At 72.5% G+C, this 113657-nt stretch carries 99 protein-coding genes and 3 pseudogenes (1 of these 102 running past the window's edge); 66 read left to right on the top strand and 36 right to left on the bottom strand.

The features are described 5' to 3' along the window. The 6 genes from ACFZBB_RS31910 to ACFZBB_RS31885 all read left to right on the top strand — a co-directional run. Nucleotides 1-265, top strand: partial view of a hypothetical protein gene (locus tag ACFZBB_RS31910; RefSeq protein ID WP_391129813.1) — the 3' portion only. The gene continues 50 nt to the left of window position 1, outside the view; the window shows 265 of its 315 coding nt (coding positions 51-315); the start codon falls outside the window, past its left edge; its stop codon occupies nt 263-265. Between the two features lie 10 nt (nt 266-275). After that, nucleotides 276-1082: a TlyA family rRNA (cytidine-2'-O)-methyltransferase gene (locus ACFZBB_RS31905; RefSeq protein WP_391048624.1), complete on the top strand. Its 807-nt coding sequence runs from the start codon at nt 276-278 to the stop codon at nt 1080-1082. Continuing rightward, nucleotides 1079-2038, top strand: coding sequence for an NAD kinase (locus ACFZBB_RS31900; RefSeq protein WP_391129810.1), 960 nt, complete (start codon nt 1079-1081; stop codon nt 2036-2038). Before ACFZBB_RS31905 ends, ACFZBB_RS31900 begins: the two co-directional genes overlap by 4 nt. A gap of 467 nt (nt 2039-2505) precedes the next feature. Further along, nucleotides 2506-4257, top strand: a complete 1752-nt coding sequence (gene recN / locus ACFZBB_RS31895; protein WP_391129807.1) for a DNA repair protein RecN — start codon at nt 2506-2508, stop codon at nt 4255-4257. A gap of 644 nt (nt 4258-4901) precedes the next feature. After that, nucleotides 4902-5747: a hypothetical protein gene (locus ACFZBB_RS31890; RefSeq protein ID WP_391129804.1), complete on the top strand. Its 846-nt coding sequence runs from the start codon at nt 4902-4904 to the stop codon at nt 5745-5747. Nucleotides 5748-5888: 141 nt separating this feature from the next. Continuing rightward, a complete protein-coding gene (locus ACFZBB_RS31885; RefSeq protein ID WP_391129854.1) occupies nt 5889-7019 on the top strand; it encodes a glycosyltransferase in 1131 nt (376 codons plus the stop codon). Nucleotides 7020-7040: 21 nt separating this feature from the next. On the opposite strand, the gene ACFZBB_RS31880 is transcribed toward ACFZBB_RS31885, so the two are convergent. Beyond that, on the bottom strand, nt 7041-8858 hold the full coding sequence (locus tag ACFZBB_RS31880; RefSeq protein ID WP_391129801.1) for a glycoside hydrolase family 15 protein: 1818 nt from the start codon (nt 8856-8858) through the stop codon (nt 7041-7043). A 592-nt stretch (nt 8859-9450) separates the two neighbouring features. Here ACFZBB_RS31880 and ACFZBB_RS31875 point away from each other — a divergent pair. From ACFZBB_RS31875 to ACFZBB_RS31835, 9 genes are all read left to right on the top strand, one after another. Further along, on the top strand, nt 9451-11124 hold the full coding sequence (locus tag ACFZBB_RS31875) for a CTP synthase (protein WP_391129851.1): 1674 nt from the start codon (nt 9451-9453) through the stop codon (nt 11122-11124). A gap of 74 nt (nt 11125-11198) precedes the next feature. Beyond that, on the top strand, nt 11199-11822 hold the full coding sequence (locus ACFZBB_RS31870) for an NUDIX domain-containing protein (protein WP_391129798.1): 624 nt from the start codon (nt 11199-11201) through the stop codon (nt 11820-11822). A 190-nt stretch (nt 11823-12012) separates the two neighbouring features. Beyond that, entirely contained in the window at nt 12013-14727 is a 2715-nt protein-coding gene (locus tag ACFZBB_RS31865) for a tetratricopeptide repeat protein (RefSeq protein WP_391129795.1), read from the top strand. A gap of 150 nt (nt 14728-14877) precedes the next feature. Continuing rightward, the gene (gene ald / locus ACFZBB_RS31860) at nt 14878-15993 is read left to right on the top strand and encodes an alanine dehydrogenase (protein ID WP_391129849.1); all 1116 of its coding nucleotides are present in this window, start codon (nt 14878-14880) and stop codon (nt 15991-15993) included. 377 nt (nt 15994-16370) lie between these two features. Then, the gene (locus ACFZBB_RS31855; RefSeq protein WP_391129792.1) at nt 16371-17333 is read left to right on the top strand and encodes an AAA family ATPase; all 963 of its coding nucleotides are present in this window, start codon (nt 16371-16373) and stop codon (nt 17331-17333) included. Further along, nucleotides 17318-18034: a hypothetical protein gene (locus ACFZBB_RS31850; RefSeq protein ID WP_391129789.1), complete on the top strand. Its 717-nt coding sequence runs from the start codon at nt 17318-17320 to the stop codon at nt 18032-18034. The genes ACFZBB_RS31855 and ACFZBB_RS31850 overlap by 16 nt, the downstream gene beginning before the upstream one ends. Nucleotides 18035-18119: 85 nt before the next feature. Further along, on the top strand, nt 18120-19253 hold the full coding sequence (locus ACFZBB_RS31845; protein WP_391129786.1) for a segregation/condensation protein A: 1134 nt from the start codon (nt 18120-18122) through the stop codon (nt 19251-19253). Further along, nucleotides 19250-19942, top strand: a complete 693-nt coding sequence (gene scpB, locus ACFZBB_RS31840; protein ID WP_391129783.1) for an SMC-Scp complex subunit ScpB — start codon at nt 19250-19252, stop codon at nt 19940-19942. Before ACFZBB_RS31845 ends, scpB begins: the two co-directional genes overlap by 4 nt. Continuing rightward, nucleotides 19942-21075, top strand: a complete 1134-nt coding sequence (locus ACFZBB_RS31835; protein ID WP_391129780.1) for a pseudouridine synthase — start codon at nt 19942-19944, stop codon at nt 21073-21075. The genes scpB and ACFZBB_RS31835 overlap by 1 nt, the downstream gene beginning before the upstream one ends. A gap of 106 nt (nt 21076-21181) precedes the next feature. Here ACFZBB_RS31835 and ACFZBB_RS31830 read toward each other — a convergent pair whose 3' ends face one another. Beyond that, nucleotides 21182-21895 carry a DNA polymerase beta superfamily protein gene (locus ACFZBB_RS31830; RefSeq protein ID WP_391129777.1) on the bottom strand — a complete coding sequence of 238 codons (714 nt, stop codon included), beginning with the start codon at nt 21893-21895 and terminating at the stop codon, nt 21182-21184. A 135-nt stretch (nt 21896-22030) separates the two neighbouring features. Continuing rightward, nucleotides 22031-22393 carry a DUF952 domain-containing protein gene (locus ACFZBB_RS31825; RefSeq protein WP_391129774.1) on the bottom strand — a complete coding sequence of 121 codons (363 nt, stop codon included), beginning with the start codon at nt 22391-22393 and terminating at the stop codon, nt 22031-22033. A 136-nt stretch (nt 22394-22529) separates the two neighbouring features. Between ACFZBB_RS31825 and ACFZBB_RS31820 the strand changes: the two genes are divergently transcribed. The 5 genes from ACFZBB_RS31820 (at nt 22530) to der (ending at nt 27792) form a co-directional block, all read left to right on the top strand. Beyond that, nucleotides 22530-22988 carry a YidB family protein gene (locus tag ACFZBB_RS31820; protein WP_391129771.1) on the top strand — a complete coding sequence of 153 codons (459 nt, stop codon included), beginning with the start codon at nt 22530-22532 and terminating at the stop codon, nt 22986-22988. A gap of 330 nt (nt 22989-23318) precedes the next feature. After that, nucleotides 23319-24404 carry a prephenate dehydrogenase gene (locus ACFZBB_RS31815; protein WP_391129768.1) on the top strand — a complete coding sequence of 362 codons (1086 nt, stop codon included), beginning with the start codon at nt 23319-23321 and terminating at the stop codon, nt 24402-24404. A 500-nt stretch (nt 24405-24904) separates the two neighbouring features. Further along, nucleotides 24905-25582 carry a (d)CMP kinase gene (gene cmk, locus ACFZBB_RS31810; protein WP_391129765.1) on the top strand — a complete coding sequence of 226 codons (678 nt, stop codon included), beginning with the start codon at nt 24905-24907 and terminating at the stop codon, nt 25580-25582. Continuing rightward, nucleotides 25540-26235 (top strand): 1-acyl-sn-glycerol-3-phosphate acyltransferase, encoded by a 696-nt coding sequence (locus ACFZBB_RS31805; protein ID WP_391048590.1) that lies wholly within the window; start codon nt 25540-25542, stop codon nt 26233-26235. The genes cmk and ACFZBB_RS31805 overlap by 43 nt, the downstream gene beginning before the upstream one ends. A gap of 90 nt (nt 26236-26325) precedes the next feature. Further along, a complete protein-coding gene (gene der / locus ACFZBB_RS31800; RefSeq protein WP_391129762.1) occupies nt 26326-27792 on the top strand; it encodes a ribosome biogenesis GTPase Der in 1467 nt (488 codons plus the stop codon). Between the two features lie 39 nt (nt 27793-27831). Here der and ACFZBB_RS31795 read toward each other — a convergent pair whose 3' ends face one another. Next, nucleotides 27832-28080, bottom strand: a complete 249-nt coding sequence (locus tag ACFZBB_RS31795; RefSeq protein ID WP_391129759.1) for a hypothetical protein — start codon at nt 28078-28080, stop codon at nt 27832-27834. A gap of 195 nt (nt 28081-28275) precedes the next feature. Continuing rightward, nucleotides 28276-29088, bottom strand: coding sequence for a hypothetical protein (locus tag ACFZBB_RS31790; RefSeq protein WP_391129846.1), 813 nt, complete (start codon nt 29086-29088; stop codon nt 28276-28278). Between the two features lie 477 nt (nt 29089-29565). Between ACFZBB_RS31790 and ACFZBB_RS31785 the strand changes: the two genes are divergently transcribed. From ACFZBB_RS31785 to ACFZBB_RS31770, 4 genes are all read left to right on the top strand, one after another. Beyond that, entirely contained in the window at nt 29566-30180 is a 615-nt protein-coding gene (locus tag ACFZBB_RS31785) for a transglycosylase family protein (protein ID WP_391129756.1), read from the top strand. Between the two features lie 216 nt (nt 30181-30396). Next, nucleotides 30397-31098, top strand: coding sequence for a transglycosylase family protein (locus ACFZBB_RS31780; protein WP_391129753.1), 702 nt, complete (start codon nt 30397-30399; stop codon nt 31096-31098). Nucleotides 31099-31235: 137 nt separating this feature from the next. Beyond that, a complete protein-coding gene (locus ACFZBB_RS31775; protein ID WP_391129750.1) occupies nt 31236-32513 on the top strand; it encodes a glycosyltransferase in 1278 nt (425 codons plus the stop codon). Between the two features lie 210 nt (nt 32514-32723). After that, entirely contained in the window at nt 32724-32957 is a 234-nt protein-coding gene (locus tag ACFZBB_RS31770) for an I78 family peptidase inhibitor (RefSeq protein ID WP_391129747.1), read from the top strand. An 18-nt stretch (nt 32958-32975) separates the two neighbouring features. On the opposite strand, the gene ACFZBB_RS31765 is transcribed toward ACFZBB_RS31770, so the two are convergent. Beyond that, nucleotides 32976-34046 (bottom strand): phosphatase PAP2 family protein, encoded by a 1071-nt coding sequence (locus ACFZBB_RS31765; RefSeq protein WP_391129744.1) that lies wholly within the window; start codon nt 34044-34046, stop codon nt 32976-32978. A gap of 388 nt (nt 34047-34434) precedes the next feature. Between ACFZBB_RS31765 and ACFZBB_RS31760 the strand changes: the two genes are divergently transcribed. Further along, nucleotides 34435-36027: an MFS transporter gene (locus ACFZBB_RS31760; RefSeq protein ID WP_391129741.1), complete on the top strand. Its 1593-nt coding sequence runs from the start codon at nt 34435-34437 to the stop codon at nt 36025-36027. Between the two features lie 244 nt (nt 36028-36271). After that, nucleotides 36272-37471 carry an acyl-CoA dehydrogenase family protein gene (locus ACFZBB_RS31755; protein ID WP_391129738.1) on the top strand — a complete coding sequence of 400 codons (1200 nt, stop codon included), beginning with the start codon at nt 36272-36274 and terminating at the stop codon, nt 37469-37471. A gap of 130 nt (nt 37472-37601) precedes the next feature. On the opposite strand, the gene ACFZBB_RS31750 is transcribed toward ACFZBB_RS31755, so the two are convergent. Continuing rightward, nucleotides 37602-38045 (bottom strand): cell division protein SepF, encoded by a 444-nt coding sequence (locus ACFZBB_RS31750; protein WP_188283772.1) that lies wholly within the window; start codon nt 38043-38045, stop codon nt 37602-37604. Nucleotides 38046-38502: 457 nt separating this feature from the next. Between ACFZBB_RS31750 and ACFZBB_RS31745 the strand changes: the two genes are divergently transcribed. From ACFZBB_RS31745 to ACFZBB_RS31725, 5 genes are all read left to right on the top strand, one after another. Beyond that, entirely contained in the window at nt 38503-39735 is a 1233-nt protein-coding gene (locus ACFZBB_RS31745; protein ID WP_391129735.1) for a DUF5685 family protein, read from the top strand. Nucleotides 39736-40294: 559 nt separating this feature from the next. Beyond that, entirely contained in the window at nt 40295-41422 is a 1128-nt protein-coding gene (locus ACFZBB_RS31740; RefSeq protein WP_391129732.1) for an FMNH2-dependent monooxygenase, read from the top strand. Between the two features lie 215 nt (nt 41423-41637). Continuing rightward, the gene (locus tag ACFZBB_RS31735; RefSeq protein ID WP_391129729.1) at nt 41638-42381 is read left to right on the top strand and encodes a DUF1684 domain-containing protein; all 744 of its coding nucleotides are present in this window, start codon (nt 41638-41640) and stop codon (nt 42379-42381) included. Nucleotides 42382-42620: 239 nt separating this feature from the next. Beyond that, nucleotides 42621-43646, top strand: a complete 1026-nt coding sequence (locus ACFZBB_RS31730) for an alpha-lytic protease prodomain-containing protein (protein ID WP_391129726.1) — start codon at nt 42621-42623, stop codon at nt 43644-43646. Nucleotides 43647-43820: 174 nt separating this feature from the next. Further along, a complete protein-coding gene (locus ACFZBB_RS31725; RefSeq protein ID WP_391129723.1) occupies nt 43821-44810 on the top strand; it encodes a WYL domain-containing protein in 990 nt (329 codons plus the stop codon). A gap of 7 nt (nt 44811-44817) precedes the next feature. Here the strand turns inward: ACFZBB_RS31725 and ACFZBB_RS31720 are convergent, their stop codons facing one another. From ACFZBB_RS31720 to ACFZBB_RS31710, 3 genes are all read right to left on the bottom strand, one after another. Continuing rightward, complete coding sequence (locus ACFZBB_RS31720) at nt 44818-45741, bottom strand: transglutaminase domain-containing protein (RefSeq protein WP_391129720.1); 924 nt, start codon at nt 45739-45741, stop codon at nt 44818-44820. A gap of 83 nt (nt 45742-45824) precedes the next feature. Next, complete coding sequence (locus ACFZBB_RS31715) at nt 45825-46292, bottom strand: TIGR03618 family F420-dependent PPOX class oxidoreductase (protein WP_391129717.1); 468 nt, start codon at nt 46290-46292, stop codon at nt 45825-45827. After that, nucleotides 46292-46951 (bottom strand): helix-turn-helix domain-containing protein, encoded by a 660-nt coding sequence (locus ACFZBB_RS31710; protein ID WP_391129714.1) that lies wholly within the window; start codon nt 46949-46951, stop codon nt 46292-46294. The genes ACFZBB_RS31715 and ACFZBB_RS31710 overlap by 1 nt, the downstream gene beginning before the upstream one ends. Nucleotides 46952-47031: 80 nt before the next feature. Between ACFZBB_RS31710 and ACFZBB_RS31705 the strand changes: the two genes are divergently transcribed. Further along, nucleotides 47032-48495 carry an MFS transporter gene (locus ACFZBB_RS31705; RefSeq protein ID WP_391129711.1) on the top strand — a complete coding sequence of 488 codons (1464 nt, stop codon included), beginning with the start codon at nt 47032-47034 and terminating at the stop codon, nt 48493-48495. Here the strand turns inward: ACFZBB_RS31705 and ACFZBB_RS31700 are convergent. The 4 genes from ACFZBB_RS31700 to ACFZBB_RS31685 form a co-directional block, all read right to left on the bottom strand. Then, nucleotides 48379-48942 carry a 2'-5' RNA ligase family protein gene (locus ACFZBB_RS31700; protein WP_391129708.1) on the bottom strand — a complete coding sequence of 188 codons (564 nt, stop codon included), beginning with the start codon at nt 48940-48942 and terminating at the stop codon, nt 48379-48381. The two genes, ACFZBB_RS31705 and ACFZBB_RS31700, sit on opposite strands and share 117 nt — an antisense overlap. 56 nt (nt 48943-48998) lie before the next feature. Next, the gene (locus tag ACFZBB_RS31695) at nt 48999-52166 is read right to left on the bottom strand and encodes an error-prone DNA polymerase (protein WP_391129705.1); all 3168 of its coding nucleotides are present in this window, start codon (nt 52164-52166) and stop codon (nt 48999-49001) included. Between the two features lie 127 nt (nt 52167-52293). Further along, nucleotides 52294-53835: a DNA polymerase Y family protein gene (locus tag ACFZBB_RS31690; protein ID WP_391129702.1), complete on the bottom strand. Its 1542-nt coding sequence runs from the start codon at nt 53833-53835 to the stop codon at nt 52294-52296. A 6-nt stretch (nt 53836-53841) separates the two neighbouring features. Beyond that, entirely contained in the window at nt 53842-54540 is a 699-nt protein-coding gene (locus ACFZBB_RS31685) for a hypothetical protein (RefSeq protein WP_391129699.1), read from the bottom strand. Between the two features lie 435 nt (nt 54541-54975). Between ACFZBB_RS31685 and ACFZBB_RS31680 the strand changes: the two genes are divergently transcribed. Then, nucleotides 54976-55836: an alpha/beta fold hydrolase gene (locus ACFZBB_RS31680; protein ID WP_391129696.1), complete on the top strand. Its 861-nt coding sequence runs from the start codon at nt 54976-54978 to the stop codon at nt 55834-55836. Here ACFZBB_RS31680 and ACFZBB_RS31675 read toward each other — a convergent pair. Further along, nucleotides 55829-56203, bottom strand: coding sequence for a cupin domain-containing protein (locus tag ACFZBB_RS31675; RefSeq protein WP_391048546.1), 375 nt, complete (start codon nt 56201-56203; stop codon nt 55829-55831). The genes ACFZBB_RS31680 and ACFZBB_RS31675 overlap by 8 nt on opposite strands. Nucleotides 56204-56289: 86 nt before the next feature. On the opposite strand from ACFZBB_RS31675, the gene ACFZBB_RS31670 reads away from it, so the two are divergent. The 4 genes from ACFZBB_RS31670 (at nt 56290) to ACFZBB_RS31655 (ending at nt 59991) form a co-directional block, all read left to right on the top strand. Continuing rightward, a complete protein-coding gene (locus ACFZBB_RS31670) occupies nt 56290-56736 on the top strand; it encodes a MarR family transcriptional regulator (protein WP_391129693.1) in 447 nt (148 codons plus the stop codon). A gap of 67 nt (nt 56737-56803) precedes the next feature. After that, nucleotides 56804-58456: a carboxyl transferase domain-containing protein gene (locus ACFZBB_RS31665; RefSeq protein ID WP_391129690.1), complete on the top strand. Its 1653-nt coding sequence runs from the start codon at nt 56804-56806 to the stop codon at nt 58454-58456. A gap of 36 nt (nt 58457-58492) precedes the next feature. Continuing rightward, the gene (locus ACFZBB_RS31660) at nt 58493-59623 is read left to right on the top strand and encodes a methyltransferase domain-containing protein (RefSeq protein ID WP_391129687.1); all 1131 of its coding nucleotides are present in this window, start codon (nt 58493-58495) and stop codon (nt 59621-59623) included. Further along, a complete protein-coding gene (locus ACFZBB_RS31655) occupies nt 59620-59991 on the top strand; it encodes a GntR family transcriptional regulator (RefSeq protein WP_391129684.1) in 372 nt (123 codons plus the stop codon). The genes ACFZBB_RS31660 and ACFZBB_RS31655 overlap by 4 nt, the downstream gene beginning before the upstream one ends. On the opposite strand, the gene ACFZBB_RS31650 is transcribed toward ACFZBB_RS31655, so the two are convergent. Next, complete coding sequence (locus tag ACFZBB_RS31650) at nt 59988-61430, bottom strand: CoA transferase (RefSeq protein ID WP_391129681.1); 1443 nt, start codon at nt 61428-61430, stop codon at nt 59988-59990. The genes ACFZBB_RS31655 and ACFZBB_RS31650 overlap by 4 nt on opposite strands. Before the next feature lie 144 nt (nt 61431-61574). Further along, the gene (locus tag ACFZBB_RS31645; protein ID WP_355333418.1) at nt 61575-62744 is read right to left on the bottom strand and encodes a DUF5925 domain-containing protein; all 1170 of its coding nucleotides are present in this window, start codon (nt 62742-62744) and stop codon (nt 61575-61577) included. 390 nt (nt 62745-63134) lie between these two features. On the opposite strand from ACFZBB_RS31645, the gene ACFZBB_RS31640 reads away from it, so the two are divergent. After that, the gene (locus tag ACFZBB_RS31640; protein ID WP_188283793.1) at nt 63135-63398 is read left to right on the top strand and encodes a hypothetical protein; all 264 of its coding nucleotides are present in this window, start codon (nt 63135-63137) and stop codon (nt 63396-63398) included. A 264-nt stretch (nt 63399-63662) separates the two neighbouring features. Here the strand turns inward: ACFZBB_RS31640 and ACFZBB_RS31635 are convergent, their stop codons facing one another. The 5 genes from ACFZBB_RS31635 to ACFZBB_RS31615 form a co-directional block, all read right to left on the bottom strand. Next, on the bottom strand, nt 63663-64931 hold the full coding sequence (locus ACFZBB_RS31635; RefSeq protein WP_391129678.1) for a type ISP restriction/modification enzyme: 1269 nt from the start codon (nt 64929-64931) through the stop codon (nt 63663-63665). 14 nt (nt 64932-64945) lie between these two features. Continuing rightward, nucleotides 64946-65692, bottom strand: a complete 747-nt coding sequence (locus ACFZBB_RS31630) for a GntR family transcriptional regulator (protein WP_355333412.1) — start codon at nt 65690-65692, stop codon at nt 64946-64948. Further along, nucleotides 65689-67029 (bottom strand): homogentisate 1,2-dioxygenase, encoded by a 1341-nt coding sequence (hmgA, locus tag ACFZBB_RS31625; protein WP_391129675.1) that lies wholly within the window; start codon nt 67027-67029, stop codon nt 65689-65691. Before hmgA ends, ACFZBB_RS31630 begins: the two co-directional genes overlap by 4 nt. Nucleotides 67030-67096: 67 nt before the next feature. Further along, a complete protein-coding gene (locus ACFZBB_RS31620; RefSeq protein WP_391129672.1) occupies nt 67097-67900 on the bottom strand; it encodes a GDSL-type esterase/lipase family protein in 804 nt (267 codons plus the stop codon). Between the two features lies 1 nt (nt 67901). After that, nucleotides 67902-69317 carry a DHA2 family efflux MFS transporter permease subunit gene (locus ACFZBB_RS31615; protein ID WP_391129669.1) on the bottom strand — a complete coding sequence of 472 codons (1416 nt, stop codon included), beginning with the start codon at nt 69315-69317 and terminating at the stop codon, nt 67902-67904. A 142-nt stretch (nt 69318-69459) separates the two neighbouring features. Here ACFZBB_RS31615 and ACFZBB_RS31610 point away from each other — a divergent pair, with 142 nt between their 5' ends. The 5 genes from ACFZBB_RS31610 to ACFZBB_RS31590 all read left to right on the top strand — a co-directional run bounded on the left by ACFZBB_RS31610 (nt 69460) and on the right by ACFZBB_RS31590 (nt 76232). Beyond that, complete coding sequence (locus tag ACFZBB_RS31610; RefSeq protein WP_391129666.1) at nt 69460-70113, top strand: TetR family transcriptional regulator; 654 nt, start codon at nt 69460-69462, stop codon at nt 70111-70113. Nucleotides 70114-70120: 7 nt separating this feature from the next. Beyond that, the gene (locus ACFZBB_RS31605) at nt 70121-70726 is read left to right on the top strand and encodes a TetR family transcriptional regulator (RefSeq protein WP_391129663.1); all 606 of its coding nucleotides are present in this window, start codon (nt 70121-70123) and stop codon (nt 70724-70726) included. Between the two features lie 225 nt (nt 70727-70951). Next, a complete protein-coding gene (locus ACFZBB_RS31600; RefSeq protein ID WP_391129660.1) occupies nt 70952-73192 on the top strand; it encodes a molybdopterin-dependent oxidoreductase in 2241 nt (746 codons plus the stop codon). Nucleotides 73193-73493: 301 nt separating this feature from the next. Continuing rightward, nucleotides 73494-74894, top strand: coding sequence for an aldehyde dehydrogenase family protein (locus ACFZBB_RS31595; protein ID WP_391129843.1), 1401 nt, complete (start codon nt 73494-73496; stop codon nt 74892-74894). A gap of 255 nt (nt 74895-75149) precedes the next feature. Continuing rightward, nucleotides 75150-76232, top strand: a complete 1083-nt coding sequence (locus ACFZBB_RS31590) for a zinc-binding dehydrogenase (protein WP_391129657.1) — start codon at nt 75150-75152, stop codon at nt 76230-76232. 81 nt (nt 76233-76313) lie between these two features. On the opposite strand, the gene ACFZBB_RS31585 is transcribed toward ACFZBB_RS31590, so the two are convergent. Continuing rightward, nucleotides 76314-76859 (bottom strand): DUF402 domain-containing protein, encoded by a 546-nt coding sequence (locus ACFZBB_RS31585; protein ID WP_391129654.1) that lies wholly within the window; start codon nt 76857-76859, stop codon nt 76314-76316. A gap of 81 nt (nt 76860-76940) precedes the next feature. Then, a complete protein-coding gene (locus tag ACFZBB_RS31580; protein ID WP_391129651.1) occupies nt 76941-77594 on the bottom strand; it encodes a TetR family transcriptional regulator in 654 nt (217 codons plus the stop codon). 89 nt (nt 77595-77683) lie between these two features. On the opposite strand from ACFZBB_RS31580, the gene ACFZBB_RS31575 reads away from it, so the two are divergent. Together ACFZBB_RS31575 and ACFZBB_RS31570 are read left to right on the top strand one after the other, a co-directional pair. After that, nucleotides 77684-78838 carry an acyl-CoA dehydrogenase family protein gene (locus ACFZBB_RS31575; protein WP_391129647.1) on the top strand — a complete coding sequence of 385 codons (1155 nt, stop codon included), beginning with the start codon at nt 77684-77686 and terminating at the stop codon, nt 78836-78838. 212 nt (nt 78839-79050) lie between these two features. Further along, nucleotides 79051-79665: a TetR family transcriptional regulator gene (locus ACFZBB_RS31570; RefSeq protein ID WP_391048514.1), complete on the top strand. Its 615-nt coding sequence runs from the start codon at nt 79051-79053 to the stop codon at nt 79663-79665. A 63-nt stretch (nt 79666-79728) separates the two neighbouring features. On the opposite strand, the gene ACFZBB_RS31565 is transcribed toward ACFZBB_RS31570, so the two are convergent. Further along, the gene (locus tag ACFZBB_RS31565; RefSeq protein ID WP_391129644.1) at nt 79729-80190 is read right to left on the bottom strand and encodes a MaoC/PaaZ C-terminal domain-containing protein; all 462 of its coding nucleotides are present in this window, start codon (nt 80188-80190) and stop codon (nt 79729-79731) included. Between the two features lie 167 nt (nt 80191-80357). After that, nucleotides 80358-81797, bottom strand: coding sequence for an amidase family protein (locus tag ACFZBB_RS31560; RefSeq protein ID WP_391129642.1), 1440 nt, complete (start codon nt 81795-81797; stop codon nt 80358-80360). Nucleotides 81798-82202: 405 nt separating this feature from the next. On the opposite strand from ACFZBB_RS31560, the gene ACFZBB_RS31555 reads away from it, so the two are divergent. Together ACFZBB_RS31555 and ACFZBB_RS31550 are read left to right on the top strand one after the other, a co-directional pair. After that, a complete protein-coding gene (locus ACFZBB_RS31555) occupies nt 82203-82946 on the top strand; it encodes a methyltransferase domain-containing protein (protein ID WP_391129639.1) in 744 nt (247 codons plus the stop codon). Between the two features lie 187 nt (nt 82947-83133). Then, entirely contained in the window at nt 83134-85908 is a 2775-nt protein-coding gene (locus tag ACFZBB_RS31550; protein ID WP_391129636.1) for a penicillin acylase family protein, read from the top strand. Nucleotides 85909-85968: 60 nt separating this feature from the next. Here the strand turns inward: ACFZBB_RS31550 and ACFZBB_RS31545 are convergent, their stop codons facing one another. Beyond that, nucleotides 85969-87426: a serine-threonine protein kinase gene (locus tag ACFZBB_RS31545; protein ID WP_391129633.1), complete on the bottom strand. Its 1458-nt coding sequence runs from the start codon at nt 87424-87426 to the stop codon at nt 85969-85971. A 243-nt stretch (nt 87427-87669) separates the two neighbouring features. Here ACFZBB_RS31545 and ACFZBB_RS31540 point away from each other — a divergent pair. The 4 genes and pseudogenes from ACFZBB_RS31540 to ACFZBB_RS31525 all read left to right on the top strand — a co-directional run. Further along, nucleotides 87670-88431, top strand: a pseudogene (locus ACFZBB_RS31540) (SDR family oxidoreductase); the annotation flags it as partial. Nucleotides 88432-88580: 149 nt separating this feature from the next. Further along, entirely contained in the window at nt 88581-90245 is a 1665-nt protein-coding gene (locus ACFZBB_RS31535) for an AMP-binding protein (RefSeq protein ID WP_391129630.1), read from the top strand. Between the two features lie 112 nt (nt 90246-90357). Beyond that, nucleotides 90358-90981, top strand: a complete 624-nt coding sequence (locus tag ACFZBB_RS31530) for a TetR family transcriptional regulator (RefSeq protein ID WP_391129626.1) — start codon at nt 90358-90360, stop codon at nt 90979-90981. Nucleotides 90982-90999: 18 nt separating this feature from the next. Then, nucleotides 91000-91983, top strand: coding sequence for a zinc-binding dehydrogenase (locus ACFZBB_RS31525; protein ID WP_391129623.1), 984 nt, complete (start codon nt 91000-91002; stop codon nt 91981-91983). Between the two features lie 109 nt (nt 91984-92092). Here ACFZBB_RS31525 and ACFZBB_RS31520 read toward each other — a convergent pair whose 3' ends face one another. Both ACFZBB_RS31520 and ACFZBB_RS31515 read right to left on the bottom strand, forming a co-directional pair. After that, nucleotides 92093-93313 (bottom strand): acyl-CoA dehydrogenase family protein, encoded by a 1221-nt coding sequence (locus ACFZBB_RS31520; RefSeq protein WP_391129621.1) that lies wholly within the window; start codon nt 93311-93313, stop codon nt 92093-92095. Nucleotides 93314-93319: 6 nt separating this feature from the next. Next, nucleotides 93320-94399, bottom strand: a complete 1080-nt coding sequence (locus ACFZBB_RS31515; protein WP_391129617.1) for a phosphotransferase — start codon at nt 94397-94399, stop codon at nt 93320-93322. A gap of 175 nt (nt 94400-94574) precedes the next feature. Between ACFZBB_RS31515 and ACFZBB_RS31510 the strand changes: the two genes are divergently transcribed. Beyond that, nucleotides 94575-95882 carry an enolase C-terminal domain-like protein gene (locus ACFZBB_RS31510; protein ID WP_391129614.1) on the top strand — a complete coding sequence of 436 codons (1308 nt, stop codon included), beginning with the start codon at nt 94575-94577 and terminating at the stop codon, nt 95880-95882. 63 nt (nt 95883-95945) lie between these two features. Here ACFZBB_RS31510 and ACFZBB_RS31505 read toward each other — a convergent pair whose 3' ends face one another. Together ACFZBB_RS31505 and ACFZBB_RS31500 are read right to left on the bottom strand one after the other, a co-directional pair. Next, nucleotides 95946-97340, bottom strand: coding sequence for a gluconate:H+ symporter (locus ACFZBB_RS31505; RefSeq protein ID WP_391129611.1), 1395 nt, complete (start codon nt 97338-97340; stop codon nt 95946-95948). A gap of 74 nt (nt 97341-97414) precedes the next feature. Beyond that, a complete protein-coding gene (locus ACFZBB_RS31500; protein ID WP_391129608.1) occupies nt 97415-97933 on the bottom strand; it encodes a gluconokinase, GntK/IdnK-type in 519 nt (172 codons plus the stop codon). Nucleotides 97934-98047: 114 nt separating this feature from the next. Here ACFZBB_RS31500 and ACFZBB_RS31495 point away from each other — a divergent pair, with 114 nt between their 5' ends. Together ACFZBB_RS31495 and ACFZBB_RS31490 are read left to right on the top strand one after the other, a co-directional pair. Then, the gene (locus tag ACFZBB_RS31495) at nt 98048-98767 is read left to right on the top strand and encodes an FCD domain-containing protein (protein ID WP_391129606.1); all 720 of its coding nucleotides are present in this window, start codon (nt 98048-98050) and stop codon (nt 98765-98767) included. A gap of 44 nt (nt 98768-98811) precedes the next feature. Continuing rightward, on the top strand, nt 98812-99696 hold the full coding sequence (locus tag ACFZBB_RS31490; protein ID WP_391129603.1) for a hypothetical protein: 885 nt from the start codon (nt 98812-98814) through the stop codon (nt 99694-99696). 59 nt (nt 99697-99755) lie between these two features. Here ACFZBB_RS31490 and ACFZBB_RS31485 read toward each other — a convergent pair whose 3' ends face one another. From ACFZBB_RS31485 to ACFZBB_RS31475, 3 genes are all read right to left on the bottom strand, one after another. Further along, on the bottom strand, nt 99756-100115 hold the full coding sequence (locus ACFZBB_RS31485) for a DUF202 domain-containing protein (protein WP_391129600.1): 360 nt from the start codon (nt 100113-100115) through the stop codon (nt 99756-99758). Next, complete coding sequence (locus tag ACFZBB_RS31480) at nt 100112-100540, bottom strand: DUF202 domain-containing protein (RefSeq protein ID WP_391129597.1); 429 nt, start codon at nt 100538-100540, stop codon at nt 100112-100114. The genes ACFZBB_RS31485 and ACFZBB_RS31480 overlap by 4 nt, the downstream gene beginning before the upstream one ends. A 513-nt stretch (nt 100541-101053) precedes the next feature. Then, nucleotides 101054-101596, bottom strand: a complete 543-nt coding sequence (locus tag ACFZBB_RS31475; protein WP_391129594.1) for an NUDIX domain-containing protein — start codon at nt 101594-101596, stop codon at nt 101054-101056. A gap of 168 nt (nt 101597-101764) precedes the next feature. On the opposite strand from ACFZBB_RS31475, the gene ACFZBB_RS31470 reads away from it, so the two are divergent. The 7 genes and pseudogenes from ACFZBB_RS31470 to istB all read left to right on the top strand — a co-directional run bounded on the left by ACFZBB_RS31470 (nt 101765) and on the right by istB (nt 109361). Further along, on the top strand, nt 101765-103645 hold the full coding sequence (locus tag ACFZBB_RS31470; RefSeq protein WP_391129841.1) for an acyclic terpene utilization AtuA family protein: 1881 nt from the start codon (nt 101765-101767) through the stop codon (nt 103643-103645). Between the two features lie 69 nt (nt 103646-103714). After that, nucleotides 103715-103906, top strand: a complete 192-nt coding sequence (locus ACFZBB_RS31465) for a hypothetical protein (RefSeq protein ID WP_188283824.1) — start codon at nt 103715-103717, stop codon at nt 103904-103906. A 120-nt stretch (nt 103907-104026) separates the two neighbouring features. Beyond that, the gene (locus ACFZBB_RS31460; protein WP_391129591.1) at nt 104027-104992 is read left to right on the top strand and encodes a pirin family protein; all 966 of its coding nucleotides are present in this window, start codon (nt 104027-104029) and stop codon (nt 104990-104992) included. 582 nt (nt 104993-105574) lie between these two features. Then, nucleotides 105575-106537: a Mu transposase C-terminal domain-containing protein gene (locus tag ACFZBB_RS31455; protein ID WP_391129588.1), complete on the top strand. Its 963-nt coding sequence runs from the start codon at nt 105575-105577 to the stop codon at nt 106535-106537. After that, the gene (locus ACFZBB_RS31450; RefSeq protein WP_391129585.1) at nt 106534-107583 is read left to right on the top strand and encodes an AAA family ATPase; all 1050 of its coding nucleotides are present in this window, start codon (nt 106534-106536) and stop codon (nt 107581-107583) included. Before ACFZBB_RS31455 ends, ACFZBB_RS31450 begins: the two co-directional genes overlap by 4 nt. After that, nucleotides 107568-108595: pseudogene (gene istA, locus ACFZBB_RS31445) on the top strand (IS21 family transposase); the annotation flags it as partial. The gene ACFZBB_RS31450 and the pseudogene istA, both read left to right, overlap by 16 nt. Continuing rightward, nucleotides 108592-109361, top strand: a pseudogene (istB, locus tag ACFZBB_RS31440) (IS21-like element helper ATPase IstB). The pseudogenes istA and istB, both read left to right, overlap by 4 nt. Nucleotides 109362-109379: 18 nt before the next feature. Here istB and ACFZBB_RS31435 read toward each other — a convergent pair. Beyond that, nucleotides 109380-109733 (bottom strand): hypothetical protein, encoded by a 354-nt coding sequence (locus tag ACFZBB_RS31435; RefSeq protein WP_391129582.1) that lies wholly within the window; start codon nt 109731-109733, stop codon nt 109380-109382. 214 nt (nt 109734-109947) lie between these two features. Here ACFZBB_RS31435 and ACFZBB_RS31430 point away from each other — a divergent pair, with 214 nt between their 5' ends. The 5 genes from ACFZBB_RS31430 (at nt 109948) to ACFZBB_RS31410 (ending at nt 112890) form a co-directional block, all read left to right on the top strand. Further along, nucleotides 109948-110325 carry a hypothetical protein gene (locus ACFZBB_RS31430; protein WP_391129579.1) on the top strand — a complete coding sequence of 126 codons (378 nt, stop codon included), beginning with the start codon at nt 109948-109950 and terminating at the stop codon, nt 110323-110325. Between the two features lie 32 nt (nt 110326-110357). Then, complete coding sequence (locus ACFZBB_RS31425) at nt 110358-111017, top strand: hypothetical protein (protein WP_391129576.1); 660 nt, start codon at nt 110358-110360, stop codon at nt 111015-111017. 261 nt (nt 111018-111278) lie between these two features. Next, nucleotides 111279-111638 (top strand): hypothetical protein, encoded by a 360-nt coding sequence (locus ACFZBB_RS31420; protein WP_391129573.1) that lies wholly within the window; start codon nt 111279-111281, stop codon nt 111636-111638. A 475-nt stretch (nt 111639-112113) separates the two neighbouring features. Then, nucleotides 112114-112560 carry a TnsA-like heteromeric transposase endonuclease subunit gene (locus ACFZBB_RS31415; RefSeq protein ID WP_391129570.1) on the top strand — a complete coding sequence of 149 codons (447 nt, stop codon included), beginning with the start codon at nt 112114-112116 and terminating at the stop codon, nt 112558-112560. A gap of 102 nt (nt 112561-112662) precedes the next feature. Further along, on the top strand, nt 112663-112890 hold the full coding sequence (locus ACFZBB_RS31410) for a hypothetical protein (protein WP_391129567.1): 228 nt from the start codon (nt 112663-112665) through the stop codon (nt 112888-112890). Nucleotides 112891-113251: 361 nt separating this feature from the next. Here ACFZBB_RS31410 and ACFZBB_RS31405 read toward each other — a convergent pair whose 3' ends face one another. Next, nucleotides 113252-113575 (bottom strand): tectonin domain-containing protein, encoded by a 324-nt coding sequence (locus ACFZBB_RS31405; RefSeq protein ID WP_391129564.1) that lies wholly within the window; start codon nt 113573-113575, stop codon nt 113252-113254. Nucleotides 113576-113657 lie beyond the last annotated feature (82 nt).

The raw sequence follows: 113657 nt of genomic DNA, 5'->3' as shown, positions 1-113657 counted from the left end.
CGACGAGGCGCCGGACGCCGCACCGGCGCAGGACGCCGACGCGGTCGGACCGGCGGACGGGGCCGTGCACGCCCTGCCGGAGGCGGCCGGTCCCGTACCGCTCGGCGTGGTGCTGAGGGAGACGGGGAATGCCGACGTGGACGCGGCGGTTGCCCGGCTGTCGGACGCCGACGAACTGCCGACCGCGGGACACGTAGAGGTGTACGAGGATGCGCACCGCGGATTGCGGGACGCACTTGCCGCGCTGGACCGGAACAGGAGCTGAACCGTACGTGGTGGCACGACGCCGACTCGACGCCGAGCTGGTGCGCCGGAGTCTCGCGCGCTCGCGGGAGCACGCAAGCCAGCTGATCGCCGCCGGGCGGGTGACCGTCGGCGGCGCGACCGCCACGAAGGCGGCCACGCAGGTGGAGACCAGCGCCGCGGTGGTGGTGGCGCGCGACGCCGACGAGCCTGACTACGTGTCGCGCGGCGGACACAAGCTGGCCGGCGCGCTCGCCGCGTTCCAGCCGCGCGGGCTCACCGTCGAGGGCCGCAGGGCGCTCGACGCGGGCGCGTCCACCGGCGGCTTCACCGATGTGCTGCTGCGGGCGGGCGCCGCCGAGGTCGTCGCGGTCGACGTCGGCTACGGCCAGCTGGCCTGGTCGTTGCAGAGCGACGACCGCGTCACCGTCAAGGACCGTACGAACGTCCGCGAGTTGACGCTCGACCACATCGACGGCACCCCCGTCGACCTGATCGTCGGCGACCTGTCGTTCATTCCGCTCGGTCTGGTGCTGCCCGCGCTCGTACGGTGCGCCGCGCCCGACGCCGATCTCGTACTGATGGTGAAGCCGCAGTTCGAGGTGGGTAGGGAACGACTGGGCAGCGGTGGCGTCGTCCGCAGCACCCAGCTACGGGCCGAGAGCGTACGCAAGGTCGCCGCTCAGGGGGCGGAGCTGGGGCTCGGGGTGCTGGGCGTCACGGCCAGTCCGCTGCCCGGACCATCCGGGAATGTGGAATATTTTCTGTGGCTGCGGGCCGGTGCGCCTCCTCTGGACCCGGCCGATGTCGACCGTGCTGTGGCGGAGGGGCCCCGTTGACCACCAAGACCGAATCCGGAACCGGATCCGAAGCCGGACGCGACGGGCAGCGCGGAACGGGCGGCGCCCGTACCGTCTTCCTGCTCGCCCACACCGGCCGCCCGGCCGCCATCCGCAGTGCGGAACGCGTGGTCAAGGGGCTGCTGAGGTGCGGGATCGGCGTACGGCTGCTCGCCGAAGAGGCTGCGGACCTGCCGCTGCCCGCCGAGGTCGAACACGTCACGGAGCCGGGTCCCGAGTCCGTCGAGGGCTGCGAGCTGATCGTCGTACTCGGCGGTGACGGCACGCTGCTGCGCGGCGCCGAATTCGCCCGCGCCTCCGGGGTCCCGCTGCTCGGCGTGAACCTCGGCCGGGTCGGCTTCCTCGCCGAGGCCGAGCGGGACGACCTCGACAAGGTCGTCGACCGCGTCGTCACCCGCGAGTACGAGGTCGAGGAGCGGATGACCCTCGACGTCCTGGTCCGCAACGACGGACACATCGTGCACACCGACTGGGCGCTCAACGAGGCCTCGGTCGAGAAGGCGTCCCGCGAACGCCTCCTGGAGGTCGTCACCGAGGTCGACGGCCGCCCGGTCTCCCGCTTCGGCGGCGACGGCGTCGTCTGCGCCACTCCCACCGGCTCCACCGCCTACGCCTTCTCGGCCGGCGGGCCCGTGGTCTGGCCCGAGGTCGAAGCGCTCCTGATGGTGCCCATCAGCGCTCACGCCCTCTTCGCCAAGCCCCTGGTGACCTCGCCCCGCTCCGTCCTCGCCGTCGAGGTACAGCCCAAGACGCCGCACGGCGTCCTGTGGTGCGACGGCCGCCGCACCGTCGAGCTTCTCGCCGGTGCCCGCGTCGAAGTCCGCCGGGGCGCCGTGCCCGTGCGGCTGGCCCGGCTCCACCACGCCTCCTTCACGGACCGTCTCGTCGCCAAATTCGCCCTCCCCGTCGCCGGATGGCGCGGCGCCCCCCAATAACCCGCCTGACGGCGGACCGTCCGATACGCGCAGGTGGGCGCCCGTCGTGGGCGTGAGGACAGTGCGCTGACCTTGCGCAGGGCCTGGTCTTTTCAGGGGAGGCCCTGTACGTCCGCTGGGCACAGGTGGGCGCCCGCCGCGGGCGCGAGGACAGGACGCTGCCCTTGCGCAGGGCCTGGTTCTTAGGGGCGGGGGGAACTGCGCGACCAGCCCCCACCGGGCCGTCGGCCCGAGAACAGCCGATCTGCCCCGCTGGGGTCGGTGGTGCCCTGCGGGAGCGCTTCGGCCGGCCGCGCAGCCCCAGCTACCGCTGAAAAGATCGGTGTGCCGCCCCGGCGAAGAAAGGCCCGGGGCCGTGCCCCTGAAGACGCTTGCCCCCTCCGCGAGGGGGACCGTTCGGGGCCGAGCCCCGGAGATGCGTACCGCCCTCCGCAGGGGACCGTCGCGCGGCGGGGCGCAAACCTCGTATGGTCGTACCCGTGTTGGAGGAAATGCGAATCCGGTCGCTCGGGGTCATCGAGGACGCCGTGGTGGAACTCTCACCCGGCTTCACCGCGGTGACCGGCGAGACCGGTGCGGGCAAGACCATGGTCGTGACCAGCCTCGGCCTGCTCCTGGGCGGCCGGGCCGATCCTGCGCTGGTACGCATCGGCGCGAAGGCGGCGTCCGTCGAGGGCCGGATAACGATGGCCCCCGGCAACCGGGCCTCCGTACGGGCGGAGGAAGCGGGCGCGGAGCTGGACGACGGCGCGCTGCTGATCAGCCGTACCGTCTCGGCGGAAGGCCGCTCACGGGCGTTCGTGGGCGGCCGTACCGTCCCGGTGGGGCTGCTCGGCGAGCTGGCGGACGACCTGGTGGCCGTGCACGGCCAGACCGACCAGCAGGGCCTGCTGCGCCCGGCGCGGCAGCGCGAGGCCCTGGACCGGTACGCGGGTGACGCCGTCGCGGCGCCGCTGGCGAAGTACGGGTCGGCCTACCGCAGGCTTCGGGAGGTCGCGGCCGAGCTGGACGAGCTGACGACGCGGGCCAGGGAGCGCGCGCAGGAAGCGGACCTGCTGCGGTTCGGCATCGAGGAAGTGGCGGCGGCCGAGCCGGTCGCGGGCGAGGACACCGAACTGGCCGCCGAGGCGGCCCGCCTCGGCCACGCCGAGGCGCTGGCGAGCGCGGCGGCCATCGCGCACGCGGCGCTCGCGGGGAACCCCGAGGACCCGGAGGGCGTGGACGCGGGCACCCTCGTCGCCGGGGCGCAGCGCGCGGTGGACGCGGTCAGCGCGCACGACCCGGAACTGGCGGGCCTGGCGGCCCGGCTCGGCGAGATCGGCATCCTGCTCGGTGACGTCTCGGGCGAGCTGGCGGGATACGCCGACAATCTGGACGCCGACCCGCTGCGGCTCGCGGCCGTCGAGGAGCGCAGGTCCGTACTGGCGCATCTGACGCGCAAGTACGGCGTCGACATCGACGGCGTGCTGGCGTGGGCCGAGGAGAGCGCCGCGCGGCTCGGCGAACTCGAGGGCGACGACGAGCGGATCGAAGGACTCACCGCGGAGCGGGACGCGCTCCGCGCGGAACTGGGCGCGCTCGCCCAGGACCTGACCGACGCGCGGGGCGAGGCGGCGGACCGTTTCGCCGCCGCCGTCACCGCGGAACTCGCCGAGCTGGCGATGCCGCACGCCCGTGTCGGCGTCGCGATCCGGCAGACCGAGACGGCCGAGCCCGACGCCGGGATCGAGGTGGGCGGCAGGGCCGTGACCTTCGGCCCGACCGGCGCCGACGAGGTGGAGCTGCAACTGGCCCCGCACCCCGGCTCCCCGGCCCGGCCGATCGCCAAGGGCGCCTCGGGCGGTGAGCTGTCGCGCGTCATGCTCGCCGTCGAGGTGGTCTTCGCCGGGTCCGACCCGGTGCCGACGTACCTCTTCGACGAGGTGGACGCCGGAGTCGGCGGCAAGGCGGCCGTCGAGGTCGGCCGCCGCCTGGCGCGCCTGGCCCGTACCGCGCAGGTCGTCGTGGTCACCCACCTCCCGCAGGTCGCGGCCTTCGCCGACCGGCAGCTCCTGGTCGAGAAGACCAACGACGGGTCCGTCACCCGCAGCGGCGTCACCATCCTGGAGGGCGAGGCCCGGGTGAAGGAGCTCTCCCGCATGCTCGCCGGCCTCGAGGACTCCGAACTGGGCCGCGCCCACGCCGAGGAACTCCTCGCCGCGGCCAAGGCCGCCCGCTGACCCCCCGACACCACAGCCCCCGCCCACCGGCCGCGCCCCCGTCCACCGGCCGCGCCCCCGTCCACCGGCCGCGCCCCCGCCCACCGGCCGCGCCCCCGCCCACCGGCCGCGCCCCCGTCCACCCCAGCCCGCTGCCGCCGGCCGCGTCGCGAGCCCCTGACCGTTCCGGTCGAACGTGCCCGAGGTCTCGCGGCGGTCCGATGAGCGGGCCCGGACGCCGACGTCCGGCTGCGCCGCCCGTGCGGGCGGGAGGGCGCGTGGCCGTCAGCCGTTGCGGCGACGGCGTGCGGCGGGAGGGTGAGGTCGGTCGCGTGGCGGCCTGTGGAAGGAGGCCGGGTACGCCGGGGCGCGGCGAGGACGGTACGGTCTCTCGGCTGCGGAGGTCGGCTGGCGCTGGGGACCCTTGGCGGTCCGGGACAGGGGCGGGGTCGGACGCGGCGCGTCGGTCGGGCGGGCCTGAGGTCCGTGGCGGTCCGGGTCCGGAGGACGTCGTCGCGGTCGGATAATGTGCCGCGCGCGGCGGGAGCGCGCGGAGACGGCTTTCCGGGGGCGTGGCGGGGAAGGCTCTGCGGGCCGGGTAATTGCGCAGCCGGGCGCGGCGGTTGGCCGCGAGCGGACGACGGCGACGACGTGGAGGCAGCGGGATGAGCAGGCGTGGCTGGAAGGGGCGGTCGGGACGGCTGTCCGTCGGCATGGCGGCGGCCGGTGCGACCCGCGCGGCCTACGCGGAGCTGCGCAGGCGGCCCCCGGTCGAGGCCCGGATGTGGCAGCGCAGCAACTACGCGGGGCGCGGTGTGGAGCTCTACGGCGGTCTGGCCGCCGCGGCCGGGGCCGCGACCGCCCTGGGCACCGCGCGCGGCCTGACCGTACGTTCCCGGATCGCGGCCGTCGGCGCCGCACTGGCCGCGGGCGCCTGCGGGGCCTACGACGACCAGGCCGGCTCGCCCGACGAACGCGGCTTCGGCGCGCATCTGAAGGCGCTGCGCGAGGGCCGGTTCACCTCGGGCGCCGTGAAACTCCTCGGCATCGGCGCGGCCGGGCTCGCCGCGGGCACCCTGCTCAAGGTGCGGCCCTTCGACCAACTGCTCGCGGGCGTCGTCATCGCGGGCACCGCGCACGCGGTGAACCTGGTGGACATCTCGCCCGGCCGCGCCGCGAAGGCGGTCATCGCCGTCAGCGTGCCCGGCCTGCTGCGCCGCGGCCCCGCGGGAGTGCTGGCCGCGGCCCCCGTGGGCGCCGCGGCGGCCGTACTCGGCGACGACCTCAGCGAGCGGACGATGCTCGGCGACGGCGGCGCCCACGCGCTCGGCGCTGCACTGGGCGCGGCGATCGTCGTCGCCAACGGCAGGACAGGGCTGCTGCTGCACGCGGCGGCGCTCATCGCGATGACCGCCGCGGGCGACCGGATCTCCTCCCACGAGCGGTTGTGGAACGCGCCCGGAGTACGGCACGTTGACTCCTGGGGCCGCGTGGCACACCCGTATGGGTGATCCCAAGGGCGGGTGAGCGGGCCTGAGCGCGACCGTGACCGGTGACCCGCGGGTGCGGCCTGGCATCCTGGAGGGGTTGCCCGTACCCGCCAACGCCCGCCGTCCCGTGCCGAGTCAGGAGCAGTGCCCCGCGTGAGCAGCATGTCCACCCCCTTCCAGGGGCAGCTCCACGCCGTGCACGTCATGGGCACGACGTCGGGAGCGCACGTCAGCTCGCTGGCGGGCGGGCTCGTGGCACGGGGTGTCGCGGTCACCGTCTGCGGGCCCCCCGCCGCCGAGGCCGACTACATCTTCGCCGGCACCGGCGCCCGCTTCGTCCCCCTCGACATCGGCCGCAGGGCCGCCGCCGCCACCGACGCGCCCGCCGTCGCCGCCCTGCGCGCCGTCTTCTCCGGCGCCGGAATCGTCCACGCGCACGGCCTGCGCGCCGGACTGCTGGCCGCGATCGCGCTCGGCGGCCGCAGCACCCCACTGGTCCTCACCTGGCACGGCGGCGCCCCCGCGGAACACGACGGCGCGGGCCGCGCCGCACTGCTGCGCTGGCTGGAACGCCGGGCGGTACGCGGCGCCACCGTCGTCCTCGGCGTCTCCGCCGAACTCGTCGACCGGGCCCGCCACCTCGGCGCCAAGGACGTCAGGCTGGCACCGGCCGCCGTACCGCGCCCGGTCGCCCCGCCGCCGCACCTGCCAGGCGACGGGGAGCGGCACACCCACAAGACCCGCGCCGAATTCGGCGCAATCGACCGCCCGCTGCTGCTGGCCGTCGGCCGCCTCGAAGCCCACAAGGGCTACGACCTCCTGCTGGACGCCGCCGCCCACTGGACGGGTCTCGAACCGCCGCCGCTGGTCGCCGTCGCGGGCGAGGGCAGTAGGCGCGCGGCCCTCGAGAAGCGGATCGAGGCGGAACAGCTCCCGGTGGTCCTGCTCGGCCGCCGCGACGACGTGCCGGAACTGCTCGCCGCCGCCGACCTCGTCGTCCTGCCCAGCCGCTGGGAGGCCCGCCCGCTGATCGCCCAGGAAGCCCTGCACGCGGGCGTCCCGCTGATCGCCACCGCTGTCGGCGGCACCCCCGAACTCGTCGGCGACGCGGCCGTCCTCGTCCCCTACGGCGACGCGGCGGCCCTCGCCCGCGCCGTCGGCACCCTGCTCGCCGACCCCGGCCGCCGTACCGCCCTGTCCGTGGCGGGCCGCGCCCAGGCCGCCACCTGGCCCACCGAGGACGACACGGTGGCTCAGGTGCTCAGCGTCTACGACGAGCTGACACAGGTCTGACGGACCGGGGTCCGGGACCCGCTACGCGCGGAAGGCCCCGGTGGCGGTGAGCCGCAGCGCCGTGTCGATCAGCGGCACATGGCTGAACGCCTGCGGGAAGTTGCCGACCTGGCGCTTGCGGCGCGGGTCCCACTCCTCGGCGAGCAGACCGAGGTCGTTGCGGAGCGCCAGCAGCTTCTCGAAGAGCTTGCGGGCCTCCTCGACGCGGCCGATCATCGCGAGGTCGTCGGCGAGCCAGAACGAGCAGGCGAGGAACGCCCCTTCGTCACCGGGCAGGCCGTCCAGATTCTCCTCGCCGTCGGCGCCGCTGGAGACGGGGTAGCGCAGGACGAAGCCGTCCTCGGTCGACAGCTCCCGCTGGATCGCCTCGATGGTGCCGATGACCCGCTTGTCGTCCGGCGGCAGGAAACCCATCTGCGGGATGAGCAGCAGCGAGGCGTCCAGCTCCTTGGAGCCGTAGGACTGCGTGAAGGTGTTGCGGTCCCGGTCGAAGCCCTTCTCGCACACGTCGTAGTGGATGTCCTCGCGCAGCTCCTTGAGCCGCTCCAGCGGGCCGTCGACCTCGCCGGACTCGATGAGCTTGACGGTGCGGTCGACCGCGACCCAGGCCATCACCTTGGAGTGCACGAAGTGGCGGCGCGGGCCCCGGACTTCCCAGATGCCCTCGTCCGGCTCGTTCCAGTGCTTCTCCAGGTAGCGGATCAACTTGAGCTGGAGGACGCTCGCGTAGTCGTTGCGGGCCAGGCCCGTCATGTGGCCCAGGTGCAGGGCCTCGGTGACCTCGCCGTACACGTCGAGCTGGAGCTGGTGGGCCGCGCCGTTGCCGATCCGGACGGGGGAGGAGCCCTCGTAACCGGGCAGCCAGTGCAGCTCGTTCTCGCCCAGCTCGCGCTCGCCCGCGATGCCGTACATGATCTGGAGGTTCTCGGGGTCGCCCGCCACCGCGCGCAGCAGCCACTCGCGCCAGGCGCGGGCCTCGTCGCGGTAGCCGGTGCGCAGCAGCGAGGACAGGGTGATCGCGGCGTCGCGCAGCCAGGTGAAGCGGTAGTCCCAGTTGCGGACCCCGCCGATGTCCTCGGGCAGCGAGGTGGTCGGCGCGGCGACGATCGCGCCGGTCGGCCCGTACGTCAGCGCCTTGAGCGTGATCAGCGAGCGCACCACCGCGTCCCGGTACGGCCCGGTGTACGTACACTGCTCGACCCACTCGCGCCAGAAGTCCTCGGTGGCGGTCAGCGACGCCTCGGGCTCAGGCAGTGAGGGCTGCGGCTTGTGCGACGGCTCCCAACTGATGGTGAACGCGATGCGGTCCCCGGGCGCGACGGTGAACTCGGAGTACGTCGTCAGATCCTGGCCGTAGGTGTCGACATCGGTGTCGAGCCACACGGAGTCGGGCCCGGCCACCGCGACCGTACGGTCGCCGACCTTGTGCACCCACGGCGTGATCTGCCCGTAGGAGAAACGCATCCGCAGGGCGGAGCGCATCGGGACGCGGCCGTGCACGCCCTCCACGATCCGGATGACCTGCGGGGCGCCGTCACGCGGCGGCATGAAGTCGATCACACGGACCGTGCCGCGCTCGGTGTCCCACTCGGACTCCAGCACCAGCGAGTCGCCCCGGTACCTGCGGCGGGTCGCGGCCGGCGGCTGGTCGTCCTTGCCGTGTGCGGGGCCCAGCCGCCAGAAGCCGTGCTGCTCGGTACCGAGCAGTCCGGCGAAGACGGCGGGCGAGTCGAACCGGGGGAGGCACAGCCAGTCGACCGTGCCGTCCCGGCAGACCAGTGCGGCGGTCTGCATATCACCGATGAGGGCGTAGTCCTCGATGAGCCCGGCCACGTGCAACTCCAGTCGAACGACAGGCGCCGCCCCCGCTGGGGACGGTCTTGCGGTCTGGGGATTTTGGACGAGCTCATGACCCGGGAACTGGGCGGGGATAGTGCCGTGCCGGTCGGCTCGTAGCAATGCGTCCGTGCAGGATACGTCGTCCGAGGAGGGCGTGCGCATGTCTCCGCGATCTTCGCTCCGCCGGTCGGGTGTACCGGCCCCGCGGCGGCTCCACGACGGCCCTGCGGCGGCGCTACATCGGCCTTACTACGGCCCTTCGACGGCCCTTCGGCGGCCCTTCGACGGCCAGAAGAGCGCACGAAAACTGCCCGAAGAACTCACGAACACCTCACGAAGACCGCCCGACGACCGCCCGGAGGCCGCGCGACGACCGCCCGGAGGCCGGGCGGTGGCGGTTCGGAGTGGCGGAAGTCATCCGTCGTGCCCGCCGGCCGCCGTGGCGCATCATTCGGCGGCCGGGGTCGCTGATACCCTGGTAGCCCGTGGGCCGGTGGGATGAACCACTGAACCGCCGCGACGGCGCTCCCAAGCACGAACGCCGTCCCGACCCTCACCTCGCGACCACGGGAGCCCCCTCTTGGCAGCTTTTCTGAAGAATGCGCCGAAATCCACGACGACCAAGCACATCTTCGTCACCGGTGGTGTGGCCTCCTCTCTCGGCAAGGGCCTGACGGCCTCCAGCCTCGGGGCGCTGCTCAAGGCACGGGGCCTGCGGGTCACCATGCAGAAGCTCGATCCTTATCTCAACGTGGATCCGGGCACCATGAACCCCTTCCAGCACGGCGAGGTCTTCGTCACCGACGACGGCGCCGAGACCGACCTCGACATCGGCCACTACGAGCGCTTCCTCGACGTCAATCTGGCGGGTTCCGCCAACGTCACCACCGGCCAGATCTACTCCACGGTGATCGCCAAGGAGCGGCGCGGCGAGTACCTCGGTGACACCGTGCAGGTCATCCCGCACATCACCAACGAGATCAAGTCCCGCATCCGCCGGATGGCCACCGACGACGTGGACGTCGTCATCACCGAGGTCGGCGGCACGGTCGGCGACATCGAGTCGCTGCCGTTCCTGGAGTCGGTCCGCCAGGTCAGGCACGAGGTCGGCCGGGACAACGTCTTCGTGGTGCACATCTCGCTGCTGCCGTACATCGGCCCCTCCGGCGAGCTGAAGACCAAGCCGACCCAGCACTCGGTGGCCGCGCTGCGCAACATCGGCATCCAGCCCGACGCGATCGTGCTGCGCGCGGACCGCCATGTGCCGGATGCCATCAAGCGGAAGATCTCGCTGATGTGCGACGTCGACGAGGACGCGGTGGTCGCCGCGATCGACGCGCCCTCCATCTACGACATCCCCAAGGTGCTGCACACCGAGGGCCTGGACGCGTACGTCGTCCGGCGGCTGGACCTGCCCTTCCGCGATGTGGACTGGGCCCAGTGGGACGACCTGCTCAAGCGGGTGCACGAGCCCGCCCACGAGGTGAAGGTCGCGCTGGTCGGCAAGTACATCGACCTGCCCGACGCCTATCTGTCGGTGACCGAGGCACTGCGCGCCGGCGGATTCGCCAACAACGCGAAGGTGCACGTCAAGTGGGTCACCTCCGACGACTGCCGGACCCCGGCGGGCGCGGCGGCGCAGCTCGGCGACGTGGACGCGATCTGCGTGCCCGGCGGCTTCGGCGACCGAGGCGTCGAGGGCAAGGTCACCGCGATCACCTTCGCCCGTGAGAACCGCGTCCCACTGCTCGGACTCTGCCTCGGCCTGCAATGCGTGGTCATCGAGGCCGCGCGCAACCTCGCCGGGATCGCCGACGCCAACTCCACCGAGTTCGACCCCGGCACCGGACACCCGGTCATCTCCACCATGGCCGAGCAGCTCGACATCGTGGACGGCAAGGGCGACCTCGGCGGCACGATGCGCCTGGGCACCTACCCGGCGAAGCTCGCCGAGGGCTCCATCGTCCGCGAGGTCTACGGCGACCAGCCGTACGTCGAGGAGCGGCACCGGCACCGCTACGAGGTGAACAACGCTTACCGCGCCGAGCTGGAGAAGGCGACCGGCATCGTCTTCTCGGGCACCTCGCCCGACAACAAGCTCGTCGAGTACGTCGAGTACCCGCGCGAGGTGCACCCGTACCTGGTCGCCACCCAGGCGCACCCCGAACTGAAGTCCCGCCCGACCCGGCCCCACCCGCTGTTCGCCGGGCTGGTCAAGGCGGCGGTCGCGCGCCAGCAGCAGGACCCGCAGGAGCGGCAGGGCTGAAGGCGGCGTTACGGGAGCGGGCCCGGCGCCCGCTCCCGGTCACTCGGTACGGTCACGGACTCGGAAGGCGCAGCATGCTGAAGGACACTCAGGAGGAGTGGCGGGTCACCGTGACCTCCACGCCGTTCACCGGCAAGAAGACGTCGGTACGCACGGACGAGGTGGTCATGCCCGACGGCACCACCGCCGTCCGCGACTATCAGGTCCACCCCGGCTCGGTGGCCGTCCTCGCCCTCGACGACGCCGATCGCGTCCTCGTACTGCGCCAGTACCGGCACCCCGTACGGCAGAAGCTCTGGGAGATCCCGGCCGGACTGCTCGACATCCCCGGCGAGAATCCGCTGCACGCGGCCCAGCGCGAGCTGTACGAGGAGGCGCACGTCAAGGCCGAGGACTGGCGGGTCCTCACCGACGTCTACACCAGCCCCGGCGGTACGGACGAGGCGGTACGGATCTTCCTCGCGCGCGGTGTCTCCGAGGCGGACGGCGAGCGCTTCGCGGTCGCCGAGGAGGAGGCCGACATGGAGCTGGCCCGCGTCCCGCTCGCCGACCTCGTCAGCGGGGTACTCGCGGGCGATCTGCACAACAACTGCCTGGTCGTGGGCGTCTTCGCGCTCCAGGCCGCGATGAACGGCGCCGGTCTCGACGCGCTGCGGCCCGCCGAGTCGCCGTGGCCCGCGCGGCCCTTCACGCCCTGACCGTCCGCTCCACAGCTTCTTCACAGCTCCCTCATCGGTCTCGATGATCCGATGGAGTGATCATTTACGCGGTCGGCCGCGTCGGAGCCCCGGACCGGCCCGACCGCGTGAACTAGGCTCGTCGCCGTAGCCGCGTACCCGCGCATCCGCGCCCCGCGCGGACGACCCCACTGAGCCGGGAGCGTAGGCCGTGACGGATCAGGCGCTGAACCCCAACGGGACCCCTGCGGGAGCGGACGCCTCGGCGGCACCTGAACCGGACACGGCCGCCGCACCGGCCAAGGCGCGCGCCCGCCGCCGACGGTCGGCTTCCGCCGGCTCGCCGACGCGCAAGGGCCCGGCCCCCGAGGCCCCTTCAGCCGCAGTCGAGTCCGGGCCCGAGCAGACGCCCGCGAAGGACGCCGAGCCGTCGTCCGTGACCGGCCGCAAGGCCGAACGCACCGCCGCCGGACCGGACGCCGGGCCGGAACCCGAGTCCGAGTCGGTGCCGGACGCACCGGCCGCGCGTCCGGCGAAGGCCGGGGACGCCGCTGCCGGGAGGGGGGTCGGCCCGGAGTCCGAGTCGGTGTCGGACGCGCCGGTCGCGCGTCCGGCGAAGGCCGAGCGCACCGCCGCAGTCGCGCCGGGAACCGAGAAAGGGTCCGGGGCGGACACCGGGGCCGACGTCGAGGCGGACCCCAAGCCTGATCCCACGCCTCATCGCAAGGCCGACCCCGCGGCCGACCCCAAGGTCGGGACCGCGCCCGCCGCGCCCGTGGCGAAGGGCGAGCGCGGGCCCGAGGCGCCGGGCGCCGCGCCTTCGGATGTCGGCGCGGGCGCGGTCCGCCCGGTGAGCCGGACCGGCGAGGTCACGGTGCGGGTCGGCGCCGCCGTATGGGCGGGAGGCTGGGCCGAGGGTCAATTCGTGGGCCGGGAAAGGGAGTTGGCGGAGCTGCGCGGGGAGATCGGACGGCCGGGCCTCGGAAAGCAGGGGAAGGGGCGGGCGCGCGTGCTGCTCGTCGCCGGACGCCCCGGCGTCGGTCGGACCGCGCTCGCGCTCCGCCTGGCCGAAGACCTGGCCGACGACTACCCGGACGGCCAGGTCTTCCTGCGTATGACCTCCCCGGAAGGGGAGCCCGTACCCGCCGAGCAGGCCGTCCGCGCCCTCCGCCGAGCCCTCGCCCGTACTCCTGGACCCAGTGGCTCCGCCACTCCCGTAACACCCGCCGCTCCCGCCCCGGCCGCCCCGTCCGGCGGCCCCGCCGCCACCTCGCGCAAGACGCTCCTCGTCCTGGACGACGTCCTGCGCGCCGATCAGCTCGACGGGCTGATCCCCGACGCGCCCGGCAGCCTTGTCGTCGTCACCTCGGACGGCCCGCTGCCCGGAGTGCCGGACGTGCGGCCGTGCACGCTGGGCGGGCTCGACACGCCCGCCGCCGTGGAACTGCTCGCGCACAGCATCGGCTCCACCCGGGTGACCTGCGACCCGCGCGCCGCCGAGGCGCTGGTGCAGGAGATCGGCGGGCACCCCACCGCGCTGCGGCTGGTCGCCGCCTGGCTCGCGGCCCGGCCCACGCTGTCCGTGGCGGACGCCGCGACCCGGCTGCGTACGGTCTCGGCCGACGCGCCCGCCACGCCCTCGGCCGAAGCGGACGGGACGGCGCCTTCGCGCGCCACCGCGCAGGGCGAACTCGTACGGTCCTTCCGGCTGGTCTACGAGGACGTGCCGCAGACCGCCGCGCGGATGCTGCGACTCCTGTCGCTGGCACCTGCGGGCATGGTCGACGCGCAGGTGGCCTCGGCGCTCGCGGGCTGTTCCGTGGTCGCCGCGCAGAGCACGCTCGACGATTTCGTCGGCGGGGCCCTGCTGGCGCCGGGTCCGGTGACGGGTGACGAGCTGCCGCCGCAGTACCGCCTGCCCGGCTGCTTCGAGCCGCTGCTGCGCGGGCTGCTCGAATCCCGCGACCGCCCGGAGGAGGTCCGGCTGGCCCGGGCCAGGATGCTGGAGCGGACCGTACGGCTGCTGCTGTCGTGCGGCTCGGCGCTCGTGCGGATGCGGCTGCCGGACGACGGCCCGCGCAGCCTCAGCTTCGACTCGCCCGTGACGGCCGCCGAGTGGCTGCGGTCCCGGCTGCCCGCGCTGCTGGCCTCCGCGCGGGTCGCCGTCGCGGACGGCGACCTGGACACCCTGGCCAGACGGCTGATCGCCGCCCAGGTGCAGGCGCTCGCCGCTTTCCCCGGCGGGAACGCGATGGCGGCCGAGCAGTACGAACTGCACGGCCTGGTCCTGGACGTCGCCGAGCGGCGCGGCCTGGACCGGGAGAAGGCGGCGGCACTGATCAACCTCGGCGACCTGGACGCGGCGGCGGGCCGTTCCGACCGGGCGCTCGACCGGTACCGCGCCGCACTCGGCGCGGCCCGCAAGTGCGACGACGCGGAAGCCGAGGGCCGGGTACTGGAAGCCCTCGGCGGTACGTATCAGGAGCGGCACGACCCGCAGCGGGCCGCCGACTGGTACGGCAGGGCGCTCGCGCTGCGCCAGGAACGCGGCGAGACCTTCCACGAGGCCCGGCTGCACGGCCGGATCGGCGCGCTGTTCACCTACGACGGCCGGTACGGGCCCGCGCTGCGCGAATGGCGCGCCGCCGCCGGGGCGTACCGGCGGCTGGGCGACCTGGGCGCGCAGGCCCGCGCGCTGACCGAGGCCGCGCGGGTGCAGGAGTACGCGGGCTACCCGGAGGACTCGCTGCGGACCTGCCGCGACGCGCTGTACTGGGCGCGCAAGGCGGGGGAGCGGCGGCTGGAGGGCGCGATCCTGCTGCGGCTCGCCGACACGCTCGACCGGCTGGGCGATCCCAGCGGCGCCACGGTCCAGCGCGCCGCCGCGAACCGCCTGCTCAGCGAGGGCGAATCGGCGCCGAACTGACGATCGCCGCGCTGTATACCTACGAAACTGCCAATGGTCTCGGCCAAAGTGGTCACTTTGTAAGGCTGGACAGAGGGTCTTCCTTCACTAGACTGGCTTTTGCCGCCCCAAAGCGGTCATTCTTCCCTGAGCGCAAGGACCGTGATCGACGTGAAGGTGGGCATCCCCCGCGAGGTCAAGAACAACGAGTTCCGCGTGGCCATCACCCCGGCAGGCGTGCACGAACTCGTCCGTAACGGACACCAGGTCTTCGTGGAGCAGGGCGCCGGCGACGGCTCGTCCATCCCCGACGAGGAGTACGTCTCGGCCGGTGCGGGCATCCTCGCCACCGCCGACGAGGTGTGGGCCACGGCCGATCTGCTGCTCAAGGTGAAGGAGCCGATCGCCGAGGAGTACCACCGGCTCCGCAAGGACCAGACGCTCTTCACCTACCTGCACCTCGCCGCCTCCCGCGAGTGCACGGACGCGCTGCTGGCGTCGGGCACCACCGCCATCGCGTACGAGACGGTGGAGACCGCGAACCGCCAGCTCCCGCTGCTCGCCCCGATGTCCGAGGTGGCCGGCCGGCTCGCCCCGCAGGTCGGCGCCTACCACCTGATGCGCTCGGCCGGCGGCCGCGGCGTCCTGCCCGGCGGTGTCCCCGGTGTCCAGTCCGGCAAGGCCGTCGTCATCGGTGCCGGTGTCTCCGGCTGGCACGCCACCACCATCGCGCTCGGACTCGGCTTCCACGTCACGCTGCTGGACAAGGACGTCAACAAACTGCGCGAGGCCGACAAGGTGTTCGGCAACCGCGTGCAGACCATCGCCTCCAACGCCTACGCGCTGGAGAAGGCCGTGCTCGACGCCGACCTCGTGATCGGCGCGGTGCTCATTCCGGGCGCGAAGGCGCCGAAGCTGGTCACCAACGAGCTGGTCTCGCGCATGAAGCCGGGATCTGTCCTTGTCGACATCGCGATCGACCAGGGCGGCTGCTTCGAGGACTCCCGCCCCACCACGCACGCCGAACCGACGTTCCCCGTACACCAGTCGGTGTTCTACTGCGTCGCGAACATGCCCGGCGCGGTTCCCAACACCTCGACGTACGCGCTGACCAACGCGACGCTGCCGTACATCGTCGAACTGGCCAACCGCGGCTGGCGCGAGGCGCTGCGACGTGACGCGGCTCTCGCTCTCGGTCTCAACACGCATGAGGGACAAGTTGTTTACGGTCCGGTGGCCGAGGCGCACGGCCTCGACTCCACCGACCTGCACACGCTGCTGGGCTGACCGGCGGCCACTGTGACCAGGCGCGTCAACATCGCGCCAACACCGCACCACCGGCCGGGTCTTGTGTGTCGAGGCCCGGCCGTTCATGTGCTTACGCCCTTGACAGCGGGGTGTTCGGTTGCCGACACATCGTGCCGTGTCCGGCGGATTGTGTTGCTGTGGACCACCGACACGCCATAGAGTCGCGAATCGTCGGCTGTAGTCACGCTGACCTGTCTAGAAGTTTCCTGGTCACCAAGGAGGTAAGACGACTTGTGAATGAGTCGACATTTGCTCCCGGGGGTGGTCAACCAGGAATGACCGTCGGTTCCGTCGCGGTCCGCACCTTCGAGTCCCGCCGGCCCGAGACGAACACAGAGACGCAACCTGCTTACGCCATGGCGCCTTTCAACGACAACGACCTGCAGGACGGTCAGTTCTACGACCCGGATGCCGAGTACGAACCGGATCCGGAGTACGCGGCCACCCTCGCCCCGGACGCGGCCCGGCAGCGCCGCGAACGCGTCGGCCCCACCGGCCGGCCCCTGCCGTACTTCCCGATCCCCAATCCGCTCGCCAACCACGGCCCCGCGAAGATCGTCGCGATGTGCAACCAGAAGGGCGGGGTCGGCAAGACCACCTCGACCATCAACCTGGGCGCGGCGCTGGCCGAATACGGCCGCCGGGTGCTTCTTGTCGACTTCGACCCGCAGGGCGCGCTCTCGGTCGGCCTCGGGGTCAACCCGATGGAACTCGACATCACGGTCTACAACCTGCTGATGGAACGCGGACTGGCGGCCGACGAGTGCCTGCTGAAGACCGCGGTGCCCGGCATGGACCTGCTCCCCAGCAATATCGACCTGTCGGCAGCGGAAGTGCAGCTCGTCAGCGAGGTCGCCCGCGAATCGTCGCTCCAGCGCGCCCTCAAGCCGCTGATGGCCGACTACGACTACATCGTCATCGACTGCCAGCCCTCGCTCGGCCTGCTGACGGTCAACGCGCTCACCGCGGCGCACTCGGTGATCGTTCCGCTGGAGTGCGAGTTCTTCGCACTGCGCGGGGTCGCGCTGCTCACCGAGACCATCGAGAAGGTCCGCGAGCGGCTCAACCCCGAGCTGGAGCTCGACGGCATCCTCGCCACCATGTACGACTCGCGCACCGTGCACAGCCGCGAGGTGCTGGCCCGGGTCGTCGAGGCGTTCGACGAGCACGTCTTCCACACCGTCATCGGCCGCACCGTGCGGTTCCCCGAGACGACCGTGGCGGGCGAGCCGATCACCACCTACGCGTCCAACTCCGTCGGCGCGGCCGCCTATCGCCAGCTCGCCAGGGAGGTGCTCGCCCGGTGCCACGCCGAGTGAGTCTGCCGGGCGCCGACGAGCTGTTCCGGACGACCGGAGGAGCGGCGCTCCAGGCCCCGCAGCCACGGCAGCACCCCGGCGGCCCCGGCCCCGGCGGCTCCGGTGGTTCCGGGAGCTCCGGCGGCTCCGGTGGTCCGGGCGAAGGACAGAACGGTACGCAGACGGACGGCCGGCTGCGGTCCGTACCGGTGGCCGACCCGGCCGCGGGCAACGACGCGGCCGATCCTGCGGACGGCGACGAAGGGACACGACCCTCCGGCACCGCGGGACAGGGCGAGGACAGCGCGGAACACGGCGGCCGGGACATCCCGACCTCACGCCGCCCGCTGACCGCCGAACGGGCCGGTATGCCGTCGCCGGCCGCCTCCTCCGGCACCATGACCGCGCCCGCGCCGCAGCCGCAGGCCGCACCCGTCCAGCCCCCGATCACCGCCCAGCCGCAGCCCCAGCAGGCGCGGCGCAAGGCCGCCCGGCAGAACCGCCGTCCCAGCGGGCGCGAGCGGCACGACGAGAAGATCACCGTCTATGTCTCCGCCGAGGAGCTGATGGATCTGGAACACGCCCGGCTGGTGCTTCGCGGTGAGCACGGGCTCGCCATCGACCGCGGCCGGATCGTCCGCGAGGCCGTCGCCGTGGTGCTGGCCGATCTGGAGTCGCGCGGCGACGCGAGCATCCTCGTACGCCGTCTGCGGGGCCGCTGACGCCCCGACGGCGCGCGGTCGGGGAACGAGGCGTGGCCTGCTGCGGCGAGTAGCCTGCACAGACCACTTCGTACCCTGGACCCCGATGCCGACCTCACCCGCCACTCCCCGCCGCAGCCTCGGGCTCGGCGCCGCCGCCGAGGCGGAACCGACGCCTGCCGTGACAGCGGAGGCGCCTGGCGCGGTGGCGGAACAGGCCGTGGAAGAGGCGGTGGAAGAGACCGAGCCCGCGGCGCCGGTCGAAGCGGTAGCCGAAGCGCCCGCGGCGCCGGTCGATGCGCCCGCGGCGCCGGTCGAGGCCGTGGAAGCCGTTGAGGCGGAGCCCGTTCCGGCCGGAGGGGACCGTTTCACCGTACGGCTGGCGAATTTCGAGGGGCCGTTCGACCTCCTGCTCGGGCTGATCTCCAAGCACAAGATGGATGTCACGGAGGTGGCGCTGTCGAAGGTCACCAACGAGTTCATGACGTACATCCACGCCATGGGCCCGGACTGGGACCTCGACCAGACCACCGAGTTCCTGGTCGTCGCGGCCACCCTGCTGGACCTGAAGGCGGCCCGGCTGCTGCCGTCCGCCGAGGTCGAGGACGAGGCGGACCTCGCGCTGCTGGAAGCACGGGACCTGCTCTTCGCCCGGCTGCTCCAGTACCGGGCGTACAAGCGGATCGCGGCGATCTTCGCCGAGCGGCTGGACAACGAGGCGCTGCGCTACCCCCGTACCGTCGGCCTCGAACCGCAGCACGCGGAGTTGCTGCCCGAGGTCGTCCTCAGCATCGGCCCCGAGCGCTTCGCGCAGCTCGCGGTGAAGGCGATGCTGCCCAAGCCCAAGCCGCAGGTGTACGTCGACCACATCCACGCGCCGCTGGTGAGCGTCCGGGAACAGGGCGAGCGGGTGATCGCGCTGCTGCGGCAGCTCGGCGTGGCCAGTTTCGGTCAGTTGACCGAGGACGCGCCGGACACGCTGACCGTCGTGGCGCGCTTCCTCGCGCTCCTTGAGCTGTACCGGGAGAAGGCGGTCGCGCTGGACCAGGAAGAGGCCCTGGGGCTGCTCCAGGTCCGCTGGACGGGCGGGGAGCAGGACACGGCGGCGCCGCTGGTGACCGACGAGTTCGACCAGGAGGCGGCGGCTCCGGCGCGCAAGCCGGTGCCGGATCCAGTGCCGGTGCCGGAGTCAGTACCGGTGCGTGAGCCGCAGCACGAGCAGGGAGAGGCCGAGGAATGACGGACGTGTCGGATATCACCGAGGCCCTTGCCGCGGCCGGCGCGGCAGGCGATACGGCGGCGCCCGCAGGGCCGCTCGCCGCCGAGACCGCCGAGCTGGAACTGAAGCCCGCCCTGGAGGCGGTGCTGATGGTCGTCGACGAACCGGCCACCGAGGAGCATCTGGCCAAGGTCCTGGAACGGCCGCGGCGGGCCGTCGGCAGGGCGCTGCGCGAGCTGTCCGACGACTACACCCGCGAGGGACGCGGCTTCGACCTGCGGCTGGTCGCCGGTGGCTGGCGCTTCTACACCCGGCCCGCCTTCGCGCCCGCCGTGGAGAAGTTCGTCCTCGACGGCCAGCACGCCCGGCTCACGCAGGCCGCGCTGGAGACGCTGGCGGTGGTCGCGTACCGGCAGCCGGTCAGCCGTTCGCGCGTCTCGGCGGTCCGCGGAGTCAACTGCGACGGCGTCATGCGCACCCTCCTCCAGCGGGGGCTGGTCGAGGAAGGTGGGACGGAACCCGAGACAGGTGCGATCCTGTACAGGACGACGAACTACTTCCTGGAACGTATGGGCCTGCGCAGCCTCGACGAGCTGCCCGAGCTAGCACCGTTCCTGCCGGAGGCGGAAGCGATCGAGGCGGAGTCCCAGGAGGGGCTTCCGTCGTTCGATCCGGACGCGCCGGACGACACCTCGACAACGGACACTTGATGCGAAGCAGCGACAGGAACAGCGGCGGCAACCGGAACCCGCGGGGCGGTGGAGGCGACAGGCCCCGTGACGCCGACCGGCGTGGTGGTGCCGACCGGCGCGGCGACGGCCGCTCGGGCGACGGGCGCTCGGCGGACGCGCGCCGCGGTGAGGGCCAGAGCCAGCGGCCCAAGGGCACGCCGCGTCCCGAGGAGCGCCGCTACGACGTGGGCAGCACCGGCCAGTCCGGTGCGAACAAGCCCGGCGGCATGCCGCGTACCAAGCCCGGCAGCAACAAGCCGACCGGCAACCGCGGCCGCAAGCCGGTGCCGGCCCGGCCGCGCGAGCTGGACGCGCAGATCGAGGAGCGCAACCGGGAGCGGCACAGCAAGCCGCAGATCAAGACGCCCAAGACCTTCCCCGGCGCCGAGCAGGAGGGCGAGCGCTTGCAGAAGGTGCTCGCGCGGGCCGGAATGGGTTCGCGCCGGGCGTGCGAGGAGCTGATCGAACAGCACCGCGTCGAGGTCAACGGGCGGATCGTCACCGAGCAGGGCCTGCGGGTCGACGTGGACCACGACGAGGTGAAGGTCGACGGGCTGACCGTCGCCACCCAGTCGTATCTCTTCTTCGCGCTCAACAAGCCGGCCGGTGTCGTCTCCACCATGGAGGACCCCGACGGCCGCCAGTGTCTCGGCGACTACGTCACCAACCGCGAGACCCGGCTCTTCCACGTCGGTCGGCTCGACACCGAGACCGAGGGCCTGATCCTGCTCACCAACCACGGCGAGCTGGCCCACCGGCTGACCCACCCGCGCTACGGCGTGCAGAAGACCTATCTCGCCGCGATCCAGGGGCCGCTCCCGCGCGACCTCGGCAAGCAGCTCAAGAGCGGTATCGAGCTGGAGGACGGCTGGGCCCGCGCGGACCACTTCCGCGTGGTCCAGAACACCGGCAAGAACTACCTCGTCGAGGTCACCCTCCACGAGGGCCGTAAGCACATCGTCCGCCGCATGCTCTCCGAAGCGGGCTTCCCCGTCGACAAACTGGTCCGCACCAGCTTCGGCCCCATCCCCCTCGGCGACCAGAAGTCCGGCTGGCTCCGCCGCCTGACCAACACCGAGGTCGGCATGCTGATGCACGAGGTCGAGCTCTAACCCCACCGCCCCCACCGCCCCCGCCGGACCGCCGGACCGCCGGGCCTGGAGGTGCGGACCCGTGAAGGCGCCCGTCCAGATGGATGGGCGCCTTCGCGCGGGTGAGCTACGCGGGCTTGGTGGGGAGTGGGAACGCGGCTGAGGTGCGGCGGACGCGGGTGAGGAAGGCTTCTATGCGGGGGCGGTCGGGGTCGGGGGGGAGGGGGGAGCGGGTGGCGGCGGTGTCGGTCTCTTCGTGGAGCGTGCGCATCCAGGCACGGACCTCGTCCCAGCTCAGTTCGCCGCGCTTGACGGACAGCAGGCGCTCGCGCTGGTCGCCGACGTCGATGGTGAGGCGGCCGGTGCGCAGCAGGTCGCGGCAGGAGATCAGGAGCCGCAGCAGGTGCATGGCGTGCTTCCAGCGCGGCTGGCCGTGGTTGCGGATGTCCGCTTCGAGGCGGCCGAGCTGCTGGGCCGCGTAGCCGCGGAAGGTGGCGTCGGCGCGGCGGGAGAGGAACGCGTCGCGCAGGTCGAGGAGTTCGAGCCCGGTCGGGTCGGCGTACTCGACCAGCGGTGAGTGCAGGCATTCGAGCAGATTGGGGTTGGCGCGCAGCGCGAGCGAGCAGAATCGCTCCAGCTCCCAGGAGAACTGTTCGTGCCGCGGTCCGGTGACATGCGTCGGCGGCTTGTCGAAACGCCAGAACAATTCGGTGGGCGCCACGTACACACCCCGCCGGTCGGTGTCACTGCCGTCGGTGGCCAGACCGAAGGCGCGCGAGCCCATGACGCAGGCATAGACCGTGTGGTCCCGGACAAGGTCGTGCCCCAGCGGATCGCGCATGAGGGCGATTATCGCCATGAAGTCCGACCAAGCGCCGGAGTTTCCACTGCTTCGTGCGGTGATCACGTTGCAGACGGTGATGGCGGGGCCCACGATACCGCTGCGGCGGGGGAGATCCCGAGGGGCGTAGCGGGACTACGACCAGGCCGTCAGCCCGAGCGGACGGCCGTACGGATCCCGTACGACCTCCAGCATGCCGGTCACCGCGGGCCGGTCGATGGGGCCGTAGACGTGCGGGAAGGCCGTGCCCTCCGGAACGCCGGGCGGCGGCGCCGGATCGGCCGCCTCCCAGCGGACCTCGGCGCGCAGCGCGGCCTCCTCGATCAGCAGCACCATCAGCGGCCCCGCCACCTCCCGGTAGAAGGCGTCGGCCACCGCGAGGGTCACGGTCTCGTCGGGCGAGCAGTGCACAAAACCCTCCTCGTCCAGGGAGGCGGGGGCGTACGGGCGCTCGGGCGCGTGCAGCCAGTCGTCCAGCGGCACCAAGTGGAAGAGCATGGGGAAGTTCTACCTGGTCCGGGCGGGTGAGGCGGTGACGAGTGGCGGCGGAGACGGGTTTGCGGGACATTGTCCGTGTTCGGTGCCGGGTGACGTGACGCGCGCCGACGGCCCGACTCCTGAAAGGGACGAGACCATGGCGGGAAACGACCTCGGAAGCCTTCTCGGCACTCTGCTCAGCGGCGCGAAGGGCGGCTCCTCCTCCGGTGGCGCGGGCGGCCTCCTCGGCTCGCTGCTGGGCCAGCTCGGCGGCAAGGGCGCGGCCGGTGGCACCGGCGCCGCGGGCAACCCCCTGGAAGGGCTGCTGGGCATGCTCGACAAGTCCGGCCTCGGCGAGCAGGCCAGGTCATGGGTGGGCCAGGGCGACAACAAGCCCGTCACCGGCGACCAGATCGCCCAGGCGCTTCCCGACGACGCCCTCCAGAAGGCCGCCCAGGACGCGGGCGTCTCCCCGCAGGAGGCCGCCGACCACCTCGCGGGCAGTCTCCCCGAGGCGGTCGACAAGCTGACGCCCGAGGGCGAGGTCCCTCAGGGGGAGTCCCTCCAGGACGTCATCAGCAGGCAGCTCGGCAAGCTCGGCGGGCTCGGCAAGTAATGTCCCCGCCCCCGTGGCGGTCCGGTTCGCGTACCCGGCCGCCACGGGGGCCTTGCGCGTCCGCCCGCCGCCCGTACGTCCGCGCCGCCCGTACGCCCGCCGCCCGCCGCCCGTACGCCCGCGCCGCCCGTACGCCCGCGTCTCGCTGTGCCCGGTCGGCCGGGAAGACGCGCCGCGCGTCTCGCAGTGCGGGCGTCCGTCTCGCGCCCCGCCCCCGGTGACTACCCTGGTCGGCAGGTACGTGAGCAGCCGAGGGAGCAGTGACGTGGCGGTACGAACGGCCCGCGGGAGCGGCCGACCCGAGCGGGACGCCTCCGGGAGCGTCGCCCAGTGAGGACCGCCCTGGTCGTCGGCAGCGGCCTGATGGGCACCTCCGCCGCCCTCGCGCTCACCGCGCGCGGTGTGGACGTCCACCTCACGGACCACGACCCGGGCACCGCGCGCACCGCGGCCTCGCTCGGCGCGGGCACCACGGGGGAGCCCGATGGCCCGGTCGACCTCGTGATCGTCGCCGTGCCGCCCGCCCACGTCGCGGCCACCCTCGCCGACGCGCTGACCCGCGGGCTCGGCCGCGGCTACCTCGACATCGCCAGCGTCAAGGGCGGCCCGCGCCGCGACCTGGAGGCGCTGGGCTGCGACCTCACCCACTACATCGGCACCCACCCCATGGCGGGCCGCGAGCGCTCCGGGCCGCTGGCCGCGACCGCCGACCTCTTCGAGGGCCGCCCCTGGGTGCTCACCCCGACCCCGGCCACCGACACCGAGGTGCTCAACCTCGCCCTCGAACTGGTCGCGCTGTGCCGCGCCGTCCCCGTCGTCATGGACGCCGACGCCCACGACCGGGCCGTCGCCCTGGTCTCGCACACCCCGCAGCTCGTCTCCAGCATGGTCGCGGCCCGCCTGGAGCACGCCGAGGACACCGCCGTACGCCTGTGCGGCCAGGGCATCCTCGATGTCACGCGGATCGCGGGCTCCGAGCCCGGCATGTGGATGGACATCCTGGCCGCCAACCCCGGACCGGTCGCCGACGTCCTCGCCGACGTCGCCGTCGACCTGACCGAGACGGTCGCGGCGCTGCGTGCTCTCCAGTCCGCCGACGAGGACAAGCGGCGCGGCGGCGCGGCGGGCATCGAGGACATCCTGCGGCGCGGCAACGCGGGCCGCGCCAAGGTCCCCGGCAAGCACGGCACGGCGCCCAAGGCGTACGAGATCGTGGCCGTCCTCATCGGCGACCAGCCGGGCGAGCTGGCCCGCCTCTTCGCCGACGCGGGCGCGGCGGGCGTCAACATCGAGGACGTCCGCATCGAACACTCCACCGGACAGCAGGCCGGTCTGGTGCACCTCATGGTCGAGCCGCGCACGGCGCCCGCCCTGACCGTGGCGCTGCGCGAACGCGGCTGGTCGATCCGCCAGTAGTCGCCTCCGGCACGGGCCGTCGCGAGCGCCGTACCCGCGCGCCCCCGGGCGCCGGCCCCCGCACTCGCCGCGGACCGGCCGCCCGTCGGCGCACCACCGTTTTCCGCAGCCGCAGCCGCAGGCCGGACGGTCCGCGCGAGCGCGAGCGGCCGGTCCCCGGCCGGACCGGGCGCATGCCGGACGGGTCGGGCGCGGACCGGACGCGGGGTACCGGGCACACACCACTGCGGTCCACGCGCGCACGCGGCCGCACCGGAGGTGCGTCCGGCGGTGGCCCGGGCGTGCGCAGGGGCGCGAACGTGACGGGCGCCCGGCCCGGTGCCCGACCCACCCGGCAGGGGACATGGTGCCCAGCCCGGCAGGGAAGGCGGGGTCCGTCCCGGCAGGGAAAACCCGTGGCGTTCCGGCGCGCGGGCGGCCGGTAACCTTGGGGGAATGGCATCCGGCCCCTCGGCCGGCCCGCCCGCCCCCCGCTCCGCGCACGAGGAAGGCCACCCGCTGTGGAGAATCCGGTGATCGTCGCCATCGACGGCCCTTCCGGTACCGGCAAGTCCAGCACGTCCAGGGCGGTCGCGGCGAAGCTGGGGCTGAGCTACCTCGACACCGGGGCGCAGTACCGCGCGATCACCTGGTGGATGCTGAGCAACGGCATCGACGTCAACGACCCGGTGGCCGTCGCCGACTGCGCGGGCAAGCCCGCCATCGTCGCGGGCCACGACCCGGCGGCACCCGGGATCACCGTGGACGGCGTGGACGCCTCGGGCCCGATCCGCACCCAGGAGGTCACCGCCGCGGTCAGCGCCGTCAGCGCGGTCCCCGAGGTACGGGCCAGGATGGTCGAGTTGCAGCGCGCCGCCGCCACCGCGTCCCCCGACGGCATCGTGGTCGAGGGCCGGGACATCGGCACGACCGTCTTCCCGGACGCCACCGTCAAGATCTTCCTCACCGCGTCCGCCGAGGCCCGCGCCGCCCGCCGCAGCGGCGAGCTGAACGGCGCGCTGAGCGTCGCGGACACCCGGGCCGCGCTCATCAAGCGGGACGCGGCCGACTCGGGCCGCAAGACCTCCCCGCTGGCCAAGGCCGCCGACGCGGTCGAGGTCGACACCACCGACCTCACCCTCGACCAGGTCATCGAGTGCATCGTCACTCGGGTCGAGGAGAAGCGGGCGCCCAGGTGACCGCAGAGCAGGGCACGGCACCGGGACCGCGCGGAGCGGCCGTCGGACGCCGGATCGGCATCGTCCTGATGAACGGCCTGTGGCGGCCCCGGGTGCTCGGCGCCTGGCGGGTACCGGCGCACGGCCCGGTCATCCTGGCGGGCAACCACTCGCACAACATCGACGGCCCGATGCTGATCGGCATCTCGCCGCGCCCGCTGCACTTCCTGGTGAAGAAGGAAGCCTTCGTCGGGCCGCTCGACCCGTTCCTGCGCTCCATCGGGCAGCTCAAGGTCGACCGCGAGACCGCCGACCGTACGGCGATAACGGCCGCGCTCGGCGTCCTGGAGCGCGGCGGGATGCTCGGCATCTTCCCCGAGGGCACCCGAGGCGACGGCGACTTCGCCGAGCTGCGCTCGGGTCTGGCGTACTTCGCGGTGCGCTCCGGCGCGCCCGTCGTGCCGGTCGCCGTCCTCGGCAGCACCGCCAAGGGCCGGGCGGTCCCGGCGCTGCCGCCGCTGCGCTCGCGGATCGACGTCGTCTTCGGGGAGCCCTTCGAGGCGGGCGACGGCAGCGGGCGCCGCACCCGCAGCGCGATGGACGCCGCCACGTTGCGCATCCAGGAGCGGCTCACCGCCCACCTGGCGCACGCCAAGCAAGCCACCGGCCGCTGACCGCGCAGACGGAAAGCGCGCAGGCCGAACCGCACCGGCTGCACCACACTGGTTACCGCAGCCGCCACAGTTGATCGACGGAGATACCTCATGGACCACGCAGACGAGCAGACCGAGCACGGCGGGACCGGCGCGCTCGGCGACGCCGAATACGCCGAGTTCATGGAGCTTGCCGCCGAGGAGGGCTTCGACCTCGAAGAGGTGGCCGACGACCTGGCCGAGGCCGGGCACGGCCCGCTGCCGGTGCTGGCCGTGGTCGGCCGTCCCAACGTCGGCAAGTCGACGCTGGTCAACCGGATCATCGGCCGCCGCGAGGCGGTCGTGGAGGACAAGCCGGGCGTCACCCGCGACCGCGTCACGTACGAGGCGAACTGGAACGGCCGCCGCTTCAAGATCGTGGACACCGGCGGCTGGGAGCAGGACGTGCTCGGCATCGACGCCTCCGTGGCGGCGCAGGCCGAGTTCGCCATCGAGGCGTCCGACGCGGTGGTCTTCGTCGTGGACTCCACCGTCGGCGCCACCGACACCGACGCGGCGGTCGTACGGCTGCTGCGCCGCGCGGGCAAGCCGGTCGTGCTGGCCGCCAACAAGGTCGACGGACCGTCCGGCGAGGCCGACGCGGCCGCGCTGTGGAACCTCGGCCTCGGCGAGCCCCACCCGGTCTCCTCGCTGCACGGCCGCGGCACCGGCGATCTGCTCGACGCCATCATCGAGGTGCTGCCCGAGGCGCCCGCGCTGACCTTCGGCGACGTCGTGGGCGGCCCGCGCCGGATCGCGCTCATCGGCCGCCCGAACGTCGGCAAGTCGTCCCTGCTGAACAAGGTGGCCAACGAGGACCGGGTGGTCGTCAACGAGGTCGCGGGCACCACCCGCGACCCGGTGGACGAGCTGATCCAGCTCGGCGGTGTCACCTGGAAGTTCATCGACACCGCGGGCATCCGCCGCCGCGTCCACCTCACGGAGGGCGCGGACTACTACGCCTCGCTGCGTACGGCGGCGGCGCTGGAGAAGGCCGAGGTCGCGGTCATCCTGGTGGACGCCAGTGAGACGCTGGCCGAGCAGGACACCCGGATCATCACCATGGCCGTCGAGGCGGGCCGCGCGGTCGTGATCGCGTACAACAAGTGGGACCTGTTGGACGAGGAGCGGCGCTACTACCTGGAGCGCGAGATCGAGAAGGACCTCGTGCAGGTGCAGTGGGCGCCGCGGGTCAATGTCTCGGCGCGCACCGGGCGGCACATGGAGCGGCTGGTCCCGGCGATCGAGACGGCCATCGCGGGCTGGGAGACCCGGGTACCGACCGGCCGCCTCAACGCGTTCCTGGGCGAACTGGTCGCCGCGCACCCGCACCCGATCCGTGGCGGCAAGCAGCCCCGCATCCTGTTCGGGACGCAGGCGGGCACCAAGCCGCCGCGGTTCGTGCTGTTCGCCTCGGGCTTCCTGGAGGCGGGCTACCGGCGCTTCATCGAGCGTCGGCTGCGCGAGGAGTTCGGCTTCGCCGGTACCCCGATCCAGGTGTCGGTGCGGGTCCGCGAGAAGCGCGGGCGCAAGAAGTAGCGGCGCGCACGGGCCCCCGCGAGCCGGGGGCTCCCGGGGTCAGAGCCCCGGCATCCGATTGTCGGGACGGCCCGGCGGCAGCGCCGCCGGGCCGTTGCCGCGGTGCCTGCCGGGGGCGTACGCCGGCTGCTCCGCGTGCCAGGTGGTGAAGCCGTTGAACTGCAACGCCTCCTCGCCGGTCCGGTCGCCGGGCAGCGTGCGGAAGAGCCGCTGGTACTCCGAGTAGAGCGCGTCGTAGATGGGTGTTTCTGTGGCACCGCCCCCGGTCGCGTCCTGCGCGCTGCGCATGGACGGGATGTAGCGCTGGAAAGGGGCCCGGGAGGAGGTGTCAAAGGTGTGCACGTATGTGCCAACGAGTCGGTGTTGTCCGGGATGCGGGCCAGCCGGTTGAATTGCAGATCTTTGACCCGGGCGGCAGCGGGCGCGCGGAAGGGGCGCGCACAGTGTCCGTACACGCCCCTCGTTTCCGGTGAACCGGGTGGCTCAGGTCCCCGACAGCGGCATCGTCGCGGCCACCAGCAGGCCCCGTGAGCACGCCCTGGCCAGGGCATCCCGCATCAGGTCCTCGCGCGGCTGACGGCCGATGGAACCGGCCGGGGCGGCGTAGACGTACACCTCGTTGGTCCGGTTGACGGCGTTCCGCCAGCCGTCGCTGACCTGGAGCGGCTGGTGGGCCTGCCACCACGCGGTGCCGGGGGTGCCGCCCGCGCCGGGCTGGAGCACGGCGTGCAGGCGCCCGGTGGCCAGCAGCACCGACCACCCCGGCAGCGGCGACGGCGGCACCTCCAGGTCGAGCTGCGGCATGAAGCCCTGCTCGATCAGCAGCGGCAGGAAGTCGTCGCCCGCGCCGGTGGCGCCGACCCGTGCGACCGGCCCGGTGGGCTCGATCACGAGCGCCGGGCGCAGCGTCTCCTCGACGATGATCAGACCGCAGGTGATGCCGAGCACCGCCTGCCGGGGCGCGGTCTCCACGGGCGGCGCGGCGGCCTGGCCGCCGATCGAGGGCCCTGCCGCCGTCTCGGGGCCGCCGATGCTGCGGACGGCGCCCCGCAACTGCTCCTCGGTGACCGGGACGACCTGCGAGGGGATGCAGGCGGCGTGCGCGAAGGCGAGGACCGCCGTCTCGTCGCCCACGAAGAGCACGGTGCTGGTCCGTTCCTGCCCGGTGTCCCCGGGGGTGCGACAGGACGTGCAGTCGTACGTGCCAGGAGCGTTGGCGCCGTTGAGGAGCCGCTGGGTCTCCTCGTCGCCGATCTCGGCTCGTACCTCGTCACTCACGTCGAGCATGGGCGGCACGGGAGTCTCCTTGAAGTGCGGTGGTGCGGTCACGAATCCGGCCGGAACGCCGGACCTGTCCCGGCGCATAGTGACAACGGATGATCTGTGGTGGGAGTCACGCTTTGCGGGGGGATGTATTCCGTTACCGGTCGCCGAGGGTGAGATTCCCGGCGAATCGCTCACGCAGCGTCGAACGGCCGTGTGGGTGACGAAAGTTGGGCCTGTGAGGCTACTCACGGAGCGCGCCGTTTAGATCCGCATTTACGACGATACGTACGCGCCAATCACCCGTAAACCTCGTCTTCTTACCGCCGGTAACCCTCAACTGGCCTGCGGTGGACGGCAATTGTTTGGTGCGAGGGGGTGCGGCTGCCTAGATTCGCCCGCCGTGTGCAAATCGCACCGCCCGGGTTCGGACGGGCGCCGCATCCGTGGGGGAGCGGTGCCCGTCTTGACGCACCAAGGGGGACACCCGGGTCCGTGGAGAGGGAATCCATGGTCTTGAACTGCAAGTACCGGCACACCGCGCTCCTGACCGGCGTCGCCGCACTGGCGCCGCTGGGCGTGCTGGCCGCCGCGGGAGAGGCGTCGGCGGCCGACAACGGGGTGTGGGACCGTATCGCGCAGTGCGAGAGCGGCGGGAACTGGCACATCAACACCCACAACGGCTACTACGGCGGTCTCCAGTTCGCCCCCGGCACCTGGCGGTCCTACGGCGGCACCGCGTACGCGTCGACCGCGGACCTGGCCAGCCGCGAGCAGCAGATCGCCATAGCGACAAAGCTCCAGCACGCCAGCGGCTGGGGCGCCTGGCCCGTCTGCTCGCGCCGCGCGGGAGCCTACGGGGACGCGCCGTCGGCGGGCACGCCGTCCTCGAAGTCGACGGGCAAGTCCCTCGACAAGCCCGTCAGGAAGACCGTCAAGCCCGCCGCCGAGCCGAAGAAGCGGGAGCCGGCGAAGGTCGTACGGCGGACCATGCCGCGCTACGAGTCGGCCGCCGAGGGCCGGGCCGACCGCAACGCGACACGCACCGCCCTGATCGCCGTCGTGCGCGGTCCGGCGGAGCGGGGACAGGGCCCGGTCGTTCCGGCGTGGTGGCCGCACTGGTGACGGACCGTCCGCCGGCGGGGCGGTTCGGGCGCTCGTCCGGCCGGGGCGCCCCGGAATCGCGCTCGTTCGGCGCCGGAGCGTCGTAAGACCGCCGTAAACCGGACCCGCCGCGTTCCCTCGTGTGCCCCACCCCGTTGTGGTCCGACCGGGTGGGGTACACGCGCCTCACGGACGCGATGCCCCGATCCGGGGTGCGGTCGTGCTTAGCGTGGCCCGATGAGCGATCAGTCGTCTTATCGTCATATCGTCTCCCCGCGTGCCTCGGTGCGCGTCGCCGTAGCTGTCGCACGCGCCGCCGCCACCCTGGCCGCGCTCGGTGCGGCCGTGCTGCTGCCGGTGGCCGCCGCGCCACCCGCGACGGCCGCCCAGGGCGCACCCGCCGTCCCACCGCCCGTGGAGCGGCCAGGACAGCCGCAGCAGCCCGAGCGGTCCGGCGGGTCCCCGCAGTCGGTGCCGTCGGTACAGGCGGCCATCGCCTTCCAGGCCGCGCGGGCCGCCGCGGGGTCCCCGACCGTCTGGGACCGGATCGCCATGTGCGAGAGCAGCGGGAACTGGCACATCAACACCGGCAACAGCTACTACGGCGGCCTCCAGTTCTGGCAGCCCACCTGGAAGCTGTTCGGCGGCCTCGACTACGCCCGGCGCGCCGACCTCGCCACCCCCGCCGAGCAGATCTCGGTCGCGGAGGAGGTGCTGAAGGTGCAGGGGTGGGACGCCTGGCCGGTCTGCGCGCGGCGGAACGGCTTCACCGGCCACCGCCACATCGTGCACACCGTCAAGAGCGGCGAGACCTTGTCGGCCATTGCCCGTTCCTATGGAACCCAAGGGGGCTGGCAGTACCTCTACCAGCTCAACAAGGACCTCATCGGCCCCGACCCCGACCGGCTGATCGCGGGAACCGTCCTCACCGTCAACTGACGCGGCGGCCCACCCGAGTCAACCCCGTTCACCCGTTCGTGGCGCGTCCGGCAAAGGGACGCGCCACGGTTGCTACGGTCGGTCGCGCGGGCCGACCGACCCGCGCCGAGCGGGGGAACAGGAACACGGGCACGCCCATGCGCATCACCTTCCTGATACACACCACGTACGGCATCGGCGGCACCATTCGCACGGTGCGCAATCTGGCGGCACGGCTGGCCGACGAACACGAGGTCGAGATCGTCTCGGTCTTCCGCGACCGCGACCGGCCCGAGTTCACGTACGACCCCCGGATCCGGCTGAGATATCTGGTCGACATCCGCAAAGGCGCCCAGGACGGCGTCCTCGACGACCCGCGCCACCAGCGGCCGTCGGCGATCTTCCCGTCCTCCGACCGGCGGCACGCCCTCTACAGCCCGATCACCGACGAACGCATCGGCGCGTGCCTGGCGGAGCTCGACACCGACGTGGTGGTCGGCACCCGGCCGGGCCTCAACGTGCACCTCGCCCGCCAGGCGCCGCGCGGCCTCGTCCGGGTCGCCCAGGAGCACCTGACGCTCGACACGCACTCCACGCGGCTCGTGCTGACCCTGCGCCGCCACTACCCGGGTCTGGACGCCGTCACCACCACCACGGAGGCCGACGCGGCCGTCTACCGCCGCCGTATGCCGGGCGTCCGGGTCGCCGCCGTCCCCAACAGCGTGCCGCCCACCGGCGCCGCCCCCTCCGACTGCACCGCGCCCGTCGTGGTCGCCGCCGGACGGCTCGCCCCCGCCAAGCGCTACGACGACCTGATCCGCGCCTTCGCCGTCGTCCGCGACCGGCGCCCCGACTGGACGCTGCGGCTGTACGGCTCGGGCCGCGAGCGCGCGAAGCTCGACGCGCTCGTCACCGAACTGGGCGTGCGCGACAACGTGAAGCTGATGGGCGCGGTCTCGCCGATCGAACCGGAGCTGGCCAAGGCGTCGGTGCTCGCCGTCACCTCGACCCTGGAGTCCTTCGGCATGACCCTGGTGGAGGGCATGTGCGCGGGGCTTCCCGTGGTCTCCACCGACTGCCCGCTCGGGCCGCGGGAGATCGTCGACGACGGCGTGAACGGTCTGCTGGTGCCGCCGCGCGACATCGACGCGATCGCCGCCGCGCTGCTGTCGCTCATCGAGGACGACGAGCGCCGCCGGGAGATGGGCCGCGCCGCGCTGGCCTCCTCGGCGCACTACGACCCCTCCGTCATCGCCCGGCGCCATGTGGACCTCTTCCAGCGGCTGCTGGACGACCGGGCGCGCGGCGGCGCCCGGCCGCGCGCCGCGGTCCGCGCGTCGGTCGGGCGGACGATGGGCGCCCTGCTGTCCGCGGGGGACATGACGGGGGCCGCCGTCAGGAAGGCCGGACGTCGAAGGCAACACATCGTCAGTTAAAGACGGCCGTGTACCCAATTCCTATCTCTTCATGCTCATGGACCCGCGAGTAACCGGAGGCATTGCGGAGATGCTGTGCGGGAGTTGTGTGCACAGGTAATTCAGTGACCTGCGGGTATTCACGGGGACGGAGCGAACCGTAGGGCACGATCTGTGACAGAAACGTGATGATCAAGGTCGTTCCCGCCCGGGGACGCCTACCGTGAAGGTATGCCTCACAACCCTCAGACCCCACAGGATCCGCAGCCCCCACGGAGCCCGGCCGACGACCCCGACGCCTACACAGGCCTCGACGCGCGGGAGGCCGAGCGCCTGGCCGAGCAGCGGGGCTGGCAGACGGTGCGCAGCCTGCCGCCCGGCGCGATCGTGACCATGGAGTACGTCGTCGGGCGGCTGAACTTCACCGTGGAAGGGGGCCGCGTCCAGCGCTGCTGGGTCGGCTGACGGGCCGGGCCGCCCGGCTCAGCCCGCGATGCCCCGGCCGCGCACCTGCTGGTGCGCGAGTGGGGTCGTGGGCCTGGCCGGGCGCTCGACGGGCGGACGGCGGCTGCCGACCGGGGTGAGCGGGGTGCGTTCGTTGCGTCCGGTGGGCGGCCTGCCGGGCGCGTGCGGGGCGGCGGCGACCGGAGTGGTCGTGGTGGCCGTGGCCGCCGCGGTGGCGCCCCGGGCGCCCGCGCCGACCGTCGCACGGCTCGGCGCGTGCTCCTCCTGCTCCGCGTCCGGGTCCTGGTCCTGCGCGGCGGCCGGGGAACGCCGGGCGACCAGCACCGGGCTCACGGCCTCCGGGCGGAGGACCGCTTCGGCGGAACCGGTGCGCATCCGGGCCCAGACGTAGGCCAGGAAGTCCTCGGCCCGTGCCATCGCGGGCTCGAACCACGGCAGCGCCAGCAGGATCAGCAGACCGGCCGCCCAGCCGAGCAGCACGTCGCTCACCCAGTGCGTACCGAGGTAGACCGTCGTGGCGCCCACGCCGAGCGCGAGCAGCGCGCTCACCACGGACCCCAGCCTGCGGGCGCGCGGAGTCGTGGCCAGATACGCCAGAACGCCCCAGGTCACGACCGCGTTGGCGGTGTGACCCGACGGAAATATATCGCCGCCGGCGAACATCTCGGCGGAGCCGACGGTCGTCGCGTAGTGCGGACCGAGCCGCCCGAGACCGTATTTCACGGCTCCCACGGTGATGTTCAGCAACAGCAGTGAGGTGCCGAGGACCAGCAGCGGGTGCAGCGTGCGGTGGCGCCACGCGCGCCACCCCAGCCACGCGAGCACCATCACCGCGGTGGGACCTCGTTGGCCGAGGACGACGAAATAATCCAGGAACGCGTGGATTTGCGGCCATTGTTTGTAGGGACGCCAGAGCATGACCTGCCAGTCCAGCGTCACCAGTTTGGAAGTGGTGAGGACGCCCACGACGATCGCCACGTAGACCGCCAGCGTCGAACCGAACAGCCACACGCGTGTTCGGCTCATCCGCGGCAGGTCGCGGGTGGTCGGGCGCTCCGCCGTACGGAGGCGCTTCTCATCGGTTCGCACTCAATCGACGTTACAGCGTGTGACGGCATAGTTCGGCCGAACGAGCTGCTTTGTAATGACGATGTGATGTGGAGTGCGTCTCAGGGAGCCCTTTGACGGCCGGTGATTCGGGCGGAATGCGGGAGTGGCTGGAGTTTATGTTCGGGTGTTGATACTCACAGGGTCGGCAAGGTGCGGCCTTCTTATTTATTGCTTATTTCCCTCACCTTTCTCCGCAGTTTCCCGGTCCATACCCGGACCGACTTGATCGAACGGGGCCGCGCACGGGCGGCGCCGGGGCGCACGGCGGGTGTCCGAGAGGGTCCCGCGGGGGCGGTGACCGGGTGTTGTGAGCCCGTGACCAGCGAGTGGTCTCGCGTACGCTGACGATTCACTCGTTCGTGGAGGTATGCGTATGACGAGGCCGGTCAGCAGGTGGACCATTCTGTTCGTCCTCTGCGTCAGCCTGCTGATCGTCGCTCTCGACGCGACGGTGCTGCACGTGGCCGTCCCCGCCCTCACCGAGGATCTGCGGCCCGGCGCCCAGGACCTGCTGTGGATCGTGGACGCCTATCCGCTGATCGCCGCCTCTCTGCTGATCCTCTTCGGGACACTCGGCGACCGCATCGGCCGCCGCAAGGTCCTGCTGATCGGCTACGCCCTCTTCGGCGTGGCCTCCGCGCTCGCCGCCTTCGCGCCGACGCCCCATGTACTGATCGCCGCCCGTGCGCTGCTCGGCGCCGGCGGCGCGATGATCATGCCTGCCACTTTGTCGATACTTCGACAGGTCTTCCCCGACCGCCGCGAGCGCGCGACCGCGATCGGCGTGTGGAGCGCGGTCGCCGCAGTGGGCGCCGCCGTCGGCCCGGTGCTCGGCGGCTTCCTCGTCGAGCACTTCTGGTGGGGCTCGGTCTTCCTGATCAACATCCCGCTGATGGCGGTGATGCTGCCGCTGGGACGGATACTCCTGCCGGAGTCCCGGGGCAGCACCGACGGCCCGTGGGACGTGCTCGGCGCGGTCACCGCCGCCCTCGGCGTCCTCGGCGTGGTCCTCGGCATGAAGCGGCTCGGCGGCGGCGCGAGCGCGCTGGACGCCGCCGCCTTCGTCCCGCTGCTGGCCGGAGTGGGCCTGCTGGTCTGGTTCATACGCCGCCAGCGCCGCCGCGAGCACCCGCTGATCGACGTCCGGATGTTCTCCCAGGCCGCCTTCTCCACCTCGGTCGGCTGCATCGTGCTCGCCATGCTCGCCCTGGTCGGCCTGGAACTGATCGCGGTGCAGTACCTGCAACTGGTCCTCGGCCTCAGCCCGCTCCAGACCGGGCTGCGCCTGCTGCCGCTCACCTTCGCCGCCATGGCCGCGGGACTCACCGGCTCCCGCATGCTGCGCGGCTTCGGTCCACGCCGCATGGTCTGCGGCGGCTTCGTGCTCACCGCCGTCGCCGTACTCGCGCTGACCGCCATGGGCCAGAGCGACCGGCCGGTCCTGCTCACCACCGCCTTCGTCCTGCTCGGCTTCGGCCTGGAGGCCACCCTTTTCGGCGCCTACGAGTCCATGCTCAGCGAATCCCCCGCGCACCAGGCGGGCGGCGCGGCGGCGATCGGCGAGACCTCGTACCAACTGGGCGCCGGGATGGGCATCGCGCTGCTCGGCAGTGTGATGAACGCCGCCTACGCGCCGGGCGTCGCCCGCACCCCGGGGGTCAGCGCCGCCGACAGCACCGCCGCGGGCCACTCGCTCGGTGAGGCGTACGACGTCGCCGACCGGCTCGGCGGCGGTTCGGGCGCGGCGCTGCGGCACGCGGCCCGGCACTCCTTCGTCACCGGGCTGCACATGACCCTGCTGGTGAGCGCGGGGCTGCTGCTCACCGGGGCGCTGGCCGCGCTGCGGCTGCCGCGCGTCATGGAGTGCGGCGCGGACAAGGGGCAGGCCACCTGCGATCTGGTGCTCCCGGCCCGCCAGGAGCCCGCGGCGGCCGTACGGTCCGGGGCGCCGGGGGAATGAGCGGCGTCCGGCCCTCGGCGGCCGTGGCCACGGGGTGCGCGAAGGTCCCGGTGCCGGGCTCCCACCTGCTGCCTCCGGCCATGAGATCGGGCTCGCGCCGGCCGGGACATCCGGCTCCCGACGCTCCCGGCGCGCGGCGGGCCGAGCGGTCTGGACGCACGGCAGACTGAAACGTAACGTCGGCGCCGAACCGTAGGTTATCGCCGCTAGTTTCCGTGTCCTTCTGTGCCGGAGGTCCCCCGTCATGCCCGGAGCCGCAACCCCGCCCTTCGACCCGTACGACCCGCTGGGCCTCGACGACCTGCTGACGCCCGAGGACCGCGCGGTCCGCGACACCGTACGGAAGTGGGCCGCCGACCGCGTGCTGCCGCATGTCGCCGACTGGTACGAGCGCGGCGAACTGCCCGTCATCAGGGAACTCGCCCGTGAACTGGGCGCGATCGGCGCCCTCGGCATGCCGCTGACCGGCTACGGCTGCGCAGGCGCCAGCGCCGTCCAGTACGGCCTGGCCTGTCTGGAACTGGAGGCCGCCGACTCCGGCATCCGCTCACTGGTCTCGGTCCAGGGCTCGCTCGCGATGTACGCCGTCCACCGCTACGGCTCCGAGGAACAGAAGCAGCGCTGGCTGCCGTCGATGGCCGCGGGCGAGGTGATCGGCTGCTTCGGTCTCACCGAACCCGACCACGGCTCCGACCCGGCCGCCATGACCACCCACGCCAGGCGGGACGGCTCCGACTGGGTGCTCAGCGGCCGCAAGATGTGGATCACCAACGGTTCGGTGGCCGGTGTCGCCGTCGTCTGGGCCCAGACGACGGACGCGCCCGGCGGCATCCGCGGCTTCGTCGTCCCCACCGACACCCCCGGCTTCTCCGCGCCGGAGATCCACCACAAGTGGAGCCTGCGCGCCTCGGTCACCAGCGAACTCGTCATGGACGACGTCCGGTTGCCCGCCGACGCCGTACTCCCCGAGGTCACCGGCCTGCGCGGACCGCTGAGCTGCCTCAGCCACGCGCGCTACGGAATCGTGTGGGGCGCGATGGGCGCCGCGCGCAGCAGCTTCGAGGCCGCCCTGTCGTACGCGACGACGCGCGAGCAGTTCGGCAGGCCGATCGGCGGCTTCCAGCTCACCCAGGCCAAACTCGCCGACATGGCGGTCGAACTGTACAAGGGCATCCTGCTCGCCCACCACCTGGGACAGCGAATGGACGCCGGACGGCTGCGGCCGGAACAGGTGAGCTTCGGCAAGCTCAACAACGTCCGCGAGGCGATCGAGATCTGCCGCACCGCCCGGACGATCCTGGGCGCCAACGGGATCTCACTGGAGTACCCGGTGATGCGGCACGCCACCAACCTGGAGTCCGTGCTCACCTATGAGGGCACGGTGGAGATGCACCAGCTCGTCCTGGGCAAGGCACTCACCGGACTCGACGCCTTCCGCGGATGACGCGGTGCGGCCGTACCCGCCCGGTGAGCGCCCTGCCCGGTCCTGATCGCGGGTTGTCCCCCGGGGGACAACCCCCGGCCCCCGGCAGGGGCGGGACCGGCGGGCGGGTGAGAGAGCGGCAGCCAGAGTGTCAGTTCTGGTTGAAGAAGCCGTCGCCGCCGCGCTTGGCGTCGGCGTTCATGACCATGTAGTCGGCGGGAGTCAGCAGGAAGACCCTGGTGGCGACGCGCTCGATGGAGCCGCGCAGCCCGAACGTGAGACCGGCGGCGAAGTCGACGACGCGCTTGGCGTCGCTCGGCTCCATGCCGGTGAGGTTGACGATGACCGGGACGCCCTCGCGGAACAGCTCCCCGATGCCGCGCGCGTCCCGGAAACCGTCCGGGGTCACGGTGGCGATCCTGCGGCCCTGCTCTTCGGCGGTCTCGGTGGCCACCCGCACCCGCGGGTCGGTCACCCACGTGTCAGCCCGCTCGGAGCCCTCGCCGTAGTCGGCGTACTCCTCGTCGTAGTAACCCTCGCCGCCGTTGTCGTCAACGAGGCCCAGCCAAGCACTCGCCCGTCGAACCGATCCCATGGACGCCTCCTCTCTCACACGGTCAGTACCGTCCGCAGTCCTATGGTCGTCCATGATGTGGATGATGTGCCAAGCGGATTGCCGCCAGTCAGGCGTCTTGTGACGGTACTGGTGCACACGATAGTGGCGGATCGTCAGGCAGGCCCAGGTATATGGCCCCTGACACTTCGTTGGGAGCGCTCCCCACTTCCGGGTGACACGCGGGGCCGTCCGGCCGTACGCGCGCTCGTAGGCACGGCCGTACGTGTCGTCGTAAGTCCGCTCGTATCCGGCGCCGCCCGGCCGGCCCCGAACCGTCGTACGTGACCTGCGCGTCGTGGTGAGCGGCCCGCGGTGAGCCCGACGGGGCCGTACGGCTGCCACCAGCGGCTGACCCCTGTCACCGGCTGCCGATAATATGTCCGCCGGTCGCAGGGGTCGGACCTGCGGGCGGGCGAGTTCAACGGGGGAGCACGCGATGTTCGGGATCATCAGGCCGTGTCGGCACCGCATGTCCGAGGGGCTCGCGGCCTCCTGGACGGCCCACTTGTGCGGCCTGTGTCTCGCGTTGCGGGACGGGCACGGCCAGTTCGCGAGAATCGCCACCAACTACGACGGGCTCGTCGTGTCGGTGCTCGTCGAGGCGCAGACGGCCGTGTCCGGTGACGCCGACAGCCTGCGCCGCAAGGCCGGGCCGTGCCCGCTGCGCGGGATGCGGACGGCGCCGGTCGCCATGGGGGAGGGCGCGCGGCTGGCCGCGGCCGTCTCGCTGGTGCTCGCCTCGGCGAAGATGCGTGACCATGTGGAGGACGCCGACGGGGCGTTCGCCCGGCGGCCGGTCGCCGCGGCGGCCCGTACGGTCGCCCGCCGCTGGGACCGGGCCGGGGCGCGTACCGGCGACAGCCTGGGCTTCGACACCGCGGTGCTGCTCGACGCGGTCGGGCGGCAGGGCGGGATCGAGGCGGCGGCCGGACTCGGCACCTCGCTGCTGACCGTCACCGAGCCCACCGAGACGGCGACCGCCGCGGCCTTCGCGCACACCGCCGTACTCGCCGGGCGGCCCGCCAACCGGGAACCGCTGGCGGAGGCCGGACGGCTCTTCGGACGGCTCGCCCACCTCCTGGACGCGGTCGAGGACCTGGCCGAGGACACCCGCTCCGGCGCCTGGAACCCGCTCACCGCGACCGGCACCGACCTCGCCGAGGCGCGGCGGCTGTGCGACGACGCGCTGCACGGCATACGGCTCGCGCTCCGCGACACCGACTTCGCCGGGTCCGCCTCGGGCAAGCTCACCCATGTCCTGCTCGTCCACGAATTGGGACGGTCGGTGGACAGGGCCTTCGGCACCGGCGGTTGCGCGCACCAGGGCGCGGCGCCGTCCGCCGCCTCGCCCCCGCCGGGCAACCCCTACGCGCCGGGCGGCACTCCTTATGGGCCGGGTCAGCGGCCGAACGCGCCCGGCGGCCCCGGTTTTCCCGGCGGCTTCCCGCCGCCCGAGCCGCCGCGCAGGCGCGGACTGATCATGGGCTGCCTGGTCTACGCCGGGATGTGCTGCACCTGTGAGCTGTGCTGCCGTGAGCACGACGACCCGTGGAGCGGGCAGCGCCGCGACTCCTGGTGCAGCAACTGCGACTGCGACTGCGACGGCTGCTCGGACTGCGGTGATTGCTGCGACTGCTGCGACTGCTGCGATTGCGGGTGCGACTGCTGAGGATGTACGGCGGGGCCGTGCGGATGAGCTGTTCGGGTGAGCTGTACGAATGAGCTCTACGAATGAGGTCGGCCCGTACCGGGAGCCCGGTGGGCGGGACGACCTGCGGGTGACCTGCGAGGGGGAGCGCCCGAGGGAGGGCGGCCAACGGCGGGGCTGCGTGCGCGCGTGTGTGAGGACGGGACGATCCGTCGGAGAAAGGTCAGCTACAACAACACGACGCCGACCACACCCGACCGAAGTCGATGTGGCCGCGAGTGACGAGCCGACAGCTACGCATGCCCACAGTGCAGCAGCCCATCAGGGCATCCGTCAACCACGCTGAGACGCGTGGTCCAGCACCTGGACATGCTTGACAGCGGGTGACGGCGTCGGCATAGCCTCGGGTCAAGGCCCTTGACGGGCCCAGCCGCGTTGAGGGACGCGGCGGCCTGTGTGAAGACGACTCCCGTGCCCCTTCGCGTGTCCACGGAGCCTTCGCATGCCTGCTGCCTTCTCTCCTTCTTCTCCCTCGCCTTCTTCGTCTTCTTCCCCGGCCTCCGCGACGCCGGGGGTCTCCGTGACCTCCGCCGCTGCCGCCGCTGCCGCCGCGCCGCCCGTACCCGCCGTCCGGCGCCGTACGCGCTCGCTGCACCTTGCCGCCGCGATCGATGTCCCCGACCGCTACGAGGTGGCCTCGCACGGGGAGTTGGCCCGGCTCGCGGAGGGCGGCGCGCTGGACTTCGTCACCCTGGACGGCGCGGCCGACGCCGATCCGCTCGCCGTACTCACCGCGGTCGCCGCCGAGACCGGCCGGATCGGGCTCGTCCCCGCGGTGCCCGTCACCCGCTCCGGGCCGCGCGGTGTCGCGGCGGCGGTCGGCGCCCTGGATTCGGCCAGCCGGGGCCGGGCCGGCTGGACGCCCAAGGCGGTGCCAGAACCGCCGCCTGAGTCGGCGTCCGGCCCGGCGTCCGGCCCGGCGTCCGGCCCGGCGTCCGGCCCGGCGTCCGGTCAGAGGTCCGGTCGGAGGTCCGGTCGGAGGTCCGAGTCGAGGGCCGGGGGGACGGCCGACCTGAGATCCGGTCCGAGATCCGCGCTCACGCCGAAAGCGAGAGCCGAGGCGATGTGGCGGGAGACGGCGGCCGTCGCCGAGGCGGTCGCGCGGGAGTGGGACGGCGGCGCGCCCGGGTCCGGCCCGCAGGTGCGGCAGGGGCGGCCGGTCACGGCGGTGGACGCGACCGAGCCCGCCGCCCGCGCCGTCGCGGCCCGGTACGCCGACCTCGCCTTCGTCCGCGCCGCGGGTCCCGAAACCGCCGGGCTGGTACGGGACGAACTGCGGCGGCTGGCGGTCGGAGCGGGGCGGGACCCGGACCGGCTGCTGGTGCTCGCCGAACTCTCCGTCGACCTCGGCGGCGGCGAGATCGGCCCGGAGCCGGGCGCCGAGATCACCCTGGTGCCGGACGGCGCGGGCGGCGTGCTGTTCTGCGGCGGCCCCGTCGACCTGGCCGAGCTGATCGCCGCATGGCAGCAGGCGGGCGCGGTCGACGGCTTCCGCGTCCGGCCGGTGGAGCCCCGACGCGATCTGGAGCGCTTCGTGAACGGGACCACCGCGCTGCTCCAGCACCGGGGTCTGTTCCGCTCCTTCCACCCGGGCGCGACACTCCGCGAACACCTTGGCCTGCACCGCCCGTTACCGGACCTCCGGTGAACCGCCCGTCTCACCGGTCGGACGGCGGTGCGTCGCCGCGCGCCTCCTCCCGAGGCTCCGCGAGCCTCCTTCCGAGGCTTCGCACGTCCTCTCCCGAGACTCCGCGCGTCATCTCCCGCGACACTCCCCGTACCCCCCTCACGGCACACTCCCCGCAGGTCACCGCCGTGCGAGCGCATCCGGCTCGCGCGGCCCGTATGGAAGGCTTGGTCGGCATGAGCGCAGAAACGGTTCTTGCTTGGAAGCGGTGGCACGAGCGGCGGGCCGAGACCGTCGCGGCGCCGTACGGTCCGCTGGCCCTGATCGGCACGTACTGGCTCGACGACGTGGCCGGGGACGGGACGATCCCCGGACTGCCGGGCCGGTGGCGGCAGGACGGCGGGGCGGTGGTGCACGAGGCGGACGGCGTGTCGACCGTGCTGGAGGCCGAGGGTGAGCCGGTGTTCCTGCCGGACGGCAGGAAACTGCTGGCGATCGTCCGCGAGGGCCTGCTCGCCGTACGGGTCTGGGACCCGCGGTCGCCCGCCCGTCTGGCCTTCGCCGGGATCGCGGCCTTCGACCCCGACGAGCGCTGGGTGCTGCCCGCGGTCTTCCGCCCGTTCGAGGCCGACCGCACCGTCCGGGTACCGAACGCGGACGGCCGTGAGCGCGGTCTCGGCCTCGGCGGCGAGCTGGCGTTCACGGTGGACGGGACCGAGCACACGCTCGCCGTGACGGTCGAGGACGACGGCCGGCTGTGGGGTGTCATCGCGGACGCGACCAGCGGAACCAGCACATTCCGGTTCCGTTTCCTGCACGCGCCCGCGCCGGACCCCGACGGCTCGCTGACGCTGGACCTGAACCGTACGACGCTGCCGCCCTGCGCTTTCGCGGACGCCTTCATCTGCCCGTTCCCGCCGCCGGGCAACACCCTGGCCTTCGCACTCGAAGCGGGGGAGCGGGCAGTTCTCACCAACTGAGACAGCGTCACATCCGGTTGCCCCGGCGGTTTTTGGACCGCCGGGGCACCGCTGCGTCAGGCACCGTACGGATATTCGGCCGAACTGCCCGGCCGAAAGGCCCCCTTGTGTGTTGCCTGTGGGATCTGAATACTCCTGTGAGTGCTTGTCAGGCGTATGAGGCGTTCGAATATCGGATCGAGTCTGACGGTACACCGACAAATCCCCCCGCAACCTCCCACCCCCACAGGAGGAAACGAGTGAAGACCACCCGGCGCATACAGCTTCTGGCCGTCACCTCCGGCCTGATCGCCGCCACCGCCATCGCACTCCCGTCGGCGAGTGCCACCCCCACCCCCAAGGCCACGCCCGACGCGGCCGCCACCCTCGCGACCCACCTCGGCGCGAGCAGCACCGCGGGCACCTACTACGACGCGGCGAGCAAGACCACCGTCGTCAACGTCACCACCCAGGCCGCGGCCGACAGCGTCCGCGCCGCGGGCGCCACCCCGCGCCTGGTCACCCACAGCGCCGCGCAGCTCGCCAAGGCGGGCGACGCGACCAAGGCGGCCGACGTCGCGGGCACCGCCTGGTCCGTCGACCCGCGCAGCAACACCCTGGAAGTCAGCGTCGACAGCCGGGTCACCGCCTCCCAGCTCGACCAGCTCAAGAAGTCCACGGCCGGCTTCGGCGACGCCGTGCGCATCAACCGGGTCGAGGGCACCTTCAACACGCTGCTCTCCGGCGGCGACGCGGTGCAGACCACCCAGTGGCGCTGCTCGGTGGGCTTCAACGTCCGCAGCGGCAGCACCTACTACTTCCTGACCGCGGGTCACTGCACCGAGGGCAAGCCCGCGTACTACACCACCTCCGGCACCTACATCGGCCCGACGACGGGCACCAGCTTCCCGACCAACGACTACGGCATCGTCCGCTACGACTCGACGGTCGCCCATGACGGCACCGTCGGCAGCCAGGACATCACCAGCGCCGCCAACGCCTACGTCGGCGAGTCCGTCACGCGTCGCGGCTCGACCACCGGCATCCACAGCGGCACCGTCCAGGCCCTCAACGCCACCGTCAACTACGGCAACGGCGAGATCGTCTACGGTCTGATCAAGACCAACGTCTGCGCCGAGCCCGGCGACAGCGGCGGCTCCCTCTACGACGGCACCAAGGCCATCGGCCTGACCTCCGGCGGCAGCGGCAACTGCTCCTCCGGCGGGACCACGTACTTCCAGCCCGTCACGGCGGCGCTGAGCGCGTACGGGGTCAGCGTCTACTAAAGCCGTCCGCCGAAACCCGCGCGAGTAAGCGAGGCCCGCGCGAGTCGGCGTGAGTCGGCCGAGCAGGCGGAAGCCTTGCGGACAAAGGCACTTCACCCGCTCAACAGCTCCACCGTCCGGCGCCCCCACCGCACCCCGCGCGGTGGGGGCGCCGGTTCGTACAGACTGGACGGCATGCTGGAAACCTCGGCGCGGCTGTTGCGCCTGCTCTCGCTGCTCCAGTCACGCCGCGACTGGACGGGGCCCGACCTCGCCGAGCGGCTGGACGTCACCGCGCGCACGATCCGCCGTGACGTCGAGCGGCTGCGGGCGCTCGGCTATCCCGTGCACGCGGCGCCCGGCACCGCGGGCGGCTACCGGCTGGGCGCGGGCGCCGCGCTGCCGCCGCTGCTGCTCGACGACGAGGAGGCGGTGGCGGTCGCGCTCTGCCTGCGCACCGGGGCGGGCAGCAGCGTCGAGGGGATCCAGGAGACGTCGGTACGCGCGCTGACCAAGCTGGAGCAGGTGCTGCCGTCCCGGCTGCGGCACCGCGTCCAGGCGATGCAGGCGGTCACGGTACGGCCGCGCGCCGCCGGTCCGACGGTCGGTCAGGAGGTGCTGACCGTGATCGGCGCCGCGTGCCGGGACCGGGAGTTGCTGCGCTTCGACTACCGCGACTACGCGGGCACCGCCAGCCGCCGGGCCGTGGAACCGTACCGGCTCGTCCACCACGGATGGCGCTGGTACCTGCTCGCCTACGACGTCGACCGCGCGGACTGGCGGACCTTCCGCGTCGACCGGATGGAGCCCAAGGCGCCCACCGGCCCGCGCTTCACGCCCCGCGAACTGCCGGAGGACGCGGCGGAGTACGTGGCCAAGGGCGTCACCTCGCACGCGTACCGCTTCCAGGCGCGCGTGGTGCTGCACGCGCCCGCCGCGACCGTACGGCAGATCTGGGCGGGTTTCGGCGCGGTCGACCCACTCGACGCCGACACCTGCGAACTGACCACCGGCTTCGAGTCGTTGGACGCGCTGGCGATGTTCGTCGGGATGCTCGGGGTGGACTTCGAGGTGCGGGAGCCGCCCGAACTCGCCGAGTATCTGCGGGTGGTGGCGGGGCGGCTGACGCGGGCGGCGGACCGCGGGGTGGCCGACGGGACGGAGGCGTCCTCGGGGCCGGTGTGAGCAAGGCTCAGTCGAGGGCGGCCGCTTGACGGAGCGTCACGGTCCGTTCGCCCAGGTAGGTGGTGTGCGAGCTGACCACCGGCGGAACCCGCAGCGCCTCGTGCTCGCGCGGGAGACGGCGGATCACGGTGAAGGGGCCGCCCGCGGCGCTGAGTTCGGCGACCGTGTCGAGCAGCGCCACCTCGTCGGCGCCGAGCGCGTCGAACGGCTGGTCCATCGGCGGGTCGGCCAGCCCCCAGCCGTCCCACACCAGCAGTTCGGTGCTGTTGAGCATCGCCAGGTCGAGCAGCAGATTGTGCTGCACGAACCACCACCCGTGCAGACCGAGGAGTTCGACCCCGTACGTCCGCGGGTCCGCCGCGCCCGACCGGCAGTCCTGCCACGCCCGGCCCGCCACCACGAACCGGGTGCGCGGCACGTCGAACGGGTCGAAGTCGATGCCGTGCGCGGTGATCAGCTCGGGCGCGGCCATCTGCGCGTCGACCAGCCGCCAGCTCGCGCGGTCCGCGTCCCAGTACTCGGTGATCCAGTGGTCGTCGTGGAAACCCGGTGTGAAGTACGTGGCGTAGCCGCCGCGGACCCTGGCGGGGATGCCCTTCTCGCGCAGCGCGGAGCACAGCAGCAGCGCGAAGTCCCGGCAGGTACCGGCGAATCGCTCCTCCGGGCGGCGCGGGCGGTCGAGCGGCGCGTCGCACAGGCCGCGCGCCACCGCGAGGATGTCCGCGGCGTAACGGGTCTCCGCCTCGGCGTCCTTGCGGTCGCGCGGCAGCTCGTACCCGAACAGGTGCGTCTCCTCGCGGTGGACGAGCAGATTGCGCACGGTCTCGGCGAGGACCCTCGGGTCGGCGGGCAGCCCGGCGAAGACGTCCGTGCCGCCCGGGTCGCTGGCCACGCTCTGCGTCCGGTAGAAATCGAACTCGTTTTCGTCCATGAGGGAACTCTGCCGGGAATTCCCGCCGGAATTCAACCTGTTCGGCCGGCCGTCCGTGGCAATCGGTGTCGCGGCGCCGGACCTCAGGCCAACGGGCCGCTGGTGGCGCCCTCTTCGCGGCCCCAGCCGTAGGCGCGGTCGGCGCGCAGCTTGATCACCAGGCGGTGGTCGGCGACCATCGCGGCGCGGTACTCGTCCCAGTCCGGGTGCTCGCCCCGGAGCGCGCGGTACAGGTCGACCAGCTCCTCCACGGTCGCGTCGTGCGGATCGGCGGCCACCGGGGTGAGTTCGGCGTCGCCCTCGGCGACCAGGTACGCGCCGAGGTCGGGCGTGGAGACGTAGAAGCTGGCCCGCGGGTCGCGGCGCAGATTACGGGTCTTCGCGCGGTCGTCGGTCGCCGAGACGCGGATGGTGCGGGTCGAGTCGTCGTAGTGGAAGGTCACGTTGGACAACTGCGGCCGGCCGTCCCGCTTCAGCGTGACGAGGACGCCGTTGATCTGCCGCTGGAGGAGGTCGAACAGCGGGTGGGCGGAGGTTTCCTGACGGCTCATCATCGCTCCGGTTCTGATCGTGGGGCTTCGGGGTGGTGGCCGGTGGCCGGTGCGGCCTCGGGCGCGGGTGCGTGCTGGTGCTGGTGCTCGTCGTGGTCGTGCTCGCGGGCGGGCTCGTGCTTGTGGTCGGGTTGTGCGGGTCCCGGTCCGGCGTCGGGTTCAGTGAGGGGGAACGCCATCACCGTCGCGCCGATTCCGACCGTGCCCGGCGAATGCGGTGCTCGCGCCGCGTCGTGCAGCTCGTCGAAGAGCGCGGCCAGTCGGACGCGGAAGGTGTCCCAGACCTCGGGCGCCACCCATAGCTCCGCGTCCGAGGTCACGCCCGCGGCGCCCGGCGCGCGGCGGCCCGCCCGGTCGCGCAGATTGTGGGCCAGCGCCTCGGCGATCAGCAGCGCCCCCTCGTCCCGCTGATCGGAGAGCGGGGAGCCGTGCACCGCGCGGTAACGACGTTCCCTGCCGCCGCGGTTGGCGCGCACCTCGGCGAGTTCCACCAGGCCGACCGCGTCCAGCCTGCGCAGATGCTGACTGGCCAGCGCGTGCGAGATGCCCAGTTCGCGGGCGAGTTCCGCGGCGGACAACGGCGCGTTCCAGACCAGGGACACGATGCGCAGCCGCACCGGGTGGGCGAGTGCTCTGAGGAGGGGATCGGTCGCCGTCATGTGCCCATTAGACCGTCCACGGGCGCGGGAAGCGGGCAGGCGGTTGCCGTCGCTGACCCCCAAGCAATATGTTGGGAGTTATGACGGTGCGCAAGGTCCTGGGGGACCGTGACGCGGCGACGTATCTGGGCGGCGCCCTGGTCTCCGGTTTCGGCGACTCGGCGATGCTGCTCGTCGCCGGTATCTGGGTGAAGACGCTGACCGGCTCCAGCAGCCTCGCGGCGGCCGTGACCTTCTGCGTGTGGGCGCCCGCCCTGGCCGGGCCCGTGCTCGGCACCCTCGCCGACCGGGTGCGCCGCCGCTCGCTGCTGATCTGGACCAATGCGGCCCTGGCCGTCCTGCTCCCGGTCCTTCTCGCGGTACGGTCCGGGCGCGAGGCATGGCTGCTGTTCGTGGTCCTCGCGGTGGTCGGCGCCGCCTCCGTACTGTCGGACGCCGCCGAGGCCGGTCTCGTCACCGCCGCCGTCCCGGTCGACCTGCGCGGCGACTTCAACGGCCTGCGGATGACCGTCAACGAGGCCATGAAGCTGCTCGCCCCGCTCGTCGGCGCGGGCCTCTTCCTGCGCTACGGCGGCGGCGCCGTCGCCGTCCTGGACGCCGTCACCTTCGTTCTCGCCGCCGCGGCCTTCGCGATGCTGCGCACCCGTGAACTTCCGCCCGTCCCACCGGCCGAGGGCTGGCGCGAGCAGACCGCGGAGGGCATCCGCTGTCTGCGCGACCACCCCCTGCTGCGCTCGCTGGTGACCGTCGGAGCGGTCGCGATGGTGCTGTCCGGGCTCAGCAGCTCCGCGATCTACGAGATGACCGAGGCCGGGCTGCACCGTCCGCCCGCCTTCGTGGCGGTGCTCTACGTGGTGCAGGGCGCCGGGTCGATCGTCGCCGGAGTGGTCGCGGGCGCGGTCATGCGCCGCGTGCCGGAACGGGTCTTCGCCGCCATCGGCCTGCTGCTCTTCACCACCGGCGCCGCCCTGCGCGCCGTCCCCTCACTGCCCGTCGTGCTCGGCGCGACCCTCGCCATCGGGGTCGGGCTGCCCTGGGTCATCGTCGCGGCCTTCACCGCCGTCCAGCAGCGCACCGCTCCCGAACTGGTCGGCCGGGTCTCGGCCACCGCGGGCACGGTGATCTTCGGCCCCACGGCGCTGGCCGCCGCCCTCGGCGCGGGGCTGGTCGCCCTGGTCGACTTCCGGCTCCAACTCGCCGCCGTCGGCGTCCTCGGGTTGCTGGCCGCGTGGCTTCTGCTGCTTCGCGGCGGGAGCGCGGGTTCGGCGGATGCGGGTTCGGTGAGGGCCGAGGGTTTGGCGGATGCGGGTTCGGTGAGGGCCGCGGGTTTGGCGGATGCGGGTTCGGTGAGCGTCGAGGGCTTGGCGGACGTCGAGGGCTTGGCGGACGTCGAGGGTTTGGCGGACGCCGTTTCAGTGGGCTCTGTTTCAGCGAGCCCCGCCGAGGGGGACTCCGCCCAGGGGGAACACGGCGTCCTGCGTCCAGCGGACGCCGTCGAAGACCACCAGCCGGACCTCCGCGATCCGCGTCCGCAGCAGCGCTAGCGCCGGGACGCACTCCGCCTCCACCGCGGCGTACACCTCGTCCGACTGCCCCTGCGCGACGGTCAGATGCGGGGCCGGATCGCCGAACGCGCCTCCGTACGGCGGGGCTTCCGGCCACCGGGCCGCCACCGTCGCGGTCAGCGCCCGCACGGGTCCTTCGGGCTCCGGCGCCAGCCACAGCAGATCCGGGAATCGCCCGAAGCGAGGGAAGCGCACCTCGAACGGTGCGTGTCCCGCGAAGAGTTCACCCAGCGCAGCCCGTACCCCCGCGTCGATCCGCGCCGCCGGAAGGAACGGATACAGCACCGTGAGATGCGCGGGCACCCCCTCCGCCGCGGCCGGGTCGTACCGCTCCCGCGCCGCGCCCACCACCTTCTCCGCCTCCGGCACCACAGCCACCAACGCGGTCGTACCCGCCGCGCGCCCCGACGTTCCCTTCTGACCCATACCCGGCATCGTCCCCCGCCCGCCCCTCGCACCGCCACCCAATACCCGTCGCGGCCCTACGCCTTCGGCTCGCCCTCGCCGAGGGGGCGGGCGGTGTGGACGACGAGGTTGGTGACGTCGTGTTCGCGTTCGATGTGGCCGTCGAGGAGGACGGCGGGGGCGTCGAGGATGGTGCGGCGGATGAGGGCCCAGACCGGTGGAGTGATGACGAGGTTGGCCATGGCGGTCTCGTCCTCGACGACGGCGAAGGCCATGCCGTTGGCCGTCGGGGGGCGTTGGAGGTATTTGACGATGCCGCCGACGCGGATGCGGCGCTGTGCGGGCCAGGTGCGGATGGCCTTGGCGGGCTGTGCGCCGAGGTGGTCGAGGTAGGGGCGCAGGTGGTGGACGGGGTGCGGTCCCGCGGTGGCGCCGGTGGCGGTGAGGTCGGCCAGGGTGGTCTCGCCCGCGGTCATGGCGGGGAGTTCGGGGGCGTCGGGCAGGGCGTCGAAGCCGGGCAGGACCGGCTGCTGGTGCGCGGTGTGGGCGCCGGAGCGCCAGATCGCGGTGCGGCGGCCGGTGCCCAGGGACGCGAAGGCGCCGGCGGTGGCGAGCTGCTCGAGGAGCCGGGCGCCCAGGCCGCCGCGGCGGGCGACGTCGTCCAGGTCCCGGAACGGCCGCTCGGCGCGGGCCGTGAGGAGGGTCGTGGCGGCGTCCTGCGACAGTCCGCGGACGCTGGTGAGCCCGCGGCGGATCGCCGGATGTCCGTCGGGGCGTGCGGAGTCGGGTTCGAGGGTGGCGTGCACGCCGGAGGCGTTGATGTCGACGCCCCGGACGGCGATGCCGTGGTGGCGGGCGTCCTGGATGAGGGTCTGGGAGTCGTAGAAGCCCATCGGCAGGTGGGCCATGATCCCGGCGATCAGGGTCGCGGGGTAGTAGTGCTTGATCCAGGCGGACGCGTAGATGATGCCCGCCATGGACTGCGCGTGGGACTCGGGGAAGCCGTAACTGCTCAGCGACGAGATCATGGTGATGATCCGCTCCGCGGCGTCCGGGCCGATCCCGCGCCGCGCCATGCCGGTCAGCAGCCGGTCGCGCAGCCGGGCGACCTTCTCGGTGGCGTGTTTGGCGGCGAGGTCCTTGCGGAGCCGGTCGGCCTCGCCGGGGGTGAATCCGGCGCAGTCGGTGGCGAGCCGGATCGCCTGCTCCTGCCACAACACCACCCCCAGGGACTTCTTCAGCGCCGCTTCGGCCAGCGGGTGGGGGTAGGTGACGGGTTCCTCGCCCGCCCTGCGCCGCAGATACGGGTGCTTGCTCCCGGCCTGGATCGGCCCAGGGCGGATGATCGAGGCGGCGACGGTGAGGTCCTCGAAGCAGACCGGCTTCAGTTGCGGCAGGGTGCTGATCTGGGCGCGGCTCTCGGCCTGGTAGACCCCTATGGTGTCGGCGCGGGCGATCATCGCGTACACCCGCGGGTCGTCCTGCGGGATCGTCGCCATGTCGAGGTGCACGCCGTGGTGTCCGGCGATCAGGTCACAGGCGGTGTGCAGAGCCGCGAGCATGCCGAGACCCAGCAGATCGATCTTGACCAGATGGGCGGCGGCGACGTCGTCCTTGTCGCCCTGGAGGACGGACCGGCCGGGCATGGTGGCCCATTCGACCGGCATGACCTCGCCGATCGGCTGCGCGGTCAGCACCATGCCGCCGGAGTGCACCCCCAGGTGCCGTGGCAGACCTTTGAGCTGAGCGGCCAGGTCGGTGACGTCGGCGGGGATGTCCGGATCGGCTGTCGTGCTCGTGTTCGTGGCCGTGCCCGTGTTTGTGGCCGTGCTCGTGGCCGTGTTTGTGTCGCTGCTCGCGCCGTCGGGGGTGTGGGGGCGGCCGGGCCGGTGGTGCAAGGACCGGGTCATGGCGTTGACGGCGGCGGCCGGGTAACCGAGCACTCGGGCCGCGTCCCTGACCGCCAGCTTCGGCTGGTAGCTGATGAGGTTGGCGACCTGCGCGGCGTGGTCACGGCCGTAGCGGGTGTAGACGTACTGGATGACCTCTTCGCGGCGGTGGTTCTCGAAGTCGATGTCGATGTCCGGCGGCCCCGACTTCTCCATCGACAGGAACCGTTCGAAGAGCAACCCGTGCTTGAGCGCGTCCACCGCCGTGATGCCCAGGACGTAACAGACCACGCTGCTGGCGGCGCTGCCCCGGCCCTGGCACCAGATGCCCTGCTCCTGCGAGAAGCGCACGATGTCGTGGACGATCAGGAAGTACCCGGCCATGCCCAGATCGCCGATCACCCCCAGTTCGTGGTCGAGCTGCCGCCACGCGGTCGCCGCCGCCGGATCGTCACGGGCCCCGTAGCGGGCGGCGCAGCCTCGCTCGGCCAGTCGCCGCAGCCAGGAGCTGTCGTCGTGACCGGGCGGTACGGGGAAGCGCGGCAGTTCGGGCCGCAGCTTGGCGAGGTCGAGGACGCACGACTGGCCCAGGGCGATGGTCGATTCGTACGCTCCGGGGTAGCGGGCCAGCCGCTCCTCCATCTCCGCTCCGGTACGCAGGTGCGCGGTCGGCGCGGCCATCAGATGCCCGGTGGCCTGGTCGAGGGTCTCGATCCGTCGCAGTGCGGTGAGGGCCTGGGCGAGCCGGGCCTGCGCGGGCGCGGCGTAGTGGACGGCGTTGGTGGCGACCACGGGGGTGCCGGTGCGGTGAGCGGCCACCACCAGGGCGTCGGCGCGCACGCTGTCGGCGGGAAGATTCCAGTCGATGAGTTCCGCGTGCACGCTGCCGCTGCCGAACACCTCGCCGAGCCGGTCGAGGTGGAAGGCGAGCTGCCCGATCTCCGTACCGTCCTCGCCCGCGTCGGTGGGCGGGCAGCCGGTCAGGACCGCCCAGTCGCCGCCGGCGGCGGCGCGGGCGAGTACGTCGAGGTCGTACACCGGACGGCCTTTGGACCCGGCGAGCTGGGCCGTGGTGATCGCCGCGGACAGGCGGTGGAACCCGTCGAGGTTCCGGGCGAGGACGACGGGGTGCCCGAGCCCGTGAGCGGTGAGGGTGAGTTCGGCGCCGAACACGGTCCGCAGCCCGGTACCGCGGGCGGCCTCGGCAACCCGCCGGGCCCCGTACAGCCCGTCCCGGTCGGTGAGCGCCAGCACCTCGATGCCCAGCCGCACGGCCTCCGTGACCAGCGCCCCCGTATCACTGGCCCCTTGGAGGAACGACAGCGAGCTGTGCACATGCAGCTCCGCCCACGGCACCCGGCTCCGCTCTTCCCGGTATTCGGTGTGTGCCGCGTGTGCCGGGTCCGCCGCGTGCGCCGGATCCGCTGGGCGCGCCGTGCGCGGAGCGGCGGCGGGCAGGCGCAGCAGACGACCGGTGCGGCGGTCAGCCATAGTGGGCCTCGGCCCACCACCGGCCCGCGGAGATCTGCAACAGCCATGCCCCGCCCGCGGTGGTGGTGATCTGCATCCGGGCGATCCGCCGCGCACGGTCCCGGTCCCACCACTGTTCCAGCGCGGGCCACGGCGCACTCCACGCGGTCACCTCCAGTACGCCGGGGAGTCCGTCCACGGTCAGCCGGACCGGAGGCGCGGAGACCGCCAGCCGTCCCGAGACGCCCACCACCTGCCCGGCGCCGTCCAGCAACCGAGCGGGCAGCAGCGGCTGGTACACCGTGGCCGGGTGCGGGGCGGGCAGCCTGCCGGGCCACGGCCCGCCACCGGCCGGGGGCGTGGCGATGTCGCCCACCGGGACCTTGCGGACCCGGTCGGCCGGGCCGCGGCCCCCGGTCAACTCCACCCGCGTGACCGCCCGGTGCCCGAGCAGCGCCTGCACCTGACCGGCCGCACGCTCCAGATCGTCCAGCGTGGCGCCCCCGCCGAACAGCACTGTCTGACGGCCGGTGGCCGCGCTGAGCTGCCGGGGCCGCAGCACCAGCTCCACCACTCCGACCGCGCCCCCGGCCCCGTCGGCGGCCGGTGCGAGATCCCCGGCATCGGTCCACGCCTGCACCTGCCAGCGCACCCGCTCCGCGACCGCCAACGACGACAGCCGTCCCTCGTGCCGCCACGCCCGCCGCAACTTGCGGCCGTCGGCCAGGCCCACCTCCACCTCCACTCGTGCTCCGACGACGCCCGCCGACGTCAGCCGCTCCTGCAACCGCTCGGCCAGTGCCTTCCCTGCGAACGCCAACGGCTCGGTGCGTTCCTCGGCAGGGTCGAAGCCCCACCGCACCGCGTGGTCGAGCTCCGCGCCCGAGGCGTTCAGAAGCCGCGGCTCACGCCCGGACGCGGTGCGGTGCGCCGCCGCCCCGTCGGCGCCGAAGCGGGCCGACACCTGGTCCGAGGGCAGCGCCGCGAAACCGCCCAGCGTGCCGATCCCGAGCCTGACCAGCAGTTCGGCCAGCCGGGGCCGACCGAGCACGCCCACCGGATAGGGGGCGAGTAAACCGGCCGTCTCCCCGGCCGGAACCAGGACCCCGGACCGGGCGCGGGCCGCAAGCGCCGCGGCGAACGTCGTATCCGCGGCCCCGCTCTGCACGGGGTGGCCGAGCCGGGAGAGCGCCGCGGCGACCCGCGCGGCCAGCTCCGCCTCGCCGCCCCAGTACCGCGCGGGACCGCGGGCCGGGGCGGCCACCATGCCCGGACGGATCACCTCCAGCCGCGGCATCACCTCCGCCTCCAACCGGCGTACCACCGGCTCGAACCCGCGCGTCTCGGCCGCCTGATCCCGTTCGACGACCCGCAGCCCGGGGCAGCGGGACTGTGCCTGCCGCACCCGCATCCCCCGGCGTACCCCGGCCGCCCGCGCCGCGGCCGAACACGCCACCACCCGTCCGTCCCCCGACACGACCGCCACCGGCTCCCCGCCCGGCAGCCCCGTGGTGATCAGCGGCCAGTCCGGGACCCACGACACCAGCACTCGCACGCCGGCTCACCCCACCACGCGCAGTGCCCGGCCCCGGCCCGGCGCATCCCCGGCCCGCACCTGATCCGCGGGCGGAGAGACCGGTTCGGGCTCCGTCACGGGCATCGCCATCCCGGTCGGGCCGGGCAGCAACAGCTCCGCCCGGCGCGGGGCACCGCCCGCGGCGCCGCGCCCGGACACCTCCACCACCACGCGGCGATGACGCAGCACACCGTGGCCCGCACCGAGCCCGTCCCACCGTGCCTCGGTCACCCGCAGCCGCAGATCGGCGCCGTCCCACGGACCGGCCACGAGCAACACGGCCCCGTGGGCCCGCACCTGTCCGGCCACCCGTCGCACCACTCGCCCCGGCACCGACCCCGGCGCGCCGAGCAGGATCACCGGCACCGTCGACACCAGCAACGACACCACCTGCGCCCACCGGCCCCCCGGCGCGTCCACCCACAGGCCCGCCCCGGCGTCCAGCCCCGCGTCCCGCGCGGCCAGCGCCCCCAAGGACGGCAGCCCCACCACGGCCCAGCCGGCCCCCGGACGCCGTCCCACCGCCTGCGCCGCCAACGCCAGCAGCAGCCCCTTGTCCCCGCCGACAGCGGTCACTGTGCCCGCCCGCAGCTGCCCTTCGGGCAGCAGCGGACCCCACACGGACCCCGGTCCGGCGACCGTCCTGTGTCCCGCCCGACTGTCTGCCGCCAGCACTGCACCCATGCCCCCGACATTCGCACGCGCGTTCGAACAAGGCAAGTCGGCGCACCACCATCACTGCACGTGAGGGGTGTCGTACGGTCAATACGCATGTCCTCTGCATCCGCTCGACCGCGGCCGCTCGGCCCGCCTCTGCCCGCCCGGGCGGGGGCGGTCGCGACGCCGTTCTCGGCCCGCTCGGCCGTCGTCACTCCCGGGGCCGACATCCGCCCCCCGCCTGCCGTGCTCGCGGATATCGGTGGAGGCCGTCACTTCCGCCGCGATGCCGTGGTGGGTCGTGGGTTTTGTGACCGGCGGATAACGACGCGCCGACTTTTTACTCACGCGTAACTAGCCGCCTGTACTTACTCGCGCGTAATTTAACGGGTGTTCAGCAACCTCGTGATCCGGATCACAGGGCCTGCGTGTGTCCATTTTCCCGAACTGCGAGGAGATCACATGAGGCTGCCCTGGCGACGGCTCTTGGCCGCGCTTTCGCTGGCTGCCGCGATGGTTGTGGCGCCCGCTGCCACCGCCTCCGCATCTGCCAACTCGGCACCGTCAAGCGGGTGGAACAACTTCTCCTGCCGCCCCTCGGCCCAACACCCCCGTCCTGTCGTCCTGGTCCACGGCACCTTCGGCAACGGCACCGACAACTGGCTCGCCTTCGCCCCCTATCTGGTGCAGCGCGGCTACTGCGTCTACTCGTTCGACTACGGCATGCTGCCCGGCGTGCCGTTGATCGGCGGCCTTGGTCCGATCGCGGACTCCGCGCAGCAGCTCTCCGACTTCACCGACCGGGTGCTCGCCGCCTCCGGCACCTCCAAGGTCGACATCGTCGGGCACTCGCAGGGCGGCATGATGCCGCGTTACTACCTGCGCTTCCTCGGCGGCGCGGCGAAGGTGAACACTCTGGTCGCGCTGGCCCCCGACAACCACGGGACCACGCTCGACGGACTCACCAAGCTGCTCCCATACTTCCCCGGCGCGGCCGACGCGCTCCACGGGATCACCCCCGGACTCGCCGACCAGGTGGCCGGATCGCCCTTCCAGCAGCACCTGAACGCGGGCGGCGACACCGTGCCCGGCGTGCACTACACGGTGATCTCGACCATCTACGACGAGGTCGTCACGCCGTATACGACCCAGGCGCTGTCCGGGCCCGACGTGCACAACGTCGTGCTCCAGAACCTGTGCCCGGTCGACGTGTCCGAGCATGTGGCCATCGGCCTGACCGACCGCATCGCCTTCCACGAGGCGGCGAACGCGCTCGATCCGGCGCACGCGACCCCGACCACCTGCCTGTCGGCGTTCAGTTAGCCCATGGCGGTGATATGCGCGAGCCGTCGGCCAGCGTGGCTTGCAGGCCAATGCTCGTGGTGACCCACAAGGTGGCCGGCTCCTCCGTGCGGTTGGACAGACCTATGGAGGAGCCGGGCCGGGCGATGGCGGCATCTCCCGGTGTCAGGGAGCGCGTCTCCCCGTCGACGGACAGCTCCACCGACCCGGACAGGACCAGGAACACCTCCTCGCGAGTGATGGTGTGCGGCGGTCCCGACGTCCCGGCCGGGACCTCGCTGCGCCAGGCGCACAGTTCCTCGCTGCCGAGTGCGGGTGCCGCGTAGGACACGAAGCGCACCCCGTGGATCTCATGTGCGACGGCGTCGGCCGCGGTGATGAAAGGCATGACAACCTCCGGCGTTAGGCAAGTAATTTGCGTAAGTTCCTTGCCTATATGTTCAAGCAGCTTGCGCACTGTGTCAAGGTGTTCCCGTGAAGAATTCCGATGCCATGAGCCTGAGCGCGGCGCTCCTCGCTGCCACCGGCTCGCTCGTCGAGGACATCCACAACGGCGTCGTGGCCCTCGGCTACACCGACCTGCGCCCCACGCACGGCTTCGTCTTCTCCCGGCTGGCCCCGTCCGGCGCGACCGTCACCGAGATCGCCGAACACCTCGGCGTCACCCGCCAGGCGGCCAGCCAGATCGTGGACGAGCTGGAACGCAAGGGATACGTCGAACGCCGCCCGCACCCCGACGACGCGCGGGCCCGGCTGGTGGTGCTCACCTCGCAAGGGTGGCGGTGCACCCGCGCCGCCGAGGAGTCCGCCGCGGAAGCCGTCCAGCCCTGGATCGAACTCCTCGGCGAGGAGCGGCTGCTCGCACTGCGCGACGAACTGGTCCGCCTCGCGCCCACCGGCCCCATCCGTCCGAGCTGGTAGCGCGGCACGCGGCCGACCGCCGGAGGAGAACGCGGCCCGGCCGCACCGGCCGTGGCAGGGTGACGCCATGAGCGACCCAGACCGCCGGCCCACCGCCCTCCGGATCATCGGGACCGTCCTCGACCCCGGCACCTGGCGCCGCTGGGACGAACCGGTGACCGTGGCCGACCTGCCCGAAGCGGGCGACTACCGGGCGGATCTGCTCGCCGCCCGCGCGCGTACCGGCCTGGACGAGTCGGTGGTGACGGGGGAGGGGCGGATCCGGGGGCGCCGAGTGGCGCTGATGGCAGGGGAGTTCGGCTTCCTCGGCGGGTCCATCGGAGTCGCCGCGGGCACCCGGCTGGTCACGGCGGTCGAACGCGCCACCCGCGAACGGCTCCCGCTGCTGGCCACGCCCGCCTCCGGCGGCACCCGCATGCAGGAAGGGACCATCGCCTTCCTCCAGATGGTCAAGGTCACCGCCGCCATCGCCGACCACAAAGCCGCCGGACTCCCTTACCTGGTCCACCTGCGGCACCCCACGACCGGCGGGGTGCTCGCCTCCTGGGGATCGCTCGGCCATGTCACCTCGGCGGAACCCGGCGCGCTCATCGGCTTCCTGGGACCACGGGTGCACCAGGCGCTCTACGGCGAGGAGTTCCCCGCCGGAGTGCAGACCTCCGAGAATCTGCTCGCCCACGGTCTGATCGACGCGGTGCTGCCCGCGGGCGCGCTCGCCGCGGCGGCGGCCACGGCGCTCGACGTGCTCTGCGGCGAGCAGGGCCCGCTCCCGCACCGGCCCCTGATCACACCCCGCCACGTGCCCGCGCCTCCGTCCGCGGCCACGCCCGCACTCGTATCTCCGCCCGCGCCCGTATCTCCGCCCGCACCCGCAGGGCAGGAAGAGAGAGGACAAGGAGAGGGCACGCCGCTTCCCGTGGACGCGTCACTTCCCACGGCCGCGCCGCTTCCCACCGACACGGCCGACTCGCTGCGCCGCAGCCGCCGACCCGAACGCCCAGGACTGCACGACCTGTTGGCCCGTGCCACCGATGTGACACCGCTGAGCGGCACCGGCGCGGGAGAGCGCGACCCCGGACTGCTGCTGGCGCTCGCCCGCTTCGGACCCTCGCCGTGCGTGGTGCTCGGCCACGACCACCGCCCCGCGGAATCCGGACCCGCGCCGCTGGGACCCGCCGGGCTGCGCGAGGCACGGCGCGGGATGCGGATCGCCGCCGAACTCGGCCTGCCCCTCCTCACCGTTGTCGACACGGCGGGCGCCGCGCTCTCCCGCGAGGCGGAGGAAGGCGGTCTCGCCGCCGAGATCGCCCGCAGCCTGGCCGACCTCGTCACGCTCCCCGCGCCCACGCTGTGCCTGCTCCTCGGCCAGGGGGCGGGCGGCGGCGCGCTCGCCCTGCTGCCCGCCGACCAGGTACTCGTCGCCCGGCACGCCTGGCTGTCCCCGCTCCCGCCCGAGGGCGCCTCCGCGATCCTCTACCGCACGACGGACCGCGCCGTCGAACTCGCCGAACAGCAGGGCATCGGCTCGGCAGCGCTGCTCGCCCACGGCATCGCGGACGCCGTCGTCCCGGAGGACCCGGATGCCGCCGACGACCCGGACGTCTTCCTCACCCGTCTCGCCCACGTCCTCGGCGCTCGTCTCGCGGACCTCCGCGCGATGGACCCGGAGCGGCGAACAGCCGCCCGCAGAGCGCGTTATCGCAGGCTGGGCGGGGTCTGAGGGGCCATTGTCAGTGGTGGGTGGCAGGCTTTTCCCATGAGCACCGAGACGGACAACCGCGACTTCTGGGACGGCGAAGCCGACCGCTTCGACGACGAGCCCGACCACGGCCTGCGCGACCCGAGGGTCAGGGACGCCTGGGCCATACGGCTGCGCTCGTGGCTGCCCGGGACGCCGTCCGACGTGCTCGACCTCGGCTGCGGCACCGGAAGCCTCGCGTTGCTCGCGGCCGAGGCGGGACACCGGATCACCGCCGTCGACTCATCGACAAAGATGGTCGCGCGGGCCGAGGAGAAGCTGGCGGGTACGGGAGCGCGGGTGCTGGTCGGCGACGCCGCCCGGCCGCCGGTCGGCCCCGCCGGATTCGACGTCGTCCTCGTCCGGCACGTGCTGTGGACCCTGCCGGATCCGGCGGCCGTACTGCGGCACTGGGTGGGGTTGTTGCGGCCGGGCGGCAGGCTCGTACTGGTCGAAGGGCGCTGGGGCGCGATCAGCCCTGTCGGCATCGGAGCCGCGGAACTCGTCGAGCTGACCGCACCGCTCGGCGGCCGACTGGTGATCGAACAGCTCGGACACGACGCCGCGTTGTGGGGCCGGGAGGTCGAGGACGAGCGGTACGCGGCGGTGCTCCGGCCGCCCGCACCCCAACGGCACAAGGAGATCGTCGACGTCCATCTGCTGCTGCTCCGCGGCGACGAGGTGCTGCTCGCCCGCCGGTCGGGCACCGGCTATGCGGACGGTCTGCTGCACGCGCCGTCCGGACACCTGGAGGACGGCGAGGACGTCAGAAGCGGCATGATCCGCGAGGCCCGCGAGGAGATCGGCATCGAGTTGGCGCCGGAGGAGCTGGCGGTCGCCCTGGTCATGCAGCACCGCGCACCGGACGGCGCGGCGAGGATCGGCTGGTTCTTCACGGCCGAATACGGCAGCGGCGGCGAGCCCGTCAACCGCGAGCCCGACAAGTGCTCCGAGCTGGGCTGGTACCCGCTGGACGCCCTGCCCGACGACATGGTCGCGTACTGCCGAGCGGGCATCGACGCCTACCGGGGCGGGCAGCCGTTCCTGCTCCACCTGCACGAGAGCGGGGACCCGATCGCCCACGACCCGGCCGGCAGCGGCCGAGCGGTGCCGCTGCCGCCGTCCGCTGTGCCAGGATCCCGGATATGAGCCTGAAGATCACCGTAGACGCGGACGCGGCCACCGCCCCGTACGAGCAACTGCGCGGGCAGATCGCGGAAGAGGTCCGCGAGGGACGCCTTCCGGTCGGCTACAAGCTGCCCACCGTACGGGGACTCGCCGAGCAGTTGGGGCTTGCGGCCAACACGGTCGCCAAGGCGTACCGCGCGCTGGAGGCCGACGGGGTGATCGAGACCCGCGGCAGGCACGGCACCTATATCGCCGCCGCCGACGCCCGCGCACGGGAAGTGGCCGCCGCGGCGGCGGAGTACGTGGCACGCACGCGCCGCCTCGGGCTCGACCGGGACGCCGCGCGGGCCGCGGTGGACGAGGCGCTCCGCGCCGTCGACGAGACCTAGAGCCCCGGATCCCGGAGGTTCTCGCTCTTGTAGGGGCGCCAACGTGGCAGGTCGGCGGCCGGGGGGCCCGGCGGGCGTGACCAGGTGGTGGGGGAGCCGTCGTAGTGAATCGGCGGGAGTGCGTAACGGAGTCGGCCCATGGGGGAGTCGGCTTCGGCGAGACGGGGGGAGTGATCGCGATGGTTCGCAGGTGGTGGAGGATCGGTCGCCGGGATGCCGTCGAGGAGCCAGGCGGCCGTGGTGGCAAGGGTCAGGCGCAGACGGCAGCCGGCGCCGGTGTCCGCGGTGAGCCGGTCGGTGAGCGCGCGCAGTACGGCGGCGGCGATCAGGTAGCCGGTACCGTGGTCGAGGAACTGGGCGGGCAGCGCGCCGGGCCGTCCCTCGGCATCGGCCTGGAGCAGGGCGATACCGGTCGCGGCCTGCACCAGACTGTCGAAGCCGCGCCGTTCGGCCCACGGTCCCTCGAAACCCCAGGCGGAGAGCTGCGCCACGATCAGGCCGGGGCGACGTTCCAACAGGGCCTGCGGGGACAGGCCGTAACGGTCGAGTGCGCCCGGCCGGTAGCCGGTGACCACCACATCGGCGCCGCCGAGCAGTTCCTCGAACGTGTCCCGGTCGGCGCGCACCGCGAGGTCCAGTGCCGTGGAGCGCTTGCCGAAGCCGGTGTCGGCCTGGGCGTCCGCGAGTTCGGGCAGCCGGGGCGAGTCGATCCGCAGCACGTCGGCGCCGAGCAGCCCGAGCGTGCGGGTGGCCACAGGTCCGGCGATGACCCGCGTCAGGTCAAGGACCCGGATCCCCGCGGCGGGCAGTGCGGCGGGCGGCAGCGTGAGGCCACGGGTCGACGCCGTGGCGGCCGGTCGGCGCTGGACGATCGGCTGGGCAGCCGCCGCCCGGCCGGGTTCGCTCGCCGCCCAGGCCGACGCGGTACGGACGGCCACGGCGAGACCGCCCGCCGCGTACACCGTCTGCTCGGAGCGTTCGCCGGGCGCTGCCGCGAGTTCTTCCGCCACTCGCGCCACGAGGGCATCGGTGTCGTCGCTGTCGTGGACGCCGAGGGCGCCGAGCAGGCGGGCCCGGTGGTGCGGGTAGTTGGCGTGGGTGCGGATCCAGCCGTCGGCGGTCGGCCAGAACCGGGAGAGCGGGGCGAAGGTGGCGCCGGGTCGGCCGTCGATCAGCAGATGCCGTTCGCTGGTGAAGGCGGTCACCATCGCGGCGTCGTCCACCCGGACGGCGGGCACGGGCCCGCCGGAGCGGGCGGCCGTCAACTCGGCCGCGGCCAGCGAGCAGACGGCGGTCGTCGCCCGACCGAGCGCCGTCACGGGGACGGCGGCCGGGAGACCGCAGACGGCGTCGTAGGTCACGCGTTCCAGCAGTTCCGGTGCCCCGCCGAGAGCGGCCCACGCATGCCGGGCCGCCGCCTCGGTGTCCTCTGTCGCCATGGAGGCATGACAACAGCGGACGTCTCCAAGGCTGCGTTCGGCACGCGCGCGTCTCCTCGTGCGTCTTCTCACACGCGGGCGGCGCGGGTCCCGGACGCCTCATCGGCCTTGGCGGCGTCCGGGGCGGGGAAACCGCCGGAGTTGCTAGAGGTAGAGGCCGTCCGACGCCTGGGCGGGGACGGGCAGGGCGGCCGTGCTGCCGCGGCGGAGCGCGTACAGCTCGGCGAGGGTGGCGCCTTCGCGGCCGATGCCCTCGGGAGTGCCCAGCCAGTTGACGGCCTCGTCACGGGTCAGCGGGCCGACCTCGATCCTGGCCAGGCAGCGGCCCGGCCGGACCACCGCGGGGTGCAGGCGTTCCAGATCCTCGTTGGTGGTGATGCCGACCAGCACATTGCGGCCCTGGCCGAGCAGCCCGTCCGTGAGATTGAGCAGCCGGGACAGTGCCTGGCCTGTCTGGTGCTTGGCCTGGCCCCGGATCAGCTCGTCGCAGTCCTCCAGCAGCAGGAGCCGCCAGCGACCGCCCGCCGTGCCGTCGTCCTCGCCGATGGCGATGTCCATCAGATAACCGACGTCGTTGAAGAGCCGCTCGGGGTCGAGCACGCAGTCGACCTGGCACCAGTCGCGCCAGGACCGGGCCAGGGTGCGCAGCGCCGAGGTCTTGCCGGTGCCGGGCGGGCCGTGGAGCAGCAGCAGGCGGCCGGTGATGTCGTCGGCCGTGAGCTTCATCAGGCCGTCCATGGAGTCGGCGACCGGCGCGGTGTAGTTCCCGCGCAGCTCCTCCCACGTGGCGGCGGAGATCTGCCGGGTGGTGCGGTGCGGTCCGCGGCGCGGCGAGACGTACCAGAAGCCCATGGTGACGTTCTCGGGCTGCGGCTCCGGCTCGTCCTCGGCGTCGTCGACGGAGGACTTCAGCACCTGCTCGGCCAGTTCGTCCGTGACGGCGGCCACGGTGACATCGGCGCCCCGGTTCCAGCGGGAGATGAGGACGGTCCAGCCGTCGCCCTCGGCGAGGGTGGCGCTGCGGTCCTTGTCGCGGGCCTGGCGCAGTACCACCGCGTCCGGCGGCAGCAGTGTGAGGCCGGACTTCACATTCTCCAGCGAGGCGCCGCGCGAGAACGGCTGCTCGCCCGAGGTGAACCGGCCCAGGAAGAGGGCGTCCACGACATCGGACGGGGAGTCGCTGTCGTCCAGTCGCAGATGGACGGGGAGCGCCTGATGCGGGGCGGTGGCGGCGGTCGGCTTGGCGGCCGGTCCCTTGCCGGTTCCGGTGGTGGGCGGCACTTGCCTCCTCGGTTCACTGGGTGTCGCGGACATGCGGCCCATGATCCGGCACGCGGGCCCGATTCGCCCAGTCTTTTTCCATGCCGGGCCTCCCACCACGCCGTTGGTGGATTCATACCGTCTTGTCAGTATTTGGCGAGGGAGGTGCCGGGGGGCTTGAACTTCTCGTACAAGCGTACGTCCATGCTCGTGGGTGTCCCCGGCGGGGCGGCGGGGGAGACCCACGGGAACGGCACTGTTGCCAGGTCACAGCGGTCGCCGCGGATCGGGCGGCCGAGCTGGGCACATGCCCTTGGAACGTCAACGCCCTTGAGGAGAAGGTGAATACGGCGTCGCGAATGAGTCCAGGATGCGCACGTGACGTGGCGGGGCGATAGGGTTAGCCTGCCCGAGCCGGGTGCCCTCGTAAGGGTGGGGAGAGTAATGGAACAGATAGCGATGCACAGCAGGCCACGAGTGCCTGCCATCAACTGCGGTACAGGCGCGTCCAGTGCGCGCCTCGACCGGCACCTCGCGATACTGGCCGGGCCCGCCCTGCCCCAGCGCGACACAGAGGAAGCGACTGTGCTGATGCAGGAGCTGACCTCGCGCAACACCGTGCACACCAAGGCCAACCGCGGTGCGAGGGTGTCGCTCTTCGCGCCGCTGCGACGGCTGCGGAGATCGCTGTTCGGCAACCGAGGCTGAGTCCGCTCCGCCCTCTCCCAGGACTCGGACTCCCAGGTCCCGCCGTCCCCTGACCTCGGTCGGGGCCGGGGACCGGCCAGGTGCTCGGATCGTCCGGCGGCCACACCGTCCCGGCTCGGCGCTGCTTCGCGCGGCGCTTCGGTGTGTGCCCGCCGCCGCCGTCCCTCCCCACCGGACGGTCCGCCGCGACACCAGGTCGCGCGGACACCCTTCACCCGGCCACAGCAGGACCGCTTACGGCAAGATCGTTCACGGCACGGCTGGTCACAGCAGGGCGAACTGCCCGTCCGGCCCTTCCTCGTGGTGTTCCAGCACGGAGGCGGGCCTGCGCCTGGCGGCGGGCACCGGCAGTACGCCGCCGGCCCGCAGTTCGGCCGTCGTGATCGTCTCGCCGCGCACCGCCAGACGGCACGCCAGACCCTCGCCGTCCGCGCGCAGACCGGCCAGCAGCGTCAGCACACTGATCAGCTCCAGCAGTTCCGACGTGGTGGCCCGCGTCCACGCGGCGGGCCGCAGCGCCTCCAGGGTCCCCGGCGCACCCGGCGCCGTACGCCGCTCGAACCACGCCTCGATCACCCGCACCCCACCTGCGGTGACCTCCCAGGCGGCCGGTGAGACCGGCGAGATCCGGCCGTCACCGATCAGCAGCGCCCGCTCGTCCGGGTCGTACGACAACTCTCCGGCGGCCGGGGTGTCCGGCAGCGGCGAGCGGACGTAGGGGCGGCTTCCTCCGGGCAGCCGGAGCCGACCGGCGTCGCGTCCCTCGGCGGGATCGGCGAACCGCGCCCCGTGGGTCTGGAGCCACAGCGTCCGGCGCCCGAGCGCCAGCCCCTCCTGCCAGAGCGCGGGATCACGGGGCAGCGGTACGAGGGCGCCGCCGGGGCCAGGCCGCGCCGCCGCGCCGATCCAGGCCAGCACGTCCGCAGCGGCGACCTCGGTGCCCAGCCGCGCGGAGAGCAGGGCGGTCAGCCCCGGCGCGATATTGGGGTCCCGGCCGCCCGGCTGCCGGAACAGCGGCCGTATCCAGCCCGGCCGCCCGGCAGGGGAGCGCCCGTCGGGCAGCAGCGCGCAGAACACCACGGCGGGCTCCGGCGCCCCGGACGCCGCCACCGACGCGGGCCGCGCCTGATACGCCTGTTCCAGCGCGAAGACCTGCCGGTCGTCGGCCGTCCGCCATATCTCGGCCCGCGCCACGTCGATCAGCCGGTGGTCGGGTATCAGCCACTGCCGGTCGTACGGGCCGTGCTGCACCCGCACCGGCTCGGGGCAGCGACCGGTCTCGCCGGCCAGCGCGGTGGTCGGGGTGCGGTGGCCCGGCAACTGCGCGACGGGCGTGTGCAGATTCCTGGCCCGCGTCGGATGCAGCAGCGCCGACCGGGCGTCCTGGTCCGCGGTGCCGGTGAACAGCGCCCACCGGGCACGCAGACAGGAAGGCTCCGCGGCCATCGGCCAGCCGCGGCCGATCCGCAACGGGCGTACGGACCACGGCATCACGTCGTGCAGCAAAGGCGCGTCATTGCTCACCGCATGCATGCTACTGACGACCCTCAGGGCGCCTCCATCGTCACCGTGAACGAGAAGCGGTCACCTCGGTAATGGATGCGCACCACGTCCACCGCCCGGCCCGACTCGTCGTAGGTCACCCCGGTGTAGTGCAATATCGGGCTCAGCAGCGGCACTTGCAACAGCCGGGCCGTCTCGGGATCGGCCAGCCGCGCCTCCACGGTGTCGGTGATCCGGCTGATCCGCACGCCGAGCACGTCCCGCAGCACCTTCGTCATCGGCCACCGCTCCAGGTCGGCGAGGTCGATCCGGGCGCCGAGTTCCGGACGTACGAAATTCTCCGCCCAGTTGGTGGGCTCACCGCTCTCGTCGCAGCGCAGCCTGCGGTAGGCCATGGCCCGGTCGAGGTCGGGGAAGTGCTCGGCGGCACCCGGCGGCAGTGGCTCGGAACCGTAGCGCAGCACCGCCGTACGGCCGCCGGACTGCTGCGCCACGATCGCGTCCACCGAGCCGAGCAGCTTCACCGGCGCCCCGCGCAGCGCCGTCGGCTCGATGAAGGTGCCGCGCCTGCGGTGCCGGCTGATCAGGCCCTCGTCCTCCAGCTCCTTGAGCGCCTGCCGCATGGTGAGGACACTCACCCCGTAGTGTCCGGCCAGCTCGTCCTCGGTGGGCAGCCGCAGCGGGGCCTGCGCGTGGCGGCCCAGTATCGAGGCGCGCAACGACTGCGAGACCTGGTACCACAGCGGCAGCTTGCGGTTCAGGACGAGGGAGTCGGGGGCGAAGGACGTCACGGCCGGAAGTTTCTCGCAAGCCCCTCCCACACCCGGTCGTAGCCCCCCTGCCGGTGCTCTCCGTTCAGCGCGAACTCGGTGGGCACGACCGGCCAGCGGGTCTCGAACATGAACGCCAGCCCGTCGTCCACGCGCTGCGGCGCCAGCTCGGCGGCGCTCGCCTTGTCGAAGGTGGCCCGGTCGGGTCCGTGCGCCGACATCATGTTGTGCAGCGAGGCGCCGCCGGGCACGAAGCCCTCGGCCTTGGCGTCGTACGCCCCCTCGATCAGGCCCATGAACTCGGTCATCACATTGCGGTGGAAGTACGGCGGCCTGAAGGTGTCCTCGCCGACCAGCCAGCGGGGGGCGAAGACCACGAAGTCCGCGCCCGCGAGCCCCGGCGTGTCCGAGGGCGAGGTGAGCACCGTGAAGATCGACGGGTCGGGGTGGTCGTAGCTGAGCGAACCCAGCACGTTGAAGCGGTGCAGGTCGTACACGTACGGCACATGGCTGCCGTGCCAGGCGACCACGTCGAGCGGCGAGTGGTCGTAGACCGCGGCCCAGAGATTGCCGCCGAATTTGTTGACCACCTCCGTCTGCTCGTCCCGGTCCTCGTAGGCGGCGACCGGGGCGCGGAAATCCCGCGCGTTGGCCAGTCCGTTCGCACCGATCGGGCCCAACTCGGGGAGTTGGAAGGGCTGGCCGTAGTTCTCGCAGACGTAGCCGCTCGCCGTGCCGTCCGGCAGTTCGACGCGGAAGCGGACGCCGCGCGGGATCAGCGCGACCTCGCCCGGATCGGCGCGGATCAGCCCCAGCTCGGTCCGCAGCAGCAGGGCGCCCTGCTGCGGCACGATCAGGAACTCGCCGTCCGAGGACGAGAACACCCGGTTGTGCATCGAGAGGTTGGCCGCGTACCAGTGGATGCCGATGCCCTCACGGCGCAGCACATCGCCGTTGCCCCCGACCGTGACCAGGCCGGTCACGAAATCCGTCGGCTCCTGCGGCATCGGCAGCGGGCCCCAGCGCAGCCGGTTGGGGTCGGGCTCCACGTCCAGGAACGGGGCGCTGCGCACCTGGCCGTTGGGGACCCGGCGGAAGGGCGGATGGGCGGCCGAGGGCCGGATCCGGTAGAGCCAGCTCCGCCGGTTGCGGGCGCGCGGCTCGGTGAACGCGGTGCCGCTGAGCTGTTCCGCGTAGAGCCCGAAGGGGGCGCGCTGCGGTGAGTTGCGCCCCTCCGGGAGCGCGCCCGCCACGGCTTCGCTGCTGTGCTCGTTGCCGAAACCCGAGGAGTACGGCAGGTCCTTGCCGTCCTCGGCGTCGGCGCCGCCCGGCCCGTTCACGGCGTTCGTGGCGTTCATGGTCTGCTCCCGGTGGGGTCTCGTCCGTGATTCCTATGCTGAACCATAGGAATCACGGCGGCAACCCTCAGCCCGAGCCTGTGGAAAACTCCGCTGCCAGGGCCCGGACGGTGGCCGCGGCCGACACCGCGTGGCCGCGCGCCGAGGCGTGCACCAGGTCGGCGCTGTACAGGTCGCGGTCGGCGACGGCGGGATGGTCGTACATCTCGACGACCACCGCGCCGTAGCGCTCCGCGACCGTCCGGGTCACCTGATTGAGGACGGCGACGCCGCTCTCCAGCGGGCCGCCGCGCAATTCCGGTACGGCCGCCGCGACATTCACCAACGCGTACGCGAACAGAGTCCTGCCGGGCGCGGTCAGCCGGGAGAAGAGCAGGTCGAGCTCCTTCTCCAGCACCTCGGGGGAGAAGCCGGGCAGCAGCAGGTCATTGCCGCCGCAGACGATCGCGACCAGGTCGGGCGCGAAGCGCGCGGCGCGCTCGGCCTGGTCGGCGCGTACCTGGCCGGCGGTGAGACCGCGCATGCCGAGGTTGAGATACGTCAGCTCCGGCACGACCCGGCGCAGGGCCTCCGCGGTGCGGTCGGCCCAGGGCGCGGTGCGGTATCCGGGCACGGGGTCGCCCAGGCCCTCGGCGATGCTGTCGCCGACGACCGCGAAGCGCTTCCAGGGCGCGCCGCGCAGCAGCCGGTCGCTCTCCTCGGGCGACAGGCAGTGGGGGTCGGCGGCCTCCGCCGGGTGATCGGCCGCATAGGTGGCGGAGAAGGCGCTGACGGCGCTGGGGACGGGACCGGGGAGAGGAACAGGACCGGGATCGGGAGTGGGGAGGGGAACGGGAACGGGAACGGGAACGGCGTCGCTGTGCTGCGTCATCTCAGGACTCCTTGGCGAGGGTGCGGGTCAGGCCGAGGCCGACCACGGCGGCGACGGCGGCAAGCGCGGCGCAGACGATGAACACCTCGCGGAACGCCCGCGTCCCGTCCAGGCCGTGGGCGGCGATGACCGAGGCGGTCGCGGCGACGCCGAGCGCGCCGCCCAACTGCCGCGCGGTGGTGGTCATGCCGACCCCCGAGGCGAACCGCCGGGGCGGCAGCGATGTCGCGGCGGCGGTGGACAGGGCGGTGAGCGTGGCCCCGAAGGCGGCGCCGCCGATCAGGCCCATGGGCAGCCACAGCGCCAGGAATCGGGTGTCGGTGCCGAGTTGGAACCAGGTCCAGACGCTCACCGCGGCGAAGGCGGCCATGGACACGGCGACGACGACGGGCAGATGGTGCGGCCGGGCGCGCTTGCCGACCACCAGGGCGGCCACCGCGGAGGTGAGCGCGCCGGGTGTGAGGGCGAAGCCCGCCTTGAGGACCGAGTAGTGCCACACGGTGGTGAGGAACAGCGGTCCGCAGAGCATCCAGGCGAAGAGCGCGGCCCCGGCGAAAGCGGCTGCGCAGGAGGCGACGGCGAAGGTGCGGTCGCGGAACAGGCCGGTCTCGACGGCGGGCGTCACCTCGTGCGTGGAACGGACGAGCGCCACTACGAGCAGCGCCGCGCCGCACAATGTGCTGCCCACAGTGGCCGCGGACGCCCAGCCCCAGTCGCTGCCCTTGCTGAGGCCGAGCACCAGCAGGCCGATGCCCAGGGTGACAGCGAGCGTGCCCAGCGGGTCGGGCAACCGCCGTTCCGCGCCGGTGCGTTCCGGCAGGCCGCGCAGTCCCGCGGCCACCAGGAGGATGCCCACCGGCACATTGATGAGGAAAACGGAGCGCCAGCCGAAGGCGTCGACCAGCAGACCGCCCAGGCTCGGCCCGGCGGCGCTGGCCATCGAGCCCGCGGCGCCCCAGACGCCGATCGCCGCCGCGAGCCCGGCGGGAGGCGTGGTGGCGAGCAGCAGCCCGAGCGCGGCCGGGATCATCCCGGCCGCGGCGGCGCCCTGGAGGGCGCGGGCGGCGATCAGCCAGGGCAGGCCGGGCGCGGCGGCGCACAAGGCGGAGGCGACCGTGAAACCGGTGAGCGACAGCAGGAAGACGCGCTTGCGGCCGAAGGCGTCGGCTATCCGGCCCGCAGGGGTGAGCAGCGCGGCGAAGAGCACCGCGTAGCTGCTCACGACCCACGACAGGTCGGACACGCGGTCGGCGGGGAAGCTCTTGGCCAGGTCGGGGAAAGCGACGTTGACCACGGTGGCGTCGAGGAACGCGATGAAGGTGGCGCCCGCGCTGAGCAGCAGGACGAGACCCGGTCTGATGTCCGGGCTCCGTCCTGAGCCGGGCGGTGCGGGGAGTGTGGAAGCGGGGGAGGGCATGGGCCGTCCTTGTCTTGGAAGCGAGAAACATACTGGGAGTACATACTGATGGTATGAAAATACATACCGAAGGTATGTAGGTGTCAAGAGTGGGCAGGCCCTAGGGTGGGAAGGGCATCGCGAACGACAGGAGGGCGCCGCCGTGGCAGCACCGCGCACAGGCACCGGAAGCGGGACGGGCACCGTCCCGGCCCGCAGGGCGGCGGCACGCCCCACGCAGCGCGAACGGTCGGACGCCACCGTGGAGGACCTGCTCACCGCGGCCCGCGCGCTGTTCGCCGCCGAGGGCTACGCGGCCACCTCGCTGGACGCGGTCTGCGAGCGGGCGGGCGTCACCAAAGGCGCCCTGTACCACCACTTCTCCGGCAAGAGGCAGCTCTTCAGCGCCGTCTACACCCGCGAGCAGGAACGTCTCGCCCACCGGATCTCGACCGCGTATCTCCAGGTCGCCGACCCGTGGGAGGCGGTTTACGAGGGCAGCCGCGCCTATCTGGAGGCGTCCTTGGACCCCGAGGTGCAGCGCATCACGCTCTTCGACGCTCCGGGCGCGCTCGGCTGGGAGGCGATGCGCGACCTCGGCGTCAACTGCCGCCAACTCACCCTGCGCGGCGTGAAGCACGCCATCAAGGCGGGCGCGATCTCGCAGCGCCCCGCCGACCCGTTGACGTCGATGCTCTACGGCGGACTCAGCGAGAGCGCGATGGCGATCGTCAGGGCCGACGACCCGCCGGCCGCCCTGGCGGAAGCCCTCGCCGACCTGCGCAAGCTCTTCGACGCGCTCGCCGCGAAGGGCTGACGGCGCCGTGCCACGGGCCGTGGGCGCCGACAGCGGACTGCGCCGCGCACCGGTGCAGCAGCGCAGCACCGAACGCCTGGAGCGCATCCTCGACGCCTGCGCCCGGCTGTTGGACGAGGGCGGTTACGAGCGTCTCAGCACCCGCGCCGTCGCCGCCCGCGCGGGTGTCCCCATCGGGTCGGTCTACCGTTTCTTCTCCGACAAGCGCGCCCTCGCGGACGCCCTCGCCCACCGCAACCTCGACGAATTCCTCGACCGTACGGCCGCGCGTCTCGCGGAGCCCGGCACCGACCCCGACTGGCGCACGGCGGTGAACATCCTGGTCGACGAGTACACCGCCATGAAGCGCACCGCGCCCGGTTTCGCGCTGGTCGACTTCGGCGTGCCGGGCGAGACCAACCACGACCTCGCCGACCGGCTGCCCGCGCTGCTCGGCGAACGGCTCTCGGTCGACCCCTCGGAACCCCGGCTGCGGCTGGCCCTGGTGATCGCCGTCGAGACGGCGGACGCCGCGCTGCAACTCGCCTTCCGCACCGACCCGTCGGGCGACCCCGATGTGATCTCCGAGACGAAGGCGCTGATCCGGGCCTATCTCGCGACCGTCCTGGACTGACCCCCCCCGGGGCCTCGCCGCCCCTTCCCGGATCTCCCCGCACCTCCGCGGGCCTCCCCGGGTCTCCCGCATCTGCCACGAGCCGGCCGGGCGCCCGCTCCCGCAGCGCCTCCGCACCCGCCCTCGAAGGGGCCGATGCCCGCTCCAGGGGTCGTTGTCAGTACCGCCGGGTAATGTCGAAGACGACCGCGCGCCAACGTCGCCGCCCGTCCAGGGGAGTCCCCGATGACCCGAACCGCCCTGCGCATCTGTCCGCTCTGCGAGGCCACCTGCGGCCTCACGCTGTCCGTCGACGACGGACGGGTGACGCATGCCCGCGGCGACCGGGACGACGTGTTCAGCGCGGGCTTCATTTGTCCCAAGGGCGCCGCTTTCGGCGCGCTCGACGCCGACCCCGACCGGCTGCGGCGCCCCCTGATGCGCCGCGAGGGCCGGCTGACCGAGGCGACGTGGGACGAGGCGTACGCGGCCGTCGCCGCCGGGATCGGCGCGGTCACCGGCGCGTACGGCGGTGACGCGGTCGGCGTCGTCCTCGGCAACCCCAATGTGCACACGATGGCGGGCGGCCTCTACCCCGCGCAGCTCATCGGCGCGCTGCGCACCCGCCGCGTCTTCACCGCGAGCACGCTCGACCAGATGCCCAAGCACGTGTCCTGCGGCTATCTCTTCGGCGACCCGAACGCGATCCCGGTGCCCGACTTGGACCGCACCGACCATCTGCTGCTCATCGGCGCGAACCCGCTGGTCTCCAACGGCAGTCTGGCCACCGCCGCCGACTTCCCCGGCAAGCTCAAGGCGCTGCGACGGCGCGGCGGCAGACTCGTCGTCATCGACCCGCACCGCACCAGGACCGCCCGCGCCGCCGACCGCCATGTGGCGCCCAGGCCCGGCACCGACGCGGCCCTGCTGCTCGCCATGGTCCGGACACTGTTCGCCGAAGGACTCGTGGATCCCGGCGAACTGACCCCGTGGCTCAGCGGCGTGGCCGAGGTACGCGACCTGGTGACGGATTTCGCGCCGGAGGCGGTCGCCGCGTATTGCGACGTCCCGTCCGACGACATCCGCGCCCTGGCACGCGAGTTGGCGGCGGCCGACCGCGCCGTGGTCTACGGGCGGCTCGGCAGCACCGCCGTGGAATTCGGCACCCTGGCGAGCTGGGCGGTCGACGTGCTCAACGCGCTGACCGGCAATCTGGACCGACCGGGCGGCGCCATGTTCCCGCTCGCGGCCACCGCGCGGGCGCCCCGACCTCCCGGCCCCGGCAAGGGATTCCGCGTCGGCCGCTGGCACAGCCGGGTCTCGGGACACCCCGAGGTCAAGGGCGAACTGCCCGCCGCCGCCCTCGCCGAGGAGATCGACACCCCGGGGGACGGCCGCCTGCGCGCCCTCGTCGTGGTCGCGGCCAACCCGGTGCTGTCCGCCCCCGACGGCCTGCGGCTCGACCGCGCCCTGGACGGCCTGGACTTCATGGTCAGCGTCGATCCGTATCTCAACGAGACCTCGCGCCACGCCGATGTGGTGCTGCCGCCGCCTCCGCCCGCGCAGAGCGCGCACTACGACTTCGCCTTCAGCACCCTCGCGGTCCGCAACACCGTCCGCTACAGCCCGCCCGCGGTGCCGCTGGAGGACGGGCTGCTGGACGAACCGGAGATCCACGCCCGGCTGATCCTCGCCGTCCTGGGCCAGGCCCGGGAGCAGGGAGCCGACCCCGCGCTCGTGGACGAACAGGCGGTGGTCCGCAAGCTCACCGCCGAGACCGGCGACCCGCACTCGCCGGTCCACGGCTGGGACGTCGCGGAGCTGTCCGCCGCGCTCGGCGGGAGCACCGGATACGAGCGGCGGCTCGACATGATGTTGCGCCTCGGCCCGTACGGCGACGGCTTCGGCGCCGACCCCGACGGCCTCACCCTGGCGAGGGTCCTGGACCGGCCGCACGGCATCGACCTCGGCCCGCTGCGCCCGCGCGTGCCTGAGGTGCTGCGGACACCGTCCGGCACGGTCGAGCTGGCGCCCGAGGCCATTGCCGCCGATCTGCCCCGGCTGCGGGCCGCGGTGACGCGCGGCGCGGACGGCGAAGGGCTGGTCCTCATCGGGCGCCGCCATCTGCGGTCCAACAACTCCTGGATGCACAATGTGCCCGCGCTCACCGGCGGCACCAACCGCTGCACGGCGCAGATACACCCCGACGACGCGGCCCGGCTCGGACTGGCCGACGGAGCGCTCGCCCTGATCAAGGGCGACGGCGGGGAGATCACCGCGGTCGTCGAGATCACCGACGCGCTGCGCCCCGGAGTGGTCAGCGTGCCGCACGGCTGGGGTCACGACCGCGAGGGCACCCGGCTGACCGAGGCGGCCCGCGAACCGGGCGTCAACGTCAACCAGTTGCTCGACGGCACGCGGCTCGACCCGCTCTCCGGCACGGCGGTGCTCAACGGATTCCCGATACGGATGGAGGCCGTCCGCTGACCCGCGCCGCGCCCGTGACACGGCCGGGTGACACGGCGCCGCCGAGTGGTGTGACACCCGGACAGCGGGGCACGGGACCCCTGGGCGCGGGTCGCCCGGGGAGGGCGGCCGGACGTCACGAGCCCGGCCCGGCCGCGCGCGGAGCCCGGGTCGTCGGGTGTTCCCGGCGCGACGTGACTGACGGCACGCGACACACCCTGGCCACAAAAAACTAACGGCGCTAGTTTGGGCGTCGGACGCAGAGCGGTGACCCCGGAGGGCAGCAACGGTGGACGGTACGGCAGAGGGCGCACAGGACCTGGTGACATCGCGCGACGCCCAGTACATCGGCGGGAAATGGCGCCCCGCCGCGGGCGGCGGCCGGATCGACGTCGTCAACCCGGTGACCGAGAAGGTCATCGGACAGGTGCCCGCGGGCACCGCGGAGGACGTGGACGAGGCCGTACGCGCCGCGCGCGCCGCCCTGCCCGGCTGGGCGGCCACCCCGCCCGCGGAACGCGGCGCGATACTCGGCGCGGTACGCGACCTGATGGCGGCGCGCCGCGAGGAGATCGCCGCGACCGTGGCCGCCGAGCTGGGCGCGCCGCCCGCCTTCGCCGCCGCCGTCCACACCGACATGCCCACCGCCGTCATGGGCGGCTTCGCCGCGCTCGCCGCCGGGTACGCCTTCGAGGAACAGGTCGGCAACTCACGGGTGTTCCAGGAGCCGGTCGGCGTCGTCGGCGCGATCACCCCGTGGAACTACCCGCTGCACCAGGTCGTCGCCAAGGCCGCCCCCGCGCTGGCCGCGGGCTGCACCGTGGTGCTCAAGCCCGCGGAGGACACCCCGCTGGTCGCCCAGCTCTTCGCCGCGATCCTCGACGAGGCCGGGCTCCCCGCCGGAGTCTTCAATCTGGTCACCGGCCTCGGCCCGGTCGCCGGACAGGCGCTCGCCGAGCACCCCGGCGTGGACATGGTCTCCTTCACCGGTTCCACCGCGGTCGGACGGCAGATCGGCGCCACCGCGGGCGCCGCCGTCAAGCGCGTCGCGCTCGAACTGGGCGGAAAGTCCGCGAACGTCATCCTCCCCGGCGCCGACCTCGCCCGCGCCGTCAACGTCGGCATCGCCAACGTCTTCGCCAACTCCGGCCAGACATGCAGCGCCTGGACCCGGATCCTCGTCGACTCCGCGCGCTACGACGAAGCCGTCGAGGCGGCCACCGCGGCAGCCGCCAAGTACGTACCCGGCGAACGGCTCGGCCCGGTCGTCAACGCCAAGCAGCGCGAGCGGGTGCGCGGCTACATACGGCGCGGCGCCGCGGAAGGCGCGCGGATCGTCGTCGGCGGCCCCGACGCGCCGGACGGACTGGAGACCGGCTACTACGTACGCCCCACCGTCTTCGCCGACGTCGACCCCGGTATGACGATCGCCCAGGAGGAGATCTTCGGCCCGGTCGTCGCCCTGATCAGGTATGAGGACGAGGACGACGCCCTGCGCATCGCCAACGGCACGGTCTACGGGCTCGCGGGCGCGGTCTGGGGCGCCGACGACGCGGAGGCCGTCGCCTTCGCCCGCCGGATGGACACCGGACAGGTCGACATCAACGGCGGCCGGTTCAACCCGCTGGCGCCCTTCGGCGGTTACAAGCAGTCCGGAGTCGGCCGCGAGCTGGGCGCGCACGGGCTGGCGGAGTACCTCCAGACGAAGTCGCTCCAGTTCTGACCGCAGGACCGCCCGACCTGCCCGAACCGCCCGAACCGCCTGAACCTCCCGACCCGTTCGGGCCGACTCGGTCGACTCGGTCGACTCGGTCGACCAGGATCACCCCGGCCGACCCGGCCGACCCGGTCCGACCGGCCCGTTGCCCCACCCCGCTCACGCCCACTCGTCCGCACCGGCGTCCGACCGCATCCTTCAGCCCCCGACCGCATCCGTCCGCATCCGGATCCGCTCGCAGCCCCGCACTCAGGAGACCTCGTGGTACGCGCAGCCGTCCTGCCCGCCGTCAACGCGCCGCTGGCCGTCGCCGACATCGAGCTGCCCGACCCCGGCCCCGGACAGGTCCGGGTCCGGCTGGCGGCGGCGGGCGTCTGCCACTCCGACCTGTCGCTGTCCAACGGGACGCTGCGCCAGCCGGTACCCGCCGTCCTCGGCCACGAGGGCGCGGGCACGGTGGTGTCGGTCGGAGACGGCGTCGGCCATCTCGCCCCCGGTGACCGCGTGGTCCTCAACTGGGCGCCCGCCTGCGGCGACTGCCACTTCTGCGGCCTCGCCGAGCCCTGGCTGTGCGCCAACTCCGCCACGGCAGCCGCCAGTCCGTACGCGACGCTGGCCGCCGACGGCAGTCCGCTCTACCCGGGCCTGGGCACTGCCGTCTTCGCCGAGGAGACCGTGGTCGCCGCGGGCGCGGTCCTTCCGCTCCCCGACGGCGTCCCGCTCACCGACGCCGCGCTGCTCGGCTGCGCCGTACTCACCGGCTACGGCGCGGTGCACCACTCGGCGCGGATCCGTACCGGCGAGAGCGTCGCCGTCTACGGGGTCGGCGGCGTGGGGCTCGCCGTGCTCCAGTCGGCGCGGATCGCGGGCGCCGAGCGGATCATCGCGGTCGATGTCGCGCCCGCCAAGGAGGAACTGGCGCGGGCGGCCGGCGCCACCGACTTCGTCGTCTCCGGCGACGACACGGCCAAGCGGATCCGCAAGCTCACCGACGGCTTCGGCGCCGACGCGGCCATCGAGTGCGTGGGCCGCGCCGACACCATCCGCACCGCCTGGTCCTCCACCCGCCGCGGCGGCCGTACGACGGTGGTCGGCATCGGCGGCCAGGACCAGCAGGTCACCTTCACCGCGCTGGAACTCTTCTACTTCGGCCGCACGCTCTCCGGCTGCGTGTACGGAAACTGCGACCCGGCCGTGGATCTGCCGGTGCTCGCCGAGCACGTACGGGCGGGCCGCCTCGACCTGTCCGCCATGGTCACCGACCGCATCACGCTCGACGACATCCCGGCGGCGTTCGAGGCGATGACCGCCGGGCGCGGCGGCCGGGCGCTGGTGGTCTTCTGACCGGTCGGGCCGGATTCCCGCAGGACCGCGAACCCACCGCTGTCAGCGAGCGCGTCCCTAGGCGTACGTCTACGCGTACGCCTACGCCTGCGCGTCGTCGACCATCGCCAGCCAGTGCCGGTGGGTGCCGTCGAAGGGACCGGTGCCCTCCGCCACCGCCGTCATCAGCCACGCGGCGGCGGATTCGGCGGCGCCGATCACATCGGCGGGGTAGCCGTACCGCACCTGGTGCTCGGCGAATTCGTCCTCGTCGACGAGGATCGGCAGGTCGGCGCCGCGCTTGAGCAGGACGTCCAGGTCGAGGTCGACCATGGTGACCTCGGCGGGGGACGGCCACCGCGGCGGGGTGGTGATGTCGCAGTAGATCTCGGTGCGGCGGGGCGCGGCGTTGAAGGTCGCCGTCCACCAGGCGTCGCGCGGGAAGAGGATGATGTGCGCCTCGGGGATCGGGACCTGGGGGTTGTGGCCCTTGCGCACCAGGCCGAAGCCGGGGAGGCCGAGCCATACGCCGTGCTCGTCCTCACCGAGCCGCCGCATCCGCAGATTCCAGTGCAGAGCGCCGTCGTATTTGCGGTAGTTGACCTGGACGAAGTCGGGCTCGGGGCCCTGCTGGACCGGTTCTGACATGGCGCCATCCTGTCAGCAGGCGCGGCCGGTCCGCCCCCGGGTTTCCCGCCAGGAGGCAACGGAGGCAACCCCCGCCGGGGCTCACGCCGGGGCGGTTTCCGGGCCCGCGAGCGCCTCGAACTGCACGGCCAGACCGTCGATCAGCGCGCGCAACCCCGTCTCGAAGGCGCCGCTGTCGATCTGGCGCTGGTGCTTGGCGAGAAGGTGGGCCTGGCCGAGGTGCGGATAGTCGGCGGGGTCGTAGACGTCCGCGTCGCCGACGAAGCCGCCCGCGAAGGAGCCGAGCGCGGAGCCGGTGACGAAGTAGCGCATGAGGGCGCCGATCCGGGTGGCGTGGGCGGGCGGCCAGCCCGCCTCGACCATGCCGCCGAAGACGGCGTCGGCCATTCGGAGCCCGGCGGGCCGCAGGCCGGGCCCGATGGCGAGGAACGGCACGATGTGCGGGTGGTCGGTGAGGGCGGCGCGGTAGGAGCGACCCCAGTCGAGCAGCGCCTGCCGCCAGTCCCTGCCGTCACCGAACATCGACAGGTCGACCTGGGTGACGACGGTGTCGGCCGCCGCGTCGAGGATGGCTTCCTTGGTGGCGAAGTGGTTGTAGAGGGAAGGCCCGCTCACGCCCAGCTCGGCCGCGAGCCGCCGGGTGGACAGGGCAGCCAGACCCTCCTCGTCGATGAGGGCGAGGGCCGCCGTGACGATCCGGTCGCGGCTGAGCAGGGGCTTGCGGGGGCGGGCCATGCGGCACATAGTAGAGGCTGCCACCCGAAAACTAGCGGTGGTAGTTTCGAGGGATCGTCCGGACGATCATGGGATGCGGTGACGACGCAGTGAACCTTGAGCTGACCGAGGAGCAGGCCGCCGTCAAGGAGCTGGCCAGGGACTTCACCGAGCGCGAGATCACGCCGAACGCGGTGGCGTGGGACCGCGCCGAGAGCGTGGACCGCGCCATCGTGAAGAAGCTCGGCGCGCTCGGTTTCCTGGGGCTGACCGTCGACGAGGAGTACGGCGGCTCCGGCGGCGACCACCTCGCCTACTGCCTGGTGACCGAGGAGCTGGGCCGCGGCGACTCCTCCGTGCGCGGGATCGTCTCCGTCTCGCTCGGCCTGGTCGCCAAGTCGATCGCGCACTGGGGGAGCGAGGAGCACAAGCGCGCGTGGCTGCCCCGGCTCACCTCGGGCGATGCGGTCGGCTGCTTCGGGCTGACCGAGCCAGGCACCGGTTCGGACGCCGCGAATCTCACCACCCGCGCGGTACGCGACGGCGACTCGTACGTGATCACCGGCAGCAAGATGTTCATCACCAACGGCACCTGGGCCGATGTCGTCCTGCTCTTCGCCCGCACCGGCCACGCCGACGAGGGGCACAAGGGCGTCAGCGCGTTCCTTGTGGCGACCGACACGGCGGGCCTGACCCGCCGCGAGATCCACGGCAAGCTCGGGCTGCGCGGCCAGGCGACGGCCGAGCTGGTCCTCGACGGGGTCCGCGTCCCGGCCTCCGCGATGCTCGCGCCCGAGGGCAAGGGCTTCTCCGTGGCGATGTCCGCGCTGGCCAAAGGGCGGATGTCGGTCGCGGCGGGCTGCGTGGGCATCGCCCAGGCGTGTTTGGACGCGGCGGTGGCGTACGCGGGGGAGCGCGAGCAGTTCGGCGCGCCGATCGCCGGGCGCCAGCTCGTCCAGGAACTGCTCGCCGACATCGCGGTGGACGTGGACGCGGCCCGGCTGCTCACCTGGCGGGTCGCCGACCTGATCGACCGCGGGCTGCCCTTCGCCACCGAGTCCTCGGTCGCCAAGCTCTACGCGAGCGAGGCCGCCGTGCGCTGCGCCAACAACGCCCTCCAGGTCTTCGGCGGCTACGGCTACATCGACGAGTACCCGGCGGGCAAGCTGCTGCGGGACGCGCGGGTCATGACGCTGTACGAAGGCACCAGCCAGATACACAAGCTGCTGATCGGACGGGCGCTGACCGGCGTATCGGCGTTCTGACCGCAGGCCGCGCGCCTGTACGCACCCGTACCGTACTCCCCGTACGGCACCCGTATCGCTTCCACGCACCGCGCCCCCGTACCGCTTCGACGTCCTGCCTCGACGTCCCCCCTGCCCTGGTCACGACAAGTGACGAGCGACCGCTTAGTATCTAAGCGCTTGCTCAGCCCCGCGATAGGGTGGCGGCTGTGACCGGCGGTGAGGAGCGTGCGATGAGCGTCGAGGCGACAACCGGCGAGGCCTGGGGGGACATCAGCCCCGACGCCGCGAGGCGGCTGGTGATCGCGGCGGTGCAGGCGTTCGCCGAGCGCGGCTACCACGCCACGACCACCCGCGACATCGCCGGGCGCGCGGGCATGAGCCCCGCCGCGCTCTACATCCACTACAAGACCAAAGAGGAACTGCTCTACCAGATCAGCAAGGTCGGCCACCTGCGCTCGCTCGCCATGCTCTCCGAGGCCAGGGACGGCGACGGCAGCGCGGCCGAACGGCTGGAGAGCGCCGTACGTGCCTTCGTACGCTGGCACGCCGAGCACCACACGACCGGGCGGGTCGTGCAGTACGAACTGGGCGCGCTCGCCCCCGAGCACCACGCGGAGATCGTGGCGCTGCGGCGGCAGAGCGAGGACGCGATCCGCACGATCATCAAGGACGGCGTGACGGCGGGCGAATTCGACGTCCCCGAGGTCTCCGGGACCACGCTCGCCGTGCTGTCGCTCTGCATCGACGTGGCCCGCTGGTTCAACCCCGAGGGCCGCAGGACACCGGACGAGGTCGGCGCGCTCTACGCCGACCTCGTGCTGCGCATGGTGCGGCCCACGGCCTGAGGGCGCGGCCCGACCGAACGCGTCCACGGATGGCTGCCCGAACACATCTACAGATCTTCAGATCTACAGATAGAAGCGGGCCACCGTCTCCGCCACGCACACCGGCTTGTCGCCGCCCTCGCGCTCGATGGTCACCTTCGTCACGAGCTGGATGCCGCCGCCCACCTCGGTGACCTCCGCGACCTCGGCGGTCGCGCGGAGCCGGGAGCCGACCGGTACGGGAGCGGGGAAACGCACCTTGTTCACGCCGTAGTTGACGCCCATCTTCACGCCCTCGACCAGCAGGAGCTGCGGGGTGAGGGACGGGATCAGGGAGAGCGTCAGATAGCCGTGCGCGATGGTCGTGCCGAACGGGCCGAGCGCCGCCTTCTCCGCGTCGACGTGGATCCACTGGCGGTCCCCGGTGGCCTCGGCGAACAGGTCGATCCGCTTCTGGTCGATCTCCTGCCACTCGGTCCAGCCGAGCTGTTCGCCGACGGCGGCGCGCAGTTCGTCCGGCGAAGCGAAGATGCGGGGCTGCGACATGGGGTGGCCTCCAGGGGCGGTCCGGTACGGCGCGCTACGGGTTTCTAAGCGCTTGCTCAGCGACTCTCAGCATGGTTCGGGGGCCGCCGGGTGTCAATCGCCGCCGCGCGGTCGGCCGCCCCTCGCGCCGCCCGGCCGCCGATCCCGTACCCCCGGCTCCCGCGCCGCTACCAGACCTCCGGCCGCCGCCCCGCCCACGGCCTGGCCCGTTCCAACTGCGCCGACAGCGACACCAGCGTCGCCTCGTCGCCGTACCGCCCGCCCAGCATCACGCCGATCGGCAGCCCCGCGTCCGTCCAGTGCAGCGGGACGCTGACCGCGGGCTGACCCGTCGCGTTGTACAGCGGGGTGAAGGGCGTGAAGGCGGCCATCGCGTCGAATTCGGCCGTCGGGTCCGCGTCGTCGCGCATGCCCCCGACCAGGGCGGGCGGCTGCGCGAGCGTCGGTGTCAGGATCACGTCGTACGACGTCAGGAGCGCGTCCGCGATGAGCTGGCCGAGCATGCGGAAGACGTAGAGGGCGCCCGCGAAGTCCAGGCCCGACACCTTGCCGCCCGCCGCCCGCAGATGCCGGGTCAGCGGCATCAGCAAGTGCTCGTCGCCCGGCGCGACCGGCCGGGCCGCGGCCATCACCGACCAGACCGCGTTGAACGCCTGCCGCACCGAGTCGTCCACCGGCAGCGCCATCTCGTCCACGTCGTGGCCCAGTTCGCGCAGCAGCCCCGCCGCGCCGTCGAGCGCGGCCCGGCAGTCGGGGTGCAGCGCGACGCCCGGCACCGGCGGATCCGCGAGCGCCACCACGCGCAGCGGCCCCGGCTCGCGGTGGGCGTGGGAGAAGAAGGTCTCGCCGGGCGGCAGCGACGGCGTCCCGTACGGTGCGCCGGGCTCGGGGCCCGCGAGGATGTCGAGCAGCGCCGCCGCGTCGGCGACGGTACGGGCGATCGGGCCCGACGTACTGAGCCCGCTCACGTCGTGCAGGACGGGACCGCCGCTGACCCGGCCGCGGCTCGGTTTTACGCCGAACAGCCCGCAAACCGAGGACGGGATACGGATCGAGCCGCCGCCGTCGCTGCCCTGCGCGACCGGCGCGAGGCCGCCCGCCACCGCCGCCCCGGCGCCACCGCTCGAACCGCCCGCCGACCGGTCCAGGTCCCAGGGTGTGCGGGCGGGGGGCGCCAGCCGGTTCTCGGTGTAGCAGGGCAGCCCGAACTCGGGGGTGTTGGTCTTGCCGAGCAGAATCGTGCCCGCCTTGCGCAGCCGGGCCGCCACATGGTCCTCGGCGTCGGGTACGTGCTCCGCGAAGGCCGCGGAACCGAAGGTGCAGCGCACGCCCGCCACCAGATTCAGGTCTTTGATCGGCACCGGGACGCCGTGGAGCACGGGCAGTTCGTCGGCCGCGCCCTCGCGCCGCGCGGCCAGCGCCCACGCCTCGGCCTCCGCCGCCTGCTTGCGGGCGACCTCCGGCGTCACGGTGATGAACGCGCCGAGCGTCGCGTCGAGCCGGTCGATCCGCTCCAGATAGTGCTCGGTCAACTCGACCGGCGACACCGCCCCCTCACGTACCGCCGCCGCCTGCTCCACCGCCGTCAGATCGTGCAACTGGGCCATGCCCGCTCCCGCCTTCCGCCGCTCGTACCGCCGTGCGCCACGCGTCGTGCGCCGCGATCCTCGCACTACCGGCGGGTAGCGACCAGCCCCTCGGCGGACCCGGTCACCGCCCGGGACCCGTCACGCCTGATGACCACGGCCCAGTGGCGGTGACGCCTGCCGACCGGTGGCGCCCGTCGACCGGTGGCGGCCGTCGACCGGTGGCGCCTGCCGACCGGTGGCGCCTGCCGACCGGTGGCGGCCGTCGACCGGTGGCGCCTGCCGACCGGTGGCGGCCGTCGCCCCGCCGTCGGCCACTATGGAGCGGAGCCGACGGGCCAAAACGAGTGGCACCCGCCATCCCGATCGGGGACCATCGCGAACGCCCGAGCCGCCTGTGAACGACCAGCACCGCCAAGGAGCCACATGAGCCTGCGCCACCACGAGATCGCCGAGGCGGACAACCGCATCCTCAACCCCCTCAGCCAGGAGAAGCTGCGGCTGCTCGGTGAGATCTGCCGGTTGAAGGAGGGGCAGCGGCACCTCGACCTCGCCTGCGGGAAGGGCGAGATGCTGGCCGGCTGGGCGAAGCGGTACGGCACGAGCGGTATCGGCGTCGACCTCAGCGAGGTCTTCCTGACGGCGGCGCGCGAGCGGGCCGCGGAATTCGGCGTTTCGGAGAGCGTGAGCTTCGAGCGGGGCGACGCCGGGAAATACCAGCCGGAGCCCGCCGCCTTCGACATCGCCTCGTGCCTGGGCGCCACCTGGATCGGGGACGGCCTCGCGGGCACGATCGAGCTGCTGCGGCCCGCCCTGCGCCCCGGCGGACTGATGCTGATCGGCGAGCCGTACTGGCACGAGACACCGCCGGAGGAAGCGTACGAGGCACTCGGCACCGAACCGGACGACTTCGTGTCGCTCAGCGGCACCCTGGACCGCTTCGAGGCGGCGGGCGTCGACCTGGTCGAAATGGTGCTGGCCGACGGCGACAGCTGGGATCGCTACTACGCGCCCCAGTGGTTCGCGATCTCCGAATGGCTCCGCCGCACCCCCGCCGACCACCCCGACGTACCGGCCATGCGCGAATTCCTCGACCACCAGCGGCGCGGCCATCTCACCTACGGCAAGCGCTACTTCGGCTGGGGCGTCTTCGTCCTGCGCCCCCGCTGACCGCGACGCGCGCCCGCTGACCGCGACGCGCGCCCGCTCACTCCGACGCGCGCCCGCCCTCCCCCCGCGGCTGCGGGAGTCGGGGGGCGGCGGGATGTGGGAGAAGTGAAAAGCTGACGCATGTTCATCTTCCGGGGAGGAGATACCGGCGGTAACGTCCGGGGACTGGTATCCGGAAGGAGCAGACATGCCGCTGCGGACCCCACGACGGATCGGCAAGCTGGGCAGGATCGGCAAGTGGAGAACGGCGACAGCCGCGGCGCTGCTGGCGCTCGGGGCCACCTTGGTGGCCCCGTTGCCGCTGGCGGCGCAGGCCGCGGACAACTCGGGCGACTACTGCGCGGGACAGTGCTCGGACATTCTGCCGCCGGGCGAGAACGGCAACGCCACGCTCGCGGACATCCTGGCGAACAAGGTGCTCGGGACACGCCCCGCGCACACCTCTGACCAGCTCGGACCGTATTCGTCGCTCGCCGACGGATACCAAGGGCTGACCGACGCGACCATCGGCAACTTCTTCAACAGCTCGTCCTTCGGCGTCCCTTCGGGCCAGGTCGCCTCGGTGATCAGCCCGCGCTCGGACGTGACGATCACCCGTGACAAGGCGACGGGCGTCCCCCACATCAAGGGCACGACCAGGCAGGGCACGGAGTACGGCGCCGGATACGCGGCGGCGCAGGACCGGCTGTGGCTGATGGACCTCTTCCGGCACGTCGGACGCGGCGAGCTGTCGTCGTTCGCGGGCGGCGCTGCGGCCAACCGCGGCCTGGAGCAGGAGTTCTGGCGGCAGGCCCCGTACACCGAGGCCGACCTCCAGGACCAGGTCACCCGGCTGGCGAACAGCGGCGGCGCCCGCGGCCAGCAGGCGCTCGCCGACGCGCAGGCGTACGTCGACGGCATCAACGCCTACATCACGCAGGCCAAGAACGGCCGTTACTTCCCCGGCGAGTACGTCCTCACCGGGCACATGGACGCGATCACCAACGCGGGCACGATCGACCCGTTCCAGCTCACCGACATGATCGCGCTCGCCTCGGTGATCGGCGCCCTGTTCGGCACCGGCGGCGGCGGAGAGGTGGAGTCCGCGCTGTCGCTGCTGGCCGCGCAGCAGAAGTACGGGGTCGCCGAGGGCACCAAGGTCTGGGAGTCCTTCCGCGAGCGGGACGACCCCGAGGCCACGCCCACCGTGCACGACGGCAGCAGCTTCCCGTACGCCGGCAAGCCCGCGCAGGCCAAGGGCCAGGCGCTGCCCGACGCCGGTTCGGTCGTACCGGAGCCGCTGGTCTACGACGCGACCGGCGGTGCCAAGCAGGCCACCACCAAGAGCCCCGGAGTGCTGCCGAGCAACCTCTTCTCCGGCGACGCCACGAAGAAGGGAATGTCCAACGCTCTCGTGGTCAGCGGCGCGCACACCGCCAGCGGCCACCCGGTCGCCGTCTTCGGTCCGCAAACCGGCTATTTCGCGCCACAGTTGCTGATGCTCCAGGAGTTGCAGGGCCCCGGCATCAGCGCGCGCGGCGCGTCCTTCGCGGGCCTGGGCATGTACGTGGAACTCGGCCGAGGCCAGGACTACGCCTGGAGCGCGACCTCCGCGAGCCAGGACGTCACCGACACCTACGCCGTGGAGCTGTGCCAGGACTCCACGCACTATGTGCTGCACGGCGCGTGCGTGCCGATGGAGAAGCTGGAACGCACCAACTCCTGGTCGCCGACCGTCGCCGACTCCACGGCGGCGGGCTCGTACCGCATGCAGGTCTGGCGCACGGCGTACGGCCCGGTGCAGTACCGGGCGACCGTCGGCGGCAAGGCCGTCGCCTATACGGCGCTGCGCAGTTCGTACCGGCACGAGGCCGACTCGATCCTGGGCTTCCAGGAGCTGAACGACCCCGGCTTCGTGCACGACGCCGCCTCGTTCCAGCGGGCGACGCAGGACATCAACTACACCTTCAACTGGTTCTACGCGGACTCCCAGCACACCGCGTACTACAACAGCGGCACCAACCCGGTCAGGGCGGACGGCGTGGACCCGTCGTTCCCGGTGTGGGCGCAAGGCCCCTACGACTGGCGCGGCTGGGACCCGGTGACCAACACCGCCTCCTACACCCCGCCCGCGCAGCATCCGCAGTCCGTCGACCAGGACTACTACGTGTCGTGGAACAACAAGCAGGCCAAGGGGTACACCTCGGCGGGCTTCGGCAACGGCTCCGTGCACCGCGCCGACCTGCTGGAGGACCGGGTGAAGGCGCTCACCCAGGCGGGCGGCGTCACCCGCGCCGCGCTCACCAAGGCCATGGCGGACGCGGCGCTCACCGACCTGCGCGGTGAGGACGTCCTGCCCGACCTGCTCCAGGTGATCCACAGCGCACCGGTTACCGATCCCCAGGAGGCCACCGCCGTACAGCAGTTGGAGGCGTGGAGCACGGCGGGCACCAAGCGGCACGAGACCTCGCCCGGCTCGCACACGTACGCCAACGCGGACGCGGTACGGGTGATGGACGCGTGGTGGCCGCTGCTGATCGCGGGCGAGTTCCAGCCCGGCCTCGGCAGCGACCTCTACAACGCGCTGGCCGCGAACCTCGCGATCGACGAGTCGCCGTCCGCGGGACACGGGCCGACCGGCTCGCACGCGGGCAGCGCCTTCCAGTACGGCTGGTGGTCGTACGCCGACAAGGATCTGCGCAAGGTGCTCGGCAAGCCGGTGCAGGGCGCGCTCGACCAGACGTACTGCGGCGGCGGCCAACTGACCGCCTGCCGCGACATGTTGCTGTCCACGCTGAAGCAGGCGGCGGCCGTCCCGGCGGCCACCGTCTACCCGGCCGACGACAGCGGCTGCTCCGCCGGCGACCAGTGGTGCGCCGACTCGATCGTCCAGCGTCCGCTGGGCGGCGTCACGGACGACCGGATCGCGTGGCAGAACCGGCCCACCTTCCAGCAGGTGGTGGAATTCCCGTCACACAGGTGACACGTCCCGCTCAGGGATGAGCCCTTGAGCGGTTCGCGGTGACAGTCGCGGGCCGGGTCCTCAGCCGGGGATCCGGCCCGCGGCGCGCAGCACCAGGCGGGCCAGCTCCTCGTGGCAGATGTCACTGTGCGCGCCGGACGGCGGCCCGCCCGAGCACACCACCGAGGACGCGTCCACGCTGACGCAGCCGGTCCTCGGCAGCTCACCGGCCAGGGCCAGCTCCAGAGTCAACTCCGGTGCGCCGTCCAGAGCTTGGAAGCCGTCGTGGCCCAGTGCGCCCCAGCGCTCGCCGAAGCCGAGCAGATCCGCTCCCGCGTGGGCGAGGTCGCCGAGCAGCGACTCGTCCTCACCCGCGAGCCGCGAGGCCAGCGGGTAGAACACGCCGAGCGCCTGGTCGTGCCGCGAATGGCAGGCCATCAGGGGCCCGGTGACCCGCTGTTGCCTGCCGTGCAGCGCCCCGCCCCGCGCGTCGAAGGGCTGCGGGCCGCTGAACGCGTAGTGCGAGAGGGCCCCTTGGAGCAGGGTCACCGACGAGACCCGGATGGTGGACGGCATGCCGTCCAGGGCGAAGGACACCAGCCGCGCGCCGAAGCTGTGCCCGATCAGATGGACCCCGACCGAGGGCGCCCCGCGCGCCAGCACCCCGAGCAGCGGCCCGAGCCCGCGCTGCCCGACGGTCCCCGCGCGCCGCTTCATCGCGTAGTACGTGGCCTGCCGCAGCAACTCCTTGGCGCCGTCCCACACGCGCCGGCCGAGCCCGCCGAACAGCGCCTCGCCGGAGACGGGTTGGGCAGGGGCGACCTCGGCGCCCGCTGTCGCCAGGGCGTCGGCCAGTGAGAGGCAGGTGATGACGGGGTCCTGGGTGAAGAGGAGCGGCTCGGCGCCCGGCGCGGTGCCCATGTCGTCGGCGAGGAGGCTCTGGGCGGCGACGCCTTGGGCGGCGGGACCCGGTGCGGCGCGACCCTGTGCGGCAGCGCCCGGACTCGGCGGCAGTCCGGTGAGCGTACGGACCAGCGCGGCGAATTCGTCCAGCCGCTCGGGCGCTTCCGGCCGCTCGGCCAGCAGTTCCGCGATCCGGTCGAGCGTCGGTCCGCTGCCGGGGAAGACGTCGCCCAGCGCGGCCCTGGTCAGGGGGTCGAGCGCGGCGCCCGACGCGGCGGCGCCGTCCGCCACGGGCGCGGCGAGCGTCGGGGAGGTGCGCGGGAAGTCGGGGATGGGCTCGTCGCTGAAGCGCATCGACGGCCAGTGCACGCCGACGTAGCCGAAGCGGAGGTCCGGCGCGGCGGCCAGCAGGCCGGGGAAGTAGCCGAAGAAGCCGTCGTAGAGCGCGGACGCGGTGGCGACGTCGTTGTTCCAGCCGTGGGAGAAGACCACCAGATCGGTCCGGTCCCCGACCGCCTCCAGCAGCGCGTCCCGCTGCCGGGGGTCGGGGTCGCCGTCCGCGTCGAAGGTCAGGTCCCAGTACGGCCGGACGCTGGTCACTGAGGTGCCGGTCACTGAGGCGCTGTTCACGGCCATGGTGCCCCCCTGGAAATACGCCGTGATGGTGTGGTTCGCCCGCATCATCCCGAGAGGGCCCGGTGTCGTCCATCCCCCGGGCGGCTGAATACGCACCGGCTACGTACACGGCGCGCGGCCGGGCGCCGCGCCCCGGCGTACCGGGCCCGCCCCCGGCGCCCGGCCCGGCACTACCGGATTGTGTGACCGACCGCTTAGTATGCGAAGGAGCCGAGTCGAGTCGAAGGAGACACGATCGTGGTCGTGGAAGCAGTGCGCGGCGCCCGGGTGGTCGTCACCGGGGCGGGCGGCGGCATCGGAGCCGCCCTCGCCCGCAGATTCGCCGCCGAGGGCGCCCGGGTCGTGGTGAACGACCTGGACGCGGACGCCGCCCGCGCGGTCGCCGACGAGATCGGCGCGGCTGTCGTCCCCGGCGACGCCTCCGGCATCGTGCCCGCCGCCCGCACCGCGCTCGGCGGCGGCGTCGACATCTTCTGCGCCAACGCCGGGGTCGGCACCGGCGGCGGCCCCGAGGCGGACGACGCCGCCTGGGAGCTGGCCTGGGACGTCAACGTCATGAGCCACGTCCGCGCCGCCCGCGCGCTGCTCCCCGAATGGCTGGAGCGCGGACAGGGGCGCTTTGTGTCCACCGTCTCGGCCGCCGGACTGCTGACGATGATCGGCGCGGCCCCGTACTCGGTCACCAAGCACGGCGCGCTCGCCTTCGCCGAATGGCTCTCGCTCACCTACCGGCACCGCGGCGTCCACGTGCACGCGGTGTGCCCGCAGGGCGTGCGCACCGCGATGCTCCGCTCCACCGGGGTCGCGGGCGACCTCGTGCTCGCGCCGAACGCCATCGAGCCGGAGGACGTCGCCCAGGCGGTGCTCGACGGCATCGCGGCCGACCGTTTCCTGATCCTGCCGCACCCCGAGGTCGCCGGTTATTACGCGGCCCGCGCCGCGGAACCCGGCCGCTGGCTCCGCGGCATGAACAAACTCCAGCGCACCTACGAGGAGTTGCGGGCGAAGGAAGCCGGACAGGCCGAGGGCGCGGGGAAGGCCGGGAGAGCCGAGGACACCGGGAGAGCCGAGAACGCCGGGAAAGTCGAGGAGACCGGGAAAGCCGTGCAGACCACGGAATCCGCCAACGCCCTCGCGCGGGAAGGGGAATCGGCATGACCACCTACGCCGACCAGCCCTGGCTCAAGCACTTCACCGACGAGCAGCGCGAGGACGTCGAGCACCCGCCGTCCGTCCTGCACACCTTCCTGGACGTCGCCGCGCGGATACCCGACCACCGCGCGCTCGCCTACTTCGACGGCGCGCTGAGCTACCGCGAACTCGACGCCCTCTCCGACGGGTTGGCGCGGCATCTGGCCGCGCACGGCTTCGCGCCCGGCGACCGCCTCGCGATCATGCTGCAGAATGTGCCGCAGTTCGTCGTCGGCCTGCTCGCCGCGTGGAAGGCGGGCGGCACCGTCATCCCGGTCAACCCCATGTACAAGCAGGGCGAGTTGGCGCACATCCTGACCGACGCCGGGGCCGCCGCGATCCTCTGCTCGGAGCGCGCCTGGCAGGGATACGTCCGCGCCACCGTCGTCGACTCGCCGGTCCGTATCGCGCTGACCGCCAGCGAATTCGACCTCCAGACGCGCGACGACAGCCGCGTACTGACCGGGGAACGGCCGCCCGCGCAGGCCGGTGAGGGAGCGGACGACGTGCTCACCGCCGCCCGCGCCGCGGCCGGACCGCGACCCGACGTCCCCCTGCCCGCCGCCTCCGACATCGCGCTGATCAGCTACACCTCGGGCACCAGCGGCAAGCCCAAGGGCGCGCTCAACACGCACGGCAACATCTCCTTCAACGCCCACCGGCAGGTGCGCGTCCAGGGCTTCGCCGCCGACGCCGTCATCTTCGCGCTCGCGCCGCTCTTCCACATCACCGGCATGGTCTGCCAGTTGTCGGCCGGGCTGGCGGGGGGCCACACCGTCGTCCTCGCGTACCGCTTCGAGCCGGGCGTGGTGCTCGACGCCTTCCGCGAGCACCGCCCGACGTACACCGTCGGCCCGTCCACCGCCTTCATGGCGCTGCTGGCCAGGCCCGACGCCGACGCCGCGGACTTCGCGTCCTTCCGGCTGATCTCCTCGGGCGGCGCGCCGCTGCCGCCCGCCGTGGTGGAGGGCTTCCGCGCCCGCTCCGGCGGCCTCTACCTCGCCAACGGATACGGCCTCACCGAGTGCACGGCCCCCTGCGCCAGCGTCCCGCCCGGCACCGAGGCCCCCGTCGACCCCGCGTCCGGCACCCTCGCCGTCGGCGTTCCGGGACCCGGCACGATGGTCCGGATCCTGGACGACACGGGCGCCGAGGTGCCCTTCGGTGAATCCGGCGAGATCGCCGTCACCGGACCGATGGTCGTACCGGGCTACTGGAACCGGCCGGAGGAGTCCGCGGCGGCCCTGCCCGGCGGCGAGCTGCTGACCGGCGACATCGGCTTCATGGACGAGGACGGCTGGCTCTACGTCGTCGACCGCAAGAAGGACATGATCAACGCGTCCGGCTTCAAGGTCTGGCCGCGCGAAGTCGAGGACGTCCTCTACACCCACCCCGCGGTCCGCGAGGCGGCGGTCGTCGGCGTCCGCGACGCCTACCGCGGCGAGAGCGTCAAGGCGTACGTCAGCCTGCGGCCCGGCGCCACCGCGGGGCCCGAGGAGATCGTCGCCTACTGCAAGGACCGGCTCGCCGCCTTCAAATACCCGCGCGAGGTCGAGGTGCTCGGCGACCTCCCCAAGACGGCCACCGGGAAGATCCTCCGGCGCGAACTCAAGGTCCGGGCCGGATAGGGTTCCCTACCGGCCGGAATGCGCGTCGCTTTGTCGGTACGGCGCCACATCGGTTCACCGGCAGGTCGGTACGGGGATACGTGGGCACGTGGGTACGGAAAGAGGTCAGGCCATGGCACGCAATGCGACGGGCGGCGGGAGCGGCGGCTCCGGCGAGGGCGGCACCGCCGCGGTACCCGAGCGGCTGCTCGCCGAGGCCACCCGGCTCTTCGCCGAGCGCGGCTACGACCGCACCTCCGTCCAGGAGATCGTGGAGGCCGCCGGGGTCACCAAGGGCGCGCTCTACCACTACTTCGGCTCCAAGGACGACCTGCTGCACGAGATCTACGGCCGGGTGCTGCGGCTCCAGACCGAACGTCTCGACGCCATCGCCGCCCGCGACACCTCCGTGCCCGACCGGCTCGCCGAGGCCGCCGCCGACGTCGTCGTCACCAGCATCCAGAACCTGGACGACACCAAGATCTTCTTCCGCTCCATCCACCAGCTCGCCCCGGAGAAGCAGAAGGCGGTACGTGCCGAACGCCGCCGCTACCACGAGAAGTTCCGCTCCCTGATCGAGGAGGGCCAGCGCGGCGGCCACTTCCGCCCCGACCTGCGGCCCGACCTCGTGGTCGACTTCTTCTTCGGCTCCGTGCACCACCTCGGCACCTGGTACCACGCGGAGGGCCCGCTCTCCGCCGAGCAGGTCGCCACCGAATTCTCCGACCTGCTGCTGCACTCGGTGCGGCGGCACTGACCCGCTGGGAGCTTTGACGTGAAGGCATGGCGCGTGCACGAGAACGGCGAGCCGCGCGAGGCGATGCGCCTCGACGAAGTCCCCACCCCGGAGCCGGGTCCCGGCGAGGTGCTGCTGCGGGTACGCGCCGCCGGGGTCAACTTCCCCGACGCGATGCTCTGCCGGGGCACCTACCAGATCCGGCCGCCGCTGCCGTTCACACCCGGCGTGGAATTCTGCGGCGAGGTCGTCGCCGTCGGTGAAGGGGTCACGGACCTGGACACCGGCGCCCGCGTCATCACGCCCGCCGCCCTGCCGCGCGGCGCCTTCGCCGAATACGCCGTCGTCCCCGCCGCCGGGGTGCTGCCCGCGCCCGAGGCCCTGGACGACGCCGAGGCCGCCGCCCTCCACATCGGCTACCAGACCGGCTGGTTCGCCCTGCACCGCCGCGCCGCCCTCAGGCCCGGCGAGACCCTGCTCGTGCACGCCGCCGCGGGCGGTGTCGGCAGCGCCGCCGTCCAGCTCGGCAAGGCCGCGGGCGCCACCGTCATCGGTGTCGTCGGCGGCCCCGACAAGGCCGAGGCCGCCCGTGAGCTCGGCGCCGACATCGTCGTGGACCGGCACGCGGAGGACTTCGTCGCCGTCGTCAAGGAAGCCACCGCCGGACGCGGCGCCAACGTCGTCTTCGACCCCGTCGGCGGCGACTCCTACACCAAGTCCACCAAGTGCGTCGCCTTCGAAGGGCGCATCGTCGTCGTCGGCTTCGCCGGCGGCACCGTCCCCGCGCCCGCGCTCAGCCACGCCCTCGTCAAGAACTACGCCATCCTCGGCCTCCACTGGGGGCTCTACAACACCCACGATCCGGTGGCGGTCCGCCAGGCCCACGAGGCGCTCTGCGAGCTGGCGGCTTCCGGGGCCGTCCGCCCCCTCGTGAGCGAGCGGGTGGCTTTCGACGGCGCCGCCGAGGCCGTTCAACGCGTCGCGGACGGCAAGACGATCGGCCGGCTGGTCGTCCGGCCGTAACGCCCCCAGCGCCCCTGAAAAGACCGGCGCGCCGCCCACCGCGGAGGTACCCCTGTGCGGTGGGCCGCTCAAGACACCGGCGTACCGCCCAGCGCGGGCGCGGCCCCCTCTACGGGGTCAGGTACTTCTTCAGCTCGCGGCGGGCGAGTGAGCGCTTGTGGACCTCGTCGGGTCCGTCCGCGAGCCGCAGGCTACGGGCGGCGGCGAAGAGTTGGGACAGGGGGAAGTCCTGGCTGACGCCGCCGGCGCCGTGGACCTGGATGGCGCGGTCGACGATGCGCTGGACGGCGACGGGGGTGGCGATCTTGATGGACTGGATCTCGGTGTGGGCGCCCTGGTTGCCGACGGTGTCCATGAGCCAGGCCGTCTTGAGGACGAGGAGCCGCAACTGCTCGATCTCCACGCGGGCTTCGGCGATCCACTCCTGGACCACGCCCTGGGCGGCGAGCGGCTTGCCGAAGGCGACGCGGGAGGCGGCGCGGCGGCACATGAGTTCAAGGGCGCGCTCGGCCATGCCGATCAGCCGCATGCAGTGGTGGATGCGGCCGGGGCCGAGCCGGGCCTGGGCGATGGCGAAGCCGCCGCCCTCCTCGCCGATCAGATTCTCGGCGGGCACGCGCACGTCGTGGAAGACGATCTCGGCGTGACCGCCGTGGTCGCCGTCGTCGAAGCCGAACACCCGCATGCCGCGCCGTACTTCGATGCCGGGGGTGTCGCGCGGCACGAGGATCTGGCTCTGCTGGCGGTGCCGTTCGGCGTCCGGGTCGGTCTTGCCCATGACGATGAAGATCGCGCACTTGGGGTTCATCGCCCCGGAGATGTACCACTTGCGGCCGTTGATCACGTACGAGTCGCCGTCCCGTACGATCCGCGTCTCGATGTTGGTGGCGTCGGAGGAGGCGACGTCCGGCTCGGTCATCGCGAAGGCGGACCTGATCTCCCCGGCGAGCAGCGGCTCCAGCCACTCCTTGCGCTGGGCGGGGGTGCCGAATTCGCTGAGGACTTCCATGTTGCCGGTGTCGGGAGCGGCGCAGTTGAGGGCGGGCGGGGCCAAGTGGGGGCTGCGGCCGGTGAGTTCGGCGAGCGGCGCGTACTGGAGGTTGGTCAGTCCCGCGCCGTGCTCGCCGGGCAGGAAGAGATTCCACAGGCCCTGCCGCCTGGCCTCGGCCTTGAGGTCCTCCACCACGGGCGGCGCGGTCCACCGGTCGTCCCCCGTGGCCTCGGCGCGCTGCTCGGCGAAGACCGGCTCAGCGGGGTAGACGTGCTCGTCGAGGAACGCGGTCAGCCGCGACCGCAGTTCCTCGGTACGGGTGTCGAAGGCGAATTCCATGGCTGCTCAGCCTTCCTTCCGGGGGGAGTCCTGCGAGGGGCGCGGCCGGGCCTGCCGCTCGGCGTGCCGCCGGAGCCGGTCGAGGCCGCGTTCGACGAAGTGGGGGACGATGCCGCCGATCCGGTCGAAACCGGCGCCGATCGTCTGCCCGAGGGTGTAGCGGTAGTGGATGCCCTCGGAGATGACGGCGAGCTTGTAGCAGGCGAAGGCCGTGTACCAGTCGACGGTCGACACGTCGCGGCCGGACCGCTCGGCGTACCGCTGGAGGAGTTCCGCCTCCGAGGGGTGGCCCGGCGCGCCGCCCGCCGCCTGGATGGGGAAGTCGGAGGCGACCTGCGGCTCGCTGTAGACCAGCAGCAGCCCGAGGTCGGTGAGCGGGTCGCCGAGGGTGGACATCTCCCAGTCCAGGACGGCGGTGAGCCGGTCGGCGGTGTCCACCAGGACGTTGTCCAGCTTGTAGTCGCCGTGGATGACGGCGCCGCCGGGGGAGTCGGGCAGCGCCGCGCCGAGCGCGGCGTGCAGCGCGTCGATGCCGGGCAGTTCACGGCTGCGGGAGGCGTCGAGTTGCTTGCCCCAGCGGCGCAACTGCCGTTCCAGATAGCCCTCGGGGCGGCCGAAGTCGCCGAGTCCGACCGCCGCCGGGTCCACCGCGTGCAGGTCGACCAGCGTGTCGACCAGTGCGAGCACGACCTCGCGGGTCCGCTCGGCGCCGAGCTCCCTGAGCTGGCTCTCGGTGCGGAAGGGGGTGCCCTCGACGAATTCCATGACGTAGAACGGCGCGCCGATCACCTCGCCGTCCTCGCACAGCAGCACCGTGCCGGGCACCGGCACCGGGGTGGCGGCGAGCGCGCTGATCACCCGGTGCTCGCGCGTCATGTCGTGCGCGGTCGCCAGGACGTGCCCGAGGGGCGGTCTGCGGACGACCCATTCGCTGCCGCCGTCGGTGACCCAGTACGTGAGGTTGGACCGGCCGCCCTCGATGAGCTTGCCGCGCAGGTCGCCGCCGACCAGCCCCGGCCGCTCCCGGTCGAGATGGGCGCGCAGCCGGCCCAGATCGAGACCCGGGGGGTTATCGGTATCGCTCATGCCGTCTCCTCGTCACCGTCGTGGCTTCAGAAATCGTACCGACCAGTCGGTATGTCGTCCAGCTCTTCGCTCTCCCCGTCGCGTCCCGTTCGTCACATCCGCGCTCGGGAGGCCGCATTGACGGCCGTGGTCACCGCACCTACGCTCTGGACTTATGGGTGAACGTAATTCACATATGCAGACAGCAGATCGCTCCGCCGACCTCGTGATCACCGAGGTGCGGCTGACCCCCATCCTCATCGCCGATCCGCCGCTGCTCAACACCCAGGGTGTCCACCAGCCCTACACGCCCCGCCTCATCATCGAGGTCGTCACCGCCGACGGTACGGCCGGGGCGGGCGAGACCTACGGCGACACCCGCTATCTCGACCTCGCCGCGCCCCTGGCCCGCGCGCTGCCCGGCCACACGGTCAGCGATCTGAACGGGCTGTTCACCCTCGCGGAAGAGGTCTGCGGCGACCCCGCCGACGTCTCCGACTCCGTCGACGTCGGCGGGCTGCGCGGTGTGCAGACCGCCGACAAGCTGCGGCTGTCGGTCATCTCCGGCTTCGAGGTGGCCTGCCTCGACGCCCTCGGCAAGCACCTCGGCCTGCCGGTGCACGCGCTGCTCGGCGGCAAGGTCCGCGACGCCGTCGACTACAGCGCCTACCTCTTCTACCGGCTCGCCGCCCACCCCGAGGGGCAGGGCGAGGCCGACGACTGGGGTCCCGCCCTCGATCCGGAAGGCGTCGTCGCCCAGGCCCGCCGCTTCGCCGACACGTACGGCTTCGGCTCCTTCAAGCTCAAGGGCGGTGTCTTCCCGCCCGACGAGGAGATCGCCGCCGTACGCGCCCTGGCCGCCGCCTTCCCCGGCCGGCCGCTGCGCCTCGACCCCAACGGCGCCTGGTCGGTGGAGACCTCGCTGTACGTGGCCCGCGAGTTGGCCGAGGTGCTGGAGTACCTGGAGGACCCGGCCAGCACCACCGACCGCATGGCCCAGGTCGCCAGCGGCACGCAGGTGCCGCTCGCGACCAACATGTGCGTGACGACCTTCGCCGAGATCCGGGACGCCTTCACGCGCGGCGCCGTCCAGGTCGTGCTCTCCGACCACCACTACTGGGGCGGCCTGCGCAATACGCAGCAACTCGCCGCGATCTGCCGCACGTTCGGCGTGGGCCTGTCCATGCACTCCAACACCCACCTCGGCATCAGCCTCGCCGCCATGACCCATGTCGCGGCCACCGTGCCCAACCTCGACTACGCCTGCGACTCGCACTACCCGTGGCAGACCGAGGACGTCATCACCCGCCGCCATGTCTTCGAGGACGGCCGCCTCGCCGTCAGCGACCTCCCCGGCCTCGGCGTCGAACTCGACCAGGACGCGCTCAAGGCGCTGCACCAGCGCTGGCTCGACGACGACGGCGCCATGCGCGACCGCGACGACGCCGCCGCGATGCGCAAGGCGGACCCGGACTGGCGGACGCCGCCCGTGCCGCGCTGGTGAACACACGTGTGGGGCGGCGGACCCTACGGCCCGCCGCCCCACACGTGTCACGACGTCAGCGCCTCACAGCACCAGCGACAGCAGCATGACGAAGCCCAGCGCCACCACCGAGATCACCGTCTCCATCACCGACCAGGTCTTGAGGGTCTGCGGGACGTCCATCCCGAAGTACTCCTTCACCAGCCAGAATCCGGCGTCGTTGACGTGCGAGAAGAACAGCGAACCGGCGCCCACCGACAGCACCAGCAGCGCGGTGTGCGAGGACGACATGCCCTCGGCGAGCGGCGCGACGAGACCGGCGGCCGAGATGATCGCCACCGTCGCGGAACCGGTCGCGACCCGGATCAGCACCGCGATCAGCCAGGCGAGCAGCAGCGCCGAGATGTGCCAGCTCTTGGACCAGTCGAGGATCATCTGACCGACCCCGCAGTCGATCAGGGTCTGCTTGAAGCCGCCGCCCGCGCCGACGATCAGCAGGATGCCCGCGATCGGGCCGAGCGAGGCGTCCACGGTCGAGGAGATGCGGTCCTTGGTGAAGCCCGCGGCCCGCCCGAGGGTGAACATCGCCACGATCACCGCGGCCAGCAGCGCCACCAGCGGCGTACCGATGACGTCGAAGATCCGGTACGTCAGGCTGCTCTGGTCGTCCACGATCACGTCGACCAGGGCCTTGGCGAGCATCAGCACCACCGGCAGCAGCATCGTGCAGGTCGTCGCGGCGAAGCTCGGCCGCCGCTCCAGGTCGTCGGAGGCGCGCGCGGGCGTCATCCGCTCCGGCGGCGTCACGTCCACCCAGCCCGCGGCCACCCGGCCGAAGAGCGGACCCGCGATGGCGAGCGTGGGTATCGCGACCAGGACGCCGAGCGCGAGCGTGATGCCCATGTCGGCGTGGATGGCGCCGATCGCGGCCAGCGGGCCGGGGTGCGGCGGCACCAGACCGTGCATCACCGACAGACCGGCCAGCGCCGGGATGCCCAGCCGGATCAGCGACTGGCCGCTGCGCTTGGCGACCAGCAGCACCACCGGGATGAGGATCACGATGCCGATCTCGAAGAAGAGCGGCAGGCCGACCAGACCCGCGATCAGGGCCATCGCCCACGGCAGCCGTTTCTCGCTGGTACGGGCCAGGATCGTGTCGACGATCTGGTCCGCGCCGCCGGAGTCGGCGAGCAGCTTGCCGAGTATCGCGCCGAGCGCGATCAGGGTGCCGACGCTCGCCACGGTCGAGCCGAGGCCGGTCGAGAAACTGGTGATGGTCTTGGCCAGCGGCGCGCCCGCGACCGAGCCGAGCACACCGGAGCCGATGGTCAGGGCGAGGAAGGCGTGCACCTTCCAGCGGGTGATCAGCAGCACGATGACGGCGATACCGGCCAGGGCGGCCAGTGCCAGGCGGGTGTTGCCCGCGTCGGTGATCGGGGACGGATCGGCGGCCAGCAGCTCCACGCTGAGTGCGGACACGGAGGACTCCAGGGGGAAGGACGGGGACAGGGGGGAGGGGGTTCGAACGGGTGGGGCGGGTCAGTCCGGCGACGTCAGCGGGGTACGGCGGCGAGCGCGCGGTCCGCGATCTCCCGCGGGCCGCCCTCGATCGTCACGACCGCGCCCGCCTCGTCCGGCTCCAGCGGCTCCAGCGTCGCGAATTGCGAGCGCAGCAACTCGGACGGCATGAAGTGCTGCATCCGCGCGGCCAGCCGGGAGGCGATCAGCTCCGGGGGCCCGTCCAGGTGCAGGAAGAACAGGTCGGGCGCGCTCTGACGCAGGTGGTCGCGGTAGCGGCGGCGCAGGGCGGAACAGCTCACCACCCCGCCCTTGCCCTCGCGTTGCGCGATCCACGCGCCGATGGCGTCCAGCCAGGGCGCCCGGTCGGCGTCGTCCAGTGGGTGACCGGCCGACATCTTGGCGATGTTGGCCGCCGGGTGGAAGTCGTCGGCCTCGGCGTACGGGACGCCCAGCCGATCCGCCAGCAGGCCGCCGACGGTCGACTTGCCCGAACCGGAGACCCCCATCACGACGACGACGGGGGAGTGCGGTGGGCGCGGGGAGCTGGTCATGCGCTCGAACCTCCTTGTGCAAGCGGTCGGGGACACTCAACGCCATAGGTACTACTTATTCAAGAGTCTGTGATGTAAAAGTCACATGACTGTGCTGCCGCATAAGCTGTCCTCATGCCTCAGCAGGAAGCACCGCGGGACGACGCCGGGGGTCTGCACGCCCGCGTGCTGGCCGAACTCGGCCCCGCCATCGCCTCGGGCGACTACCCGCCAGGGACGGTTCTGCGCATCGACGAACTGGAATCGCGCTACGGCGTCTCGCGCACCGTCGTCCGCGAGGCGGTCCGGGTGCTGGAGGCGATGCACCTCGTGGAGTCCCGCCGCCGCGTCGGCGTCACCGTGCTGCGCAGCCAGGAGTGGAACGTCTTCGACCCGGCCGTCATCCGCTGGCGCCTGGCCGGCGCCGACCGCCCCCGCCAACTGCGCTCCCTCACCACCCTGCGCACCGCCGTCGAACCGGTCGCCGCGGGGCTCGCCGCGACCGCCGCCGATCCCGCCCAGTGCCGCGAACTCACCGTGCTGGCCGCCGAGATGGCCGCCGCCGCCCGCGCCGCCGACCTCGACGCGTACCTCGTGCACGACGTCGCCTTCCACCGCGTCGTCCTCGACGCCTCGGGCAACGAGATGTTCGCCCGCCTCGGGGACGTCGTCGCCGAAGTCCTCACCGGCCGCACCGAACACCACGTGATGTTCGCCGAGCCCGACCCCGCCGCCGTCACCCTCCACGTCCGCGTCGCCGAGGCGATCCGCTCCCGCGAAGCCGCCGCCGCCGAGGACCTGATGCGTGAGATCTGCGTGGGCGCCCTCCACGAGCTGGACATCCTGGCGCCCTGAAAATCCGTTTACCCGCACGGCCCGGCAGTGCTGCACTGGTACGCGTGACCGCTCGTCAGCCCGCCCCGCCGCAGCCCTTCCGCTGGGCGCTGTCCTCGTACGAGGGCCGCCCGCCGGACCGCCTCGGCACGCTCGCGGACGCCTCCGAACCCGTACGGCTGTGGCACCTTCCGGCGCTCACGCAGTGCACGGGCAAGGTACTGGCCCGCTCCCGCGCCGCCGACCTCCGCTTCGTCGGCCGCTCGCTGGACAGCATGTACGACCTGCTCACCGGCGCTCTGGAACACGCGGACCGCCCTGGCGGACTGCTGCGGCTCCCCCTGTCGATCCGCCGGTCCGCCCGCCTCCCGCAACCCCAGCGGGAGCGCTTGCGCGAGCACATGGCCGCGGCGGGCCTCGAACCGCGTGCCCTGGCCCGCCGCAAGCGCCCGCTGGCCGTGGTCGACGTGGTCCACAGCGGCTCCACCTTCGACGCGCTCCACCGCGAGTTGGCCGCGTGGATCGCCGAGAGCCGCGAACCCTGGTCGGTGATCCGCCGCAAGCTGCGCTATGTCGGGGTGACGCCCCGCGGCAAGAGCGGCCCGAACGCCGACCGCTGGCAGCAGTCGCCCGATTCCGCCCGCTGGGTGCGGACGCTGCCCGCGGGACACGTGGTCAACGTGTCGCTGCCCTGGCCCGAATGGGGCTGGTACGGCAATGCGCAGCCCAAGCTCAACGGCACCTTTCCGCCCAGCCGCTGGTTCGACGAGGACGCGGACACACCCTGGTACCACCAGGCACTCCCGCAGGCGCTGGCCGAGTCGCTGGCGCTGGTGGAGGCCGGCCGGAGCCGTACCGTGCGGGACGGACTCGTGCGGACCGTCGCGGGCGAGCCGGGCTTCGCCGACCGGGAGGTCCGGGCGCTGGTGAGCGTGCTGCGACGACGCTGAAGGGCGCGGCGGGCGCGCCTCACCACAGCAGGGCGCGCCTCACCAGACGAGGGCGCGCCTCACCACACCAGCGCCGCGCCGAACACCGCGAGCGCCACCGTGCAGCCCACCACGGCCACGGCGGCGCCCGGCGCCATCACCGCCGGGTGCGGCGCGCCGCCGAGCTGCTGAATCCTGCGGTGCGCCAGCCGGAGGAAGGCCAGGAACGCGAGCGCGGTCAGACCGATGGCCACCGCGGGGAGCGCCCCGCCGTCGTGGTGCAGCACCTGCCGCCCGGCCAGCACGGCCGTCACCGCGCAGGACAGCGTCGTACGCCGCCACGCCAGCCGCGTTCGTTCCGGCTGGAGTCCCGGGTCCCGGTCGTCACCGGGTCGGCTGCCGACTCCCGACGGCCCGCCGTCCTGGCGGTCGTGGCTCATCCGGCCCAGCCGAAGAGCACCACGCACACCATCGCGACGGCGATCATCGCGATGGCGACGGCGAGCAGCGCGGGGAAGCGGGAGACGGGCAGGTCGGCGCCGCGGCGCATGGCGCGTTCGCAGCGGGCCCAGTGGTTGACCGCGCGCAGCGTGCAGGCGACGCCACCGGCCAGCAGGACGAGCGCCAGCGACACCCGTACCCAGTGCGCGAGGTGGTCGGTGAGGAACTGGTCGACGGCGAAACCGCCGCCGATCAGGGCGAGCGCGGTGCGGATCCAGGCGAGGAAGGTCCGCTCGTTGGCCAGCGAGAAGCGGTAGTCGGGGGTCGTGCCCTCGTCCCGCACGCGGGCGGGGGCGAACCACAGACGTACGGCATCCCGCGCGGCACGCAGCCGCGCGGGCAGCTCCTGGGCGAAAGCGCTCACGCGTCCACACTAACGACCAGGTCGCAAGCGGGCGCGGGCGGTCACTTCCGGCGGGAGACCGCCGCGATGATCAGGGCGAGCACCGCGGCCAGCAGCACCACACCGACCACGGCGATCACCACATGCCTGCGGAGCCGCCGCCACCGTCCTGCGGCGGCGCGATGTCAGCGAGCGGCATCGGAGGACTTCCTCCTTCCGCCGTTCGGACGGTCGGCCGACGCGCTCATTCGGTCGCGCTCGTCCCGGCCAGGTCCGCCCCGCCCGCCCGGCCCCGCTTCCCGAACCCCGGGCCCCGCTCCCCGCTCCCCGGGCCCCGGGCCCCGCTCCCCGAACCCCGGGCCCCGCTCCCCGAGCCCCGAGCCCCGAGCATCGGCAGCACCGGGAACTCCCCATACGCGTGGTCGCTGGCCGCCGCCGCGGCTGCGGGGCCCGTTGCCGTACGCGGCCTCGGTCGCCGCCACCTGCGCCTCGGTCATCGCCGGTCTGCTGGTGGCGAGTTGAGCCGTCGAACGGTCAACTCCCGTGCGTCGCACGCCAGTCGAGCAGCCTGCGGTAGCCGTCGAGACCGTCCGGCACCCACTCCCACTCGGTGAGCCTGGCGGCCAGCTCCTCCTCGGTGAGGAAGGTGTGCCACGCCACCTCCTCGGCCTGCGGTGCGACCGGGAGCGTGCACCGCACCTGGTAGACCGACGACCACCACGTCCGCGGGCCGTCCTCGTAGAGGAATCTGAACAGCGGCTCGGGGCGCGGCAGTCCGCTCACCCCCAGCTCCTCCTCCGCCTCGCGCAGCGCCGCCTCCTCGTAGGACTCGCCCGCGCCGACGACACCGCCGACGAACATGTCGTAGAGGGAGGGGAAGACCAGCTTCTCCGCGGTGCGGCGGTGCACGAAGATCCGGTCCTCGGCGTCCCTGGCCAGGATGAAGACGCAGCGGTGCCGCAGGCCCTTGGCGTACGCCTCGCCGCGCGGCGACCTGCCGACGACCCGGTCGTGCTCGTCCACGATGTCGATGATCTCGTCGGCGGACAGCGGGGGTCGCGGTGTGGGCTCGTTCATGGAGCCGATTCAACCACCGGCCGCCGGACCTGCCCCGGGCGCGCCCCCTGGTGGTCTTGCGCAGCGCGGACACCGGCAAGATGATCGTCCCGGTTCGGTGAGACGGGGGAGTGACGGGAGTGTGGGATGACGGCACACCAGGCGCCCCGGGTACCGCAGGCGCCCCAGATGCGACAGGACCGGCGGGCACCGCAGGCGCAGCGGGAGCGCGGGGCGCCGCTGCGGATCGCGAACTGCTCCGGCTACTACGGTGACCGGCTGTCGGCCGCCCGCGAGATGGTCGAGGGCGGCCCCATCGACGTCCTCACCGGCGACTACCTGGCCGAACTGACCATGCTGCTGCTGTGGAAGGCGCGGCAGCGCGACCCGGACGGCGGCTACGCGGTCTCCTTCCTCGCCCAGATGCGCGACGTGCTCGGAACCTGCCTGGAGCGCGGCATCAAGATCGTCGTCAACGCGGGCGGCCTCAACCCGGCGGGACTGGCCGCCAAACTCGCCGAGTTGGCCGCGGTCGGCGACCTGCACCCGTCCGTGGCGTACGTCGAGGGCGACGACCTGCTGGACCGGCTGCCCGAACTCCAGTCCCGCGGCCACGACTTCGCGCACCTGGCCACCGGCCGCCCGCTGGCCGGCTCCGGCGTCGAGCCGGTCACCGCCAACGCGTACCTCGGCGGCTGGGGCATCGCGCAGGCGCTGCGCGGCGGCGCCGACGTGGTGATCTGCGGCCGGGTCACCGACGCCTCGCTGGTCGTCGGGCCCGCCGCCTGGGCCTTCGAGTGGGCGCTCGACGACTGGGACCGGTTGGCGGGCGCCGTCACCGCGGGCCACATCATCGAGTGCGGTACCCAGGCCACCGGCGGCAACTACTCCTTCTTCACCGAGATCCCCGACCCGGTGCACCCCGGCTTCCCGATCGCCGAGATCCACGCCGACGGCTCCAGCGTCATCACCAAGCACCCCGGCACCGGCGGCGCCGTCACCATCGGCACCGTCACCGCCCAACTCCTGTACGAGATCGGCGGACCCGGCTACCTCAACACCGACGTGGTGGCCCGCTTCGACACCGTCCGGCTCATCCAGCAGGGTCCCGACCGGGTCTCCGTCGGCCCGGTCGCGGGCGAGCCCGCGCCCGACACCCTCAAGGTCTGCCTCAACCACCGCGGCGGCTACCGCAATTCCGCGACCTTCGTGCTCACCGGCCTCGACCTCGACGCGAAGGCGGACTTCGCCGAGGCCACCCTGCGCGACGCGACCGGCGGGCCGGGCCGCTTTGCCGCGTACGACCTGCGGCGCGAACACGGCGGCGAGGCCGACCGGTTGACGCTCACGGTCAAGGACCCGGACCTCGACACCGTCGGCCGCGGTTTCTTCACCGACGTCGCGGGCTCCGCGCTGGCCGGCTACCCCGGGCTCTACCTGGAGCACGCCTCGCCGCGCCCCACCGAGTACGGCGTGTACTGGCCCGCGCTGGTGGCCGCCGACGAGGTCACCGCCGTGACCGTGCTCGCCGACGGCACCCGGCTGCCCGTACAGCGCCCGCCGCGCGGCGCCACCGACCTCCGCGAGGGACGGCCGGGTCCGGTGCCCGACTCCGGTCCCGTACCGCCGCCGCTGGTGTCGCCGGTCACCGGACCCGCGCCGCGCCAGGCGCGGACCGGGCCGCCCGAGCCCTTCGGCCGGACGGTACGGCTGCCGCTCGGGACCGTCGTCGGGGCGCGCTCGGGGGACAAGGGCGGCGACGCGAACGTCGGGCTGTGGGCGCGGGACGACGAGGGGTACGCGTGGCTGCGCGCGTATCTGGACGTACCCCGGCTGCGGGCCCTGCTGCCGGAGACCGCGCCGCTGCCGGTGAGCCGCTGGGAACTGCCGAATCTGCGCGCGGTGAACTTCGTCGTGCACGGGCTGCTCGGTGACGGCGTCGCGGCTTCCACCAGGGCGGATCCGCAGGCCAAGGCGCTGGGGGAGCGGCTTCGGGGATGCCTCGCGGACGTGCCGGAAAAGCTGGTGGATCTTTTGCAGAGCCAGTACACGCCGTTGCCCAAGAGGTGACATTCGCGCAGTCATGATGGGAATCGTCCGAGGGCGACGGGCCCGCGGGGGTAGTGAAGGGCGGTCCCCATGGACGGCGACATCCTGCGCAAGGCGATCTTTCTGCTGCGTGAGTGCCATGAGTCGGAGCAGCAGGTCGTGACCAGGCTCAAGGACTACTTCCCCGGCCTGACGCTCGGCGACCGGGAGATGTACGTCAGCGAGGCCCGCGACCTCGTGCACGGCATCCACCCCGCCCACTCCGCGCCGCCCGCCCGGTAACCGCTCGCCCGGCCCCTGGCCTCGGGGTTCCTGCCGCCCGGGGCCGACGGACCCCCTGACCCGCGCGACCGCCCGGTCCCCTCCTCGCTTCGGGCGGTCGCGCGCGGCATGATCGGCACCATGAGCAATCTCGACACGACGCCCGCCGCCACCCGCTGCGGCGGGCGCGCCGACGTCTCCGCCGCACCGGTCCGCGACCTGCTCGCCGGCCGCACCGTCCAGCTCGGCGAGAGCACCGAGGTGCGGCGGCTGCTCCCCAACCTCGGACGGCGCATGGTCGGCGCTTGGTGCTTTGTTGACCATTACGGGCCCGACGACATCGCCGACGAGCCCGGCATGCAGGTGCCGCCCCATCCGCACATGGGCTTGCAGACCGTGAGCTGGCTGCACGACGGCGAGGTGCTGCACCGCGACAGCCTCGGCAGCCTCCAGACGGTACGCCCCCGGGAGCTGGGCCTGATGACCTCGGGCCGGGCCATCGCCCACTCCGAGGAATCACCGCGCGACCACGCCCGCTACCTGCACGGCGCCCAGCTCTGGGTCGCCCTGCCCGACGCCACCCGCGACACCGCGCCCTCCTTCGAGCACCACCGCGTACTCCCCGAGGTCACCGGCGGCGGACTCCACGCCACCGTCATCCTCGGCGACCTCGACGGCGCTGCCTCGCCCGGCACGATCCACACCCCGCTCGTCGGCGCCGACCTCACCCTCGCCGCCGGTACCGACGCCCGGCTCCCGCTCGACCCCGACTTCGAGTACGCCGTCCTCACCATGTCCGGCGAATCCCACGTCGACGGCGTCCCCCTCACCCCCGGCTCCCTGCTCTACCTCGGCTGCGGCCGCCGCGAACTCCCCCTGCGCGCCGACACCCCCGCCTCCCTCATGCTGCTGGGCGGCGAGCCCTTCGCCGAACGCATCATCATGTGGTGGAACTTCGTCGCCCGCACCAGCGAGGAGATCACCGACGCCCGCACCGCCTGGCAGTCCGCGACCCGCTTCGGCGACGTCCACGGCTACGACGGCGAGCGTCTGACGGCTCCTGTCCTCCCTCCAACTCCTCTGAAGCCGCGAGGACGTGCGCGCTGACCTGTGATTTTCACACTTGGCGTCGTTCGTTCGAGTGCCGTTCGCCTTCAGCGATTGGTGTTCCTTGAGCTTTTGCCGTCGAGGCCGTCAACGTTCATGCCAGCTCGCTCGGCGCTCGACCAGGAGTCCAATCTGTGACAGGCCATAACCAGGTGAGGCAGGACTGATGCTGACCAATCGCTGACTCTACTGACGAAGCATCATATGTTGCCGCGGGGGCACACGTGCCATGCGCCGGATTCTTGTAATGGCGTCGTCGGTCCCGCATCAGGTTCGTCATACGTGACCGTGTCATCGCCGCCCCACTCGCAGCACCGTCGTGGCCCGCTACCGCAGCGGCTCCCTGGCCACCGCCCACAGAGCGGCCCGGCTGGGGTGCGTGACGATGGGGGTGTCCACGCCCGTGCCGGGGGTGCCATCCGATTCCGGGTAGATGTCGCCGCTTTAGGCGTCAACTTGATTGCTCCGTCCAGGATTTAGCCCCGGGCGGGGCTCCGTTGTCCGGCTCTTCGGCGTTCCTCCTACTCTTCGCCTTCCTCACCAGCCACCCGCTACCCCAACTACGGGCGCCTGCCTCCCGCCGTGCTGCGCGAGCCGGTCATCGTCCCGGACACCATCGTGATCGATCACGGCAAGGTCTTCATCTCCGACACCTTCACCGCTGCCTGCCGCACCCTGGGCATCTCGGTCCAGCCTGCCCGCCCGGCCACCCCGACCGACAAGGGCGTCGTCGAGCGGACGTTCTCCTCGATCAACACGCTGTTCTGCCAGCACGTCGCCGGCTATGTCGGCTCCAACGTCACCCAGCGCGGCCAGCACGTCGAAGCCGTCTGGACTCTGCGGGAGTTGGCCGAGCTGTTCGAGGAATGGTTGATCGCCTGCTGGCAGAGCCGACCCCACGACGGCCTGCGCAGTCCGTTTCTGCCGAACAAGGCTCTGTCGCCGAACGAGGTCTATGCGCTCCTGGTGGCCCGCGCCGGGCACCTGCCGGTCTGCCTGACCGGCGAGGACTACATTGAACTGCTGCCCGTGGAATGGCGGAGGATCAACGACTACGGGATCGTGATGGACTACCGCACCTACGACTGCCGCGAGTTGGGGTCATACCGCCGCCAGCCCTCAGGCATCCCGCTCAAGGGCGACCTCTGGGAAGTCCACTACGACCCCTACGACCTGTCGCACGTCTGGGTCCGCGACACCAGGGCGGGCGGATGGATCACCGTCCCGTGGACCCGGCTGGGCACTGTCTCCGCGCCGTTCGCTGATTTCACCTGGCGCCACGCTCGCTCGCTGCTGGCCACCCGCGGCGCGGACGACACCGACGAGCGGGCCATCGCGGCCGTGGTCGAGGACCTGCTGACCCGCGCCGGAACCGGACCGGACCGCAAGGTCGCTGCCCGCACCCGGGCGGCCAGCGCGTTGCCCATCCGACCGGGCATCGAAGCGCCGTCGGCCCCCGGTGCCGAGTCGGTGCCGGAGGCGGTCCTCGGCGAGGTCGTCCCGTTCGGGGTGTTCGACGCCTTCACCGACGGGAGCCGCGCATGACGCATCCGCCGGAGGTGGAGGAGGTCGACCATCCGCTGACGACGAAGGAGGGCTGGGGCGCCTTCGTCAACGAGATGCCCGCACCGCCGCTCGTGCTGCCGCCCGCCGCCCTGCAGCGGCTATCCGAGACCGAGCGCGCGGACTACGACATGGCCCGGGAGGACTACCACGCCCAGTTGGTGATCGTCTCGACGCCCACCATCCGACACGTCGCCGCCACCGGGCGCAAGCGCATCCTGCTCAACCGGCACCAGCACTCGGCCCGCCGCGGACTGATCGTCTCCGGTCCCGCGGGCACCGGCAAGACCACCGCCATCACCCAACTGGGCAAGAACTACGAGCAGTTGACCCGACGGCGCGGCACGCTCCCGCCCCGGGCCCTGCCGGTCCTCTACGTCACCGTCCCGCCGGCCGCCACACCCAAAATGCTCGCCATCGAGTTCGCCCGGTTCATCGGACTGCCGCTGCCGTCCCGGTTCAGCCAGGTCGAGGTCACCAACAGGGTCTGCGACCTGGTCTGCACCCTGGGCTGCCGACTCGTCCTCATCGACGAGCTGCACAATCTCGACATCCAGACCAGGATCGGCGCCGAGGCATCGGACCAGATCAAGTACCTGTCCGAGCGCATCCCCGCCACGTTCGTGCTGGCCGGGGTGGACATCGAGGGCACCGGCCTGTTCGCAGGGCGACGCGGAGGGCAGATCGCCAGCCGCTACAGCCTCATCCCCACCAGCTCCTTCCGCCACAAGACCCCGCAGGAGCAGACGGCCTGGCAGGCCCTGGTCGCCACCTTGGAGAACGCACTGCGGCTGCACGCACACCGCCCGGGCACCCTCCTCCGGCTCGCCCCCTACCTGCACGACCGCACCGCGGGAATGATTGGCAGCCTGTCCCACCTGGTCCGCGAGGCCGCCCTGGACGCCATCCTGGACGGCACCGAGAAGATCACCCGCACCGGTTTGGAAGCCGTCGACCTCGACGAGAGCGCCGAACAGCAGAACGTCCCCCGCGCCCGCCAACGCCGCACACGCGAAGCACGGAGGTAATCCCCGGCGCCCAGGCCCAAGTCGACTGGGGCGACGAGGGCAAGATCCTCGCTCACATGGGCGTCGCGAAGGTCTACTCCTTCCACATGACGCTGTCGTACTCCCGCGACCCGTTCTGTTGCTTCACCACCAGCCAGGACCTGCAGACATTCTTCGACTCCACCGGCGTGCGTTCGCGCATTTCGGCGGGGTGCCGATGACTGCCGTCTACGACCGCACCAAAACAGTTGTCCGCCGACATGTCGCCCCGGGTGAGGCAGTTCCGCTGCATCCAGAAGCGGTCGGCTTCGCCGGCCACTATGACTTCGACATCGACGTGCTGGCCGCCTACCGGCCCACCGGCAAAGGCCGCGTCGAACGGCAAGTTCTCATCGTCCGCGATCACGTCCTGTCCGGCCGGGCCTTCTCCTCCATCGAGGAGATGGACGCGGCGTTTGCCGCCTGGGTGCCGCACCGACGCGCGCAGATCCACAAGACGCACCGAGAGGTGATCGGCGAGCGGGCGGCCCGCGACCATGCGGCCCTCAAAGCCCTGCCGCCCACCCCCTATCTGGTGGCAGAGCGGCACCTGCGGCCGGTCGGGAAGGACTGCTTGGTCGCCTTCGGCGGAAACCTCTACTCGGTGCCCGCCCGCAAGGTCCGCCCGCGTCAGCTGGTGGAGATCAGGGCTACGAAGTCGCAGGTCATGCTGCATTCGACCGTTCCCGATGTCAGCGGTGGGACGCTGCTGGCCATGCATCCGCGGGCGGTCGGGAGAGGCATGCGTGTCGTCGAGGAGAGGCACTGGGACGGTCTGCCCACTGGCAAGGGACGCCGGACGACCACCGGCGACGTTCCCTCACGGCCCCGCCTTGAGCGGCCTCTCGGAGAGGAGACCGGCCCGCTGCAAGCCCTGCTGAACCGGGCCGCAGCCACCCGGATCGAGGTCGGCCGCAGACCGCTGTCGGTCTATGACGAGCTGACTGGCACCCGCCCCTTCAGCACCCGTTCCCAGAGCAAGGAAACATCTTGAGCGAGCTGACCGGCACCCGCATCCGCACCACGGCCGCCAAGCTCGGCCTGACCCACCTGGCGGAGACGATCAACGAGTTCACCCGCCGGGCAGACGAAGGCAAAATGGGATACCAGGACTTTCTCGACCTGGTTCTGTCCGAGGAACTGGCAGTTCGTGACGACCGGCGCTTCCGTCAGGGACTGCGGCTTTCTCGGCTGCCGCACCACAAGACGCTGGATGAGTACGACTTTTCCTTCCAGCCGGAACTCGACCCGCGCAAGGTCAAGGACCTCGCCACCCTGTCCTTCGTCGAGTCCAAGGCGAACGCGGCCCTGCTGGGGCCGCCCGGGTCGGCAAGACCCATATCGCCGTGGCCTTGGCGGTCGCGGCATGCCGGGCTGGCTACTCGATCTACTTCACCAGCCTCGACGACATGGTCCGCAACCTCAAGGCCGCCGAGACAGCCGGACGACTCGTCAACAAGCTCGGCACCTACCTGCGGCCGAGTGTCCTTGTCGTGGACGAGGTCGGCTACCAGCCTCTGGAGCGAGCCGAGGCGAACCTGGTCTTCCAGGTCATCTCGAAGCGCTACGAAAAGGGCTCGATCATCCTGACCTCGAACAAGACCTTCGGTGAGTGGGGACAGGTCTTCGGCGACGAGGTGCTGGCCACCGCGATCCTCGACCGGCTCCTCCACCACTGTGAAGTAATCTCCATCAACGGCCCCAGCTACCGCCTCAAGAACCGCCTCAAGGCCATCGAGCGAGAGTCCGACGTGGCCTGAACACCGAGAATGAAAGCCTCACAGATCGGTCCAGAGACGACCTTCAGCATAGTCGTGCCAACCTCGGAAGAACCAATTGGCGAGATCACCGAGACGCTCGATGCAATCCTCGTAATACGTCTCTGGAACCGGCCTCGGGAAGTTCGGATGCGACGTCCAGGATGGCACCCACGTCGCGACCTCGTGAAAGCCTTCTACGAGCCACCGATCCAGCTTCTCGCTCGACTGCCAGTGCTCGCAGGCAGCCCGCATCGCCCGCTCCAGACGCGTGAACGCTGCCCGGTCCCAGACCAGATCGCCGCGGAGCCGTAGCAGGAAGCTCCCCTCCTCAGCATCGAACTCCCGTCGCAGGACCTCAGACATCTCATCCACGAACAACATGATCGCAGCAGCACGAAGTACCAGTCCCTGCGTCCCCGAAGCCGGGGACGTTCATCTGTACTTGGCTGAGGTCATAGACACGTACGCCGACAGCATGGCCCGTCGTGGCATTCACGGGCTGGTCGTCCGCAGCACCCCGCACCACGAAGGGGTCTGCCTGCGGCACCAGCGCTGACTCCACGGTGGCGACCAGCACCACTTGGACGTGCTCCCCGAGATACTCCAAGCCGACTTGCGGCACCGCCGACTCGTCTGCCGCCGCAAGGCCCCGTTCATCGCCCTGGACTACCTGCGCGCCCGCACGATCACAGCGAACTGGTTCCGAGCGTCTGAGGCGCTCGCTCTCCGGCAGCGCTGGACCCGACGCCTGGACACCATCGCCGAGGACGCCTACGGAGACCCCCACCGCCCCACCGAGGGCCGCATCGAACTCGCCACCTACCCCGAAACCGTTGTCCTGACCGGCCTGTTCGCCTCGCCTCACTGGCGCGAGCGCGACGACCTGCATACCGAAGCCGCACGCCGCCTGGCGATCGAAGCTCAATTCCTTCCGCCTGGCCTCACCGCGGACCAGCCCGGATAGAGCACGCACGACAAGACAGCGGACAATGAAGCATGGCAGCCACACCCACCGCCCCCCGCCTGGTCACGGCAGCAGCCCGCGAGGCACTCCGGCCCCTCGGTCTCCAGCAGCGCGGAAGGTCGCGAACCTGGATCGACGACCACGGATGGTGGCTGGGCATCGTCGAGTTCCAGCCCGGCCGGAACGAAGGCAGCTATCTGAACGTCGGCGTGATGTGGTTGTGGCAGGACAGAGATCATCTGGCATTCGACGTCGGCGGCCGCGAGCCCGGATTCGAGCGGTTCGTGAACCCCACCCAGTTCGCCCTCGACGCGCAAAACCTCGCGCGGCGAGCCGCCGGCCTGGTGTTGGAAAACCGGGACAGGTTCCTTGACCTGCCGTCCGCCGCCGACTTCCTGAACTCGCAGAAAACTCGCCCCGGCTACTTCTGGGACAACTACCACGCCGGGATCGCCGCCGGACTGACCGGTGACATCTCCACCGCTCGGCGACGCCTGGACCAGGTCCTGGGCGAGGACGCCTTCGCGCCTTGGATGGTCCAAGCTCAGGAGTCCGCCCGGCAGCTGCACGCCCTGGCAGAGGACTCCGAGGCCTTCCGGAACTGGGCGAGCAAAGCCACCACCTCCTGCAGGCAGCAGCTCAAGCTCCAAACATGGGAGGAGACAGCGGCCAGCGACACCTACTGGAGTTGAACCGCACCCAGAAACTGCCATGCTCGGTGAGAATTACACCGATGGCGTCTCAGCCGAACTGACGCACCACAGCTCAGAGCCCGCACACCTGCCATGATCCATGAGACATCCGATCCCTTCGGATCCGGTCTCGACCTCATGGTTTCCCGGCCTCGACCCGAGTCTCACCCAGACCTGACACCGCGCAGGTCAGGGAGCATCCAGATGACGTGCTCGATGAGACAGGACACTGCTGTCGGTGAAGGGTGGCAGGCTGCGCCCATGAGCTACGACCTTGCTGTGTGGGAGGGCGAGCGGCCGGCGGATGACGCCGCTGCGGCCCTGTGCTTCACCGATCTGTACGACCGATACATCGGCACGAAGGAGCCGGCGGTTCCCCCGGTGGAGCGAATAGCAGCCTTCGTCTCCGCACTCTTGGAACGGTGGCCGGATCTCACCGAGGACGAGGACGACATCTCGCCTTGGTCGACCGGTCCGCTGATCAGGGAGGCCCGCGGCCCGCTGATCTACTTCCCCATGCGCTGGAGCATGGCGGTGGAGGCGTCTGCCTACGCGGCGGGGGTTGCTTCGTCGATGGGCCTCAACTGCTTCGACCCGCAGGCACGGCAACTCCGGCCCTGACGATGGCCCGGAAGCTATCAGAACTCCCCTGGCCTGCGTCGACCAGATTGTTTGAGACGGATTGTCACCCTTTCCCGTGACGGTATCCGGCTCTTGGCCACGGTGGTCCGCAGGGTGCTCCACCCTCGCAGTGACGGGACGATCCCGGCAGGGCGGAGGTGTTGGTGGACGGGTCCGCAGTGGTGGCCTCCGCCTGGGAGTACGCCTCGGGCGTTGACGTCGGGTTCGTCGACACGGACGGCGTCGAGAGTTCCGGTCCGTTGGCGTGCTGGTGGGCAGAGCCCTTCGAACTGGCCTTGCCGGTGCGGCCGTTCGCCTCGTTCAAGGGGCAGGAGAACTTCACCGGCGAGTACTGGGCGGCGACCTCGCGGACCCACGTGGGGTATGAGTCCTGGGTGGAGAGGGACGCGGCGATGGCGCTGGATTTCCATCCCGCTGTCGTCGCGCTGGCCTCCCAGCCCTTCCGCTTGCCTGGATGGACGGGGAGCGGGAGCGCGGGCATACCCCGGACTACTTCGCCCGGTTGCTGGACGGCACAGGTGTCGTTGTCGACGTGCGACCTGAAAACCTGGTCGATGAGGCCACAGCCGAGGTCTTCGCGTTCACCGCGCGGGTCTGCGAGGAAGTGGGCTGGCAGTTCCGCCACGTCGGCGACCTGCACCAGCCCTACCGGGCGAACCTGCGCTGGCTGGCCCGCTACCGACACCGCCGCCGCTATCGCGCGCCGGTAGTTGACCGGCTGAGCGAGATCTTCGCCGACCCGTTGCCCCTGCTCTCCGGGGTCGAGCAGGTCGGGGACCGACTGGCCGTGCTGCCGGTGCTCTACCACCCACTCTGGCGGCACGAACTGACGCCGGACCTGACGTTGGCCCCGCTGGGCACCGGCACCCTGGTGCACCTGACGTCCGGGGGCCGACCGTGACCTGAGATTCTCGGCCGCCTGGCGTCTCACTTGGTCTGGTCGCCGCAGGTCACAGCCCCACCCGCAGACCAGATCATTTGAGACGGGACAACGCTGCGCCCGTTGCTGCCCGGCGGGCTGCCCGCGGGCACGGCGGTCACGACCGGCGGGGACAGCCCGCTGCTCCTGGCGCTGGCCGCCGGTGCGGTCGCCGGTGCCGTCCCGTGGCGGCGGTCGGTCTGCCCGCCCTGGGCGCTCTCGCGGCTGCCGACGCCGGGCTGGATGTGGCCCACGGCCCGTGGGTGGACCGGCCGGGCGGCCGGTGGGAAGCGGTCGTCACCGCAGCACTGACCGGGACGGCGGTGGTGCTGCTCGGGGACCTCGGGCCCGTCCCGGACAGGATCGCGCGGCGCCTCCAGGCGCGCGCCCGTCTGGCCGGGGCCGTCCTGCTGTCCACGGGCCAGTGGCCGGGCGCACAGGTGCGGCTGCGCGTCAGCGGCACGGCGTGGGTGGCCTGGACCGGGGGCACGGGATCTGCGCGGGCGCCGGGCCCGGGTGACCGCCGCCGGGAGCGGCATCACCCCGGGCCGCGCTGTCGAGGCGTGGCTGCCCGGCCCGGACGTCGCGGGATCTGCTGCGGTGTCACGGCGCGTTTCCGCGGCCCTGGCGAGGTCGGCACCTCGCCAGGGCCGCGCCCAGTGCAGTGCGGGGATCAGATCGGCTGGTCGCCGGTGTAACGGTAGATCTCTGCGCCGCTGTTGATGTGCCACACCGTGCCGTCGGCACCGGCGGCGATGTCGATGGCCGTGCCGGGGATCTTGACCCACGGGTTGCCGCCGCTGGCGTCGTTGTTGGTGTACTTGTAGATGCTGCCGCCGGGGTCGACGCCCCACACGTTGGTCCGCGAGCCGACCGCGATGCGCTTGAGGCTGCCGTTGACGCTCTTCCACGGGTTCGCGCTGTCCTGGTCGCCGGTGTACCGGAAGACCTGGTTGCCGCCGTTGACCCCCCACACGGTGCCGTTGAGGGGCCTCACGTTTTCCGGACAGGCTTCTGACCGTTTATTTCACGCGGCGATTCGCAACTTCTCATACTCGGCGTGGACTTCGCGCGGAGGG

Source organism: Streptomyces sp. NPDC008139, assembly GCF_042957025.1.
In the GTDB taxonomy this organism is placed as follows: domain Bacteria; phylum Actinomycetota; class Actinomycetes; order Streptomycetales; family Streptomycetaceae; genus Actinacidiphila.
This window is presented reverse-complemented; position numbering and strand designations above follow the sequence as displayed.

What these genes read in the sequence shown, in the direction of transcription:
- ACFZBB_RS31680 (WP_391129696.1), top strand. Translation starts at nt 54,976, where the DNA reads ATGAGGCTGCCCTGGCGACGGCTCTTGGCCGCGCTTTCGCTGGCTGCC.
- ACFZBB_RS31890 (WP_391129804.1), top strand. Translation starts at nt 4,902, where the DNA reads ATGAGCAGGCGTGGCTGGAAGGGGCGGTCGGGACGGCTGTCCGTCGGC.
- ACFZBB_RS31420 (WP_391129573.1), top strand. Translation starts at nt 111,279, where the DNA reads ATGAGCTACGACCTTGCTGTGTGGGAGGGCGAGCGGCCGGCGGATGAC.
- ACFZBB_RS31495 (WP_391129606.1), top strand. Translation starts at nt 98,048, where the DNA reads ATGCCTCAGCAGGAAGCACCGCGGGACGACGCCGGGGGTCTGCACGCC.
- ACFZBB_RS31785 (WP_391129756.1), top strand. Translation starts at nt 29,566, where the DNA reads ATGGTCTTGAACTGCAAGTACCGGCACACCGCGCTCCTGACCGGCGTC.
- ACFZBB_RS31465 (WP_188283824.1), top strand. Translation starts at nt 103,715, where the DNA reads ATGGACGGCGACATCCTGCGCAAGGCGATCTTTCTGCTGCGTGAGTGC.
- ACFZBB_RS31685 (WP_391129699.1), bottom strand. Translation starts at nt 54,540, where the DNA reads ATGGGTGCAGTGCTGGCGGCAGACAGTCGGGCGGGACACAGGACGGTC.
- ACFZBB_RS31710 (WP_391129714.1), bottom strand. Translation starts at nt 46,951, where the DNA reads ATGACGGCGACCGATCCCCTCCTCAGAGCACTCGCCCACCCGGTGCGG.
- ACFZBB_RS31720 (WP_391129720.1), bottom strand. Translation starts at nt 45,741, where the DNA reads ATGGACGAAAACGAGTTCGATTTCTACCGGACGCAGAGCGTGGCCAGC.
- hmgA (WP_391129675.1), bottom strand. Translation starts at nt 67,029, where the DNA reads ATGAACGCCACGAACGCCGTGAACGGGCCGGGCGGCGCCGACGCCGAG.
- ACFZBB_RS31700 (WP_391129708.1), bottom strand. Translation starts at nt 48,942, where the DNA reads ATGGGTCAGAAGGGAACGTCGGGGCGCGCGGCGGGTACGACCGCGTTG.
- scpB (WP_391129783.1), top strand. Translation starts at nt 19,250, where the DNA reads ATGACGGACGTGTCGGATATCACCGAGGCCCTTGCCGCGGCCGGCGCG.
- ACFZBB_RS31820 (WP_391129771.1), top strand. Translation starts at nt 22,530, where the DNA reads ATGGCGGGAAACGACCTCGGAAGCCTTCTCGGCACTCTGCTCAGCGGC.
- ACFZBB_RS31555 (WP_391129639.1), top strand. Translation starts at nt 82,203, where the DNA reads ATGAGCCTGCGCCACCACGAGATCGCCGAGGCGGACAACCGCATCCTC.
- ACFZBB_RS31520 (WP_391129621.1), bottom strand. Translation starts at nt 93,313, where the DNA reads ATGGAATTCGCCTTCGACACCCGTACCGAGGAACTGCGGTCGCGGCTG.
- ACFZBB_RS31835 (WP_391129780.1), top strand. Translation starts at nt 19,942, where the DNA reads ATGCGAAGCAGCGACAGGAACAGCGGCGGCAACCGGAACCCGCGGGGC.
- ACFZBB_RS31515 (WP_391129617.1), bottom strand. Translation starts at nt 94,399, where the DNA reads ATGAGCGATACCGATAACCCCCCGGGTCTCGATCTGGGCCGGCTGCGC.
- ACFZBB_RS31510 (WP_391129614.1), top strand. Translation starts at nt 94,575, where the DNA reads ATGCAGACAGCAGATCGCTCCGCCGACCTCGTGATCACCGAGGTGCGG.
- ACFZBB_RS31635 (WP_391129678.1), bottom strand. Translation starts at nt 64,931, where the DNA reads ATGCATGCGGTGAGCAATGACGCGCCTTTGCTGCACGACGTGATGCCG.
- ACFZBB_RS31665 (WP_391129690.1), top strand. Translation starts at nt 56,804, where the DNA reads ATGAGCGACCCAGACCGCCGGCCCACCGCCCTCCGGATCATCGGGACC.
- ACFZBB_RS31675 (WP_391048546.1), bottom strand. Translation starts at nt 56,203, where the DNA reads ATGCCTTTCATCACCGCGGCCGACGCCGTCGCACATGAGATCCACGGG.
- ACFZBB_RS31770 (WP_391129747.1), top strand. Translation starts at nt 32,724, where the DNA reads ATGCCTCACAACCCTCAGACCCCACAGGATCCGCAGCCCCCACGGAGC.
- ACFZBB_RS31580 (WP_391129651.1), bottom strand. Translation starts at nt 77,594, where the DNA reads ATGGCCCGCCCCCGCAAGCCCCTGCTCAGCCGCGACCGGATCGTCACG.
- ACFZBB_RS31885 (WP_391129854.1), top strand. Translation starts at nt 5,889, where the DNA reads ATGTCCACCCCCTTCCAGGGGCAGCTCCACGCCGTGCACGTCATGGGC.
- ACFZBB_RS31560 (WP_391129642.1), bottom strand. Translation starts at nt 81,797, where the DNA reads ATGGCCCAGTTGCACGATCTGACGGCGGTGGAGCAGGCGGCGGCGGTA.
- ACFZBB_RS31485 (WP_391129600.1), bottom strand. Translation starts at nt 100,115, where the DNA reads ATGAGCCACGACCGCCAGGACGGCGGGCCGTCGGGAGTCGGCAGCCGA.
- ACFZBB_RS31870 (WP_391129798.1), top strand. Translation starts at nt 11,199, where the DNA reads ATGCTGAAGGACACTCAGGAGGAGTGGCGGGTCACCGTGACCTCCACG.
- ACFZBB_RS31655 (WP_391129684.1), top strand. Translation starts at nt 59,620, where the DNA reads ATGAGCCTGAAGATCACCGTAGACGCGGACGCGGCCACCGCCCCGTAC.
- ACFZBB_RS31535 (WP_391129630.1), top strand. Translation starts at nt 88,581, where the DNA reads ATGACCACCTACGCCGACCAGCCCTGGCTCAAGCACTTCACCGACGAG.
- ACFZBB_RS31460 (WP_391129591.1), top strand. Translation starts at nt 104,027, where the DNA reads ATGAGCAATCTCGACACGACGCCCGCCGCCACCCGCTGCGGCGGGCGC.
- ACFZBB_RS31775 (WP_391129750.1), top strand. Translation starts at nt 31,236, where the DNA reads ATGCGCATCACCTTCCTGATACACACCACGTACGGCATCGGCGGCACC.
- ACFZBB_RS31600 (WP_391129660.1), top strand. Translation starts at nt 70,952, where the DNA reads ATGACCCGAACCGCCCTGCGCATCTGTCCGCTCTGCGAGGCCACCTGC.
- ACFZBB_RS31415 (WP_391129570.1), top strand. Translation starts at nt 112,114, where the DNA reads ATGGACGGGGAGCGGGAGCGCGGGCATACCCCGGACTACTTCGCCCGG.
- der (WP_391129762.1), top strand. Translation starts at nt 26,326, where the DNA reads ATGGACCACGCAGACGAGCAGACCGAGCACGGCGGGACCGGCGCGCTC.
- ACFZBB_RS31825 (WP_391129774.1), bottom strand. Translation starts at nt 22,393, where the DNA reads ATGCTCTTCCACTTGGTGCCGCTGGACGACTGGCTGCACGCGCCCGAG.
- ACFZBB_RS31725 (WP_391129723.1), top strand. Translation starts at nt 43,821, where the DNA reads ATGCTGGAAACCTCGGCGCGGCTGTTGCGCCTGCTCTCGCTGCTCCAG.
- ACFZBB_RS31755 (WP_391129738.1), top strand. Translation starts at nt 36,272, where the DNA reads ATGCCCGGAGCCGCAACCCCGCCCTTCGACCCGTACGACCCGCTGGGC.
- ACFZBB_RS31530 (WP_391129626.1), top strand. Translation starts at nt 90,358, where the DNA reads ATGGCACGCAATGCGACGGGCGGCGGGAGCGGCGGCTCCGGCGAGGGC.
- ACFZBB_RS31830 (WP_391129777.1), bottom strand. Translation starts at nt 21,895, where the DNA reads ATGCGCGATCCGCTGGGGCACGACCTTGTCCGGGACCACACGGTCTAT.
- ACFZBB_RS31715 (WP_391129717.1), bottom strand. Translation starts at nt 46,292, where the DNA reads ATGAGCCGTCAGGAAACCTCCGCCCACCCGCTGTTCGACCTCCTCCAG.
- ACFZBB_RS31615 (WP_391129669.1), bottom strand. Translation starts at nt 69,317, where the DNA reads ATGCCCTCCCCCGCTTCCACACTCCCCGCACCGCCCGGCTCAGGACGG.
- ACFZBB_RS31660 (WP_391129687.1), top strand. Translation starts at nt 58,493, where the DNA reads ATGAGCACCGAGACGGACAACCGCGACTTCTGGGACGGCGAAGCCGAC.
- ACFZBB_RS31750 (WP_188283772.1), bottom strand. Translation starts at nt 38,045, where the DNA reads ATGGGATCGGTTCGACGGGCGAGTGCTTGGCTGGGCCTCGTTGACGAC.
- ACFZBB_RS31650 (WP_391129681.1), bottom strand. Translation starts at nt 61,430, where the DNA reads ATGGCGACAGAGGACACCGAGGCGGCGGCCCGGCATGCGTGGGCCGCT.
- ACFZBB_RS31470 (WP_391129841.1), top strand. Translation starts at nt 101,765, where the DNA reads ATGCGACAGGACCGGCGGGCACCGCAGGCGCAGCGGGAGCGCGGGGCG.
- ACFZBB_RS31475 (WP_391129594.1), bottom strand. Translation starts at nt 101,596, where the DNA reads ATGAACGAGCCCACACCGCGACCCCCGCTGTCCGCCGACGAGATCATC.
- ACFZBB_RS31620 (WP_391129672.1), bottom strand. Translation starts at nt 67,900, where the DNA reads ATGACGCAGCACAGCGACGCCGTTCCCGTTCCCGTTCCCGTTCCCCTC.
- ACFZBB_RS31705 (WP_391129711.1), top strand. Translation starts at nt 47,032, where the DNA reads ATGACGGTGCGCAAGGTCCTGGGGGACCGTGACGCGGCGACGTATCTG.
- ACFZBB_RS31425 (WP_391129576.1), top strand. Translation starts at nt 110,358, where the DNA reads ATGGCAGCCACACCCACCGCCCCCCGCCTGGTCACGGCAGCAGCCCGC.
- ACFZBB_RS31500 (WP_391129608.1), bottom strand. Translation starts at nt 97,933, where the DNA reads ATGACCAGCTCCCCGCGCCCACCGCACTCCCCCGTCGTCGTCGTGATG.
- ACFZBB_RS31645 (WP_355333418.1), bottom strand. Translation starts at nt 62,744, where the DNA reads ATGTCCGCGACACCCAGTGAACCGAGGAGGCAAGTGCCGCCCACCACC.
- ACFZBB_RS31640 (WP_188283793.1), top strand. Translation starts at nt 63,135, where the DNA reads ATGGAACAGATAGCGATGCACAGCAGGCCACGAGTGCCTGCCATCAAC.
- ACFZBB_RS31795 (WP_391129759.1), bottom strand. Translation starts at nt 28,080, where the DNA reads ATGCGCAGCGCGCAGGACGCGACCGGGGGCGGTGCCACAGAAACACCC.
- ACFZBB_RS31585 (WP_391129654.1), bottom strand. Translation starts at nt 76,859, where the DNA reads ATGTCAGAACCGGTCCAGCAGGGCCCCGAGCCCGACTTCGTCCAGGTC.
- ACFZBB_RS31760 (WP_391129741.1), top strand. Translation starts at nt 34,435, where the DNA reads ATGCGTATGACGAGGCCGGTCAGCAGGTGGACCATTCTGTTCGTCCTC.
- ACFZBB_RS31780 (WP_391129753.1), top strand. Translation starts at nt 30,397, where the DNA reads ATGAGCGATCAGTCGTCTTATCGTCATATCGTCTCCCCGCGTGCCTCG.
- ACFZBB_RS31855 (WP_391129792.1), top strand. Translation starts at nt 16,371, where the DNA reads ATGGCGCCTTTCAACGACAACGACCTGCAGGACGGTCAGTTCTACGAC.
- ACFZBB_RS31565 (WP_391129644.1), bottom strand. Translation starts at nt 80,190, where the DNA reads ATGTCGCAGCCCCGCATCTTCGCTTCGCCGGACGAACTGCGCGCCGCC.
- ACFZBB_RS31450 (WP_391129585.1), top strand. Translation starts at nt 106,534, where the DNA reads ATGACGCATCCGCCGGAGGTGGAGGAGGTCGACCATCCGCTGACGACG.
- recN (WP_391129807.1), top strand. Translation starts at nt 2,506, where the DNA reads ATGGTCGTACCCGTGTTGGAGGAAATGCGAATCCGGTCGCTCGGGGTC.
- ACFZBB_RS31845 (WP_391129786.1), top strand. Translation starts at nt 18,120, where the DNA reads ATGCCGACCTCACCCGCCACTCCCCGCCGCAGCCTCGGGCTCGGCGCC.
- ACFZBB_RS31550 (WP_391129636.1), top strand. Translation starts at nt 83,134, where the DNA reads ATGCCGCTGCGGACCCCACGACGGATCGGCAAGCTGGGCAGGATCGGC.
- ACFZBB_RS31735 (WP_391129729.1), top strand. Translation starts at nt 41,638, where the DNA reads ATGAGCGCAGAAACGGTTCTTGCTTGGAAGCGGTGGCACGAGCGGCGG.
- ACFZBB_RS31545 (WP_391129633.1), bottom strand. Translation starts at nt 87,426, where the DNA reads ATGGCCGTGAACAGCGCCTCAGTGACCGGCACCTCAGTGACCAGCGTC.
- ACFZBB_RS31570 (WP_391048514.1), top strand. Translation starts at nt 79,051, where the DNA reads ATGAGCGTCGAGGCGACAACCGGCGAGGCCTGGGGGGACATCAGCCCC.
- ACFZBB_RS31745 (WP_391129735.1), top strand. Translation starts at nt 38,503, where the DNA reads ATGTTCGGGATCATCAGGCCGTGTCGGCACCGCATGTCCGAGGGGCTC.